Origin of the sequence: Pseudomonas sp. WSY_20, assembly GCF_043104335.1 — a bacterium.
Lineage (GTDB): Bacteria > Pseudomonadota > Gammaproteobacteria > Pseudomonadales > Pseudomonadaceae > Aquipseudomonas > Aquipseudomonas parafulva_B.
On record NZ_JBICKP010000089.1, the window covers coordinates 1 to 115,343 of the forward strand.

The following is a 115,343-nucleotide window of genomic DNA, read 5'->3' on the forward strand; positions in this document are numbered from 1 at the left end:
TGTTTCGTCTCAACCGAGGCGCGCATTCTACGCTTTCCTCATTGCCTGTCAAGCGTTTATTTTGAAGTTTATTTCGAGAAACTCGTTCAACTTCAAACACTTGACTCGCTTCGATCTCTCGTAGCGGGAGGCGAATTCTACAGCGTTTCAGCACGCTGTCAACCTTCTTCTCAACCGCTGCCGATCTGTTCGATCGCAGCCCTTACAGCACCACCCGAACTAGCTAACCCATTGAATCTCAAGGAGTTTCGCGTTCCGATGTCGCTGGAAGTGGGGCGCATTATAAGGGGATTCGAAACCGCGTCAACCTTTAATTTCCTGTATTTGAAATATTCTGGCCGTGGGGTGGGAAGGCGCCGCTGATGGATGAAGCACTACCTTATATAGAAGAAGGAGGCCCCATGGCCTCCTTGCTCCCCAACAGCACGCTTACAAACTAGGGAATGCGAACTGCGATGCTTCATGGCTGGCCCGCTGCGGCCAGCGTTGAGTAATGGCCTTGCGCCGCGTGTAGAACCTCACGCCGTCTGGCCCGTAGGCATGCAGATCACCAAACAGCGAACGCTTCCAACCGCCGAAGCTGTGATAGGCCACAGGGACCGGCAGCGGAACGTTAACCCCTACCATGCCTACCTCGATTTCATCGCAGAACAACCGCGCCGCTTCACCGTCACGGGTAAAGATGCAGGTACCGTTGCCGTACTCGTGATCATTGATCAGTTGCATGGCCTGCTCAAGGCTGTCGACCCGTACTACACACAACACCGGCCCGAAGATCTCTTCCTTGTAGATGCGCATTTGCGGGGTCACTTTATCGAACAAGGTGCCGCCGACGAAATAGCCCTCTTCATTACCCGACACGCTCAAGCCGCGCCCGTCCACCACGAGCCTGGCGCCCGCCGCTACGCCTTCATCGATGTAGCCAACCACCTTGTCGCGAGCCGCCGCCGTGACCAGCGGCCCCATGTCCAGGCCGCACGACGTGCCCGCACCGATCTTCAGTGCCTTGATTTGCGGCTCAAGCTTGGCAATGAGCGCATCGGCCACCTGGTCACCCACGCACACCGCGACCGAAATGGCCATGCAGCGCTCACCGCACGAACCATAGGCAGCCCCCATCAGCGCACTGACGGCATTGTCCAGGTCGGCATCGGGCATCAGCACTGCATGGTTCTTCGCGCCGCCCAGTGCCTGGACGCGCTTGCCACGCTTGGTACCCTCAGCGTAGATGTACTCGGCAATTGGCGTAGAACCCACGAAGCTCAACGCCTTGACCTCCGGCGCCTCGATCAGGGCATCCACCGCTTCCTTGTCACCGTGCACCACATTGAGGATGCCTTTGGGCAAGCCCGCTTCCAGCAACAGCTGGGCGATGAACAGCGTCGAGCTGGGGTCACGCTCCGACGGCTTGAGGATGAATGCGTTGCCGCACGCGATTGCCAGTGGATACATCCACAGTGGCACCATCGCCGGGAAGTTGAATGGCGTGATCCCCGCTACTACCCCCAGCGGTTGAAAGTCGGACCAGGCGTCGATGTTGGGGCCCACGTTTCGGCTGTACTCGCCCTTGAGCAATTCAGGTGCAGCGCAGGCGAACTCGACGTTCTCGATACCACGCTTCAACTCCCCGGCAGCGTCTTCCAGGGTCTTGCCATGCTCCTCGCTAATCATTTGTGCGATTCGCGCTTCGTTCTGCTCGAGCAGTTGCTTGAAACGGAACATGACTTGGGCGCGCTTGGCCGGCGGGGTATTGCGCCAGGCCGGGAACGCGACCTTGGCAGCATCGATGGCTTGCTGCACGGTCGCACGACTGGCCAGTTCGACCTTGCGAATGGCCTGGCCAGTGGAGGGGTTGAACACATCGGCGGTGCGCTCGCCCTTGGTAACCAAGTCACCGTTGATCAGGTGCTGAACAATGCTCATGTAACACTCCAGATAGAAAAAGGCGTGGCAGGCGTGTGTGCGACAGGCGCCTGCCTTGAACGCAGGAAATCAGTCGATCAGGTTCAGCGTCTCGCCCACGGCATCGAACAGACGGTCCAGCTCTTCAGGTTTGGTGTTGAAGGTTGGGCCGAACTGCAAGGTGTCGCCGCCGAATCGCACATAGAAGCCCGCTTTCCACAGTTTCATCGCCGCTTCATAAGGGCGCACGATGGCGTCTCCGTCCCGGGCGGCGATCTGGATGGCGCCTGCCAGGCCAAAGTTGCGGATATCGACGATGTTCTTGGTGCCTTTGACGCCGTGCAGCAGGTTCTCAAAATGCGGCGCCAGGTCTGCAGCGGACTGTACGAGGTTTTCCTTCTGCAGCAGATCCAGCGCAGCAAGCCCTGCCGCACAGGCGACCGGGTGTGCAGAGTAGGTATAGCCATGGGGGAATTCCACGGCATAGTCCGGCGTCGGCTGGTTCATGAACGTGTGGTAGATCTCGCTGCTGGCAACCACCGCCCCCATGGGGATCGCCCCGTTGGTCACCTGCTTGGCGATGCACATCAGGTCAGGCGTAACGCCAAAGGCCTCGGCGCCGGTCATCGCGCCCATGCGGCCGAAGCCGGTGATCACTTCGTCGAAGATCAGCAGGATATTGTGCTGGGTGCAGATTTCACGTAGACGCTTGAGGTAACCCTTGGGCGGCGGCAGCACGCCGGCCGAACCTGCCAGCGGCTCGACGATCACCGCTGCAATATTGGATGCATCGTGCAGCTCGATCAGCTTGAGCATCTCGTCAGCCAGCGCAATGCCGCCTTCCTCCGGCAGGCCCTTGGTGAACGCGTTGACCGGCAATACGGTGTGCGGCAGATGATCGACGTCCAGCAACTGCCCGAACATCTTGCGGTTGCCGTTGACGCCGCCCAGGCTGGTACCGGCGATGTTAACCCCGTGGTAGCCACGGGCGCGGCCAATGATCTTGGTCTTGGTGGCCTGGCCTTTCAGGCGCCAGTAGGCGCGCACCATCTTCAAGGCCGTATCGGCACATTCGGAGCCTGAGTTGGTGTAGAACACATGGTTCAGGTCACCCGGCGTCAGTTCGGCAATCTTTTCAGCCAGCTGGAAGGACAGCGGGTGCCCGAACTGAAACCCCGGCGAGTAGTCAAGGGTGCCGATCTGGCGCGACACCGCCTCGGTGATTTCCTTGCGGGTATGGCCCGCGCCACATGTCCACAACCCGGACAGGGCATCGAAGATCCTGCGCCCCTTGTCGTCCACCAGATGATTGCCATCGGCCGCCACGATCAGCCGAGGATCGCGCTGGAAATTGCGGTTGGCGGTATAGGGCATCCAGTGCGCATCCAGCTTGAGCTGGCTGGCGATACCGGCAGGCGCGGTTTGGAGCATGTTCATCGGCGGTTCCTCGGAAGACGATTAGGCAACGATGGATGTTGTTGCAGCTAACTTGGCACGGCGATAAAGTCTGAAAAAGCCTGCATTTCTAACCTTTACACAGGCCACGACTAAACTGATGAGCCGACGCCCCGATCCGCTTGCACAAGTCAGCGACTTCGATATTCGCCTGTTGAAAATCTACCGCAGCGTGGTGGAATGTGGCGGGTTTTCTGCCGCAGAAAACGTGCTGGGTATCGGGCGATCGGCTATCAGTCAGCAGATGAACGATCTTGAACAGCGTCTGGGCTTGCGCTTGTGCCAGCGCGGGCGTGCAGGGTTCTCGCTGACCGAGGAAGGCCGGGAGGTCTATCACTCGGCGCTGCAACTGCTCAGCGCGCTGGAAACCTTCCGCACCGAAGTCAACGGCCTGCACCAGCATTTGCGCGGCGAGTTGAACATAGGCCTGACCGACAACCTCGTCACCTTGCCTCATATGCGCATTACCCATGCGCTGGCTGAACTCAAGGACCGGGGTCCGGACGTGCGTATCCAGATCCGCATGATCGCACCCAGCCAGGTGGAGCACGGTGTTCTCGATGGCAGTCTGCATGTGGGCGTCGTCCCCCAGACCAGCCCGTTGTCGGGGCTGGAATATCAACCGCTGTATAGCGAACGCTCGCTGCTGTACTGCGCCGTCGGTCATCCGCTGTTCTACGCCGATGACGATCTGCTCGACGATGAACGCCTCAATCGCCAGGAGGCCATTGCCCCGACCTTCCGCTTGCCTGCCGAAATCCAGGCGCACTACCAGGTGCTCAACTGCACGGCCAGCGCGTCGGATCGCGAAGGCATGGCGTTCCTGATCCTGACAGGGCGCTACATGGGTTACCTGCCTGATCACTACGCTGCGCTCTGGGTCCAGCAAGGACGACTACGAGCGCTCAAGCCCCAGCAACGCTTCTATGACCTGAGCTTGAGCTGGGTGACGCGAAAAGGCAGACGGCCCAACCTGGTGCTTGAGAGTTTTCTGGAAAGTCTGGCTGCGACACGTTGATGCCACTCTCTGCCGCCAATGCTTGTTACTTTGCCGTGGGAAGGTAATCTTGTCCTACAGACGCAGCCATCCCCCTGCACGGAATCGTTCATGACATTAGAAGTCCCTGCGCACCGCCTATCCGCCTCCGGCAAACCCGCAGGCCGTATCCGACAGAAAAATGAACAGGCCATCATCAAGGCCGCCGAAGACGAGTTCGCCCGTCATGGCTTCAAGGGCACCAGCATGAACACCATCGCCCTCAAGGCAGGGCTGCCCAAAGCCAACCTGCATTATTACTTCACCAATAAGCTGGGCCTGTACATTGCCGTACTCAGCAACATCATCGAGCTATGGGACAGCACCTTCAACGCCTTGAGCGTCGAGGACGACCCGGGCGAGGCGCTTAGCCGGTACATTCGCACGAAGATGGAGTTCTCCAGGCGCAACCCGCAGGCGTCGCGAATCTTCGCCATGGAAGTGATCAGCGGCGGCTCCTGCCTGACCGAGTACTTCAGCGCTGACTACCGCGAGTGGTTCCGGGGCCGGGCGGCAGTGTTCCAAGCTTGGATGGATGCAGGCAAGATGGACCCTGTCGACCCGGTCCACCTGATCTTCCTGCTGTGGGGCAGCACCCAGCACTACGCCGATTTCGCCACCCAGATCTGCCAGGTGACCGGTCGCAGCCGGTTGACCAAGCAAGATATGGAAGATGCCAGCACCAACCTTATCCACATCATTCTCAAAGGATGCGGCATCGCGCCAGTTGCCTGACCGACATTTATGCCTTCTACCCTGCTCGACCTCTGCGAATTCCGCGAGGACATTCGCAAAAGCCGCTTCATTACCCTGGCCGGGCCCATCGCCAGTGCCAGCGATGCCATGAGCTTCATCGAGCATCACAGCGACCCCGACGCCACCCACAATTGCTGGGCATGGAAAATCGGGCCCCAATACCGCAGCAGCGACGACGGCGAACCTGGCGGCACGGCCGGCCGCCCGATTCTGTCAGCCATCGAGGCACAGGACTGCGATCAGGTGGTGGTGCTGGTCATCCGCTGGTACGGTGGCATTCAGCTTGGTACCGGCGGATTGGCCAGGGCATACGGCGGCGGCGCCAACAAATGCCTGCAACAGGCCCCCAAGCGCCTGCTGGTACAACGCAGCGAGTTCACTTGCAGTTGTGCATTCAGCGAATTGGCGCTGGTGAAACTGCGGGTCGCCGACGTCCAGGGTCTGGTGCTTGAAGAGCACTTCACCGCCAACGGTGTAGACCTGAAGATTGCCTTCGAAGATGTCCACAGGCTGCCTCTGCAACAACAATTGGCAGACCTGAGCCGCGGCCGAATCCTGCTGGCAAGTTGCTGAGTGTTGCCCACAGCAACTGTGGGCCTGGCTGTGGATAAGCTTGGGGCATACGCCTAGAGCCCAATGAGCATGCCCCCTCCATAGATTTGATCAAATTTTGACCAAGGTTACGAAATCGGCAGTTTCAGTTAAGCCAGCCTAAGTTATCCCCATGCGCAGGCGGTCATGCGACCAGATAACTGCGGTTTGCACACATTAATTGTGGAGCAGCCTGTGGATAACCCGTGAGTGAAACGACAGGGCACCTGTTGCACAAGGCCGCGCCGAGGGTTGCTCATTTTTCAAGCAGCAGGGCGACGCAGTGCAACGTCACAAATGGCCGGGCACACCCAGGCGTCCTATGAATTATGCTCACAGGCTCTAACAACCCTATGGAGCACGCTCATGGCCGATTCAAAAACCGCTCTGATCATCGGGGCCTCCCGCGGCCTGGGATTGGGCCTGGTCAACCGCCTGTACGAAGACGGGTGGAAGGTCACTGCCACAGTACGCAATCCGCAAAAACCAGGCGCTCTTGCTGATGTTCCGGGCGTGCGTATCGAACAGCTGGAAATGAATGACCCAGCCCAACTCGACACCCTGGCTGAGCGCCTGACCGGGCAGTTATTCGACCTGGTATTCATCAACGCAGGTGTCATGGGCCCTCTCCCACAGGATGTGGAAAACGTTACGCACCAAGAAATTGGTGATCTGTTCATGACCAATGTCGTTGCACCGATTCGTGTCGCACGCCGTCTGGTTGAACATGTACGCGAACAGACCGGTGTACTCGCCTTCATGAGTTCCATTCTGGGCAGTGTCGCAGTGCCTGATGGCGGGGAGATCTGCTTGTACAAGGCCAGCAAGGCTGCCCTGAACTCCATGATCAACAGTTTTGTGGTGGCCCAGCCGCGCCATGACCTGTGCGTATTGGCCATGCATCCAGGATGGGTAAAAACCGACATGGGCGGAGAAAACGCGGAGATCGACGTGCTGACCAGCACCCGTGGCATGCTTGAGCAGATCAAGGCCCAAAGTGGAACGGCGGGCCTTCGCTTCATCAACTACAAGGGCGAACCCTTGGTCTGGTGATTGGGCAGGTTGCCGCCATTGGGGCGCACGGCCAGGCCTGGCCCTGTAGAATGGCGGCAACCGTACCTGATTGAGATCACCTTATATGTATGACTGGTTGAACGCCCTGCCCAAGGCCGAACTGCACCTGCACCTTGAAGGCTCCCTGGAACCCGAGCTGCTGTTCGCCCTGGCCGAGCGCAACAAGATTGCTCTGCCCTGGGCTGATGTCGAGACGTTGCGCGGTGCGTACGCCTTCAACAACCTGCAGGAGTTTCTCGACCTGTACTACCAGGGCGCCGACGTTCTGCGCACCGAACAGGACTTCTACGACCTCACATGGGCTTACCTACAGCGTTGCAAAGCGCAGAATGTGATTCACACCGAGCCCTTCTTCGATCCACAGACACACACCGACCGCGGCATTCCTTTTGAAGTGGTGCTCAATGGCATCAACCAGGCACTCAAGGATGGCCGTGACCAGTTGGGCATCAGCAGCGGCCTGATCCTGAGCTTCCTTCGCCACCTGAGCGAAGACGAAGCCCAAAATACGTTGGACCAGGCCCTGCCGTTTCGCGATGCGTTCATTGCCGTTGGGCTGGACAGTTCCGAAATGGGCCACCCACCCAGCAAGTTCCAACGTGTGTTCGACAGGGCACGCAGCGAAGGCTTTGTGGCCGTTGCGCATGCCGGCGAGGAAGGCCCGCCTGAGTACATCTGGCAAGCGCTGGACCTGCTCCAGATCAAACGTATCGATCACGGCGTGCGCGCCATCGAAGACGAGCGCCTGATGCAGCGCATCATCGACGAGCAGATTCCCTTGACCGTGTGCCCATTGTCCAACACCAAGCTGTGCGTGTTCGACCACATGAGCCAACACAACATTCTCGACATGTTGGAAAAAGGCGTAAAAGTCACCGTCAACTCAGACGACCCAGCCTATTTCGGGGGCTACGTGACGGAAAACTTCCATGCCCTGCACACTCACCTGGGAATGACCCAAGACCAGGCTCGCCGGCTTGCCCAGAACAGCCTGGATGCGCGCCTGGTCTGACGCACTCAGCCCACCTGCAGCGTCTCGACCCGGGCGATGCGATTGATCTGCTGGATACCCAGCGGTGATATGTGCAGCGCCCGGGTATCCTCGGCCTCGCGTATCCATCCCGATTGCAGGAACAGGCGGAACAGCGCCTGGCCCAGAACGCCCCCCAGGTGCGGCTCCATGTCATGCCACTCGGTGCAGCGGCACATCGTGCATGCTCTGGGCTGATGCGGTGCCAACGCATCGATGTATACGCCAAGGCTAGCCAGTTGCGCCCGCCCCTCATCGCTGACCACCAACTGCCGCCCACAACCATCCAGCCATCCGGCCACTACCAGGCGGTGGTAGAGTTCGGCCGCAAGCTCACCGCCCAAGTGATCGCCGCACCGTCTGGCGCGTCGCACGGACATGGGCAATGTAGGGCGCGGCGTGTGGGCATGACGATTTCTTGCCTGTTCGAGCTGCACGCTGGCAAGGGCCTCCACAGCGGCGCCCACCTGAGGCGTTGCCAGGCGGAAATAACGTTTGCGCCCCCGGGCCTCATGCCGAAGCAGACCCGCTGAAGAAAGCAGCGAAAGGTGTGCACAAGCCGATGAGGCGCTTAGCCCGGTCATGATGGCCAACTCATTGGCCAGGCGGGGTGTGCCATCGATCAAGGCCCATAACATGGCACTGCGCTTGGGGTCGGCCATCAGGCTGGCGATCTGGCTGATGCTGCTGGCTGCGTTCATGTCCCTGTGACTCCCTGCAAATTCACTGTGTAGATGCGATGGCCGACCCTGGCCCACGAACGCCCTCGCTCGCGCTGGCCTGGCTCGTCAGTATAAGCCGCACCTGGAGCCACCCTGGCGCCACTGCCAGGCCTCGTTGTCGCAAAAATGCCACTGGGTAGGGCTACCCTTTGCAGGAGGCTTCTTCAGCGGCATGTTCGCAAAACAGCCTGTATCTCGGCGGTTTGACAGAAAAAATGGCTCAGCATGGGATGAGTCAAGGCATATCGCTTATTGCGAATTCGGAAGATGCCCACAGCCGTCTTCACCAAATAGCGCAGATATTATCGAAGGTTCTTCATGCCTCACACCGAGCGCCTCGATTGCAGGCGCCGCGTCAACAGCGCAACCGTTACCACCAGCGCCCCGCACAGGCTCATCACCAACGCCATGGGCACCGCGCTGCCATCGTGCAGTACACCCACCAACGCCGCCGCCCCTGCGGCAACACTGAACTGCACGCAGCCCATCAAGGCAGAAGCGCTGCCCGCCCGAGCGCCTTGCCCGCTCATGGCACAAGCAGAGGCATTGGGCAGAATGAACCCCAGGCTCGCGATGCACACGAACAGCGGTACCAATAGCGGCCAGAGCGCTGCGGGCTTGAACGCCGCCATGCTCAGCAATGTCAGGCCTGCTATCAGGTACACCCATACCGCACGGCTCAGCAGCCAAGCGGGCCCGCGTTTGGCCAGCAGGCGGGCGTTCACTTGAGCCGTCAGGATGAACCCCGCAGCATTGGCACCGAAGAACCAGCCGTAATGCTCGGCAGGTACCCCGTACAACTTGATGAACACGAACGGCGAGCCTGCGATGTAGGCGAACATGCCGGCAATGGCGATACCGCCCGTCAAGGCGTGCCCCAGGAACACGCGGTCGGCGAGCAGGCGCAGGTACTGACGCAAAGCGCCTGACAATGGCTGCCGGGGAATATGATCAGGCATGCTTTCAGGCAGCCCAAGGCTGACGGCGAGCAGGCAGCCGGCACTGAACAGGCTCAGGGACAGGAATATGAACTGCCACCCAACGTGGTTGACCAACACGCCGCCCAGCATGGGCGCAAGGATCGGCGCCAAACCCATGACCAGCACCAGTTGCGAGAACACTTTGGCCGAAGCCACCGGGTCGCACTTGTCGCTGACGATCGCCCGCGACAGCACCATACCCGCGCAGCCGCCCAGTGCCTGGACAAAGCGCGCCAGGATCAGGGTGTCTAGGTTGGGCGCATAAGCGCAGGCCAGCGATGCCAGGGTAAAAAGCGCCACGCCGAACAGCAATGGCTTGCGCCGACCGAAACGGTCAGCCACCGGGCCATAGAGCAACTGCCCGATGGACAGCCCGAGAAAGTAGGCGGCCAGGGTAGTCTGGACGTGTTTTTCATCAGTGGCGAACGCCTGGGCTATCGCCGGAAAGGCAGGCAGATAGAAGTCGATCGCCAAAGGCCCGAACGCACTGAGTGCGCCCAGGATAAGGACCATTCGCAGGTTCATCGGGAATCCATAGCAAGCTAACAAAGTTGCACATTCTACCTGCTGTGGACCCCGTCCTGCGCAAAACAATCCAACAATCGCGTTACCTGGCTCGAGCGCTTATGCAATCTCGGCCTGGTAACCCTCTTCCTGGATGGCCGCCCGTATCTGCGCCGGGTTAGCACTGCTGTCGACGCGGACCTGCTTCTTTGCCAAGTCGACATCGACCTTGGCAGCGCCATCTAGGGCTTGGACGGCTTGGGTAACCGCCTTCACGCAATGGCCACAGGTCATGCCTTCTACCGAGAATACGTGCATGGGAATACCTCCTCTGGGTTTTCAGCGAGTTTCAAGCTTGCCATGGGGGCAAGGTCAAGCGTGCGTGTCTGGAGGTGGCAATTCGCGTCCACCTCGGCCAAGCTGCGACTTTGAAACAGGCAAGCAGGAGAGTGTTCATGTTCAGGACAGCAATGGGCTTCATCGGGCTGCTGGGTGCGCTCGCGGCGGTGCCGCCGGCCATCGCCGAGGACAACTCGGCCTACAGCGTGCTGATCATTTCCCGCGAACGGCTTGAAGTGGCCACCAGTTGCGAGATCGGTGTCTACCTGAACGATCAACTGTCGGGGCGCCTGTTCCAGGAACAGTCCACGTCGTTCAACCTGCCTGCGGGCCCTGTCGATGTGCGCCTGCGCCTGCTGCCTGGGCAGACACCCGGTTGCGCCCCGGGCCTTGAAGATCAACGTAGCACCCGGTTGAACCTGCAAGCCGGGCAGATCAACAAGTACCGCATCGCGATGGGCCAGTATGGGATGGAGCTCAAGCGAACGCCGTTGGACTATTGACCTTCCCCGCATGGCAAGGTTGATGCTGGCAGCGTGCCCAAGGAGGAAATCATGTCCACGCCCGTCACTTATCACCTGCCCATCTCCGGCATGACCTGCGCCAGCTGCGCTGGCCGAGTGGAACGCGCCTTGCGCAAGGTCACCGGCGCAGAACACGTCACCGTCAACCTTGCCAACGAGCAGGCCCGTGTGCAGGCGCCGGCCGATAGCCTGGATGCACTGGTCAACGCTGTACACGCAGCCGGTTACGCGGTGCCCAGCCATACGGTGGAATTGCAGATCGCCGGCATGACCTGCGCCAGCTGCGTCGGCCGGGTCGAGCGTGCGCTGGCCAAGGTGCAGGGGGTTCTCAAGGTCAGCGTCAATCTGGCCAACGAACGTGCCCACCTGAATGTCCTCGATGGCGTTCAGGATGCGGCGCTGATCGATGCGATAGGGCAAGCCGGTTACCACGCCAGCCTGCCGCACGCATCCGAAAGTGAACAGGCGACGACCCAACGCCGCTTGCGCCGGGAACGCCTTGCAGTCGCCGCGGCGCTGCTGCTGGCTTTTCCCCTGGTGTTGCCCATGCTGGTACAACCGTTGGGCCTGCACTGGATGCTGTCGGCCTGGGCGCAGTTTCTGCTGGCAACGCCGGTGCAGTTCATCCTGGGCGCCCGCTTCTATGTGGCGGCCTGGAAAGCCGTGCGTGCGCGCAGCGGCAACATGGACCTGCTGGTTGCCCTCGGTACCAGTGCCGGTTACGGCTTGAGTCTTTATCAATGGGCCAACGCGCCATCGGGTAGCACACCCCACCTCTACTTCGAAGCCAGTGCAGTGGTCATCGCCCTGGTCATGCTGGGCAAGTACCTGGAGAGCCGTGCCAAGCGCCAGACCGCCAGCGCCATACGCGCACTGGAAGCGCTGCGTCCCGAGCGTGCGTTAAGGGTCATCGATGGCGTCGAGCAGGAGGTCGCCATCGCCCACCTGCGCGTGGGTGACCTGGTCATGGTCAAGCCAGGTGAGCGTTTTCCGGTCGACGGTATCGTCGAAGACGGCCACAGCCATGCCGATGAAGCCCTGATCAGCGGCGAAAGCCTACCAGTAGCCAAGCAACCCGGGGACAGCGTCACCGGGGGTGCGATCAACGGCGAGGGTCGGTTGCTGGTCCGCACGCAGGCGCTTGGCACAGAGACCGTCCTGGCTCGCATCATCCGCCTGGTCGAAGACGCCCAGGCTGCCAAGGCTCCCATTCAGAAACTGGTCGACCGAGTCAGCCAGGTCTTCGTGCCGGCGGTACTGATACTCGCCGCGATGACCTTGTTGGGATGGTGGCTGGCCGGCGCGCCGTTTGAAACCGCCGTGATCAATGCAGTGGCCGTTCTGGTCATCGCCTGCCCATGCGCGCTAGGGCTGGCAACGCCGGCCGCGATCATGGCGGGCACAGGTGTTGCCGCACGTCACGGCATCCTCATCAAAGATGCAGAAGCACTCGAACGCGCGCAGGCCGTCAACCGCGTCGTATTCGATAAAACAGGTACGCTCACCTCCGGCAGCCCGAAAGTGGTGCATAGCCAAGCGCTGGACGGCGATACGGACAACCTTTACCGATTGGCCGGCGCGCTTCAGCGCGGCAGTGAACACCCGCTGGCCAAAGCCGTGCTGGACGCCTGCGCCGACCGTGGCCTGCGTGTGCCCGAGGTGACCGAGAGCCAGTCCCTGACCGGCCGCGGCATTGCCGGACGTGTCGATGGGCGTGACTTGGCACTGGGCAATCGCCGCCTGCTGCAAGACCTTGGCCTGGCGCCCGGTGAACTGGCCGCATCGGCTGACGCCTGGGAAGCACAGGGGCGCACCTTGTCCTGGCTCGTCCAGAGCGGGGCCTCACCCAGCGTGCTTGGCCTGATCGCGTTCGGCGACAGCCTCAAGCCCGGGGCCGATCAGGCGGTCCAGACCCTGCGCAATCAGCACATCAGCAGCTACTTGCTCACTGGCGACAACCGGGGCAGCGCCATGGCCGTGGCGGCCGCCCTCGGCATTACCGATGCCTACGCCGAGGTGCTGCCAGCGGACAAAGCCGCCACCGTGGAAGCCCTCAAGCAGGGCGGTGCCGTTGCCATGGTCGGCGACGGCGTCAACGACGCACCGGCGTTGGCGGCTGCAGACATCGGCATCGCCATGGGCGGTGGCACGGATGTGGCCATGCAGGCCGCCGGCATCACCCTGATGCGCGGTGATCCGCGGCTGGTGCCAGCAGCCCTTGAAATCAGCCGTAGAACCTACGCAAAGATTCGCCAGAACCTATTCTGGGCGTTCATCTACAACCTCGTCGGCATCCCGCTGGCTGCCTTCGGTTACCTCAACCCGGTCATGGCAGGCGCGGCCATGGCGCTCTCCAGCGTCAGCGTGGTCAGTAATGCGCTGTTGCTCAAGGCCTGGAAGCCCGCCCTCGATCAGGAGGCACCATGAACATTGGCCAAGCGGCAGCCCGTACCGGGCTCAGCACCAAGATGATCCGCTATTACGAATCCATCGGCCTGCTCAAGCCTGCCTTGCGCAGCGACAGCGGTTATCGGATCTATCAGCCTGCGGACCTGCATGCTTTGGCCTTCATCAAACGCTCGCGCGACCTGGGGTTTTCCCTTGAGGAAGTCGGCAAGTTGCTCACCTTGTGGCAGGACCGGCAGCGAGCCAGCGCCGATGTCAAGGCACTGGCCAGCCAGCATATCGATGCGTTGAACAGGCGCATCGAGGAACTGGTTGGCCTGCGCGATACCCTGATCGAGCTGGTTTCCAGTTGCCACGGCGATGACCGCCCGGACTGTCCGATTCTCAAGGAACTGGCCAACGAAGCGCCGGGTCGCTGCTGCCGCTGAGCATTCCCGGCAGCCCCGCAACCAAGCTCATAGGGCATACCCGTCCAAACGCGACCGAATAGGCATCAATAGCGACTTCGCCCAATATTTACGGGCGTTTTCCTACATAAAATTCGGTTGCTGCCGATGCATTAGGTACCTGTCTCATGTGTCGACAACAATAATTCGGGAGCGCCGATGAGCATCAAACAGAAACTGACCTGGGCCTTTGCGATCATCGCCGCCCTGCCCATCGTGCTGGTGGCCACCTTGGTGGTACTGAACCTACGCGGCGAGGCCAGGGACGGCTTCCTCGACAGCAGCAGTCGAGAAATCCGTCAGGTCAGCAACGCGATGAACATCTTCTTCCAAGGCATCAGCCAGAACGTGGAGTACATGGCCTCGCAACCCTTGGTGGCGGCCACTGGCAACGAACTGACCAAGTACATGAGCGCCACGCCGTCCTACGAACTGGGCGAGCAATCGAGCAAGATTCTGGCGTTCATGACCAGCCTGGCCAATGCCCATCCTGCCTATGCCTACCTCTCCTACGGGGTCGCCGACGGGGGCTACGTCGGCTGGCCGGCAGGGCAGAAGTTCGTCAACTACGATCCGCGTACACGCCCTTGGTACCAGCTGGCCATGGCTAACCCTGGCAAGACCCTGCGCACCGGTGCCTACTACTGGGCCGCCGACGATGCCGTGCTGGTCAGCACCGTACGTGCCGTGGCCAACCAGCTGGGTAACCCTGGCGGCGTGGTCAACGTCGACGTTTCCATCAAAGGCCTCACCGAAATCGTCAAGCAGATCAAGCTGGGCGAGAGCGGGTACCTGCTGCTGGTCGAAAACAACGGCAATGTCCTGGTAGACCCGCGGGACACTGCGCACAACTTCAAACAACTGGCGAGCTTCGGCGACGGTTACGCCGAGCTTGCCAAGCACGGCAAGGGCCTGGCTGAGGTCGAGCTGGACGGTGTTCGCTACATGGCCAATATCTACCCGGACGAACAGCTGGGCTGGACGCTGATCGGGCTGATCGAGCAGCGCGAGGTGATGCAGACCACCACCCGCCTGACCTGGCTGATCGGGATCGTCGCGCTGGTACTGGCTGCCGTGTTCGCTGTCGTGGGTGCCACATTCGCCAAACTGATCGTGCGCCCGATCAACAGCGTCACCAATGGGCTTGAAGACATCGCCCAGGGCGAAGGGGACCTGACCCGCAACCTGGAAATTCGCGGCCGTGATGAAACTGCCCAGCTGGCGAGCTGGTTCAACCAGTTCCTGGGGGCCATTCGTAGCCTGATCCAGCACATCAGCGCCGCAGCCGGCAACATCCTCAACACCTCCACCAGCTCGACCCGCGTGTCCAGCGACATGGCCGAGGCCGCCGGGCGCCAGCGTGAGGCCGTTGACATGGTGTCCACCGCCTTCCATGAAATGGTCGCCACTGCCAACGAGGTCGCGCGCTCCTGCAGCCAGGCGGCGCAGTCGGCCGACAGCGGCCAGCAGCAGGCGCGCGAAGGCCAGCAGCAGATCGATGCCGCCGTCAGCAGCGTCGACCGCCTGAGCCACGAGATCGAGCAGTCGGCGCAGTCGATCCAGCAGCTTGAGCGCGACAGCAACGCCATCCAGTCGATCCTGGGCACCATTCGCTCCATTGCCGAGCAGACCAACCTGCTGGCGCTCAACGCCGCCATCGAAGCTGCCCGTGCCGGTGAGCAAGGGCGCGGGTTCGCGGTGGTGGCCGACGAAGTACGTGCCCTGGCCAAGCGAACCGCCGACTCCACGGCCGAAATCGACGGCCTGCTGGGCAACCTGGCCGGGCGCACGGCCGAGGTGGCGGCGCAAATGCACGCCAGCCTCGAAGTTTCGCAGCAATCGGTGAGCCGTATCGGCATGGCCCGCGACAGCTTTGGGCAAATACGCGAGTCGGTGGACGTGATCCGTGACATGAACACGCAGATCGCCACGGCAGCCGAAGAGCAGCACCAGGTAGCCGAGGACATCAACCGGCACATCAGCCAGATCCACGGCGATGCCCAGCTGGTGGCGGAACTGGCCCAGGCCGCCCGCCAGGACTCCGAAAGCCTCGCCGGCCTGTCCAACGAGCTGGACTCACTGGTGCGCAGGTTCCGTACCTGACGGCAAGAGCTTCGCGAGCATCGGGCCTGCACGTTCACGGGCTCGCGCAGCGCCGCACCCGGTAAGCCGCTACAGCTTCAACTCGCCCGGCGTGGCACCGAACAGCTGCTTGAAGGCGGCGATGTAGGCGGAGGTCGAGTCGTACCCGCAGCCCAGCGCCGCGTCAGTGACCGTGTGCCCCGCCTCGAGCGCGGTCAAGGACGACAGCAAGCGCATGCGCTGGCGCCAGTTGCGAAAACTCAACCCAGTCTCGCGCAGGAACAACCGCATCAGGGTCTTTTCCGAACACCCCAGTTCGCACGCCCATTGCTGCAAGGTCTGCGGCTGATCCGGTGTAGCAATCAGGCCATTGCACAGGGCAAGCAAGCCTGGGTGTTGTGGCAGCGGCAACGAAAACGCCACTTCCGGCAACGCCTGCAATTGGTCAAGCAGCACGGCGACCAGGCGCGCCTGCGCGCTATCGCCTTCGGGGTAATGTGCAGGGTACAGGCAGAACTGCTTGATCAGCTCACGGGCCAAGGGGGTCACTTCCAGTACACGACAACGCTCCGCGGCCCACGAGCAGGCATCGCGCCGTATATAGAGGCTGCGCATTTCGGCCTGCATCGAACTGGACACCGCATGCTCGGCCTGCGCCGGTATCCACACGCCCCATTGCGGCGGGGCGAAGTAGCTGCCTTCCTGGGTATACACCCCCAGTACGCCACTGATGGCATAGGAAAACTGCACCCAGTCATGTTGATGCGACGTCGTCCACGAGCCGGCCACCAGTCGCTCGGCGCGTGCATAGAGCGGTCGAGGCAGGCAATCGAGCGTTGGAATGGGACGAGGATGTCCGATGGCAGGCATGGCGATTTCTTATCATGATGATCGGCCAAGCCTACCAGCCTAAATGCCCTCGGCGTTATCCGGCTCCATGTGCACCTTCGGTCACCCAGCCGGATGAACACCGACGCTCACCGCTCGACGATGACCGTAACGCCCTGCCCACCTGCGGCGCAGATGGAGATCAGGCCGCGTCCTTGGGGCGCCGTGGACAGCAGCTTGGCCAAGTTGGCCAGGATGCGCCCACCGGTGGCGGCAAATGGATGCCCTGCCCAAGTGAGCTGCCCTTCACGTTCAGCCGGGAACGGTCGATCGCCCCCAGCGGCGCATCCAGCCCGAGGTGCTCCCGGCAGTACTGGGCATCCTCCCAGGCCTTGAGGGTGCACAGCACCTGGGCTGCGAATGCCTCATGGATCTCGTAGTAATCGAAATCCTGCAGCGTCAGGTTGTTGCGGGCCAGCAAGCGCGGCACCGCATAAACGGGCGCCATCAGCAGGCCCTCGCGGCCATCGACGAAATCCACCGCGGCTGTTTCGCCATCGACCAGATAGGCGAGCACCGGCAGGCCATGTTGGTCTGCCCACTCCTGGGTCCCCAGCAACACCAGCGAGGCCCCATCGGTCAGCGGCGTGGAATTGCCTGCCGTCAAGGTGCCCTCATCGCTGCGGTCGAAGGCCGGTTTGAGCTTGGCCAATTGCTCCAGCGTCAAGTCGGGACGCAGGTTGTTGTCCCGGGTCAGCGACCGAAAAGGGGTCATCAAATCGTCTTGCCAACCTTCTTGGTAGGCACGTGCCAGGCATTGATGGCTACGCAGCGCCAATTCGTCCTGCTCGGCCCGGCCAATGCGCCAGGTTTTGGCCATGCGTTCGCAGTGCTCGCCCATCGACAACCCGGTGCGTGGCTCGCCGTTGCGCGGCAGCGAAGGCTTGAGGTGGTGAGGCCGCAAGCCCAGGAAAGGCTTGAGGCGGTCACCCAGCGCCTTGCCCCGGTTGGCTTGCAACATCATCCGGCGCAGGCCTTCGCTCACGGCGATGGGTGCGTCGGACGTAGTGTCGACGCCGCCCGCAATGCCGCAGTCGATCTGCCCGAGGGCAATCTTGTTGGCCACCAGCAATGCCGCTTCCAACCCGGTGCCACAGGCCTGCTGAATGTCATAGGCGGGGGTCGAGGCCGACAGGCGCGAACCCAGCACGCACTCGCGCGTCAGGTTCATGTCCCGGGCATGCTTGAGTACCGCGCCTGCCACCACCTCGCCAAGGCGCAGGCCGTGCAGACGGTAACGTTCGATGAGCCCCTCGAGTGCGGCAGTCAGCATGTCCTGGTTGCTGGCTGTGGCGTACGCACCATTGGAACGGGCGAATGGAATTCGGTTGCCGCCCAGAATAGCGACCCGGCGAAGTGAGCGCATGCGCATGTTCCTCCTGAAACAATTTGATCCGTAGAGCCTAGGTGTTTTTGCCGCATTCGAACGACCTGGCCACAATCCTGGTCCACACTGTCAGACTTGCTTTCGGAGGACCCACCATGAGCGATCGCTACCTTGGTTTTGCCAACTCCAGCCTCGGCCGCAAACTTGTCGACAGCCTTGGCCTGCCTCGTCCAGCCACGCTGGAGCGCTGGGAAGCGGGCCGCATGCGGCCAGTGGACGGGCCGTTGGTCCTTGGCGGCGGCCCCTTGGCACGCCAGGTCGAAACACTCGCAGCGCGGTTGACCGACGCGGTTTACGGCTTCAACGGCCAAGGCCTCCAGTGCGAACCCTGGGTCGCTGGGTTGGGCCCCAAGATCAAGGCGTTGGTGTTCGATGCCAGTCACTTGTCCGACAGCGATGCGCTCACGCAGTTGCGCGAATTCTTCCAGCCGCTACTGCGCAACCTGGCGCCTTGCGCCCATATCGTGGTCTTGGGTCGCCCGCCTGAGGCCGTCGCCGACCCGATGGCCAGTGTCGCCCAACGTGCCCTCGAAGGGTTTAGCCGTTCGCTGGCCAAGGAACTGCGCAACGGCGCTACTGCCCAGTTGCTGTACGTGGGTGACGGCGCCGAATCTCAACTCGAAGGCGCGTTGCGCTTCTTCCTGTCGCCCAAGAGCGCCTTCGTGTCGGGCCAGGTGCTGCGCCTACAGCCCTGCCAGGTTCAGGTCGAGGACTGGACACGGCCGCTCAGCGGCAAGCGCGCGCTGATCACTGGGGCTGCCCGCGGCATCGGCGCCGCCATTGCAGAAACCCTGGCCCGCGACGGTGCCGATGTGCTGCTCGATGTGCCCCCGGCCAGCGAGCAATTGCAGACGCTCGCTGCGCGCCTGGGTGGCAAGGCGCTGGTCCTGGACATCTGCGCCGGTGACGCTGCCGAGCAGTTGCTGGCGGCATTGCCCGATGGCCTCGACATCCTGGTGCACAACGCAGGCATCACCCGTGACAAGACCCTGGCGAACATGACCCCCGAATATTGGGACGCCGTACTGGCGGTGAACCTCAAGGCTCCTCAGCTGCTGACCCAGGCCCTGCTCGATAACGGCGCGTTGCACAAGGACGCCCGCATCACCCTGTTGGCTTCGGTCAGCGGTATCGCCGGCAACCGGGGGCAATCCAACTACGCTGCCAGCAAGGCTGGGCTGATTGGCTTGGCCCAGGCCTGGGCACCGACGCTTGCCGAACAAGGCATCAGCATCAACGCAGTGGCGCCTGGCTTCATTGAAACCCATATGACGGGCGCCATGCCCATGGGCTTGCGCGAAGCGGGGCGACGCCTGAGTTCGCTCGGCCAGGGCGGTAAGCCCCAGGACGTGGCCGAAGCCATCGCCTGGCTTAGCCAACCTGGCTCTGGCGCCGTTAACGGCCAGGTGCTGCGGGTGTGCGGCCAGGCACTGATGGGGGCTTGAGCATGCAACGACAATGGCACGACCTGCATCAACCGGCCAGCCGCGCCAGCCTGTACCTGCGCGCAGCGGGCAAACGCCGCATTAGCGGTGATCAACTGCCCACGCACGGGCTGCGCTGCACCCTGGCGGTTCAGCCTGAGCAACTGCATGCCTACCGGCAATTGTGCCGTTTCGTCGACGATGGCCGGCTGCCTGCTACGTACCCGCACATCATGGCGTTCAACCTGCAGCTGCAGTTGATGACCGCCGAGCAGTTCCCCTTTCCGTTGCTGGGCCTGGTCCACCTGCACAACCGCATCGATGTCATCCGCCCGCTTGGGGGCATCGAGTCGCTGCGCATGGCGGTTCATGCCGACAACCTGCAGCCCCACCCCAAAGGCGGAACGTTCGACCTGATCACCCAGGCGGCGGACGGTATTGGCGTGCTCTGGCGGGAAACCAGCCGCATGCTCGTGCGCGGGTTGAAACTCGACGGCAACCTGGCAGAGGCGGCCGAGGGTCAGGCCAGCGACTTGCCTGAAGTCACGCGCTGGTATGCCGACAGTGATATCGGCCGCCGTTATGCCAGGGTCTGCGGCGACTACAACCCCATTCACCTCAGCGCACCCAGCGCCCAGCTGTTCGGTTTCCCCACTGCCATCGCCCACGGCATGTGGAGCAAGGCCATGGCCATGGCCGCGCTGCACGGGCACTTGCCTCACAGTGGCTATCGGTTCGAGGTGGATTTTAAAAAACCCGTGCGTTTGCCCTCGGAGGTGGTGCTCAGCGCCAGCCAGGTCGGCCCTGTGGGTGAGCTGCGCCTGGACGGCCAGACGGACGTGGTACACATGCTCGGCCGCTGGGCCCGCTTGCAGGGCTGACTGGCGCATGCTGCGCCCCGTGCAGGGAAGCTTGCTTTGCAATGGCCCTGCGCGGAAGCTATGCGCCATGAGGAGAACCCGATGAACCTGCAAGAACTGACTCAACGCCTGCATCAAATCCGCGATACCAATGACTGGCAACGTTTCCACAGCCCAAAGAACCTGGCCATGGCCGCCAGCGTCGAAATGGCCGAGCTGGTTGAAATCTTCCAGTGGCTCAGCGAGGACGAGTCACGTCGCCTGCCACCCGAACAGCTGGCCCACGCCGGGCAGGAAGTGGGCGACGTCGTGCTCTACCTGTTGCTGTTGTGCAGTGAACTGGGGCTGGACATGGACCAGGTGGTCCGCGCCAAGCTGGCTGACAGCGAAAGGCGCTTCGCACGATGAACGACCGTCATTTCGATGAACTGGCCACCCGATTTGCAGAGAAAATCTACGGTGGCGCAAAGGGGGCGATCCGGCTGGCAGTCTTGCAGGCCGACCTGGCCGAAGCCCTGCCGGATCGCCCATTGCGCATCCTCGATATCGGTGCCGGCCTGGGTCACATGGCGCTATGGTTGGCCCAACGCGGCCACCAGCTTACGCTGGCCGAACCCGCCGAGCCCATGCTCGAAGGGGCACGGGCCCGCTTTGCCGAGGCCGGCCAGGCGGCAACGTTCATCCAGGCGCCCTGGCAAGCGCTGCTGGGTGAGCTGACCGAGCCCTACGACGTGGTCGTGTGCCACGCGGTACTCGAATGGCTGGCTGAGCCGGAAAGTATCCTGCCCGTTCTGCATCAACTCACAGCCCCCGGGGGTTGGCTGTCGCTGGCGTTCTATAACCGCGATGCCTTGGTCTACCGCAACCTGCTCAAGGGGCATTTCCGCAAGCTTCGCAGTAATCGCCTTAAAGGTGAAAAGCAGAGCCTTACCCCGCAGAAACCACTTGATCCGCGGGCGCTCAGGGCGCAACTTGAACCTTTGTGGCAGGTCGAAAGTGAAAGCGGCATACGTGTTTTCCATGACTACATGCCCAAGGAATTCCAGGACCGCGCCGTGCTGCTGGACGTGCTGGAAATGGAGCTCGCTCACCGCCGCCATCCGAGTTTCGCCGGCCTGGGCCGTTACCTGCATTGGGTCTGTCGCCCACGTTGACCTGCCGTGAGGAGCAAGCATGCCGTACCGTCTGTTGCCACTGGCCCTGCTGGCTTTGGTTCTGACCGGGTGCCAAGGGACCAATCCCTACGTCGCCACCAGCCGCCCACTGCCACCGGCCCCGCCTCAGGCAGCGACCACCTTCGACGCAAGCGCTTATCCCGCACCTGCAAGGGACTACGGCCGCTACCGCAGCTGGAGCTGGCGTGACGGGCGTCTGCCCAGCGGTTCGGCCAATGCCGACCCTGCACAGCTGGCCGATGCCGTGGCCGCAGCGCTCGATCAGCAGGGCTTGCGCCCCGCCCGCAGCGGTGTAGGTGACCTGCTCGTCGGCGCCGATATCCGCCTGGAAAAACGCCTGCGCCAAGTGCGCGACTACGACAGCTACGACCCTTACTATGGGCCCTACGGCAACGTGGGCTATGGCGGTTACCGCAACGGTTATGGGGGTTACGCCAGTGTTCCGGTCGTACGCACCTATCAGGTTGAGGTCATGGTAGTGCGCATCGACCTGTACGACAGCCGCAGCGGCCAGGCCGTCTGGAGCGCAAGTGCCGAAAGCGGCAACGACCAGGCTTCACCGCGGGACCGTGAAAATGCCGTGCGCGACGCCGTGCGCAAGGCTCTCAGCGGCTATCCTCCCAGTTAACGCCTAACGGAGATTCATCATGTTGCGCCGCCTGTTACTCGTGTCGTTTGCGGCCTTGTTGGCTGCCTGCTCAAGCCATAACGTGCAGCAGGACTACGACGCGAGTCGTGATTTTGCCGCCTACCGCAATTGGGCCTGGCAGGAGCCCGGCCTGCAATATCGTCCTGACGATCCACGCATCAAGAGCGACCTGACCGAGCAGCGCATCCGCCAGGCGGTCAGCGACCAGCTCGATCAGCGGGGCCTACGCCCAGCGCCCCCTGGCGCGCGTGCTGATCTCAACGTGCGCACCTACCTGATCGTGGAACAGCGCCAGCAACAGGTCACCACCAACTACGGCGGCGGTTGGGGTGGCTATTGGGGAGGGTACTGGGGCGGGCCGATGTACAACGAAACCCGCAGCGTCGATTACAAGGTCGCGACTATCCAGGTCGACTTGCTTGATGGGCGCGATGGCAAGCTGGTCTGGCGCGGCAGTGCCGAGCAGATCATGAACAACTACCCGCCAAGCCCGCAGGAACGCAACGAGGCTATTCAGAAGACGGTGGCTCAGGTACTGGGCAGCTATCCACCTGGCAGCAAACGCTAGCGGGGGCACGCTCTGCCTGCATCCCGCCTCGTAGCGGGGTGCAGGCACAGGCCCCGTGACAGGCGACGACTGCGACAAAACCCATTCTCCCAACGCCTTTTCCTTGCGGCACACGGCCGTCACGCAGGTTCCGGTCTATCTTGACTAAGGAAACCTGACTGCACGGGTAAGTGTTCATCTACTAGGAAAGGCGACCTGTCGATGCAAAGCATTGTTCTTCTTCTGTGGCTTGCCTTGTGTACCGAACAGGATGTGCGCCAGCGTCAGCTCCCGGACCTGTTGACGCTGGGCGCGGCCGTAGGGGCCCTGCTGTGGCTGTTCGCAACCGGCCACACCTGGCTTGGCGCCGATCCCAGTTCGGCAGGCTGGGGCCTGGCCATCGTCATGCTGCTCACCTTGCCCGGCTACATGCTCGGCCACTTCGGCGCCGATGACGTCAAACTGATGGGCGCGCTGGCATTGGCTACCGGCACCGATCATGTGCTCGGGACCTTCATCGGGGCCGGGGTCGCGCTGTTGATCTGGCTGACCACCCGAAGGCGCTTGTGGACGCTGCTCAACCCCAAGGTGAAAAAACGCCTCCAGGCCTTGACCGAAGCCATGGGCGACAAGCAGGCATTCGTCCCCTATGTGCTGGCTGGCTACCTTCTGACAGCTGTATGGATCCAATGAAGAATCCAGCGGTCCCTAATCTTGTACACACCTTGTACAACTACGAGAGGTACGGCTACTTTTAATCTGCCAGAGCGTCTAGCCCGGGAGCAGGGCCGTATATTCACAGGGAGTTGATCGTGTCCAAACCTGTAAGTGAAATGAAAGTGCTGGTAGTCGATGATCAGCCAGTCATCGTCGAACAGCTGTGCGAGTTCTTGCAAGCCAAGGGATACAGTTGCGTATCGGCACTCTCTACAGATGAGGCAGTAAAACGCTATGAGGCCGACCCAAACATCGGTCTGATCATCTGCGACCTTCACATGCCCGGACGCGATGGCATCGAGCTGATGCGCGCCCTGAAGCAGATCGACGGTAGCCACCGCATGTTCGAAGCCATCATGCTGACCGGCCGTGCCGAAAAGCAGGACGTCATTCGGGCGCTGCGCGAAGGCTTTGCCGACTACTACCAGAAACCGATGGATCTCGACGAGCTGCTCGAAGGGGTACGCCGCCAGGAGCAGGTGCTGCAGGAACGTCAGCGCGACTTCCACGACCTCAGCGGGCTCAATCAGCGCCTGCAGGATCTGGCAGAGTCCGTCGACGAGTTGTATCAGGACCTGGAAAAAGCCCGCGGACAAGGGCCTCACCGGCGCGCCGGCGACATGGAGGAAGCCGAGGCCGAGCTGCCCTCGGTATTCGAAAAGCTGTCGCCACGTCAATTGGAAGTGGCGCGGCTGGTGGGCAAGGGCAAGACCAATTACCAGATCGCCTGTGAACTGGGTATCACCGAAAACACGGTGAAGCTGTACGTGTCCCAGGTGTTGCGCCTGACCCATATGCACAACCGCACGCAACTGGCCTTGGCACTGACACCAGGCTCATCCCCGGTGAATCAACGGTTCACGGCGCACTGACAGGTGCCGGTGCCACGGCACCGGCACCGGCACCGGCACCGGCACCGGCACACCGCCATACTACTCATTGACCTGAAACGCCACCCGCGCCGTTTCACCACTTTCGTCCAACGCACTCAACTCGGCCTGCCCTGCCTGCGGCAGGCGCACCATCAGGCTGTCCTGCCCTTGGGTTTCGCCCAGCGGTTGTCCATTGAGGAACCACCAACGCCGCCCACTACCGCCCAGCGCCGACACCGCCACTTGCAGCGGTTCCCCACTGGTGGCGGGGCGACGCAGATGGTCGCCAGAACGAATACCGACGATGGCCAGCGGCGGGGCACTGACCGGGCCTTGCGGTGGGCATGTGGGGTCCATGGCCGGTAGACGGGCAGCCCGCCGTTCAGCCCGAGGCAACCAGGGTTCCAGGGGGGCGGGCCACAGGGCCACCTCGCGCGCCTGAGCGCCTGGGCAATTGCTGTCCACGCGCAAGCCGCGGTCGTTGACCCAGATGTGTTCGCGCAAACCCAGGCCCAGCGGCTGATCGGCCGCCTGCAACGTGGGAGGAACAGTGCCGTCCAGGGTCCAGGCAAAACGCTGGCGCCTGCAATTGCCGTCCTGGCGGCTCATCGCCTGCCCCAGAGGCCAGCAGATCGCCGCCACCCCGACATTGGCAGGCGTTCGCTGCACCGGGGCCTCTAACCCGCGCTGGCTGTCCCGGTTGCTGAGCAGGTCGTGCACTTGCAGCATCAACGGGGCGGCCGAGGCCAGGCCGAACTGCCCGGCCACAGGGGTGCCGTCGGGCCGACCAATCCATACCCCGATCAGGTAGCGAGGGCCGACGCCAATCGACCAGGCGTCTCGAAAGCCGTAGCTGGTGCCGGTTTTCCAGGCCAGCTGGGGACGGCGTACCAGTTCGGCATGCGGGTCGCGGTCGGGCCGAGCCTGGCCGCTGAGAATACGCCGGATGATCCACGCTGCGCCCGGAGACATGAGCCGGTGCTCCACCAGGGGAGCCTGGGGCTGCAACCGCACCTGGGCGCTTCTACCCTCCCGGGCCAAGGCCGCGTAGCCACCTACCAGGTCTTCCAGACGGCTACCGGCACCGCCCAGGATCAGCGAAAGATTGGGCTCGGCCAACGGAGGTAGCGTGAGCGGCAAGCCGCCCATGCGCAGTTGTGCGGCGAAGCGCTTCGGGCCGTACGCTTCGAGCAGTTGCACGGCGGGCAAGTTGAGCGACAGGGCCAGTGCCGAACTCGCTGACACCGGCCCACTGAAGCCGCTGGAAAAATTGCCCGGACGGTAGTCACCGTAACGCCGTGGTACGTCCTGCAACAGCGACTCGGAATGAATGAGCCCATCGTCCATCGCCAGGCCGTACAGAAACGGCTTGAGCGTGGAGCCAGGCGAGCGCAACGCCCGCACCATGTCCACGTGCCCGAAACGCCGGGCGTCCGTGAGGTCGACCGAGCCCAGATAAGCGCGTACAGCCATGGTTTGCGCATCGACCACCAGGATGGCGGCAGACGTACGCTCCGGCAGACGCGCGCGCCATCCCAGCAGCAAGTCTTCCAGCCGGCGCTGCAACCCTGCATCCACGGTGGTACGGATCAACGGCGGGCTACCCGGGGTGTTCAGACGGCGGGCCAGCAAAGGCGCCAGTGCCGGCTCCTGACGCGGCGCCAGCACCAGCGGCTCTTCGGCCGCTTCACGCAGGCGCTGCTCGGGCCACACCTGATACTGCGCCAACCGTTGCAGCACCTTGTTGCGTGCGCGTTCGGCGCGCTCGGGGTGGCGGTCAGGGCGTAGCCGGCTGGGGGCTTGCGGCAGTACCGCCAGCAGGGCTGCCTCCGACGGCGTCAGATGCAAGGGCGACTTGCCCAGATAAGCCCAGCTGGCAGCGGCAACACCTTGCAAGGTGCCGCCGAACGGCGCGCGGTCCAGGTAAATTTGCAGAATCTCCCGCTTGGACAGGTGCCACTCCAGCTGCAGTGTGCGCCACAGCTGCCGCAGCTTGCCCGCCACGGTGCGATCATGGGGATCGAGCAGGCGTGCCACCTGCATCGACAACGTGCTGCCGCCTGACACCACGCGCCCTCCCCGCGCGTTCAACCACGCCGCCCTGACCAGGGCCATCGGGTTCACGCCCAGGTGCCGGTAGAACCAGCGGTCCTCGTACGTCAGCAACGCTTGCAGGTACAACGGCGAGACCTGCTCGGGACTCACCGGATAGCGCCACACCCCGTCGGCATCGGCGAATCGCCACAACGGTGTGCCATCTTCTGCCAGCACGACCCGGGCCAGGTCGTCGGACGGCATGGGCAAAGGCCAGATGCGGTCGGCCAGCCACAGCAGGCCCATCAAGGCCACCACGCCAATCACCAGGGCACGCACTGCTTTGCATGGTCGCGATCGCCACCAGCGGGCTAAGCTTGGCATCGGGAACCGACCTGCCCTGAAAAGGGCCAAAGCACTGGAAACGGCAAGAACGCCGCCATGTTGATCAGGAAGCAACTATGCATGTAGAAGGTTTTTTCGAATGGCTGGGGCAAGCACTGGGATCGCTGATCCGCATCGTCGTCGACGCGCTGAGCGGGTTGTTCAACCTGTTGGCCAATGCCGGCGGCAATTTCGTCGATGGCCTGTCGCGCACCTTGGGCATGGACACCTCGCTGGTCAGCATCCTGGCCCTGATCGTTGGCCTGATGCTGCTGTTCTCGGCGATCCGCGCTTTCATGCGTGCCTCGATCATCCTAGGCATCATCTGGCTGGTATTGGGCCTGTGGGTAATGAGTTGGGTGATCCATTGAGTGGCCGTGCGACGAACAGGTGAAAGCCTCTGCTCGTCGCACAAGGCCTGCCCCTAGCGAGGCTTGACCGTCATCTCACCCTGCCCTTCCCCCACGGCCTGCAGATTCGGGCGGTACATCGACTCGACCTGCGGCGGTGGTACCCGGTAGGTGCCAGGGGTCACCGCTCGCGCCAGGTACAGCAGATGCGTAGTTGCGTAGTTGTCCAGCTTGAGCGCTGCGACGTACCGGTCGTCGCGATACTCCTGGTGAACCACGTTGGCATTTTGCATCGATTCGCGCCATTGCTTCACGGCGCCGCTGGCGTTATCCAGGCTGGCTGCACTTTGCGCAAGGTTCTGGTTTTCGAGCTCCAGGCCCGCTGGCAATAGATCGACCACCAGGGCATCGGGAACGCGCTCATCGGCCTTGAGCGCAAGGTGCACGAGCACCAGATCGCCGCTGCGCAGGTTCGCCAGGTCCAGCGGCTGGCCCTTCATGCCCAGGTACTCGCGACGGATCTGCATACCATTGCTACTGGCAGGCGGCGCCTGACGGGGGTAACCCGACAGCGTCAGCTGCTGGTAGACGGTCTGGCTGCCCTGGTTCTGCACTGTCAGCGGCGATGCCAACAGTGGCCCTTCCAACTTCATGCCGGCTTCGGCGTTATTGAAGTCACGCAGCTCACCGGCGCTGTCCAGGCGGGCCTGCCACTTGACTTCCGGCGTGCCCAGCAGGCCACGCCCGGCCAAGAACAAGGCGTTGCGCTCCTGGGTGGACAGCCAGCGATTGGCAGCCACTTCATCGGACAGGGCGAAGAGCCGCTGGTCCACCTGGCCACTGGCAAGCTTGTTCTCCTGCAGCAGTGCCAGGATCAACGCCTGGTCACGCAGGGGGCTGCCGTAATCTGCCATCCAGTTCTTGCCGCGGCTGACGGCAAGCCCTGCCTGCAGGGCCTGGTCGGCACGAGGCTTGTCACCCATCTTGTCCAGGGCCACGGCCAGTTGCACCAACGGCAAACCGGAACGCGCATCGGCGCGGCGCTCGAACAACCCGCGTAGGGCGCCCAAGGGCGCCTGCTGACTGCGCGACAGCACCAGCGCGGCGTAAGCCTGCACGGCGAAACGGGTGTGATCGGCGTCGTCGCTGTAGTCCACATCGATCAGGTTGCGCTCTTGTAGATAGCGCAACAACCGCTCGCTGGCTTTTTTTAGCGCCTCGGCGGGTACGCCATAGCCTTGGTCGCGCGCGCGCAGGAGGAAGTCGGTGACATAGGCCGTCAGCCAGTATTCCTCTTCGCTGTCGGCACTCCACAAGCCAAAGCTGCCGTTGTAGCGCTGCATGCCCAACAGGTGCTCGATGCCCATTTCGATCTTGCGCTTGCGCACCTCGGCCGGTTCACCCTCGATGCCAAGCCGCTTGAGGGTATCGGCGTCCGCATACAGCGACGGGTACAGCCCGCTGGTGGTCTGCTCAAGGCACCCATAGGGGTAAGCCTTCAGCGCCCGGATCTGTTCGGCGAGGTTGAGCGGGGGTCGGCTCGACAGGGCCAGCGTGCCCTCGAGGCCGGCAGGCTCGAAGGCCGCGAGGTCCGCCTCGGGCAGCGTCCAGGGCTGATCCTTCAAGGCCACGCGGAAGTGCTTGAGCATGGCGGGATAGGCCGGACGCACGCCCAGCGTCCATTCGCGCTCGAACGTGGTCGGCGCCTCGCCGGCCAACTGCAGGCCGGTCACCTGCACATGCACCTTGCCCTGCCCCAGGCCACCTTGGGCTTGCACCGGAATCATCAGGGTCGTCCGCTGGCCTTCGGCCAGCGCCACAGACTGCGTGGCATTGCCGGTCAGGCTCACTTGTCCTTCGGTGGTCACCTGCACGGTCAGCTGCTGGGCAGCTCCCGACAAGTTGGCCAGGTCCAGCGCCAGGCGCGTCTGATCGCCGCCTGCCAGGAACCGTGGGGCCGAGAGTTCGGCAATCAGCGGTGCGGCCACCACGGTCTTGCCCTCTGCCATGCCGAAGTGATCCTCGGTCCAGGCCTGAGCCATGAGCCGCAGCTCGCCGTTGAAATCAGGGATATCGACCGTGGCCTGCCCTTCTCCCTTGTCGTTCAGGGTCACCGGCAGGCTCTGCTGGGCCACGATGGTGACGGTGGTATTGGGGCGTTTGCCACCCTTGGCCATGGCCGCATCACCACCGAATGCCAGGCTGGCCAGACGCCCTTGCCCGGCTTCGATCAGTTGCCCGTAAATGTCGAGCTGGTCGGCACCGTAGGCCTTGCGGCCAAACAGGCTTGCGAATGGATCCGGGGTCTTGAAGTCGGTGATATTGAGAATGCCGACGTCCACCGCCGACACCAGCACCCGTACCTGCGCAGGCACGCTGCCGTCGGCGTTTGCCGCCTTGATCTTGACCGTCAGCGGCTGCTTGGGACGCATTTTTTCCGGTGCCTGCAAACTGACTGCCAGCTTGCGATCGGCACGGTCGAGCGGCAGGTGCAACACGCCTACCGCACGCTTGGGCGTGGCATTGGCCTTGCGTTCACCTGGGCGCACCACCAAGGTGCTGAGGTAAAGGTCGTGGCGTGCCCAGGCTTTGTCCAGCGGGATATCGAAGGTCTTGCCTTCTGCAGGTACCTGGATTTCCTGCCACCACAACGGGCCGTCGCTGGACTCGATCATCAAGTAACCACTGCCTGCGGCCGGCGGCGTAACCGTGACCTTGGCCGTTGCACCGTCGGCGTAGGAGGGTTTGTCCAAGGCCAGCTTGACCTGGTCGGGGCGTACAGCTCCGCCTTCGGCATTGTCCTGGGCGCGGTAGCCTGCCCAGAAGCGCTGACTGGACACCAGGCCGGTCTGCGGGTCTTCGACTTCCACGCGATAGGGGCCCCACTCGACCGGGAAGCTCAGCTTGGCCGTGGCGTCGGCCTTGACGCTTACCGTCTCTTCCACTTGGGTCAGGAATTTTTCGTTGTAGGCGTAGCTCCAGCCGTCATCTTGCGAGTAGTTCCAGTAGTAATCGCGTCGCTCGCGGATCAGCCTGACCTTGAGGTCGTCGGCGGCCAGTTTCTTGCCCTCGCGGTTAGCGACCAGAAACTCGAATTCCACCGGGCCTTCACTGTCAGCTTCATCGCCGTCGAACAGGCCACGCAGGCCTGGCAGGCGTTCGGCCGGCCAAACAGGTTGCTCGAGGCGGCGCGTAATGGGCCTGCCGCCGGACTCCTGCAAACTTGCCTGCACGGTCAGTTGCAACGGCGAACGCGCCTCTGCCCAGCGGCTGGAAATATCCAAGACCGCCTTGCCCGCCTGGTCGAGGGTGACTTCATCGAGCTCCAGGTCCTGCTCCAGTTCGTCTTCGGTAACCGACCCGAACTGGTAGCCCGGCAGTGCAGGTACCGCTTCACGCAGCGGGCGCACATAGGCCTGGCCACTCAGGCGATTGCCAGCGGCCGGCGCACCGTACAGGTAGCGGCCAGTCACCTCGATGCGCGCGTCCTGCTCAGGGGCCAGGGGCTTGCTGCTACCCTTGAGGTCGAGGGCCAGCCGCTCAGGCAGAAAGTCCTCGACCAGGAACTCGTAGACCTGCTTGCGTCCACCGCCCAGGTCGAGCAGCAGTTGCCAGCGGCCGGTCGGCGCCTCGGTGGCCAGTTGCAGCTGGTACTGGAACAGACCCTTATCGTCTGCTTCCCAGACGAACTTGCGGCTGACTTGTTCATCCGGCCTGCGTACTTCAACGTTCACCGGCTGAGCCTTGACGGGCTTGCCGTCCTGGTCGCGCAGCAGGCCGTTCAGCAGCACCGTTTCGCCTGGGCGATACAGGTCGCGCGGGCCGAAGATAAAGAGTTGCAGCGGATTGGCCTGGGGGCCGGTGATGTCGAACTCTGCCAAGTCCAGGGCCGCAGTATTGAGCTGCAGCAAGGTCGTGTGCACGCCTTGGGTGGCGATGAGGGTATCGGCCTTGGGCGTGATCGGCAGTTCAGCATGACCTTTTCCATCAGTGCTGGCCTGGGCCAGCAGCTTGCCTTTCTTGTCGTGGAGCTCGATGCTCACGCCATCCATCGCCTTGCCCCCTTCCAGGGCCTGGGCGAATACATCGATGCGATCACGGTAGCGATGGGCCGATACGCCAATGTCGCTCAAGGTGAACAGCGTGGCTGGCTGGGAGTAATCGTAGGTTCCCGAGGCGCGCATTACGGCCAGGTACACACCGGGCTCCTGCAGCGGCTTGATGCCGGCAATGGGCAACAGCACGGTTTCGCGTGTGTTGCGTGCAGGGTTGAGGTCGAAGCGGCCACTGTAGACCAGTTCGGCCATGCTCAGCGTGTCTTTGGACTGGTAGTACTCCAGGCTGCTGCTGCGCCCCCAGTTGGCCATGAACGAGGAAATCATGTCGGGTTTGACGCGGAAGAACTCCACATCCACCTTGTTCACATTCAATGCGATGACCGGCAGGCCCTCTGCCAGCCGCGTCGGCAGTAGCGAGCCCCGGCTGGCGAAGCCAACGGTGGGTTGCATGTCGCGGGTTTCAAGGCGAGTGATCGACTCTTCCTGCAACGCCTTGCCGTTGACGGCCAGCAGCCCCTTGTCCACGGTCAGCACCAGCTTGCGCTGCGGTTCCAGGTGACGCAGGCGCAGCTCCATCTGGCTGTCGGACAGTTCCCAGGCGCCGTCCAGCTTGCCCTTGACCGTGTCCACCAGGTGGACCTTGTTGGTGAAGTCCTGGTCGGCATCCAGCGGGGCCGAGAAGCTGACCGACAGTGTGGCCGCGCCATCGAGCTGTACTTCCGATACATCCAGTACCGTCAGCTCACGGCCCTCGTAGCGCTTGGCAAGCACGGCAGGATCTTCGCGCTGTGGCGTCTTGGCGGCGGCGCTGGCGGTTGGCTTCTGGGCAGGCGCTGGGGCGTCAGGCGTTGAGGAGTCACAGCCGCTGAGCAAGGCCAGCGCGCAGGCCAGCAACAATCCTTTGTTGAACATGGAGTAGACACTCGAAGGCAGGGTGTAGATGAAGGCAGCAACTATAGCGCAAGGCCAGGTGCTGCACCCAGCGTTGTGCGCCAGATGAGACCTTGGTCGCACGCAATGGTTGCCTGGCCGTTACACTGTCGCCCTTGGCTTGCATTGCCGTCCGGCGGGCGCCCCGATCAAGCGCTCGCAGTCCTCGTTTTCGCTGGAATGAACATGCCCCGATTCTTCGCCGACTGGCGCCACCGCCCCACCCACCTCAAGGTGTGGGGGCTGGCCGCGCCCATGATCCTGTCCAATGTCTCGGTGCCACTGGTGGCGCTGGTCGACAGCACCGTCATTGGCCACCTGCCCCATGCCCATCAGCTGGGCGCAGTGGCCGTGGGCGCTACGCTGTTTACCTTCATGGTCGGCTTGATGGGCTTCTTGCGCATGGGCTCGACAGGCTTCGCCGCCCAGGCCGCGGGCCGAGGCGATGGCGCCGCCCTGCGCCAGGTGTTGGTTCAGGGCCTGTTGCTGGCAGTGGGCTTCGCATTGCTCATCGGCCTGCTGGCCCTGCCCTTCAGCCAGTTGGCCCTGCATGCCATGCAGCCCAGCGCGGCCCTGGGGCAGGCCACACAAACCTTCTTCCACACCCGGTTGCTGGGCCTGCCGGCGGCACTGGCCAGTTACGCTTTGGTCGGGTGGTTTCTGGGGACCCAGAATGCCCGGGCGCCCTTGGCGATCCTGCTGACCACCAACCTGCTCAACATCGTGCTGAACCTGTGGTTCGTGCTCGGCCTGGACTGGGGCGTCCTGGGCTCGGCACGCGCGTCGGTGATTGCCGAATGGTGCGCGGCCCTGCTGGGCCTGGCGCTTACCCGCCCGGCCCTGCGCGCCTATCCGGGGCACATCGCCTGGGCAGCACTCAGACGCTGGCAGGCCTGGCGCCCGCTGTTGGCAGTGAACCGCGACATCTTTTTGCGCAGCCTTGCCTTGCAGCTGGTTTTCCTGCTGATCGCCGTACAGGGCGCACGCCTGGGCGAGGCGACGGTAGCGGCCAATGCACTGCTGCTCAACGGCCTGCTGCTGACGGCCTATGCCCTCGATGGCCTGGCCCACGCGGTCGAGGCGCTGTGCGGTCACGCCATTGGTGCTCGGGACCGCGGCACCCTGCGCCGTGCGCTGGTGGTAGCCGGTGGATGGTCGCTGATTGCAAGTTCGGTCTTTGCCGTTCTGTTCTGGGTGGGGGGACACCTGTTCATCGATCTGCAAACCGATATCGACAGCGTCAGGGCGGCGGCTTATCCGTACTTGCCCTATCTGGCGTGCCTGCCGTTGATCGCCGTGTGGAGCTATTTGCTCGATGGGCTGTTCATCGGGGCCACACGCGCCCGGGAAATGCGCAATGCCATGCTGACATCGCTCGCCATTGCATTGCCGTTGGCCTTTGCCCTGAGCGGGCTAGGCAACCATGGCCTGTGGTTGGCGTTTCTCGGCTTCATGGGCGTGCGCGCCATGACCTTGGCCTGGGTGGGGTGGCGCCTGCAAGGCAAGGACGCCTGGGTGGCGTGAGATGACTGGCATGGGCCAGCGAGCAACCCAAGGCGGTGCTCACCGCCGCCACGCTGCGAAGGCGTGACGGCGATGAGCCCCCTCAGGGGCTGAGGCTTCTCAGGACGAGAGGTAGGACGAACGGGTCAAGCCCAGGCGCAGCGCATCAAGGTACTGGGTACGCTCGCGCGCGGTGATCTTGGCGCTGGCCACCTTGTCGCGGTAGTGAGTCATCAGTTCCTCGGGAGACAGGTGCACGTAGCGCAGCATGTCCTCGATGGTGTCGTGGGTCTCGATACCGGCGTGGTACACGCTGCCATCGGCATTCTGGTAGATGTTCACCGAGTCGGTGTCACCGAACAGGTTGTGCATGTCGCCCAGGATCTCCTGGTAGGCCCCGACCAGGAACACGCCCAGCAGGTAGTCCTCGCCCTCGTTCAGGGCATGCACCGGCATGCTGGTCTCGATGCTCTGCTCATCGACATACTGGTTGATCTTGCCGTCGGAGTCGCAGGTCAGGTCTTGCAACACGGCGCGCCGCAGGGGCTCTTCGTCCAGGCGGTGCAGCGGGATGATCGGCAGCACCTGGCCGATGGCCCAGGTATCGGGCAGGCTCTGGAACACCGAGAAGTTGCAGATGTACTTGTCCGCCAGCTTGTCGTTCAGCTCATCGAGTACCTGGCGGTGCGAGCGCTGGCGAGCCTTGAGCGAGTTGTACAGGCGACGGCACACCGCGTAGTAGCACTGCTCGGCCAGGGCTTTCTCGGCCAGGCTGATCTTGCCGTCAGCGTACTGGGCGGCCACATCGCCCATGTAGTGGGTGGCGCGCCAGTAGGTTTCGGTCACCATCTCGATGTCGGTGGGCCCCAGCAGATCGGCCAGCCACTGCACGGTTTCCGGCAGCGCGTCCTTGTTCTCGATGGTCGGCACCTGATCGTTGTGGCGCTCTACATCAGTGACCTGGATGACCAGCATGGCATGGTGAGCCGTCAGCGAACGGCCGCTCTCCGAGAAGATGTGCGGGTGCGGCAGGCCCTGCGCGTCGCAGAACTCCTTGAGCATGCCCACCACCACGCCGGCATAGTCATCCATGTCGTAGTTGATCGAGCTGGCGTTGCGCGAATGGGTGCCGTCGTAGTCCACACCGAGACCGCCGCCCACATCGATGTGGTCCACCGGCAGGCCCAGGGCGCGCAATTCGCCGTAATAGCGGATGGCTTCCTTGAAACCGTGCTGGTAGTCCGCCAGGTTGGCGATCTGCGAGCCCATGTGGAAGTGCAGCAGGCGGATACCTTGGTCGAGGCCGGCATCGCGGAAACGCTGCACCACGGAAATCAGCTGCGCGGCAGAAAGCCCGAACTTGGACTTCTCGCCCCCGGTGTCAGCCCATTTGCTCGATGCCAGCGACGACAGGCGCACGCGCAGGCCCACTTGCGGCTTGACCTTCAGGTCGGCCGCTTCCTCGATCACCAGGGCCACTTCGGACTCTTTCTCGATGACGATGAAGACGTTGTGACCCAGCTTCTGCCCCATCAGCGCCAGGCGGATGAACTCACGGTCCTTGTACCCGTTGCAGACGATGGTGCCGCCCTTGGGCGCCAAGGCCAGCACTGCCAGCAATTCAGGTTTGGAGCCGGCTTCCAGCCCAATGGACACGTTCTGAGTGGCGATGATGTTTTCGACCACCGCCTCCTGCTGGTTGACCTTGATCGGGTAGAGCGCGGTGTACTGGTTCTGGTATTCCAGGCGCGCAATGTTGGCGTCGAAGGCGCCGGTCAACTGGCGCACGCGGTCCTGCAGAATGTCGGGAAAGCGTACCAGCAAAGGCAGCGACAGGCCGCTCTGGCGCAGCTGATCAACCTGCTCGTACAGGTCGATCGGCGAGCTGTCAGGGCCGTTGGGGCGTACTTCGACGCGCCCGGCTTCATTGATGGCGAAATACCCTGCGCCCCAATGGCGGATGCCATAAACACTGCGGCTGTCGGCCACGGTCCATTGGCTACCATCGTCTTTGCGTGTGCGTCGTACGGACATTCAAGTCCCCTATAAATTGAGTCAAGACACTGCTGGGCAAACCGGGAAGGCAGTGTAGAAGCCAAAAATGACGGTTCGTCCGTGCTCTGGGGTAGACCCTGGTCACTGCGACGAGTTTAGAAAGCGCAGGACGAAAACCTGCCGAGCGACTCAGCCGCCCGACTTTTTCGCCTTGAAGCCCTGCTTGATAAGCTCGTCGATCAGCAATTGCACATGATCGCCCTGGATCTCGATGACGCCGTCCTTGAGCGCGCCACCGGTACCACAGCGGCGCTTGAGGGTGGCAGCCAGCTCCTTGAGCTGATCGGGCGGCAACGGCACACCCGTGACGGTGGTCACGGTCTTGCCGCCACGGCCTTTGCTCTCGCGGCGCACGCGGGCGATGCCATCACTCTCGGGGATGACCTGCTGCTTGCAGGTACAGGCATCCACAGGCTGGCCACAGTCAGGGCAATGACGACCGGCATCGGTCGAATAAACAAGACCGCCGAGGGCGGAGAGGGAAGAAGCTTTCTTGGCCACTTTTGTGCCTCGGTGCTGAGGACAAAAACTGGTCGTACCTGCACATGAGGCCGACCGCGAAGCCCCACTCTGGCAGGGGCGGCGCTACTGCCGCAACACGTGCGGCAGCCCGAAAAGGCCGCGCAGTGTAACGATAAACGGTGCAGTTGCTAAGTACCGGATTGCGCCATTTTGCGAATGTTTTGCGACCCTACGTGAATGGGTTAGACAAGGCGGTTCCTGTAGCGCATCAACGCGGCCATCGAGTCGGGGCAATAAGGCCTGAGCCGACTGTCCTCTAGCGCTTGGTCCACATCGATGAACCGTGCCTCGATCACTTCCTCAGGCTGCAGCCGCAGCGGCGCATCGGAGACTGCCGAGTACAAGGCGCACCACAGGCGATTGTCAGGCTGATCGAAGAAGAATCGCTCGTGAAAACGCAAGTTTACGTCAGCTATGCCCAGTTCCTCGGCCAGCTCGCGCGCGGCCGATTCGGCGTAGGTTTCACCGGCGGCCACCATGCCGCCGGCGGCAACGTCCCAATAGCCGGGATATAGCGCCTTGCTCAGGGTACGCCGGTGCACGCACAGTTCACCGGCACCATTGAACAGCAGAATGAACGTGCAGCGCCCGATCAGCCCGCGCTCGCGCAACTGTGCCCTGGGCAATGCGCCGAGCACTTGGTCGTGCTCGTCTACCCAGGTGACCCGTTCCCGGTCCGAAGCCGCCCGGTGGGCGGCTTCATCAGGGCTGAAGGTCATCTCAGCCCTGCGACAGCAGCTGGCGCAGGTCGATGACCGCCGCGTTGGCGCGGGAGATGTAGTTGGCCATGACCAGCGAATGGTTGGCCCACATGCCGAAACCACTGCCGTTGAGCACCATCGGGCTCCACAGGGGCTCTTGCGAGGCCTCCAGTTCCCGGATGATCTGACGCACACTCACGGTCGCGTTCTTCTTGGCCAGCACGTCGGCGAAATCGACTTCGATCGCACGCAGCAGGTGCGACAGTGCCCAGGCCTGGCCACGGGCTTCGTAGAACACGTCGTCGATCTTCAGCCATGGGGTTTCCACGACTTCCTCGTCCACCTGCGGCGCCTGACCAGCCACCACGGACTCGGTCTTGAGCGTGGTGTTGAGCTTCACGCGGCCTACGCTGGCCGAGAGGCGTTGCGACAGCGAGCCCAGGCGGGTAGCGACGTCGCCCAGCCAGTTGTTCAGGTTGTCTGCGCGGGTATAGAAGATCGCGCCCTTGTCACCCGAAGCCAGGCGAGCCTGGTAGCGCGTCAGCGACTTGATGCCTTCTTCGAATTCCGATTCGCTGGACGGCAGGATCCAGCTCTTGTAATCGAAGTTGAAGCGCGGCTCGGCCTTGGCCAGGTCGGCATCTTCGGTCGATTGCGACTGGGAGCGGGCGAAGTCCTTGCGCAGCGCGCGGGAAAGGTCACGCACCTGGACCAGTACGCCGTACTCCCAGTTGGGCATGTTGTCCATCCACAAGCCAGGCGGGAGACGGTCGTTGGCAATGTAGCCACCTGGCTTGTTCAGCAAGGTGCTCGCCACAGTCTTGAGCGTTTCGACAGTGGTGTAGCCCACTACCATCTGCTGGCCATTACGCTCGGCTGCGCTCTGCGCGTTCTGCTGAACCGGGAACAATTCGGGCTCTTGGCTCCAGTACCAGGAAAGGCCGATACACACCAGCAGGTAAAGCCCAACCAGGGCTAACAGTGAGCGGCCCAACAGGCCACCAAAATAGCTACGGGCGGCAGCGCCGCGGCCGTCGACACGCTCGCGGGGCTCGGCTTTGGCCTCGCGGTTTTTCCAGTCCAGCATGGCTATATCCTTGATCAGTCACGACGGTTCAGGGGCTTTGACCACAGGCCTACGCCAGGGTGCCACGGCAAGCCCGCCTGACAGCACTATAAAGCAGACACCGCCTTACGCATAAGCGACCCCTTGGTCGGTAACTGAATAGTCATTCAGCCCACTTTGTTGAAAGGGGGCACGCCTACGCAGCTCAAGAACTGCTAGCATAGAGCCATCACTGCCCCTGCATACCCCTAACGACAAGTAGCCAGGACATGAGCCAAGCAGTTGAGCCGAGCCCGCAGTGCCCCCCTGAGCATCTTGTGCGTAGCGGCCTGCGCAAGGACGACCCACGTGACCAGTTGCTGCTGGCGCCCCAGCGCAGGCCGGTCTATATCCTCTTGCAGGACCACGACCGCGCCGAACGCCTGGCCCAGCAACTGGAGTTCTTCGGCCTGGGCGTACAGGCCTTGCCCACTGCCGATGCCTTTCGCGCATCGGTGGGCGAATGCCCGCCTTCAGCGGTCATCATGGACGTCGACTTCAATGGGGTCGGCCAGGGCCTGGCGCTAGCGGCCGAAGTCCAGGCGCGACAGGCCAAACCCCTGCCGCTGCTGTTCTTCAGCCTCCATGAAACCGATACCCCCACGCGCTTGGCCGCCGTGCGGGCCGGCGGGCGCGATTTCCTCACCGGCACACTGGAGGCTTCCAGCCTGCTGGAGAAGGTCGAGCGCCTGACCGATGCCGCGCCGTACGATCCCCTGCGCGTACTGATCATCGATGACTCACGCACCCAGGCCCTGTTCACGGAACGGGTGTTGGCAGGCGCCGGGATGATCACTCGCAGCCTGACCGACCCGATCGCCACCATGGCCGAGCTGGCTGATTTCCAGCCTGACCTGATCATCCTCGACCTGTACATGCCGGCGTGCACCGGCCCTGAACTGGCCAAGGTGATTCGCCACAACGACCGCTACGTCAGCGTGCCGATCATCTACCTGTCGGCCGAGGATGACCTGGACAAGCAGCTCGAGGCCATGAGCGAAGGCGGCGATGATTTTCTGACCAAGCCGTTTCGCTCGCGCCACCTGATCACCACCGTGCGCAACCGCGCTGCCCGCGCTCGGCATCTGAAGGCGCGCATGGTCCGCGACAGCCTGACCGGGTTGTACAACCATACGCATATTCTGCAGTTGCTCGAGGATTGCAGCTTCCGTGCCCGCCGCGAACAGCAGCCGCTGAGTTTTGCCATGCTCGACATCGACCGGTTCAAGAAAATCAACGACCGCCACGGCCACCCCATGGGCGACCGGGTGATCAAGAGCCTGGCGCTGTTTCTCAAGCAACGCCTGCGCAAGACCGACTTCATTGGCCGCTACGGCGGCGAAGAGTTCGCCATCGTCATGCCCAATACCGCCCTGGAGGCGGCGTACAAGGTGCTCGATGACATCCGCGGGCGTTTTGCCGAAATCCTCTACCCGGCCCAACCCCATGACCTGCGCTGTACGTTCAGTGCAGGCGTCGTGCAACTCGATGACGGGCTCGATGCCCTGACCATGGCCAGCGCGGCCGACGAGGCGCTATACCGGGCCAAGCATGCAGGACGTAATTGCGTGGTGCGTGTGGAGCCGTGAAGGGGCGGGCAAAGAATAAAGGCACTTTGCCATTCAATTGCGTGCCGCCGTCATCATCGCGTCACACGAACGCAATAACTTCAGGCCCCTGACTCTTCCCTCCCCCGCAGGAAGCACGCGGCTATGCGCCTGAAATGGCTAACCAATTTGAATACATTGTTGCTGGTGACGGTGTGCATTGCTCTGGGCGTCACGCTGTGGTGGTCGCAGCGGGCGCTGGAGCGTCCCTACCAGATGATGGAGCGCTACCTGACCCTGTCGCGCCATTTTCAGACTGAGGCTGCCCAGAACATTCAAGCTTATCTTGGTAGCGGCGATGCCGTGCGCCATGCGGCGGCACTGCAGGCCACGGAGCAACTGCAAGCTTCGCTGGCCGACTGGCCCGAGGCGCTGGCCAGCCAACTGCGCCCCAGCCTGGACCACCTCCAGGCCTTCAGCGCGGGCGAGTTGCTGGCAGCCGGAAAGCTGGCCGGTGACCCCCAGGCGCTGTTGCTGCAAGCCGAACGCGAGCTGGGGGCCAACCTGGAGCAACTGACCACCTATGCGCGCGACAGCACCAACCCCGACGCTGGGCGCTATCTGCTGCCGCTTGTTGAGGCAACCCTGCACCTGAGCAGGCTGGGCCTGGCGCGGGAGAAGCTGGTGGGCAGCGGCCGGCCCGAACTGGCGACTGAGCTGGAGCGCGAGCTGCAATCGATCCAGGCCCAGGCGCAGGTCATCGAAGGCTTGCCGCTGCTGGGCGTGACCCGTATTGCCGAATCGGACGCGGATGACTTTGCCGCGCTGATGGGTTTGCAGAACGATACCCGCGCCCAGCAAGAAGACGTCGCCGTGGGCCTCAAGCGCGAGCTGCAAAGCCTGGTTGGGCGCTACCCGGCCGAGCTGCAACGTACCCGTGCCCAGATCGCCCAGCGCGCCGCCCTGGCGACCCGCGCCACGCAACAGCTGGAGGCAGTGCGCCAGGCCATCGCGGCCCTGGAGCCACAAGTGCGCAGCCTGCATGGCACCATCGCGGGGGAAGTGCGCATCCTGCAAGGGGCGATGATCGTGATGATCCTGCTGATCGCCCTGCTCATCGACACCCTGCAACGTCGCCTTGCACGCACCCTCACCGGCTTGGTGCCTGCGCTGTCGCGCTGGGCCGAAGGCGATTTTACCCAGCCTGTCGAAATGGGCAGGACCAACCGCGAGTTGCATGACATCCAGGCTTCGCTCAATCGCCTGCGCCAGTACCTGGTCGAACTGGTAGGCGCCTTGCGGCACAATGCCGCGCAAGTGGCCGGCAGCAGTCATGCGCTCGCCGACATGAGTGCTGCCTTGCACGATGGCGCACAACGACAGGCCGGGGATACCGGACAGATTCGCGACGCGCTTGGGGAACTGGAAGCGACCATCCAGCAGGTGGCTGGCGACGCCAGCGCTGCGGCCCTGGCCAGTCGTGACGCAGGCCGGGCAGTGGAACAGGGCCAGGCTGTGATCGGGCAAAGTCTGTCGGGTCTACGCACGCTGGTCGACGAGGTGCAAGGCAACGCCCGCATGATCGAGCAACTGGCAGAGGAATCGGCCACGATCGGTGGCGTGCTGACGGTGATCCGGTCCATTGCGGAACAGACTAACCTGCTGGCACTCAATGCCGCCATCGAAGCCGCCCGCGCTGGCGACATGGGTCGCGGGTTCGCCGTGGTGGCCGACGAAGTCCGCACCCTGGCCCAGCGCACCACCAGTGCCACTGGGGAAATCCAGACCCTGATCGACAGGTTGCAGCAGGCAGCCAAGGGCGCCGTGGACGGTACGCGGGTACAAATGGCGCATGCCGAGGCCACTGCCAACCAGGCCCAGACCGCCGATGGCGCGTTGGACGAAATCGTGTGTGCGATCCGTACTATCGCCGACACTGCCCTGCGCATTGCCGAAGTGACGGCGCAACAAAGTGATGCGGTCAGCGAGATCCGTGACCACAGCGAGCGGATTCATCAACTGGGCGGGGATAACCTGCAACGTATCGGCGAAGGGCGTGAGCAAGGCGATCATCTGCTCAGCCTGGGCAGCGCCTTGAACCAGGCGGTGGGTGCCTTCAGGGTCTGAACCGACCGCCCTGGCTCCACGAAATAGCCTTAGACCCTCACCGGCAAGGCGGGCGGGCCCACACATGGTTCCCTGAGCGCCAACTCCGTTATGATGCGCGGCACGTTCGATCTTGCGAGTTCACCATGCGCCGCCTGTTTTTCCTGTTGTGCCTACTGCTGGCCAGCCCGGTGTTCGCCACGGGGCTGCTGGACAATCGCCCCAGCGCTACCCTCGGGGCTTCCTCACTGGCCGGCAACGCCGATTTCCTCCCGGTGCACGAAGCCTTCAAGCTGAGCCTGATCCAGGCCGACGCCCATGCCATCAAGCTGCGCCTGGTGGCCACCGACGGCTACTACCTGTACCGCCACCGCTTCGTGTTTCGCACCGAGCCGGCCGACATCGCACTGGGCACGCCGGTCATCCCGAAGGGCGAGGCCAAACATGACGAGTTCTTCGGCGATGTGGAGGTGTATCACGGCATCGTCGACATTGAATTGCCACGCAATGACCCCAGGGCCTTCACCTTGCAGGTGGGTTACCAGGGCTGCGCTGACAAAGGCTTGTGCTATCCACCTGAAACCGAACGCCTGAGCATTGAAGGTGAAGGTGCGCCGAGCAGCCAGGCCGCACACGCTTGGGAGTGGAAAGCGCTCTTGCTGTTCTTCATCGCCGGCGTGGGCCTGACGTTCACGCCGTGCGTGCTGCCCATGCTGCCCATTCTCTCGGGGGTGGTTTTGCGCGGTCAGGCAGGTGGGCTGCGTGGGCTGTCGTTGTCACTGGCCTATGTGCTGTCCATGGCCGCCAGCTTTGCCGCCCTTGGGGCCTTGATGGGCCTGTTCGGCGCAGGCCTCAACCTGCAGGCGCGGCTGCAGTCGGCCTGGGTGCTGGTGCCTTTCGCGCTGTTCTTCGTGGCTTTCGCCCTGGCCATGTTCGGCTTGTTCGAACTCAAGCTGCCCCAGGCCCTGAGCAATCGCCTGGACGGCGTCGCCAATCGCACCCAAGGCGGCTCGCTGCTGGGCGCAGCGGCCCTGGGCGTGTTGTCCAGCCTGTTGGTTTCACCCTGCGTTTCGGCGCCGCTGGCGGGTGCGTTGCTGTATATCAGCGCCAGTGGAGACGCCTTGGGCGGTGCGCTCAAACTGTTCGCGCTGGGCCTGGGCATGGGTGCCCCGCTGCTGCTGGTCGCCACCGGTGGCGCCGCCTGGTTGCCGAAAAGCGGCCCATGGCTCAACAGCGTGAAGAACGCCATCGGCGTCCTGTTGCTGGGGCTGGCCATCGGTTTGCTCAGCAGGGTCTTGCCAGGGGCTGTCACCCTGGGGCTGATCGGTTTGCTCGCTGCCGGGGTGGCCGTGTTCCTGGGGACCCTGGAGTTCGTCGTGAAGACGCCTCGCCAACGCCTGGCCCAACTGCTTGGCCTGACACTGCTGGTCTACGCCCTGGCCTGCTGGTATGGCGCCCTCAGCGGCCAGGGTGATCCGCTGCGACCGTTGCCCCCTACAGGAATGAGCACGGCTGGCCAGACTGCGTCCCCTGCCCAGGCGTGGCGAACACTGACCACCGCCCAGGCGCTCGATGCTGCACTGGCCGATGCCAAGGCCGCAGGCCAGCCAGTGCTGCTGGACTGGTACGCAGACTGGTGCATCAGTTGCAAAGTCATCGAGCACGAGGTGTTGAATGCACCTCAGGTGCTGCCGCAGATGGCGGGTTTCAAACTGCTGCGCGTGGATGTGACGCGCAGCGATGCGGCCCAGCGTGCCCTGCTGGACCGCTATCGATTGTTCGGCCCGCCGGCATTGATGTTCTTTGCCGCCAACGGCAGCGAACTGACCGCTGATCGGGTGATTGGCGAGATAAATGCCGAGAACTTTGCGTCCATTTTGTCCCGCGTTCGCGGCCAGGCAGGCCTGTAACGGCCCGCTGGCATGGGAACATGTCGGCGATCAGTGACCGGATCCTGCTATCTGGTCACATACTTCGCGCGAATCTCGCTCATCGTGCTGGCTATTGCCGGGAACTGGACACTTGCCGTCGCTTTAGGCACACTCGCCGCGCTGTGTCGAATTGCCCTACAAATCCAAGGAACTCGCAGATGGCAACGCTACTGGTGCTTCACGGCCCCAATCTGAACCTGCTCGGTACGCGCGAGCCCGGCCATTACGGCGCCGTGACCCTGGCCCAGATCAACCAGGACCTGGAGCAACGTGCTCGCGCCGCGGGCCACCATTTGCAGTATTTGCAGAGCAACGCCGAATACGAGTTGATCGATCGTATTCATGCGGCACGCAACGAGGGTGTGGATTTCATCCTGATCAATCCGGCTGCATTCACCCACACAAGCGTTGCATTACGTGACGCATTGCTTGCGGTGAGCATCCCATTCATCGAAGTGCACCTGTCCAACGTGCACAAACGCGAACCGTTCCGTCATCACTCCTACTTTTCCGATGTAGCCGTAGGGGTGATCTGCGGTCTGGGCGCCAGCGGTTATCGCCTGGCCCTGGAGTCCGCGCTGGAACAGCTGGCTGCCAACGCACAGCCCAAATGATGAAAGCCCTGGCCTCGGTGGCCAGGGTCAAGAGAAGCGTGTCGACACGCTTTAACAATTTCGCCCCCTGACCGAACCTTTGGGAGTTGATGATTAATGGATATCCGTAAAGTCAAAAAACTGATCGAGCTGCTGGAAGAGTCTGGCATCGACGAGCTGGAGATCAAGGAAGGCGAAGAGTCGGTTCGCATCAGCCGTCACAGCAAGACCCCAGCTGCCCAGCAGTTCTACGCACCTGCCCCGATGGCTGCGCCTGCCGCTGCCCCGGTCGCCGCTGCCGCACCTGCTGTCGAAGCTGCCGCCGCGGCACCGGCCCTCAAGGGCACCGTCATCCGCTCGCCAATGGTAGGCACCTTCTACCGCAAGCCTTCGCCGACCTCGCCGAACTTCGCTGAAGTGGGCCAGAGCGTGAAGAAAGGCGACACCCTGTGCATCGTCGAAGCCATGAAGATGATGAACCACATCGAAGCCGATGTCGGCGGTGTCATCGACGCCATCCTGGTAGAAGACGGCCAGCCGGTTGAGTTCGACCAGCCGCTGTTCACCATCGTTTGAATCGCGGAGAGCCAACGATGTCTGGGAAGCTCGAAAAAGTCCTGATCGCCAACCGCGGGGAAATTGCCCTGCGGATCCTGCGTGCCTGCAAAGAGCTGGGTATCAAGACCGTCGCCGTGCACTCCACCGCCGACCGTGAACTGATGCACCTGGGCCTGGCAGACGAGTCGGTCTGCATCGGTCCTGCATCGTCCAAGGATTCGTACCTGCACATCCCGGCGATCATCGCCGCTGCCGAAGTCACCGGCGCGACCGCGATTCATCCCGGTTACGGCTTCCTGGCGGAAAACGCCGATTTTGCCGAGCAGGTCGAGAAGTCCGGCTTTGCCTTCATCGGCCCCAAGGCCGACACCATTCGCCTGATGGGCGACAAGGTCTCGGCCAAGGACGCGATGATCAAGTCGGGCGTACCGACCGTGCCGGGCTCCGACGGCCCGCTGCCGGAAGACGAAGAAGTCGCGCTGGCCATCGCCCGCGACGTCGGCTACCCGGTGATCATCAAGGCCGCCGGTGGCGGTGGTGGTCGCGGCATGCGTGTGGTGCACAAGGAAGAGGATTTGATCGCCTCGGCCAAGCTCACCCGTACCGAAGCCGGTGCAGCCTTCGGCAACCCGATGGTGTACCTGGAGAAGTTCCTGACCAACCCACGTCACGTGGAAGTACAGGTCTTGTCCGACGGCCAGGGCAATGCAATCCACCTCGGTGACCGCGATTGCTCCCTGCAACGCCGCCACCAGAAGGTGCTGGAAGAGGCCCCGGCCCCAGGCATCGACGAGAAAGCACGCCAGGAAGTATTCAAGCGCTGCGTAGACGCGTGCATCGAGATCGGCTACCGCGGTGCGGGGACGTTCGAGTTCCTGTACGAAGATGGCCGTTTCTACTTCATCGAGATGAACACCCGTGTGCAGGTTGAGCACCCGGTGTCGGAGATGGTCACAGGCATCGACATCGTCAAGGAGATGCTGAGCATCGCCGCTGGCAACAAGCTGTCGTTCCGTCAGGAGGACGTGGTGGTCCACGGCCATTCGCTGGAATGCCGTATCAACGCCGAAGACCCGAAGAAGTTCATCCCGAGCCCTGGCAAGGTGAAGCACTTCCACGCACCGGGCGGCAACGGCGTGCGTGTCGATTCGCACCTGTACAGCGGTTATTCGGTTCCGCCGAACTATGACTCGCTGATCGGCAAGCTGATCACCTGGGGCAAGGACCGTGACGAAGCCATGGCCCGCATGCGCAATGCCCTGGACGAGATCGTCGTCGATGGCATCAAGACCAACATCCCGCTGCACCGTGATCTGGTGCGTGATGAAGGCTTCTGCAAAGGCGGCATCAACATTCACTACCTCGAGCACAAACTGGCCAACCAGGACTGATCGCGTAGTGTGAAGTACAAGAACCCCGGACTGGCTCCGGGGTTTTTTATTGCCTGTTTGGGCTCGATCAATGGCTGATGCGGCCCTCAGGGTGCTTGTGGCCAAGTCCGACCTAGCAGAGCAATCTGCGCATCCTCGTGACCCTCTCTGACTGGCGTGAATCAATGATCTGGCTTGTATGTTCGATCTGAAGACCGCAGGAGTCCGAACGCAGGTTCTGTGTAGAAAGGCCCCCCTGAAGTCGCGAGCAGCGGTGCCTGAACTGTCGCGCGGGCAGAAGCCACAACAAGCGCAGCTGCGACTCTACCCCTTCATACGAGGCATCTCGATGCGGTGCTCGTGCACCCGGCGATACAGCGTCGCACGCGAAATACCCAACGCCTGGGCAGCCTCGGCGGGTTTCCAGCGATGGCGAATCAACGCATCCAGCAACCGTTGCCGCGCCGGGCAGGACGCCTCGCTCGTTACCCGGCCAACCTCCTGCCCACGAACCTCCTCCGGCAGGTCAAGCAGGCGCAACTGCCCTCCCTCGTTCACGGCGCAGGCATAACGCAACACCTGCCGCAACTGGCGCAGGTTCCCCGGCCAGCGATACTCCAGCAATGCCTGCAAGGCATCGTCGGCCAGCGCCACGCTCACCCCACACGCATCGGCCTCTTCGGCCAGCAACTGGTGAATGAGCCCCAGCCGGTCTTCGCGCTCGCGCAGCGCCGGCAACGCGAAGCGGGCGTTGGCCAGGCGAAAATACAAGTCCTCACGAAACTGCCCCTGCTCCACCCTCGCCGCCAGGTCGCGGTGCGTGGCGCAGATCACCTGAATGTCCACGCGCTGGCGCCGCGCAGCCCCCAAAGGTGCTACCTCACCCTCAGCCAGCACCCGCAACAGGCGGGTCTGCAGGCTCAGTGGCATGTCGCCAATCTCGTCCAGAAACAGAGTGCCGCCATCGGCCTGGTGTACAAGCCCTTGCATACCCTTGTTCGACGCCCCGGTGAAGGCTCCCGCGACATAACCAAACAGCTCGCTCTCGATCAGGTTCTCGGGGATGGCGGCGCAGTTGAGCGTGACGAACGGGCCGTTGCCGCGCTTGCTTTGCTGGTGCAGCTGGCGAGCGAAGACTTCCTTGCCTGTACCCGTCTCGCCCTGCACCAGCACGGCAAGGTTACAATCCTTGACCCGCGTGGCCAGGCGCAAATGTTGTTCAATGCGTCGGTCCAGGCCTTGCAGCAAAGGCTCGACCGGCGGCTTGCGCTGTGGGGCGCTGACCCGGCCATACAGCTCGCCCAACCCTGGCAGACGTTGCGCCGACGCGTTGCTGACACGTCGCAATTGCGCCTGGTCGAACAGCTCACCAATGTGCGCAGGCAAGCGCCCCAGGCGCTGCATCAGGCGTTGCCGTGTCAGGCTGTTCATCGCCTGCAGGCGGCCGTCGGCGTCCCAGGCCAGCAGGTAGTCAGGCTGGCTTTCCACGTAGCCTGGTGTGCCGTGGGCACGCATCACCCAATGGCCTTGGGCGCTGTGCATGAAAAAGGCGTTTTCGATTTCGCGTGCGGTCTGCTCGACCAGTTGCCGGATCAGGTGCTGGCTGCGGCGGTCGTCGGGCGAGCGCAGGGCAGAGACGTCCAGCACCCCCAGCAACTCGCCAAAGGGGTCGAAAACAGGCGCCGCGCTACAGGTCAGGCCGATGAAGGCAGCGCGAAAGTGATCGCGCTTGTGCACGGTGACCGGTGCCTTGGTGGTCAGTACTGCCGCTACCCCGCAGGTACCCTCCTCCCCCTCCGACCAGCAGGTGCCCAGGTACAGACCGGCCTTGCGGCAGTCAGTGCGAATGGTCGATTCGACCCGGTAATCGATGGTGCGGCCCTGTGCATCGGTCAGTAGCACGCAGTAGTCGGCCTCACGCACCTGTTCGTGCAGGCGCGCCACGGCGTCCCCGGCAATGCGCAGGAACAGCTCCGAGCGCTCTCGGCATTCATTGAGCAGCGCCTGGGAAAGAATACGCGGCCCTTGCTCGGAGGCGGGATCGAGACGGTACAGCTCCATGGAGCGACGCCAGGAATCGAGGATCAACGGCGGTACTGGCGCCTGGGGCAGACGGTCGGCGTTCTTCAGTACCCTGCTGACGCAGTCGACGTGAGCGCGGGAGTTCGCGGCAAGCATTCAGGCCCTCCGGTTCTCGTTGCTGTTCTTGTGGTTGTGCAGCCATTAAGCGCCTGCGCGCAGGCCTGGACAAGCACGGTGTGATCAAAGGTGTGGTTGAGACGCAGCGTCTCAACGTCTCGCCGCACAACGCCCAGGCCGGCACCTGGCGTCTCAGCACGGTAGCCCGCCTGGCAGCGTTAAAGACCATGCAAGGCCTCTGCGACGGGCCTTTGCGAGGTTTTGTGCAAAGCTGGCACCGCGCTTGCTCTGGTCCTTGCAAACAAGAACACGAGGTGCGCCATGCCGCTACCCGCCCCACTGGTGGGCATCATTGCCAACCCTGCTTCAGGCCGAGACCTGCGTCGCCTGACCGCCACTGCCGGGTTGTACTCCAGCACCGACAAGGCCGCCGCCATCGCGCGCCTGCTCGCCGCATTCGGCGCCACGGGTGTCGGCCACGTGCTGATGCCCAGCGACATGACCGGCATCGCCGCTGCCGTGGTCAAGGCCTGCGCCGGGCCGATGGCGCGCGATCAGCACTGGCCTGCCCTCGAGATACTCGACCTGCCCCTGACCCAGACCGTCAGCGACACCCGGCTTGCCACGCGCAACATGGTCGCGCGGGGGGTGTCGCTGATCGCTGTGCTGGGGGGCGACGGTACCCACAAGGCCGTGGCGGCAGAAGCTGGCGACGTACCCCTGCTGACCTTGTCCACCGGCACCAACAACGCCTTCCCGGAGCTGCGCGAAGCGACCAGCGCGGGGCTTGCAGGCGGCCTGATCGTCGGCGGCAAGGTGCCAACCTCCATCGGCCTGCGCCGCAACAAACGCTTGCTGGTCAGGGTGCCCCAGCAGCAACTGAGCGAATGGGCGCTGGTGGAGGTAGCGGTGTCGCCCCAGCGTTTCATCGGCGCGCGGGCGCTGAGCCGCAGCGAAGACCTGAGCGAAATCTTCGCCTGCTTCGCCGAGCCCCACGCCATCGGCTTGTCGGCACTGTGCGGCCTGTGGAATCCGGTCTCGCGGCAAGCGCCCCACGGCGCCTGGGTGCGCTTGGACGAGAACGCCGGGCAGGCGCTGCTGGCCCCTGTGGCCCCTGGCGTGCTGCAAGGCTGCGGCATCACCGCCTCCGGCCACATGGCGCCCGACGAACCGTACCGCCCGGCCCTCGTCCAGGGCACCTTGGCCCTGGACGGCGAGCGGGAAATCGAATTCTGCGCCCATGACACCCCCACCATCACCCTCGATCACCTGGGCCCGTTGAGTGTGGACGTGCAGGCAGTGCTCACGCATGCCGCCCAGCATCGTCTGCTGGCTGTACCCCTGGGCCACCCGCTGCACCCCGCGACCCGTTGAGACAACCCCGGAGAACAACAAGATGTCCAATCAACCGAGTTCCGCACAACTGCTGCATGCCTATGAAGTGATGCGCACCATTCGTGCCTTCGAAGAACGCCTGCACGTCGAGTTCGCCACAGGCGAAATACCCGGCTTCGTTCACCTTTACGCCGGTGAAGAGGCCAGCGCGGCGGGGGTGATGGCCCACCTGCGCGACAGCGATTGCATTGCCTCCAACCATCGCGGCCATGGCCACTGCATCGCCAAGGGCGTGGATGTGTACGGCATGATGGCCGAGATCTACGGCAAGAAGACCGGGGTCTGCGGTGGCAAGGGCGGCTCGATGCACATTGCCGACCTGGGCAAGGGCATGCTCGGCGCCAACGGTATCGTCGGCGCTGGCGCACCTTTGGTGGCAGGCGCTGCGCTGGCAGCCAAGCTCAAGGGTCGCGACGATGTGTCCGTGGTCTTCTTCGGCGATGGCGCCTCCAATGAAGGCGCAGTGTTCGAAGCCATGAACATGGCTGCGATCATGAACCTGCCGTGCATCTTCGTCGCCGAGAACAACGGTTATGCCGAAGCCACCGCGTCCAACTGGTCAGTGGCCTGCGATCACATAGCCGACCGCGCCGCCGGCTTCGGCATGCCAGGGGTCACCATCGACGGCTTCGATTTCTTCGCGGTTCACGAGGCCGCCGGTGCCGCCATCGAGCGCGCACGTGCCGGCCAGGGGCCGTCGCTGATCGAGGTCAAGCTCAGCCGCTACTACGGCCACTTCGAGGGCGATGCGCAAACCTACCGCGCCCCCGATGAAGTGAAGAACTTGCGCGAAACCCGCGACTGCCTGCTGCAGTTCCGCGACAAGACCGTGCGCGCGGGTCTGCTCGAAGCAGGCCAACTGGACAGCATCGATGCCCGCGTCGAGGACCTGATCGAGGATGCCGTGCAACGCGCCAAGTCCGACCCCAAGCCGCAACCTGCCGACCTGCTCACCGACGTCTACGTCGCCTATCCCTGAGCCGCTCAAAACAAGAACAACAGGAGAACCACCATGGCAAGAAAGATCAGTTACCAGCAGGCCATCAACGAAGCCCTGGCCCAGGAAATGCGCCGTGACGATACCGTGTTCATCATTGGTGAGGATGTGGCCGGCGGTGCAGGCGCGCCTGGCGAAGACGATGCCTGGGGTGGCGTGCTGGGCGTGACCAAGGGCCTGTATCACCAGTTTCCAGGCCGCGTACTGGATGCGCCGCTCTCGGAGATCGGCTACGTAGGCGCCGCCGTCGGCGCGGCCACCCAGGGCCTGCGCCCAGTCTGCGAACTGATGTTCGTCGACTTCGCCGGCTGCTGCCTGGACCAGATCCTCAATCAGGCGGCCAAGTTTCGCTACATGTTCGGCGGCAAGGCCGTGACCCCGCTGGTCATGCGCACCATGTACGGCGCCGGGCTGCGTGCCGCGGCCCAGCATTCGCAGATGCTCACCTCGCTGTGGACGCACATCCCGGGCCTGAAGGTGGTGTGCCCGTCCTCGCCTTACGACGCCAAGGGCCTGCTGATCCAGGCCATCCGCGACAACGACCCGGTGATCTTCTGCGAACACAAGCTGCTGTACGGCATGCAGGGCGAAGTACCGGAGGAGGTGTACACGGTGCCGTTCGGCGAAGCCAATTACCTGCGCGATGGCAGCGATGTCACCCTGGTGACGTATGGCCGCATGGTGCATGTGGCCATGGAAGCCGCCAACAACCTGGCCCGCCAGGGCATCGACTGCGAAGTCCTGGACCTGCGCACCACCAGCCCGCTGGACGAAGACAGCATCCTTGAAAGTGTCGAAAAGACCGGGCGCCTGGTGGTGATCGACGAAGCCAACCCACGGTGCTCGATGGCCACGGACATCAGCGCCCTGGTTGCGCAGAAGGCATTCGGTGCGCTGAAAGGGCCCATCGAAATGGTGACGGCGCCGCATACGCCCGTTCCGTTTTCCGACGCTCTGGAAGACCTGTATATCCCCGACGCTGCCAAAATCGAAACAGCCGTGCGCACCGTTATCGATGCTGCAAGGAGCGCCGCATGAGCCAGATCCATACCCTGACCATGCCCAAATGGGGCTTGTCGATGACCGAAGGCCGGGTGGACACCTGGCTCAAGCAGGAAGGCGACGTCATCACCAAGGGCGACGAAGTGCTGGACGTGGAGACGGACAAGATCAGCAGCAGCGTCGAGGCGCCGTTCAGTGGCGTGCTGCGCCGCCTGGTGGCCAGGCCGGACGAGACCCTGCCGGTGGGCGCGCTGTTGGCCGTGGTGGTAGAAGGCGAAGCCGACGACGCCGACATCGACGCTGTGGTACAGCGCTTCCAGGCCGAGTTCGTGGCCGACGGTAGCACCGACCAGGCCCAAGGCCCGGCGCCGCAGAAAGCCGAGGTGAAGGGGCGCTTGTTGCGCTGGTTCGAACTGGGCGAAGGCGGGACGCCCTTGGTGCTGGTACATGGCTTTGGCGGCGACCTCAACAACTGGCTGTTCAACCACCCTGCCCTGGCCGCCGAGCGACGGGTAATCGCCCTCGACCTGCCGGGCCATGGCGAGTCGGCCAAAGCCTTGCAGCGCGGTGACCTGGAGGAACTGAGCGAAACGGTGCTGGCCCTGCTCGATCACCTGGACATTCCACGTGCTCACCTGGTCGGTCACTCCATGGGCGGCGCGGTTTGCCTGGGCCTTGCGCGCCTGGCACCGCACCGGGTGGCCAGCCTTGGCCTGATCGCCAGCGCGGGTCTGGGCGAGGCCATCAATGGGCAGTACCTGCAAGGGTTCGTCGCGGCCAGTAGCCGCAACGCCCTCAAGCCGCAGATGGTGCAACTGTTCGCCGATCCGGCCTTGGTCACGCGGCAACTGCTCGAAGACATGCTCAAGTTCAAGCGCCTGGAGGGCGTAGACCAGGCGCTGCAGGTGCTGGCCTCGGCCCTGGCCGACGGCGACCGGCAACGCCACGACCTGCGCAGCGTCCTGGGCCAGCACCCGGCCCTGGTGATCTGGGGCGAGAAGGACGCGATCATTCCGGCCAGTCATGCCCAGGGTCTGGAGGCCCAGGTGGTCGTCGTGCCGGAAGCTGGCCACATGGTGCAGATGGAGGCCGCCGACACGGTCAACCAGCACCTGCTCGCTTTCCTGCGCAGCCATTGACCCTTCCTGGCTTCTGGAGATTCCTATGAACGACTTGAGCAATCCACACATGCGCGCGGCGGTCTGGCACGGGCGCAACGACATCCGGGTCGAGCAGGTGCCCCTGCCGGTCGACCCTGCACCTGGGTGGGTACAGATCCAGGTGGACTGGTGCGGCATCTGCGGCTCGGACCTGCACGAATACGTGGCCGGGCCGGTCTTCATACCGGTCGACGCTCCACACCCGCTGACCGGTATTCAAGGCCAATGCATCCTCGGCCATGAGTTCTGCGGCCGGATCGCCAAGCTCGGCGCAGGCGTCGAGGGCTATGCCGTGGGCGATCCGGTGGCGGCAGACGCCTGCCAGCACTGTGGCACCTGTTATTACTGTACCCACGGGATGTACAACATCTGTGAGCGCCTGGCGTTCACAGGCTTGATGAACAATGGCGCCTTCGCCGAGCGGGTCAACGTGCCGGCCAATCTGCTCTACCGGCTGCCGTCCGGTTTCCCGGCCGAGGCAGGGGCCCTGATCGAACCGCTGGCGGTCGGCATGCACGCGGTCAAAAAAGCAGGCAGCCTGCTGGGCCAGACCGTGGTGGTGGTGGGCGCCGGTACCATCGGGCTGTGCACCATCATGTGCGCCAAGGCGGCAGGCGCGGCGCGGGTGATCGCCCTGGAGATGTCTTCGGCGCGCAAGGCCAAGGCATTGGAAGTGGGCGCCAGCGTGGTCCTGGACCCCAACCAGTGCGATGCGTTGGCCGAGATTCGTGCGCTCACCGCCGGGCTGGGGGCTGACGTGAGCTTCGAGTGCATCGGCAACAAGCACACGGCCAAGCTGGCCATCGATACCCTTCGCAAGGCCGGCAAGTGCGTGATGGTGGGAATTTTCGAGGAGCCGAGCGAATTCAACTTCTTCGAACTGGTGTCCACCGAGAAGCAGGTGATCGGTGCGCTGGCCTATAACGGCGAGTTCGCCGACGTGATCGCCTTCATCGCCGACGGTCGGTTGGATATACGCCCGCTGGTGACCGGCCGCATCGGGCTGGAGCAGATCGTCGAACTGGGGTTCGAGGAACTGGTGAACAACAAGGAGGAAAACGTGAAGATCATCGTGTCGCCGGGATTGGGTCGCTAGGCGCACGGTATCGAAGTTCCCCTGGGGCGGCCTGATCAGGCCGCCCCTACCCGAGGCCCCATCGCTTGCAAACGTGGCGCAAAGCCCCCTCGCCCCACCCGCCACTCGCTGTTTCAGGCGCTCGATCTGAGTCATAATCGGCACACTCACTGCCCGGTCCTCGCCATGCGTCCACTGCTTCCCCTGACCCTGCTCCTGTTGCTCGCTGCCTGTGGTGATGGCGAATCCCTGAGCCCACCCGATGCCCGTCTGCCAGACGGCGGTCGCTACCGAGGCCAGGTCGTCGACGGCTTGCTGCAGGGCCAGGGCCGTATCGACTACCCCAATGGCAGCTGGTATGCCGGCGGTTTCAAGGATGGCCAATGGCACGGCCAGGGGGAATGGCACGGGCAGAACGGCGAAGTCTACCGCGGCCAGTTCGTTGCCGGCCTGTTCGAAGGGCTTGGCGACCTGACCACACCAGGTAGCCACTATGCGGGCACCTTCCGCCATGGACGGCGCGATGGCGAAGGCACCCTCAAGCAGACTGGGCAAACCTACCGCGGGCAGTTCAAGGACGACCTCTACGAAGGGGCAGGCGAACTGGAGCTGGCCGACGGCAGTCGCTACCGGGGCCTGTTCGCCAAGGGCAAGCCCAACGGCGCCGGCGTGCGCAGCGATGCTAGCGGTAATCAGTTCAGCGGCAGGTTCGTGGACGGCCAACTGCAAGGCACTGGCACTTACGACAGTGTCGAAGGCGAGCAGTACATCGGCGAGTTCAAGGACAACCGCCTCGAAGGCCGCGGGCGCTACGAAAACGCCGAAGGCGATGTGTGGATCGGCCAGTTCAAGGACGGTTCGCTCAACGGCGAAGGCGAAATGCTGGGCAGTGACGGCAGCCACTACAAAGGCACGTTCCTCGACTGGCGCATGTCGGGCCAGGGCAGCCTGCAACTGGCTGATGGCAGTCAGTACGTGGGCCATATGCTCGATGATGCCTACCACGGGCAAGGGCGCCTGACACTGGCCGACGGCAAGGTACAAAGCGGTACCTGGGCCAATGGCGTTCGGGTTCGCGATGAGCGTGGCACCTTGCTGCCGGACCCGCTCGATATGGCACTGCTCAATCAAGGGCGCTTGCTCAAGGAAGCCTTGGCCACCGTGCCCCGGTCCCAGCCGGCAATCGAGCTGTACAGCCTGGTGGTGGGGGGCGACGGGCAGCAGAGCGTTTTTCTGCGCGAAGCCGATTACGTGAGCAACCTGCTGAAGGTACGCTTCGGTGCCAAAGGCCAGGTCACGCTGGTCAACCATCGTGACTTCATGGCGACGCGCCCCATGGCCACGCGGCAGAGCATCACCCGAGCCGCCAGCACCCTGGCCGAGCGCAGCGGCCCGGAAGACCTGCTGTTCATCTACCTCACCAGCCACGGTAGCCAGGACCACCAACTGGTCCTCGATCAACCACGCCTGCAGTTGGCCGACATTTCCGCCGACGAGTTGGCCGATGCATTGGCCCCCTTGAAAAATCGAGACAAGGTCATCGTCATTTCCGCGTGTTATTCCGGTGGCTACATCGATGCCCTGAAAGATTCGCGCACGCTGCTCATGACAGCCGCCCGAGCCGACCGGGTGTCCTTCGGTTGCTCGGAAGAAGCCGACTTCACCTACTTTGGCGACGCCCTTTTCGCCCAGGCCCTGAATCAGACGGACGACCTGAAACAGGCGTTTGAACTGGCGCGTACCCATGTTGCCGAACGTGAACGAAACGAAGGCTTCGAAGCGTCCGAGCCGCAGCTGTGGGCACCGCCAAACGTGCTGGAGCACTGGCAGCGCCTACGCCGGAACCAGGCCGAAGAAGCCTTGCGCAATACGACACAGGCAGCGGTGGGGGCACAGGCAAAAACGCCGCGCAGCCACTAAGCTTGTGTGTAACAAGGGAGAGACATCATGTACTTGACGCCTCAGCATGTCCTGCTTGCCGGAGCGACCGGCCTGACTGGCGAGCACCTGCTCGACCGCCTGCTCAATGAGCCCACCATCACCCGCGTGCTGGCGCCTACACGCCGCCCTTTGGCAGAACATCCACACCTGGACAACCCTGTGGGCGATCCGGCTGTCTTTCTGCCCCAGCTGGAGGGCCGCGTGGACATTGCCTATTGCTGCCTGGGCACGACATTGAAGCAGGCAGGCTCGGAGTCCGCATTCAAAGCCGTGGACCTGGACATGGTAGTGGCCTTCAGCAAGCGAGCCCGTGAGATGGGGGCCAGGCACTTGCTGGTGATCAGTGCCGTGGGCGCCGACCCGACATCCTCGATCTTCTACAACCGCGTCAAAGGCGAGATGGAAGAAGCGCTCAAAGCCCAGGACTGGCCTCAACTGACCATCGTCCGCCCGTCGCTGTTGCTGGGAGAACGCACCGAGCCAAGGCTCACCGAAACCCTGGCCGCTCCCTTTTCCAAGCTGATGCCTGGCAAGTACCGGGGTATTGAGGCCTGCACATTGGCCCGAGCGCTGTGGCGCCTGGCGCTGGAGGAAGAGGACGGCATCCGGATCGTGGAGTCGGACGAGTTGCGCAAGCTGGGGAAAAACTGAGCCGCTGCCGGGTTGCTAGCGGCTGCATGCAGCACTCAAAAGCCGCCGCTGCCGTGATAGTAAATGCCGGCGGCAGCTGGCAGGGTCAACGGCAGTAACAAGGTATCGAGAAGAAAACTGACCGGCAGATCGAGGGACGCGAACCGGGGCGCGTCGACACCGAAGCGCGCCTGGGGGCAACAGCCACCGCTGATCGCATACCAATCCAGCCGGGTGCCTGCATACACCACCGGCGCCTCTGGCTTGGTGCCATCCAGGGTGCGTACCGTGGCGCAGCCACCGAGCATCAACACAGCCAACGTACCGGCCAGCCCTCTTTTCAATCATCCACCCCATAATGATGCTCACCCCAACGCGGCAGCATGTCCTGTGGGATGTTCAGCAGGTTGAGGATGCGCGCCACCACGAAGTCGACCAGATCGTCGATGGTCTGTGGCTGATGATAAAAACCAGGCGAGGCCGGTAGCATCACCGCACCCATCTGCGACAGCTTGAGCATGTTTTCAAGGTGAATGGTGGAAAACGGCGCCTCACGAGGCACCAGGATCAACTGCCGACGCTCCTTGAGGGTGACATCGGCAGCCCGTTCGATCAGGTTGTTGCACGCACCCGTGGCAATCGCCGACAGCGTGCCGGTAGAACACGGCACCACCACCATGGCCGCTGGTGCGCCGGAACCCGACGCCACGGGCGACATCCAGTCTTCCTTGCCATACACCCGAATCTGCCCATCGGCAGCGCCAGTGTATTCGGTCAGGAACGCCTGCATCGCCTGTGGTTTGGCAGGCAGGAGTACGTCGGTTTCGGTCGCCATGACCAGCTGTGCGGCCTTGGAAATCAGAAAGTGCACCTCCCGATCTTCGCGCACCAGGCAATCGAGCAAGCGCAGGCCATACTGCGCACCCGATGCCCCGGTCATCGCCAGAGTAATGCGTTCCGGCCCGCTCACTTGAGCGCCTCGGCCAGCTTGCCGTGCAGGCCGCCAAAACCACCGTTGCTCATGATCACCACCTGGGTACCTGGCCGCGCCTGGCGCTTGACCTGCTCGATGATCGCCTCGAGGCTGTCGGCCACTACGCTGGGCACCTTGCATTGCGCGGCCGTGGCTGCTAGGTCCCAACCCAGGTTGGCCGGGGCGTACCAGATCACCTGGTCAGCATCGTTGACGCTCTCAGGCAGGCCATCGCGATGTGCGCCCAGTTTCATCGAATTGGAGCGCGGCTCGATGACGGCAATCACCGGTGCATCACCCACGCGCTTGCGCAGGCCGTCCAAGGTGGTGGCAATGGCCGTGGGGTGATGGGCAAAATCATCGAAGATGGTCACGCCTTGCACTTCGGCGACCTTTTCCATGCGCCGCTTGACGCTTTTGAACGCACTGAGGCCTTCGATACCCATCGCCGGTGCCACGCCAACGTGACGGGCGGCCGCCAGGGTCGCCAAGGCATTGGCCACGTTGTGCTGACCGGTCAGGGCCCAATCCACCACACCCTGCACGTGCCCGTCGAACAGCACCTCGAAGCGCGACCCATCCGGGCTGAGCAGGCGTGCCTGCCACTGCCCGCCGTCGCCTGTTGTCTGCACGGGCGTCCAGCAGCCCATGTCGATGACCCGCGCCAGCGCGTGTTCGGACGTGGGATGGATCACCAGGCCTTCGCTGGGGATGGTGCGTACCAGGTGATGAAATTGTCGCTCGATGGCAGCAAGGTCAGGGAAAATGTCCGCGTGGTCGAATTCCAGGTTGTTCAGGATCGCCGTGCGCGGGTGGTAATGCACGAACTTCGAGCGCTTGTCGAAGAAGGCACTGTCGTACTCATCCGCTTCGACCACGAAGAACGGCGTATCACCCAACCGCGCCGATACGGAGAAATTTTGCGGCACCCCACCGATCAGGAAGCCAGGGCTCATGCCGGCATGCTCAAGCACCCAGGCCAGCATGCTGCTGGTGGTGGTCTTGCCATGGGTGCCGGCGACTGCCAACACCCAGCGGCCCTGCAGCACATGGTCGGCCAGCCATTGCGGGCCCGACACATAGGGCAGGCCCTTGTTGAGCACATGCTCCACCGCCGGGTTGCCACGGGACATGGCGTTGCCAATGACCACCAGATCGGGAGCCGGCTCCAGCTGGGCAGGGTCATACCCCTGGGTCAGCTCGATGCCCTGGGCCTGGAGTTGGGTGCTCATCGGCGGATAGACGTTGGCGTCCGATCCGGTGACGCGGTGGCCAAGTTCCTTGGCCAGCACCGCCAGCGAACCCATGAAAGTGCCGCAAATACCGAGAATGTGAATATGCATGGTCGACCTCGCAAAACATCGAGGCAGGGTAGCCCAGGGCGCGACAAATCGCACCCGCTGTTTCGTCAGTCGGGCCGGGTGATGCCATGCTTGCGCAGTTTGCGATACAGCGTGTTACGGCTGATGCCCAGGTGCTCGGCGACCCGGGTGAGCTGCCAATGCCGGGCCTCGAGAACGGCCAGCAGTGCCTGGCGTTCGGCCGTCTCCAATGCGGTCTTGCTCTCGGGTACCGGTGAACCCTCACCCGGCAAGACCGCCGTGACCACTGGCGCTGCGCCTTGGCGACGCGCCGTGCGCACCACGGCAGGCAGGTCTGCCAGTGTGACGCGGCCCTCGTCGCACAGGGCTGCCAGGGTGCGCAGCACGTTGCGCATCTGCCGCACGTTACCAGGCCAGGGGTAGTCCAGCAGTACCTCACGCGCCTGGGGCTCGAGCTCAATCAACTGGCCTTGGGTTTCCTGGCGCAGCAGCAAGTCCAGCAACTGCGCTTTGTCGCTGCGCTCGCGCACGGCAGGCAAAGCCACTTCAAGCCCGTTGAGGCGGTAATAAAGATCTTCACGGAACGTACCCTGGGCAACCCGTTGCAGCAGGTCCCGGTGGGTGGCACTGATGATGCGAACATCCACGGCCTGCGGCTCGCCGCCGATTGGCACCACCTGCCGCTCTTCGAGCACGCGCAGCAGCCGTGTTTGCAGATCCAGCGGCATGTCGCCGATCTCGTCCAGCAACAAGGTGCCGCCGTCGGCCTGCAGCAACTTGCCGCGCATGCCTTCCTTGCGTGCCCCGGTAAAGCTGCCGGCCCGATAGCCGAACAACTCGCTTTCGATCAGGCTCTCGGGGATGGACGCGCAGTTGATGGCCACGAATGGCTTGTCTCGACGCTCGCTGGCCTGATGCACGGCCTGGGCGAAGGCTTCCTTGCCGCAACCCGTCTCACCGCTGAGCAACAGCGGCACATTGCGCTCGAATACCCGCACACTGCGGCGAAAATCTTGTTGCAGTGCAGGGTCCAGCAGGCAGACCTGCGGTGGCTGCCGGACGACGCGGCGCGAATGCCCGGCGGGCACGGTCCAGACCGGCGTACGTGCCTGGCCACGCAGGCTGGCGAACACCTGCCGCCCGTCCAGGGTCAGCAGCGGCCAGGCTGCGCTGCCATCGGGCATGGCACGGCTGAACAGCTCGTCGTGGGTGCAGGCGAAAAACTGCTCCAGGGTCTGCCCTTGCACATCGGCGCGCACGCGGCCCAGCAGGTTCAGCGCACTCTGGTTGGCCGCGCAGATACGGCCATCGCCGTCGACCGCCAGCAGCCCCTCGCTGAACAGCCCGACCGATTCGGCCTGCAGGTGAAAACGCAGCAGCCAGTGATGCTCGAACTGGCGCATGAAATAACAGCTTTCGATCATCTTGGCCGACAAGGTCACCATGGCCATGGTGTGGAATTCGCTTTGGCGCGAAACGTCGGGCCGCGCTGAAGAGACGTCCAGCACGGCCAGCAAATGCCCCTGAGGGTCGAACACCGGGCTGGCCGAGCAGGTCAGCCCCGTATGCCGCCCACGAAAGTGTTCGTGCTGGTGGATGGTCAGCGCCTGACGTTCGACCAGGCACGTGCCGATGCCGTTGGTGCCCTCTCGCGCCTCGCTCCAGTCAGCGCCCAGCCACAGCCCGGCCTGTTCGAAGCTGCGCCGTTCGGTGGGGGCGGTGACGCAGTTGAGGATCACCCCGCGGGCATCGGTGAGCAACACCGCATGGCCAGCACCGGAAAGCTGCTGGTGCAGGCTGTTCATTTCCTGATCGGCGATTTGCAGCACCTGGCGCATGCGTTCGCGGCTTTCCAGCAGGCGGCCATGCTCCAGGACCACCGGTGCTTCGGCCAGCGCCGGATCCAGGTGGTAGTCCTCCAGGCAGCGCAGCCAGGAGCGGGCAATGGACGGGTCGCTGCCGCCTTCGACACGCCCGCCATGGGCGACCGTGTGCACTTGCCGGGCATGCTGGGTGAATGGGTTGCTCTGCATTATTGTGATTCTCCGCAGATAGAGGCTAAAGCCAGCATCCTCTACAGCAGGCCGGTTTGCAATGCACCCGCCACGAGGCGTGCCACCGGCGGTACACACTGTCACCCAAGCCTGTATCGAGCACGGTACATCGCGGGTCGCCAGAGAGCGTCAGTACCCGTCAACTGCTTGATTTCATTGAAGTGCAAAACGATGGCCCAACCTTTGCTCTACGCTTTGCACTCCACACAAACACAATAGCCAGGAGACACACCATGCGTTATGCACATCCCGGTACCGAAGGCGCTAAGGTTTCCTTCAAGAGCCGCTACGGCAACTACATCGGTGGTGAGTTCGTTCCTCCGGTAAAGGGTGAGTACTTCACCAACACATCGCCCGTGGACGGGCAACCGATTGCCGAATTCCCCCGTTCCACCGCCGAAGACATCGACAAAGCCCTGGACGCTGCCCATGCCGCTGCCGATGCCTGGGGCCGCACGTCCGTCCAGGACCGCTCCAACGTGTTGCTGCGCATTGCCGACCGTATCGAGCAGAACCTCGAGGTCCTGGCCATCACCGAAACCTGGGACAACGGCAAGCCCGTGCGAGAAACCCTCAATGCCGACATCCCGCTGGCGGTCGATCACTTCCGCTACTTCGCCGGATGCATCCGCGCCCAGGAAGGCGGCGCTGCGGAAATCAACGAAAACACCGTTGCCTACCATATCCATGAGCCGCTAGGCGTGGTGGGCCAGATCATCCCGTGGAACTTCCCGATCCTGATGGCCGCCTGGAAGCTCGCGCCAGCGCTGGCAGCAGGCAACTGCGTGGTGCTCAAGCCCGCCGAACAGACGCCCCTTGGCATTACCGTGCTGGTGGAGCTGATCGGCGACCTGCTGCCCAAGGGCGTGCTGAACGTGGTGCAGGGCTACGGCCGTGAAGCGGGCGAGGCGCTGGCCACCAGCAAGCGCATCGCCAAAATTGCCTTCACAGGTTCCACGCCCGTGGGTTCGCACATCATGAAGTGCGCGGCCGAGAACATCATCCCGTCGACGGTGGAACTGGGCGGCAAATCGCCGAACGTGTACTTCGAAGACATCATGCAGGCCGAACCGAGCTTCATCGACAAGGCTGCCGAAGGCATGGTCCTGGCCTTCTTCAACCAGGGCGAAGTGTGCACCTGCCCATCCCGTGCGCTGGTACAGGAGTCGATCTATCCGCAGTTCATGGAAGTGGTGATGAAGAAGGTGCTGCAGATCAAGCGCGGCGACCCGCTGGACACCGACACCATGGTCGGTGCGCAGGCCTCGCAACAGCAATTCGAAAAGATCCTGTCCTACCTCGAGATCGCCCAGCAGGAAGGCGCCGAGCTGCTGACCGGGGGCAAGGTCGAGAAACTCGAAGGCGCGCTGGCCACCGGTTACTACATCCAGCCGACCCTGCTCAAGGGCAACAACAAGATGCGGGTGTTCCAGGAGGAAATCTTCGGGCCTGTGGTGAGCGTCACCACCTTCAAGGACGAGGCCGAAGCCCTGGCCATTGCCAACGATACCGAGTTCGGCCTGGGCGCCGGGGTCTGGACCCGCGACATCAACCGTGCCTACCGCATGGGCCGCGGCATCAAGGCCGGGCGTGTCTGGACCAACTGCTATCACCTTTACCCGGCGCACGCGGCCTTCGGTGGTTACAAAAAGTCCGGTGTAGGCCGTGAAACCCACAAGATGATGCTCGATCACTACCAGCAGACCAAGAACCTGCTGGTGAGCTACGACATCAACCCGCTGGGCTTCTTCTAAGCCCTGCGCCGGTCTTTTCGCCGGTCACGATGCAAAGGCCGGCGTTGACTGGCCCTTTGTCCAGGGCGGTTGTCATGCACCAACCGCTCTGGCTCGCTTCCTGCAGTACAGATCACCAGCGGCCCGAACTCCTTGCGGCCATCAAGAAAAAGAACAGGTGAAACCATGCCAAGCGAACACCCAGCCGGTAGCCCGGCAGGCTCTTCCGTAGATTTCGAGAAAGTCGGTTCAGACTATTTCCAACAACGTGAACTCAAGAAAGGCGCCGCCGGCTGGGTGCTTCTGGTCGGCCTGGGCGTTGCCTACGTCATCTCCGGCGACTACGCCGGCTGGAACTTCGGCCTGGCCCAAGGCGGTTGGGGCGGCATGTTCCTCGCCACCCTGCTGATGGCCACCATGTACCTGTGCATGTGCTTCTCCCTGGCCGAACTGTCGTCGATGATCCCTACTGCCGGCGGTGGCTACGGGTTCGCCCGCAGCGCCTTCGGGCCCTGGGGCGGGTTCCTGACCGGCACCGCCATCCTGATCGAGTACGCCATCGCGCCGGCGGCCATCGCCACCTTCATTGGCGCCTATTGCCAATCGTTGTTCGGCATCGGCGGTTGGATGATCTACCTGGCGTTCTACGTGGTGTTCATCGGCATCCACATCTTTGGCGTGGGCGAGGCGCTCAAGCTGATGTTCATCATCACCGCCATCGCCGCCGTTGCACTGGCCGTGTTCCTGGTGGCCATGGTGCCCCATTTTGATGCAGCCAACCTGTTCGACATCGCCGTCACCGATGCCGCAGGGGCCAGCAGCTTCCTGCCGTTCGGCTATGTAGGCGTGTGGGCAGCCATCCCCTATGCGATCTGGTTCTTCCTGGCGGTTGAGGGCGTGCCATTGGCCGCCGAAGAAACCAAGAACCCCAAGCGCGACCTGCCACGCGGCCTGATTGGCGCGATGCTGGTGCTGGTGGCGTTCGCCCTGCTGATCCTGATCGTCGGCCCCGGCGGTGCAGGCTCCGAAGCACTCAAGGCCTCCGGTAACCCCCTGGTCGAGGCGCTGGCCAAGGCTTACGGCGGTTCCACCTGGATGGGCAGCTTCGTCAACCTGGTGGGCCTGGCAGGCCTGATCGCCAGCTTCTTCTCGATCATCTATGCCTACTCGCGCCAGATCTTCGCGCTGTCGCGGGCCGGCTACCTGCCGCGCAAGCTGTCCGAGACCAACAAGAGCAAGGCGCCGGTCATGGCGTTGGTGATTCCGGGCATCATCGGTTTTGCCCTGTCGCTGACAGGTCAAGGCGACTTGCTCATCCTGGTTGCCGTGTTCGGGGCTACCTTGTCTTATGTACTGATGATGGCGGCGCATATCACCCTGCGCATCCGTCGCCCGAAAATGGAGCGCCCTTACCGTACCCCAGGCGGCATCTTCACCTCGGGCCTGGCCCTGGTGCTGGCCTGTATCGCTGTGGTCGCCGGCTTCCTGGTCGACCCACGCGTGGTGATCGGTGCTGCCGTGATCTATGCGGTGCTGATTGCGTACTTTGCTTTCTACAGCCGTCACCACCTGGTAGCGGGCACGCCAGAAGAGGAATTCGCCGCGATCCAGAAGGCCGAAGAGGCCTTGCACTGATCGACGACACTCGCCGCGGGCCACCCCGCGGCCTTGGAGAATCTGCATGGCAAATTTCGTACACACCGTGGGCAACCTGGTCTATCGCTTCGACAGCCTCAGGGAGGTGATGGCCAAGGCCAGCCCCGCACGCTCCGGCGACTACCTCGCCGAGGTCGCGGCTTCAAGCGATGGCGAGCGCGTGGCTGCGCAAATGGCATTGGCCAATATTCCGCTGTCGCATTTTCTGGGCGAAGCACTGATCCCCTACGAAAGCGACGAAGTCACCCGCTTGATCATCGATACCCACGATGCACAGGCGTTCGCACCGGTCAGTCACCTGACCGTGGGTGGCTTGCGTGACTGGCTGTTGAGCGAGCAGGCCGATGAAGACAGCCTGCGCGCATTGGCGCCGGGGCTGACGCCGGAAATGGCCGCCGCCGTGTCGAAGATCATGCGCATCCAGGACCTGGTGCTGGTGGCCCAGAAGATCCGCGTCGTTACCCAGTTTCGCGGCACCATGGGCCTGCGCGGGCGCCTGTCGACCCGACTGCAGCCCAACCACCCCACCGACGAACCGGCCGGTATCGCGGCGAGCATTCTCGACGGCCTGCTGTATGGCAACGGCGATGCCATGATCGGCATCAACCCAGCCACGGACAGCACCGCTTCCATCTGTGCGCTGCTGGAAATGCTCGATGCCATCATCCAGCGCTACGACATTCCGACCCAGTCCTGCGTGCTCACCCATGTCACCACCTCGATCGAGGCGATCAACCGGGGCGTACCCCTGGACCTGGTCTTCCAGTCCATCGCCGGCACCGAGGCGGCCAATGCGGGGTTCGGCATCAACCTGAACGTGTTGCAGGAGGGGTACGAAGCAGGGCTATCGCTCAAGCGCGGCACCTTGGGGCAGAACCTGATGTATTTCGAAACCGGCCAAGGCAGTGCGCTGTCGGCCAACGCTCATCATGGTGTCGACCAACAGACGTGCGAGACCCGCGCCTATGCCGTCGCACGCCACTTCAAGCCGTTCCTGGTCAATACCGTGGTCGGTTTCATTGGTCCGGAGTACCTGTACAACGGCAAGCAGATCATCCGTGCGGGCCTTGAAGACCACTTCTGCGGCAAGCTGCTGGGCGTGCCAATGGGCTGCGATATCTGCTACACCAACCATGCCGAAGCCGACCAGGACGACATGGACACGCTGCTGACGCTGCTGGGGGTCGCCGGGATCAACTTCATCATGGGTATCCCCGGCTCGGACGACATCATGCTCAACTACCAGACCACCTCGTTCCATGACGCCCTGTATGCCCGCCAAACCCTGGGCCTCAAGCCTGGGCCTGAGTTCGAAGCATGGCTGGCGCGCACCGGCATCTTCACCCAGGCCGACGGCCGGATACGCTTTGGTGACAACCTGCCGCCAGCCTTCCGGCAGGCCCTGGCACAGCTTGCATAGGAATCGCCGATCATGGACAACCGTACCCCCACCCCCGAAAACCCCTGGCTGGCCCTGCGCAACCTGACCCCCGCCCGTATCGCCCTGGGGCGCGTGGGCACCAGCCTTCCGACCAGTGCGCAACTGGACTTCCAGTTCGCCCATGCCCAGGCTCGGGACGCCGTGCACCTGCCCTTCGACGTGACTGAACTGACGGCACAGCTCGATCAACGGGGGCGCGATAGCCTGGTGTTACACAGCGCCGCAAGCGACCGTCATCAATACCTGCAGCGGCCCGATCTGGGCCGGCGTCTGAACGAGGATTCGGTCGCCACCTTGCGCCAGCATGCCCAGGCCAACCCAGGCGGGGTCGACCTGGCAATCGTGGTGGCCGACGGACTCTCCGCCTTGGCGGTACACCGTCATACGCTCCCGTTTCTGACCCGCCTTGAGGAGCAGGTCAACGCCGAAGGCTGGACTTGCGCGCCCATAACGTTGGTCCAGCAAGGACGCGTGGCGGTGGCAGATGAGGTGGGCGAGCTGCTCGGCGCTCGCATGACCGTGATGCTGATCGGTGAGCGGCCAGGGCTCAGTTCGCCGGACAGCCTGGGGCTTTATTTCACCTACGCCCCGAGGGTCGGGCTGACCGACGCCTACCGCAACTGCATTTCCAATGTGCGCCTGGAGGGGTTGAGCTATGGCATGGCCGCGCATCGGCTGCTGTACCTGATGCGGGAAGCCTGTCTGCGCCAGCTGTCAGGCGTGAACCTTAAGGATGAGGCTGAAGTTCACAGCCTGGAAAGTGACGAACTGGCCAGCCAGAAAGATAACTTTCTTCTGGGCAAGGGCTGAGCACCTGCGTAGGAGGGTGGTGCTGCACCGGCTGCCCTGCTGCGCGCTACAGGCGGGCCACTGAACACGCTCGCCGTATCCTCCGTGCGGCGAGCATGGACGATGAACGATGTCCACGACCTCAGTGTCTGTCGGCCGTACTACAACGCAGCTCACGCCTTCCTACTGCCGTAACCCCCCGCTACAAAGTCTGCGGGCGTGATCCTGACTTCGCCGTATAATGGCCCACTTGTCATGTGTGAAATTTCACTCCTCCAGGTCACCGAGCCTTCGACCCAGACCACAGGTGCTGTACATGGATTTCAACCCGCTGGACCTCATCCTCCATCTCGATGCATACCTTGATCTGTTGGTCACCAATTACGGGCCCTGGATCTATGCCATTTTGTTTGCTGTGATTTTTTGTGAAACCGGGCTGGTGGTGATGCCTTTCCTGCCAGGTGATTCCCTGCTGTTCATCGCCGGTGCAGTCGCTGCGGGCGGCGGCATGGACCCTGTCCTGCTGGCCGGGTTGCTGATGATTGCCGCCATCCTGGGCGACAGCACCAACTACGTGATCGGGCGAACGGCCGGCGAGCGCCTGTTCAATAACCCGAACTCCAAGATTTTCCGCCGCGACTACCTGCAGCGCACCCACGACTTCTATGAGCGTCACGGCGGCAAGACGGTCACCATGGCGCGTTTTCTGCCCATCCTGCGCACGTTCGCGCCGTTTGTGGCTGGTATTGCCCGCATGCACTACCCGCGCTTTCTCGGTTTCAGTATTGCCGGCACGTTGCTCTGGGTAGGCGGCCTGGTCACGCTGGGGTACTTCTTCGGCAATGTGCCGTTCATCAAGCAGCACCTGTCGCTGATGGTGGTGGGTATCATCCTGCTGTCGCTGGTCCCGATGATTCTCGGCCTGCTGCGCACCCGCCTGGGTCGCACGGCCAAGGCGCACTGAGGCGCCTGATCGGGCATGTGGTCGTTCAGCGCCTGGCGGCGTAAGCGCACGTTGGCGCGCTTCCCGATCAGCGTCCAGCAATGGCAAGCCGTACGCGAGCGCTTGCCCATACTGGACGGTATCGACGACGCCGAGGACCAATGGTTGCGCGAGGCCAGCATCCTGTTCCTGAACGAAAAGCACCTGACGTGCCTGCCAGGCGTCGAGCTCGACGATGAGCAACGCCTGGTGCTGGCGGCACAAGCTCAGCTGCCGTTACTGCACCTGGGTGACCTGAACTGGTATCAGGGCTTTCACGAAATCATCCTCTACCCCGACGATTTCAAAAGCCCGCAGCGCCACCGGGACGCCAGCGGCGTGGAGCACGCCTGGGACGGCGAACACAGTGGCGAGGCCTGGCAGCAGGGCCCGATCATCCTGGCCTGCAATGGCGTGTTCGGCAGTGGCGGCTGGGAAGCCTACAACCTGGTCATCCATGAGCTGGCGCACAAGCTGGACATGCTCAACGGCGATGCCAATGGCCTGCCTCCCCTGCACAGCGACATGGCTGTGCAACGCTGGGCGAACGCCATGCAACAGGCCTTCGACGACCTCAACCGACAACTCGACCTGGATCCGGAAGCCGAAACGCCGATTGACCCCTATGCCGCCGAAAACCCCGCCGAGTTCTTCGCCGTGACCAGCGAGTACTTCTTCAGCGCCCCCGACTTGCTGCATCAGGCCTACCCCGAGGTCTACCAGCAACTGTCGCTGTTCTACCGGCAGAACCCGCTTGCACGCCTGGCCCGGTTGCAACGCGAGCATCCCGACTATCGCCATCCCCCCGTGTAGCGCCCGGTCCATTGGGCCAGACGTGGCATGCCCCGCCGGAATATGCCTATAATCGCCGCCACTTTTTTGGTCAAACACGGGGGCACTGCCCAATGAGCTATAGCAAGATTCCGGCGGGCAAAGACCTGCCGAACGACATCTACGTCGCCATCGAGATCCCGGCCAACCACGCGCCGATCAAATACGAGATCGACAAGGACAGCGACACGCTGTTCGTCGACCGTTTCATGGCCACCCCTATGTTCTACCCGGCCAACTACGGCTTTATCCCCAACACCCTGGCTGACGACGGTGATCCGCTGGACGTGCTGGTGGTTACCCCTTACCCAGTGGCCCCAGGTTCGGTCATCCGCGCCCGTCCGGTAGGTGTCTTGAACATGACCGACGATGGCGGCGGCGACGCCAAGGTCATCGCAGTGCCCCACGACAAGCTGTCGCAGCTGTACGTGGACGTGAAGGAATACACCGACCTGCCTGCCCTGCTGATCCAGCAGATCGAGCATTTCTTTGCCAACTACAAAGATCTCGAAAAGGGCAAGTGGGTCAAGATCGAAGGCTGGGACGGCGCCGACGCCGCCCGCGCTGCGATCACTAAATCGGTCGAAGCCTACAAAGGCTGATCCTGATTGCATGAAAAACCCGCTTCGGCGGGTTTTTTTTGGCGCGCGATAGGCTTCACAGCCAATCTCGGCTTAAGCGTTCTACAACGTCCTACACCCGCGTCTGACTGCTCCTACATCTCCCCTTCCGCGCATCAACATCCTGTTCATACCTTTGGTGGCACCGTGCCGCTACACTTTCTCCATGAACACATCTGGTGAACGTTTAAGAGCCCTTCTTCAAGAATGCGGCCTGACCCCTGCAAACTTCGCAGCCCAGCGCGGCGTGACGCCTCAGCACGTCAACAACTGGTTCAATCGCGGGGTCCCGCTGGCTCGCCTGGACGAGCTCGCCGACCTGTTCTGCGTGCACCGTCGCTGGCTGCGCACCGGCGAAGGCGCCAAACATCCCAATGCCATCCTGCGCACCTGTCCGCCACGCCCGGTGCCGATAGACGCCCCCATTCCGCGTGCCGTTCATCGCGGGCGCGTGGTACACGTGCCGTTCCACGAGGTGCGCAATGGCCTGCTGTGCAAGGTGTCAGGGCGTGCCCTGCGCCTGCCTGCCAACGCCCTGCGAATGCTGGGCGTCAAACACGACACGTCCATCTGCATGGCCATGCCAGGCGGCAACATGGCACCTTTGATCCCCGTCGAAGCGACCCTGGCCATCGACATGAGCATGACCCAGATCGTCGAGGGCGAAACCTATGCCCTGCTGATCAATGGCGCGTTGCGCGTGCATAACCTGACCATGGGCGAGCACGGCACGCTTTACCTGCATAGTCATGACCGGCACAACTACGCCGTCGAGCGCTTGACCCCCAGCCAGCGCCAGGCGCAAGGGCTGGAGATCTTGGGGTGGGTCTATCACTGGTCGCATTTTCGCCGGCAACGACCCGGTTGAAACACCCTGTGCCATTTTTTGCTGGGCATCAGGTGCGTGCCCTTGTATGCTACGCGCACATCAGCCCCGACCGGCGCAAGCCGCAGTCCAGAGGGCTCGGCGATACCCCATACGGGCATCAGCCATCTCTTTCCAGGCCTCTTTTGGCCACACCGTTAAGGCGATTGCGGCTTACCATAAATTAGTCGGAAGCGTCCCCGAGAAGCCGGCCACAAGCCGGCTTTTTAATGCCTGTCTTTCAGCCAGAACAAAGCGGCGAGACCCTATAGGCGCCGCCGAATTGTCCTTTAGCACACGCCTTTAGAAATCGTAACGCGCACCCACCAGCACGCTGCGCGACGGGCCGTAGAAGTTGAACGTGGATGTCGAACCCACCCGCGACAGGTAATCGCGATCGAACAGGTTGTTGACGTTGACGGTGGCAGTCAGTTTGGAGGTCACCGGGTAGGAAAGCATGGCATCCACGGTGGCATAACCTGGCGCATCAATGCGTACCCCGCCGTTTTCCGAGTGGAAATTGCTCATCGCCGAGACGCCGCCACCGATGGCCAGCCCGGTGAGCGCGCCTTGGCTGATGGTGTATTTGCTCCACAGCGACGCCTGGTGGCGCGGCATGATGAAGAACGTGGTTTCGGCATCGCCCTTCACGGTTTCGGTATCCATCCAGGTGTAACCGCCCAGCAGCTCCCAGTTATCGGTCAGCTTGCCGCTGACTTCCACTTCTGCCCCCTTGACCCGTGTCTTGCCGGCAGCTACCGAGTCCTTGGTCGCGACGCCTTCGCTGTCGTAACGGGTGGTGGCGCGGTTTTCGTCGGTCAGGCGAAATGCCGACAGGCGCGTATTGAGTGCGCCGCCAAAATAGCTGCTCTTGATACCCACTTCGTACTGCTCGCCTTCACGTGGCTTGAGTACTCGGCCGTCGCCATCGGTCGCCGACTGCGGCTTGAACACCTGCGAATAGCTGGCATACAGCGCATGGTTTTCGGACAGGTCGTAGACCGCACCGGTATAGGGTGTGAAATGACCATCGACCTGCTTGCTATCGTCCGCAGTGACACCGGTCTTGAGGGTCGTGGTGTAGAAATCACCACGGTACCAACTGAACCGCCCGCCGGCGATCAACGCCAGGCGCTCGACCGGGCGGAAGGTGACCTTGGAATACAAGCCGTATTCCTCTTCCTGCATGCCCGTCTCGGTCGTGTAGTTCGCAGCGGGTTTGGTGAACTGCTTGGGTGAGTAAGTGTTGACGTTGATGTTGCCCAGCGTCGTGGCCCCGTTCAGGTACTCGGTGTCGTAGTTCTTGTAATCGCTGCCGACGACGAACTCACTGACCTGGCCAAAGGTCTCGAAGGGCTGGCTGTAGCTGGCATCGACCGCGTAGGTGTCCTGGGTGAAATCGCGCGCACTGGCGCGTTCGGAGTTTTTGCCCGTCATGGGGTTTGTGGCCGTGAACGCGTAGAGATAGTTGGTATCGCGGTGCGATCCGCGTGCAGCGATGCGGCCATAGCCACCGTTGTCGAAACGATGGGTCAGCTCAGCGACCAGGTCGGTGGTCTTGCCGTCGAACGCGTTCCAGTCTGCGCCCAGAAAACGGGAATGGCTGAAGTCAGGCACCTTGCCGTCCAACGTTGCCGGGTAACCATTGTGCGGCGTAATGTTCTTGACCTCGTGGATCAGGCCGAACGACAGGGTAGTGGCCTCGTCCAGGTCGACATCCAGCGCGCCGTAGTAGCTGTTGCTGGTGTTGGCGTTGTAATCGACTTCGCCATTGGTGTCGTCGCGCGAGGCGATGAAGCGCCCACGCACCCGCCCGTTTTCGTCCAGCGGCCCGCTCAGGTCCAGTTCCTGGTGATTGGTATCCCAGGTACCGTAGTAGCCCTCGACATGCCCCTGAAAGTCGGCCGTGGGCCGCTTGCGCACCATGTTGACGATACCGCCCAGTTCGCTGGTGCTGCTGAACAGCCCGGCCGGGCCACGCATGATCTCGACACGGTCGAATGCCACAAGCGATGGCACGGTCCCGAAGATGCTCGCCATCGGTGCTGGCAGGCCGTCAATGTTGAATTCGCTGTACTCATAGCCACGGGCGTAGATCGATGACCGACCACTGTCGTTGGTCAGGGTACGCAGGCCGGCCGTGTATTTGGCCAGGTCATCGAGGTGGACGAACTGCCGATCCTTGACGTAATCCTGGGTATAGACGGTGATCGACTGTGGGATGTCCTTCAAGGCCGCTGGCGTCTTGGTGCCCACGGTGGCGGCGTCCACGCTGTATCCGCCAGTGGCCTCGGAGGGCAGCATGTCGTACAGCCGATTGCCCTCGATGGTCAATGCCGGCAGGTCGAGGGGATCGTCAGCGTTCACCACCATGGCTACGTCTTGCGCCAATGCCGTAAGTGAAAACGGCGCTACCAGCCCCGCCACCAGCCATCCCCGCACGCGTCGCGCGCGCCCTGCCCCACTGAAAACGTTCATGCCGCACCCTTTGCCCATATGATAGTAATTCGCAAACGAAACATATTGCTTTTTGCGAACGATACCGGAGCAGGTACAGGGCATGCAGCAGCATTAACCTTCTTAACACATTGGGCCATTGCCTAGGGTCGAGTCCGGTGGGATGATTTGCAACTGATATAAATTCTCATTCAAGGCTCGCCGTGCCCACCTCCCTGCTGCTGGTCGAAGACGACCCACGCTTACGCCACGACCTTTACCGCCATTTCATCGACCGTGGCTTCGAGGTACAAGCATGCGCGACGGGCGACGCGGCGCTGGCCGATGCCCACCGATGCGTATTCGACCTGGCGCTGCTGGATATCATGCTGCCAGGTCTCGACGGGCTGAGCCTGCTCGATGCCCTGCGGCGCAAGCAGGCAGTACCGGTGATTCTCATGTCGGCATTGGGTGCCGAGCAGGACCGCATCACCGGATTTACCCGGGGTGCCGACGATTACCTGCCCAAGCCCTTCAGTCTGGCGGAACTGGATGCACGGGTCGATGCACTGTTGCGTCGGGTCGCCTTCCACAGCACGCCGCCCGTGGCGACGCGTACTGATGAGCCCGTATTTGATCACACTGCACAGGACGTCATGCATAACGGCCTGCCGGCTGGGTTGACTGGCTCGGAGTTCCGCTTGTTGATCACCCTGCACGCCCATGCCGGGGAGCCGCTGAGCAAGCCTTTCCTGTACCAGACCGTCCTGCACCGTGGCTACACGCGCCTGGATCGAGGCCTGGATGTGCATGTGTGCAACGTGCGCCGCAAGCTGGCGGACATCGGCATACAGCATCTGCTCATCCAGGCTGTGCGTGGCCAGGGCTATGTCCTGGTCGTGCAGAGCCCGGCCTGATGCGGCGACATCCGCTGCTGTGGAAGCTGGCCCTGCTGCAGGTCAGCTTCTGCCTGCTGCTCACCTGGTTGATCTGGACCTGGGGCCTGACGGTGGAGCGCAGCACCTATTTCCTGGCCCAGGCCGACCAGGACTACCTGGCGCGCTATGCCCGGCAGGCCGAGCTCGCCTGGGAGCAAGGGGGAGCCATGGGCGTCGAGACCTGGCGCAAGCAGGTGCAAATGACCGAGGACACCTGGGCAGCGGTCGTCGGCCCTTACCTGCAAAGCCTGGGCACCACACCGCTCACAGCCGAGGAGGCAGGTCACCTGACCTTCATGCGCAAGCTGAACTGGCCCATGAGCCGCCGCCTGCAAGGCGAACTGCCTTACGTCAGCATTGCCTTCCCGCGCCACCCCGAACACGGGCGCCTGGTCATGCAACTGCCCGAGCGGCTACTGCCCACCGGGCTGACACCCTGGACTCACCTGGTCACCCACGGCGTGGCGCCGGCGTTGCTGGCCCTGCTGATGGGGCTGGCACTGTACCGTCACCTTGTCGCCCCGTTGAACCGCCTGCGTGACCGCGCCGACGCGCTGCGGGCCAATGACCTGGACAGCCCAGGCCTGCCCCTGCAAGACCGGCGCGATGAGCTGGGCGAGCTGGCGCAGGCCTTCGATCACATGGCCAATCGCTTGCGCCAGAGCCTGGAACAGCAGCGGCTGCTATTGCGCACACTGTCCCACGAATTGCGCACGCCGCTGGCACGCCTGCGTATTGCCCATGACAGCAACTTGCCTGCCGCCCAGCTACGCGCGCGCATGGATTATGAAACCAGCCATATGCAGAAACTGCTGGAAGACACCCTCGACCTGGCCTGGATGGACACCGAACAGCCCGTCCTGGCCACCGAGCCGGTCCTGATGACATCGCTGTGGGAGGCGCTGTGCCAGGACATCTGCTTCGAAAGTGGCTGGAGCCTCGCGCGCCTGCCATGCACGCTCGGGCAGGACTGCGTGGTCCAGGTGCACCTGGACAGTGTGGCCCAGGCGCTGGAGAACCTGCTGCGAAACGCCATCCGACACTCTCCGCCCGATGGAACCGTCTGCCTGGAGGGCTGGCGCGAAGGCGCGCATTGGCACTTGTGCGTGCGCGATCAAGGCCCCGGCGTGCCCGAGGCAGCGCTTGAGCGTATCTTTCAACCCTACCAGCGGCTGAGCGCCAGCGGCGCAGGCTTTGGACTGGGCCTGGCCATCGCCCGGCGCGCCGTGCAATTGCAGGGTGGCCGACTCTGGGCCTGCAATGCTCACCCAGGCTTGCACCTGCACCTGACCCTGCCGGCCAGCGCCAACGGTTTAGAAAGTTAAGGCACTTTACGCGTGTTGGAGGCTGACTATCATCTGGCTGCTTGAGTTGCAGTGCCTGCAATGCCGTGAAGAGATGCCTGATGAACAGAATGATCCGGGGCCTGGCGTTTGCGCTGGCCCTTGTGACCGGTGCCGCCACGGCCCAGCCTGAGCATGACCAGCCGATGAATACGACGCTGCTGGCACGCAAGGACCTGGCCTACCGATTCACCCAACTGGACCTTGACTCGGCAGACGGCGCGCGTCACTACCGACTATGGGTAGGGCTGCCCAAGCGCGCCGCCCCCGCAACCGGCTACCCGGTGTTATGGATGCTGGACGGCAACGCAGCCCTGGGCGCCCTGGACCGGCAACGCCTCGACGCCTTGGCCGCCGGCCAGGCCCCCGTACTGGTCGCCGTGGGTTACCAGACCCACCAGCGCATCGACAGAGCCAGCCGAACCTACGACTACACGCCGGCGCTTGCCGGGAAGACCGAGCAGCGCGACCCTCTCACCGGGCAGCCCAGCGGCGGGGTGGATGCGTTTCTCGACCTGCTGGAGACGCGCATGCGCCCGAGGCTGGCAGCGCTGGTGAGCATCGATCTCCGGCAGCAGACCCTGTGGGGACACTCCTATGGCGGCCTGGCCGTGCTTCATGCCCTCTTCACCCGGCCCAAGTCATTCGCCGTCTATGCGGCGGCCAGCCCCTCGTTGTGGTGGCACGACGGCGCGATCCTGCACGAAGCGGCAGGCCTGCCGTCGCAGTTGGGGGATGCCCAGCCACGCGTGCTGTTGATGCGCGGCGTACTGGAGCCGGCCAGCCCCCGCGAACCGGCCCAGCCCCACGCCGATCAGACGGCACGGAGCCTCGCCGCCAGCCTGGCCCAGGTCAACGGCGTGCAGGTGTCCTTCAAGCAGTTCGACGGCCTCGGGCATGGGCCGATGCTTCCGGCATCGCTGCACTGGCTGATCGATAGCCTGAGCAAAGCAGCACCGCAGGGCACCTCGTCCAGCCGCTGACAGCGGCCCCGATCATGACGGCGGGTTGCCAACCCAGGCACCGGGTGCGGTATGCTTGCCCGGTCTTCAGGGCGGGGTGAAAGTCCCCACCGGCGGTAAATCGAAAGATGAGCCCGCGAGCGCTCCGGCTGTGCCGGAGGTCAGCAGACCTGGTGAGATTCCAGGGCCGACGGTCATAGTCCGGATGAAAGAAGGCGTCAGGCAGGGGCCCCATGGGCACCCCTGCGCACGCATTTTGCTCGCCCCGAGACGTTCATCGATCACTTACGAGGAGCGTTTCATGTCTACTTTGCACCCTGTGCACTTTCCCAATGTCACTGCCGCCATCGCCGCGTTCAAGGCCGGCCGCCCCGTGCTGCTGCTTGACGATGACGACCGTGAAGATGAAGCGGACATCATCGCCGCTGCCGAGAACATTTCGTTGCAGACCATGGCCATGATGATCCGCGATTGCAGCGGCATCGTCTGCCTGTGCCTGGACGAGGCAACGGTCGATGAGCTGCAACTGGCACCCATGGTCCAGAACAACCAGGCCCGCCACGGCACCGGGTTCACGGTCACCATCGAAGCTGCCGAGGGCATCACCACTGGCGTAAGCGCCCAGGACCGGGTCACCACGATCGCCGCTGCACTGCGCTCTTCGGCCGAGCAACGGCATATTGTCAGCCCTGGGCATGTTTTTCCGCTGCGCGCGCGCAATGGCGGTGTGCTCACGCGTCGCGGCCACACCGAAGGGTCGGTTGACCTGGCGCGCCTGGCCGGGCTGCGGCCGGCAGCGGTCTTGTGCGAATTGATGAACCCTGATGGCACGATGGCTCGCGGCGAGGAAGTGGCCGTCTATGCGCGCCAGTACAACCTGCCCACGCTGACCATCGATGAGTTGGCGCAGTATCGTCTGGCGCTGCAGGCGCAAACGGCTCCGGCGATCTGATCGACCTGGCCATCCAAGGCCTGGACGGCGGCGCCAACCCGGCGCTGCCGTGCTAATGGCGGTTTGCTCACCCCGCCCTGCTCTGCTAGTGTCGCGGCGTTCAGACTACCGCCGAGACTGCCGCCATGGCCCGCAAAAAAGCTTCCCTTGATTTCGAGCAATCCCTTGCCGAGTTGCAGGCACTGGTCGAGCGCCTGGAGAACGGCGAGTTGTCCCTGGAGGACTCGCTTGCCGCTTTCGAACAAGGCATTGCCCTGACGCGTGATTGCCAAGGTGCCTTGGCTCAGGCCGAACAGAAGGTGCAGGTGCTGCTGGAGCGCGATGGCGAACTGACCGCCCAACCCTTCGACGTGGAGCCCGAGGCATGATCGGTGCCTATCAGTCCGCCTGCCAGGCCCGTGTCGATGGCGCACTCGAGCCGTTGTTCATCGCCCCCACTCCCGAACTCGAGCGCCTGTATGCCGCCATGCGCTACAGCGTGATGAACGGCGGCAAGCGCGTACGCCCGCTGCTGGTCTACGCGGCCTGCGAGGCCTTGGGCGCTCCGGCGGAGCACGCCAACGGCGCCGCTTGCGCAGTTGAGCTCATCCACGCTTACTCGCTGGTCCATGACGACTTGCCGGCCATGGACGACGACGACCTGCGTCGCGGCCAGCCGACCACACACAAGGCGTTCGACGAGGCCTGCGCCATTCTGGCCGGTGACGGCCTGCAAAGCCTGGCCTTCAACGCATTGCTCGCCCCCCACCTGAGCCCTCAGACCGACGCACTTCGCCTGGCCATGGTACAGGCCCTGGCCACGGCCGCCGGTCCCGCTGGCATGGTGGGCGGGCAAGCCATCGACCTGGGTTCGGTGGGCATGAAGCTGGACCAGCAGGCCTTGGCGTTCATGCACCGGCACAAGACCGGTGCCCTGATCGAAGCCAGCGTCCGCCTGGGTGGGCTGGCCAGTGCCCGTGCCGACCAGACGCAGCTCGATGCCTTGCAGGTGTATGCGCAGGCCATTGGCCTGGCCTTCCAGGTTCAGGACGACATCCTGGATGTGGAAAGCGATACGGCTACACTGGGTAAACGCCAGGGCGCCGACATCGCCCGCGACAAGCCGACTTACCCTGCCCTGCTGGGCATGGAGGCGGCCAAGGCCTACGCGATCGAACTGCGCGACCAGGCACTGGTCGCATTGGAAAGGTTCGACGAAAAGGCCGAACCACTGCGAGCCCTGGCGCGCTATATCGTCGAACGCCGCAACTGACCTGGTGAGTACCGCGCGATGGCTGCGAAGCCGCCCGCGCGTCACCCGTCTGAATGGGCAGCTTTTCCTACAATGGGGTAAACTGCCGCGTCTTAATACACCTATAACGACTCGCCTGATGCCCACGACGTTTCAAGAGATCCCCCGCGAACGCCCGGTCACGCCGCTGCTCGACCGCGCTGACACGCCAGATGGCTTGCGCCGCCTGGCCGAAGCCGACCTGGAGACCCTGGCCGACGAGTTGCGCCAGGAGCTTCTGTATACCGTGGGCCAGACCGGTGGGCACTTCGGTGCCGGCCTGGGCGTCATCGAGCTGACCATCGCCCTGCACTACGTCTTCGATACCCCCGATGACCGGCTGGTATGGGACGTGGGTCACCAGGCCTACCCGCACAAGATTCTGACCGGGCGCCGCAACCGCATGCTCAGCCTGCGCCAGAAAGACGGCGTAGCCGCCTTCCCGCGCCGCAGCGAAAGCGTGTACGACACCTTCGGCGTCGGTCACTCCAGCACATCGATCAGCGCGGCACTGGGCATGGCCATTGCGGCGCGCCTGCAAAACAGCGCTCGCAAGTCCATTGCGGTCATCGGCGACGGCGCACTCACGGCGGGCATGGCCTTCGAGGCGTTGAACCACGCCCAGGAAGTCAACGCCGATATGCTGGTGATCCTCAACGACAACGACATGTCGATTTCGCGCAATGTAGGGGGCTTGTCCAACTACCTGGCCAAGATCCTCTCCAGCCGCACCTACACCAGCATGCGCGAAGGCAGCAAGAAAGTGCTGTCGCGCCTGCCAGGTGCGTGGGAAATAGCGCGGCGTACCGAAGAGTATGCCAAGGGCATGCTGGTCCCCGGCACGCTGTTCGAAGAGCTGGGCTGGAACTACATCGGCCCCATCGATGGTCACGACCTGCCCACGATGATCGCCACCCTGCGCAACATGCGCGACCTCAAGGGTCCGCAGTTCCTGCACGTGGTGACCAAAAAGGGCAAGGGGTTCGCCCCGGCCGAGATCGACCCGATCGGCTACCACGCCATCACCAAGCTCGAGCCCGTGGACAAGCCGGTTGCGCCGAAACAGACCAGCGGACCGAAGTATTCCGCCGTGTTCGGCCAGTGGCTCTGCGACATGGCCGCTGCCGACGATCGCCTTGTCGGCATCACGCCGGCCATGAAGGAAGGCTCCGACCTGGTGGCGTTCAGCGAGCGCTACCCTGAACGCTACTTCGACGTGGCGATTGCCGAACAGCATGCCGTCACCCTCGCGGCGGGCATGGCTTGCGAAGGTAGCAAGCCGGTGGTGGCCATCTACTCGACCTTCCTGCAGAGGGCCTACGACCAGTTGATTCATGACGTGGCCGTGCAGAACCTGGACGTGCTGTTCGCCATCGACCGCGCCGGTCTGGTGGGTGAAGACGGCCCGACCCATGCCGGCAGCTATGACCTGTCCTACCTGCGCTGCATCCCTGGCATGCTGGTGATGACGCCCAGCGACGAAAGCGAGCTGCGCAGAATGCTCAGCACCGGCCACCTGTACAATGGCCCGGCTGCCGTGCGCTATCCGCGCGGTACAGGCCCTGGCGCGGCTGTCGACGAGGGGTTGGAACCGCTGGAGATTGGCAAGGGCGTGGTGCGTCGCCGGGGTGAAAAGGTCGCGCTGTTGGTCTTTGGCGTACAGTTGCCCGAAGCCCTGCAGGTGGCCGAACAGATCAATGCCACGGTCGTCGACATGCGCTTCGTCAAGCCTCTGGATGAATCCCTGGTGCTGGAAATGGCAGGTAGCCACGAACTGCTGGTGACCATCGAGGAGAACGCCATCATGGGCGGTGCCGGTGCTGCCGTAGGCGAGTGCCTGGCCAGGGAGGCGGTGGTCAAGCCGTTGCTGCACCTGGGCTTGCCGGACCTCTATGTCGAACACGCCAAGCCTGCGCAGATGCTGGCAGAGTGCGGGCTGGATGCAGCGGGCATCGAAGCGAGCGTCAAAGCCCGCATGGTCAAGCTGAGGCTTTGATGTGCAGGGCTGCGCTGCAGCCCTGTTGCTCAGCCAAACGAGCCGGCATTCATTTACCCAACGAGGTCGGTGATTGCCGGCTTTTTCTTCGTTCATGGCGACTCTGAGGGCAAGGGCCTTTCTCCGCTGGGCCCCGTCGTGTTGGAGTGCGCAGACTTCGCAGACGTGTACCGCCCGTGAAAAACCCGACCCTCGCCACCCTGCTTTGCCTTCCTCTGCCCCTGCTGGCGTCCGAACGCGACGAAGCCCTTAAACTGCCTGATGTGCTCATCAGCGCCAGCCGCCAGGTAGAGTCGCGCACCGCCACCAGTGCTGCGAACACCGTGTTCACCCGGACCGATATCGACCGCCTGCAGCCGAGCAGCGTCATGGACCTGCTCAGCCGCGTGCCGGGCGTGCAGGTGGCACCGACCGGCGGACGCGGCAGCTTGCCAGGCCTTTTCATTCGCGGCACGAAGACTGCGCAAACGCTGGTGTTGGTCGATGGTGTACGCATCGCCAACGCGACCTCAGGCGACAGCGGCCTGCAGTTTCTCAACGTCGACCAGATCGAGCGTGTCGAAGTGCTTCGCGGCTCCCGGTCGGCGGTGTATGGCAGCGATGCCATTGGCGGGGTCATCCAGGTGTTCACCCGGCGCAGCGTCGGAGATGGCCTGCACCCGCGTGTGCGTCTGGCCGCCGGTAGCCGAAAAACCTTCCAGCGCAGCCTGGGTGTGTCGGGCGCCGACGGCTCAACGCGCTTCAACCTGGGCGCAAGCCTGGACGAAACGGCAGGCATCGATTCAACAGGACCGTCGTTCGGCAGCGACGCCGACCATGACGCTTACCGTAACAAATCGCTCAACTTCAGCCTGAGCCAGACGCTCGGCGAGCGCGTGGAAGTCGGCATGAACCTGCTGCACAATCAGGGCCGCAGTCAATACGACAACCCATTCGGCGGCTTCGACCCTGTCACCTACGAAAGCGTCGGCCAGCAGCCTTACACCGACTTCAGTATCGCCAGCCTGGGCAGTTACCTCGACGCCCAGCCCAACGACAACTGGCACACGCGGCTGGAGGTAGCGCACAGCGAAAACCGTGACGACAAGCGCGACATGTTGAGCAGTGAACGCTTTGTGTTCAACACCTACCGCGACCAGATGACGTGGCAGAACGACTTGGCGCTGGACGACCGGCACAGCCTGCTCGCCGGTGCCGACTGGTATCAGGACCGGGTGCACGCCAGTACCGACTTCGAAAAGGACTGCCGTTGGAACCGGGCGGTGTTTCTTCAGCACCGCTACCAAGGCACGCTGTTTTCCACTGAAGTGGGCGTACGCCAGGACCGCAACGAGCAATTCGGCACCCATACCACCTGGAGTGGCAGCGTGACCGTTGCGCTGGATGATCGCAATGATGTAGTGCTGTCCTATAGCGAAGGTTTCCGGGCACCTACGTTCAACGACCTGTACTACCCGCAGTTCAGCAACCCTGACCTGGACCCCGAGCATTCTAGAACCCATGAAGTGCAGTGGCGCAGCCAGCTGTCTTCCGACACCCGCCTGGAGGCTTCCTTGTACCGCACCGACCTGCGCGATGCGATCGTGTTCGGCCAGGATGCTATTCCCCGCAACGTGGCCTCGGCGCGCGTCGACGGTGTAGAGCTGGCCCTGGCCCAGCAGTGGGGCGACTGGAGCAGCCAGCTGGGCCTGGCGATGATCGACCCCCGAGACCGCGACAGTGGCCATACATTGGCCCGACGGGCACGCCGCACCCTGAGCCTGGACCTGGACCGCCGTGTGGGTCCCTTCGGCGTCGGTGCCAGTGTGCAAGCCGTCAGCAGCAGCTACGACGATGAAGGCAACCGCAGCCGTTTGGGTGGGTACGGGCTGCTGGGGCTGCGCGGCAGTTGGGCAGCCACCGAGGCGCTGACGGTGGAGGCGAAGCTGGACAACCTGTTCGACCGTGGCTACAGCCGCGCCCTGTACAGCTACGAGGGCAACCCCCACGCCTATCGGGAAGAAGGGCGCACGTTGTTGTTCAGCGTGACCTGGACACCGGCGCTCTAGCAGCTAGCAGTTCGCACAGGCGAGCCGTCGCTTCGATCATCTGCCCACTGGGGCGCTCGATGCCGTTGTCCGGTACCACCAGCAACCCGTCCTGCGCCACCGCGCGCAGCATCGGCCAGGCCTTCCAGCTGGCCAACTGTTGCACATCGGCAGCCAGGATGATGTCGGGGTCGCGGGCGATGACCGACTCCACGCTCACCTGTGGCGCTGCCGGGTTCAAATCCGCAAAGACATTCCGCGCACCACAGACGGCGAGTGCATCGCTGATCACTTGTTGCCCACCCAGGGTGTACAAAGGGCGATCCCAGACTTGGTAGAAGACCTGCAGAGGTCTGTCACGGCGGTATTGCTGGCGCAGTGCGTTCAATCGTGCTCGCAAGGCGTGAGCGTAGCGGCGCCCTTGATCAGCGCGGCCCACGTGCTCGGCAATTTCTTCGATCTGGCCAATCAACTGTTCGATGCCGCGGGGCTCTGCGCTGAAAGTAGGGATGCTTAGACGCTTGAGCTGGTCGCGCTGCGCAGGGGGTACGCTGCCCGGCCACAGCAAGAGCAAATCAGGGCGCAGACTGAGCAAGCGCTCCATATCCAGCTGGCCGTAGCGCCCCACCGAGGGTAGCGCTCGCAGCGCAGGGGGCCGTTCCCCCCCATCGAGCACCCCCACCAGCAGATCGCCTGCCTGAAGTTCGAGCATGATGTCCGTCATCGACGGCGCCAGGCTGACGACGCGCACTGGCCCAGCGCTCGCCAGGCTACAGGCCAGAAGCGCCAGCCCCGCAATGAGCCGGCGCATCAGCCGAGCTGAGGCGGCAGGCGGTACAGGTACAGCAACACCACGGTGGACAAGGCCAGCAGCACCTGCGGGACGGTCTCCAGCCCTACCAGCACCGACACCGCGGCTACCCAGGCGGGGAAGCAGGCATAGGTCATGGCCAGGCGCCGCACGCGAGCCAGTTCGATCCACGCAGCAGGCTCGGCTTCGGTACCGAGGGCCTTGGAGGTGGCAATCAGCGCGCGCTTGTAGGCCCCGAAGCGCGGCAAGGTGAGAAACAATGTGGCTGCGCCAGCGATGAACAGCGGCATGGCCAACATGGGAATCATCGCCTCGCCACCGCCAAAGGCCCAGGCCATGACCGGCAGCGGCACGAGGCCCACCGCCAGGTATTGCCACCAGGCCAGGGCAAGACGCCGCTTGACCTCGGCACGGGTCACGCCTGGGGCACCTCGCCCTGGTGTTCGTTGCCCAGCATATGGCCCAGCTTGCCGGCCTTGGTCGCCAGGTAATGGCTGTTGTGCGGGTTGTGCCCGGTATGCAGCGGCACACGCTCGGCCACCACGATATCCATGTCGGTCAGGGCCTTGACCTTGCGCGGGTTGTTGGTCATCAAGCGCAACGCCTTGACTCCCAGGTGCTCGAGCATTGGCAGGCAGATGGCGTAGTCGCGTTGGTCGGCGGCAAACCCGAGGCGCTCATTGGCTTCGACCGTGTCCGCCCCGCCGTCCTGCAGTTCATAGGCGCGGATCTTGTTCAGCAGGCCAATGCCACGGCCTTCCTGGCGCAGGTAAAGCAGCACGCCACGGCCTTCTCGGGCGATCGCCTGGAGGGCAGCTTCGAGTTGCGACCCGCAATCACAGCGTTGACTGAACAAGGCGTCGCCGGTCAGGCACTCGGAATGCAGGCGCCCCAATACCGGCTGCCCATCGGCGATATCACCCAGGCTGAGCACCACGTGCTCGCGGCCGGTGGCTTCATCCAGAAAGCCGTGCATGGTGAAAGTCGCGAAAGGCGTCGGGAGTTTAGAGGCTGCAACAAAGACGACGGGCACGTTGTGCTCCTGGGATAAGTGGGAATTTCAATGGACCGATTGTATCAGCAGCTTACGAGCAGTGCTCCGGCAGTATACCGCCGGTTATTATCGAAAACCTCGATGCGTGGCAGGTGCGGCTATGCGCAACGCGCTACGGCTTGGCGCTGGTATCGAAAGGATAAGGCTGTTTCCAACGCTCGAATATCGGCCTGAGTTCGCCGCTGCGCACCAGTTCGGCCATGCGTTTGTCGAACACATCACGCAATGCCTCACCCCGCTCACTGCGGGCGAACGCCAGGTACATGGGCAGCTCGACCACGTGGGTACGCCGGAATCGACCAGGTTGCGAGCTTTGCCCAATGACGTAGTCCACTTCGGTCATGGCGTCGACATAGAAGTCCACCCGGTCATGCTCAAGCATGGGCAGAATGCCTTCGCGTCGCTGGATTTCACGGTACTCCCGCACGCGGGGCAGGTATTTGCCATAGGCATAGCCACGCACCCAGGCCAGGCGATAGTCGCCTATGGTTGCCAGTGTGGGGGCCGGCTTGCTGGCAAGCCCGAGGGCGTAGACATGGTCGACGTCGAAATGCCAGCGAGGGTAGAGGTTGTCTTCACTTTCGTTCTTGTAGGAGCCGACCCAGGCATCAGCCTCGCCACGTTTGACCAGGCCAATGGCACGGCTGTAGGGCGCACTCTGCGGCACGACCTCGATCCCTGCGGGCTGGAACACCTTACGCATCACGTCCCAGGCCACACCGGTGCCATCTGCGTTGGTGTAGTCGGCCCACTCCTCGCTGACCAGGTGAACCTGGTCAGGTTGGCTATCGCCGGCAGTCGCCCACGGGGCCGCGACCATCAGTAATGCCAGCAGCATACCCTTCAGCACCATGGCAGCCCCCGTTCTATGCGACAGCCCATACCAGAACCTGCATGCCCAACCAGGCGAAGACGCCGGCCAGCACGTCATCGAGCATGATGCCGACGCCGCCATGGACGTGACGATCAATCCAACGGATGGGCCAAGGCTTGAGGATGTCGAAGAAGCGGAACATCAGAAAGCCCGCCAACAGCCACTGCCAGCCATCGGGCACCAGCCACAGCGTAATCCACATGCCGACCATTTCGTCCCAGACGATGCCTTCATGATCATGCACGCGCAAGTCATTGGCCACCTTGCCGCACAGCCAGAAGCCGAACAGCATGGTGATACCCAGTACCAGCCAGTAGCCCCAATCGGGCAGCATCTGCCAGAGCGGAATGAAGGGTATCGCCACCAGCGAGCCCCAGGTGCCAGGCGCCTTGGGCAAGGTGCCGGAGCCGAACCCGAACGCGATGAAGTGCCAAGGGTTGCGCCAGACCGATGGCGGAACGAACTCCGCAGGCACCTGATTGGGGTGGTCGGTCACGGTATCTCCCTAAAGTGTTGGTAGCCCCGCTGCCGAGGCGTGATGTCCTGACCGTGCGCGTCGCGCAGGGACACGCCCTGCCCTTGCAGTACGCGGCCAATGGGGTAGACCTGGATGAAGCCAAAGTGCGCAAGGTGCGTCAAGGCGTCCGGGGGTGCCGTGAACGCTAGGATGTAGTCGTCACCACCGGCGAGCGCTGCCTGCACGGCCGCCTCGCGCCCCAGGAACGCCTCCACTTCGGGGGACACCGGCACTTGTGCCACGTTCACCTCGAGCGCCACGCCAGAGGCCTTGGCGATATGACCGCAATCGGCTAGCAAGCCATCGGAAATGTCGAGTGCCGCCGTAGCGTGCCCTCTGAGCAAGGCACCGAGGGTGAGCTGCGGCATGGGCGCCCAATAGTGGGCCAGCAGCGGCGCTGCCACGGCCGGCGGTGCCTGGCGCTGCCCGAGCACCAGGGGCAAGGCGCCAGCGGCCTTGCCCAGCGAGCCACCGACATACAGCAGGTCGCCTGGCTGGGCGCCAGTGCGTCGTAATGCCTGCCCGGTGGGCACACGGCCGAACACCGTCACGGTGATGCTCAACGGACCTCGGGTCGTGTCACCGCCAATCAGGCTCATGCGGCAACGGTGTGCCATGCGGCTGAGCCCTGCCGAAAACTCCTCCAACCACTCGTGGCTGACGTCAGGCAGGGTAAGGGCCAGCGTGAAGCCGATCGCAGTAGCGCCCATGGCGGCCAGGTCACTGACAGCGACGGCCAGGCAGCGCTGCCCCAGCAGCTTCGGGTCGCAGACGGCAGGGAAATGCACGCCGGCTACCAGGGTGTCGGTCGAGACGGCCAACTGCTCACCGGGAGGGAGATCCAACAGGGCACAGTCGTCACCGATGCCCAGCGCCACCCCTTCGCCCTCGCCGTGCACTGCACAGTGCGCGGAGGCGAAGTAACGGTTGATCAGCTCGAACTCACCCATGGCCAGGCTGCGCCGCAATTAGCGCTTGTTCGCCTTGACTTCGACTTCGCGCAGCGTCGGTGCCAGTTTGTCGAGCACGCCGTTGACGAACTTGTGACCGTCGGTGGCGCCGAAGACCTTGGCCAGCTCGACGCCTTCGTTGATCACAACGCGATAAGGCACGTCGATGCGCTTGATGAATTCCCAAGTGGACAGACGCAACACGGCCAGTTCGACCGGGTCGAGCTCGTCGAGGCTCAGGTCCAGGCAGGGCTTGAGCGCACTGTCGATTTCGTCCTTGATGGCCGGAACGCCATGCAGGATTTCACGGAAGTAGGCGCCGTCGACATCCGCAAAATCGTTATCGACCCGAAACTGCGCTTCGATCTCGTTCAACGAATGCTGCGCCATGTGCCATTGATACAGCGCTTGGGTCGCGAGCTTGCGGGCTTCACGGCGCTTGGCGCTCTTCGATGGCTTGCCGGCATCCGCAGGTTTGGGATCGCGCGGGTTGAAACGATCGCTTTCGTCGCTAATCACTTGGCCTCCAACTGCGCCAGCAGGCTTACCATTTCCAGGGCAGACAGGGCGGCTTCTGCACCTTTGTTGCCGGCTTTGGTGCCGGAACGCTCGATGGCCTGCTCGATGGAGTCGACGGTCAGTACGCCGAACGCCACAGGGACACCGAACTCCATGGACACCTGGGCCAGGCCCTTGGTGCACTCGCCCGCCACGTATTCAAAGTGCGGGGTGCCGCCACGGATCACAGCGCCCAGTGCGATGATCGCGTCGTAAGCACCCTGCTGGGCGACCTTCTGGGCAACCAGCGGAATCTCGAACGCGCCAGGCGCACGGATGATGGTGATGTCGTTTTCGCTGACGCCATGGCGTACCAGGGCATCAACGGCACCACTTACCAGGCTTTCGACAACGAAGCTGTTGAAGCGGCCAACCACCAAAGCATAGCGACCTTTGGGGGCAATGAAGGTACCTTCGATGGTCTTCAGGGTCATTGCGATATTCTCATCTTCAAACGCAAGGCCGCTTGCTGGCGGCCTCGACAGGGGTATGGACTCGAGCTGCAGGGCGTCATTGCCGCCTCAAGTCACTCGGAGGGCACGTATTCTACAACTTCCAGGTCGAATCCGGATATCGCATTGAACTTCATCGGCGAACTCATCAGGCGCATCTTGCGCACACCCAGGTCACGCAGGATCTGCGAACCGGCACCCACGGTGCTGTAGGTGGTCGGGGTCTTGGCCGGTGCATCGCCTGCGCTTTCGCGGATATGCGCGAGCAGCACGTCGCCATCAAGCGGGTGCCCCAGCAGCAGCACCACACCGCTTCCGGCTTCGGCCACGGCGGCCATGGCGGCGCGCAGGCTCCAGCGGCCCGGCTGCTTGACCAGCAGCAGGTCACGCAGCGGGTCCATGTTGTGCACCCGCACCAGGGTGGGCTCTTCGGCGCAGATGGTGCCCAGGGTCAAGGCCATGTGCACGTCACCTTCCACCGCATCGCGGTAGGTGACCAGGTTGAACTCGCCCAGCTCGCTTTCCACCGACTGCTCGGAGACCCGCTGCACGGTGCGCTCGTGGATCATGCGGTAGTGAATGAGATCGGCGATGGTGCCGATCTTCAGGCCGTGCTCGGCCGCGAACACTTCCAGTTCGGCGCGGCGCGACATGGTGCCGTCGTCGTTCATCACCTCGCAGATCACGCCGCTGGGTTCGAACCCGGCCATGCGTGCCAAGTCGCAGGCTGCCTCGGTGTGCCCGGCGCGTGCCAGCGTACCGCCTGGCTGAGCCATGAGCGGGAAGATATGCCCGGGGCTGACGATGTCTTCAGCCTTGGCGTCCCGGGCGGCAGCCGCTTGCACGGTGCGGGCACGGTCGGCGGCGGAGATGCCGGTGGTGACCCCTTCGGCCGCCTCGATCGAAACGGTGAACTTGGTGCCGAAACCCGAACCATTGCGCGGCGCCATCAGCGGCAGCTTGAGGGTTTCGCAACGTTCGCGGGTCATTGGCATGCAGATCAGGCCACGGGCGTGCTTGGCCATGAAGTTGATGTGCTCGGGCTGGCAGCATTCGGCTGCCATGATGATATCGCCTTCGTTCTCGCGGTCTTCGTCATCCATCAGGATGACCATTTTGCCCTGGCGGATGTCTTCGACCAGTTCTTCGATGCTGTTGAGCGCCACGCGGCACCCCCTTCTCAATCAGGATTTCAAGAAGCCGTTGGCGGCCAGGAAACTTTCGGTGATGCCACTGCCCTTGCTCGGCTCGGCCGCCTTGTCGCCCAGCAGCAAGCGCTCCAGGTAACGGGCCAGCAGGTCGACCTCAAGGTTAACCCGACGCCCTGCGCGGTAGTCGGCCATGATGGTTTCGGACAGGGTGTGCGGGACGATGGTCAGCTCGAATTCGGCGCCATTGACCTCATTGACCGTCAGGCTGGTGCCATCGACGGTGATCGAACCCTTGTGGGCGATGTACTTGGCCAGTTCTCGCGGCGCACGCACGCGAAACTGGATGGCGCGGGCGTTATCGCTGCGCGAGATGATTTCGCCCACGCCGTCGACATGGCCGCTGACCAGGTGCCCTCCCAGGCGGGTGGTGGGCGTCAGCGCTTTTTCAAGGTTGACCTTGCTGCCACTTTTCAGGTCGACGAAGGCCGTGCGCTTGAGGGTTTCCACGCTGACATCGGCCCAGAAGCCGTTGCCCGGCAACTCCACCGCCGTCAGGCACACGCCATTGACGGCGATGCTGTCGCCAAGCTTGACGTCACCCAGGTCGAGCTTGCCGGTGTCGACGTGCACGCGCACGTCGCCGCCTTTGGGCGTCAGGCTGCGGATGGTGCCGATGGATTCGATGATGCCGGTGAACATGGGTCTTCCTCAAAACGGTGTGCGCGGGGCAAGCCGCGCATTATACGCCGGGAGCAGGCAGCGGTACGGCTGTGACCCGCCAGTCATCGCCTACTGCGCGCATGTCGGTGATCTGCAGCCGCGGTGCCTCGCTCATGCGGTTCAGTGGCCAGTCCAGCAGGGGACGTGCGCTTGAGCCCAGGAAGGTGCCGGCCATGAACAGCTGGTACTCGTCGACAAGGCCTTGCTGGGCGAAGGCACCCACCAGACCTGCGCCGGCTTCCAGCAGGATTTCGTTGACGCCACGGGCGGCCAGGGCTTGAAGCAGGGCACGCAGGTCGACATGGCCATTGTCACCGGGCAGGCTAAGCAGTTCATGGCCGGCAGCGGCATAACGTGGGTCATCTGCGACGGCGGTCACCACCAGCGCCGGGCCGGCCTGGAAGAATGGTGCCTGCAAGGGCAAGCGCAAACGGCCATCGACCAGCACCCGCAGCGGTGCCCGGCTCAGGGCAAGCGCGGTGGTTTCGGCGTCCAGGCCCAACTCGGCGCCACGCACCGTCATGCGTGCACCGTCAGCCAGCACGCTGCTTGCACTGGTCAGCACCACGCTTGAGCGCGCCCGCAGGCGCTGCACGGCAGAACGCGCCGCAGGGCCGGTGATCCACTGGCTTTCGCCGCTGGCCATGGCGGTACGACCATCCAGGCTCATGGCCAGCTTGGCGCGCACGAACGGCAACCCCTGCTCCATGCGCTTGAGAAACCCAGGGTTGAGTGCCCGTGCCTGCGCTTCGAGCACCCCGCTGGCCACGTCGATACCGGCCTGGGCAAGCCGCTGCAGGCCTTGCCCGGCCACCTGGGGATTCGGGTCCTGCATGGCGGCCACCACCCGCGCCACACCGGCCTTGACCAAGGCTTCGGCACACGGCGGCGTACGGCCATGGTGGCTGCAGGGTTCGAGGGTGACATAGGCACAGCCGCCCCGCGCACGCTCGCCTGCCTGGGCAAGCGCATGCACCTCGGCGTGTGGCTCCCCGGCGCGTACATGCCAGCCCTCGCCCACCACCTCGCCATCGCGGACGATGACGCAGCCCACACGCGGGTTGGGGTGGGTGGTGTAGAGCCCCTTGCGCGCCAACTCAAGCGCGCGGGCCATGTAATGGGCGTCAAGCACAGCTGCGGGGGTTTGCATGCTCACTCTTTGGCTGGCTCACGGGCCAGGCGGTCGATTTCTTCGCGGAATTCGTCAAGGTCCTGGAAGCGCCGATAAACCGAGGCGAAGCGGATGTAGGCCACTTCATCGAGCTTGCGCAACTCGCCCATCACCAGCTCGCCCACCACCAGCGACTTGACCTCGCGCTCACCGGTGGCCCGCAGCCGACTCTTGATGTGGGCCAGGGCGGCTTCGAGGCGCTCGACACTGACAGGGCGTTTTTCCAGCGCACGCTGCATGCCGGCCCGCAACTTGTCTTCGTCGAAGGGCTGGCGAGTACCGTCCTGCTTGATCAGCCGGGGTAGTACCAGCTCGGCGGTTTCGAAGGTGGTGAAGCGCTCGCCGCAGGCGACGCATTCGCGACGGCGCCGCACTTGCTCGCCCTCGGCGACCAGGCGCGAGTCGATGACCTTGGTGTCGTTGGCACCGCAAAACGGACAGTGCATGGTGGCAGGCAACAAAAAAAGGGAGGGCCATGGTAGCGCATCCCACTGGCAAGACAAGCCAAAGGGGTTAACATCCATGCAATTCTGCCCCTGAAGGACTACCCCATGCCTCTTCGCGCGCTTGCCGTGCTGTGCTGCGCCGCCCTGCTCACCGCCTGCGGCAGTGACCGGCCCAAGACCGAACAACCGCCTGCCCCGGCGCCCGCCAAGGTGGCCAAAAAGGCCCAGCCGCTTGGCCCCTTGCCGGCTTATCAGCGCGAGCTGAGCGGCACGTTGCTGGGAATCCCCGCAGGCGCAGAGGTGGAACTTGCCCTGCTGGTGATCGATGAGCGCGATCGGCCGCAACAGCTGCTGGCCAGTAGCACCCTGCCGGGTACCGGACAGGCCTTGCCCTACCAGCTGCGCTTCAATCCCGAGGCATTTCCGGCCGGCGCCAGGGTGGAGCTGCGCGGACGAGCCAGCCGCTCTGGCCAGTTGATCATGCACTTGCCGCCGCTGCGCATCACCCAGGCACAGACCCAGGCCACCGGCCCGCTGCAGTTCGAAAAGGCACCGTAAGTGGCGCCAGTGGCATTGCAACAGGCCCTGAGCGGCCTGATTGGCGAAGCACGGCTGGTGATCAGCGACCTGCCCGGCTGCGCGTTGAAACTATGGCTGATCGATGACCAGAACATGGACCGCGCCTTCAGCAGTGAAGAAACCCGGCGCATTCTCGAAGACCCGCCGTACTGGAGCTTCTGCTGGGCCAGCGGCCTGGCCATGGCGCGCTACCTGGCCGAGCACCGGGAGTGGGTAGCCGGCAAGCGGGTGCTCGATTTTGGCGCCGGTTCCGGCATCGCCGGTATTGCCGCTGCCCGTGCAGGTGCGCTGGAGGTCGTGGCCTGCGACCTTGATCCGCTGGCGTTGGACGCCTGCCGTGCCAACGCCGCCTTGAACGAGGTGGAACTGGGCTACAGCAGCGACTTTTTTGCCGAAGGTGACCGTTTTGACCTGATCCTGGTGGCCGATGTGCTCTACGACCGCGCCAACCTGCCGCTGCTCGATGCCTTCCTCGACCGGGGCCGACAGGCACTGGTGGCCGACTCGCGCGTGCGGGACTTCAGCCACCCTTTGTACCGATCGCTCGGGGTGCTCGACGCCTTGACCCTTCCGGACCTGGCCGAGCCGCACGAATTCCGCCGGGTCAGCCTGTACCACGCCAGCCGCGAGCCTTTATAGTGGTGCCATTCACGGATTTGCGAGAGTCGCGATGAGCCAGGACACCCCATACATCTTCGATGCCACCGATGCCACGTTCCAGCAATTGGTGATCGAGAACTCATTCCACAAGCCGGTGCTGGTCGATTTCTGGGCCGAATGGTGCGCGCCGTGCAAGGCTTTGATGCCCCTTCTGGCAAAAATTGCCGAGGAGTACCAGGGCGAACTGCTGCTGGCCAAGATCAACTGTGACGTCGAGCAGCAGGTAGTGGCGCAATTCGGCATCCGCAGCTTGCCGACCGTGGTGCTGTTCAAGGATGGCCAGCCGGTCGACGGCTTTGCCGGTGCCCAGCCGGAATCGGCGATCCGCGCCATGCTCGAGCCGCATGTGCAGCTGCCGGCGCCACCCACCGCTTCGCCGCTGGAACAGGCTCAGGCACTGTTTGCCGAAAGCCGCTTTGGCGAAGCCGAAGCCGTGCTGCAGCAATTGCTTGCAGAGGACAACAGCAACGCCGAAGGCCTGATTCTGTACGCCCGCTGCCTGGCCGAGCGCGGTGAACTGGGCGAGGCCCAGGTGGTGCTGGATGCGGTCAAGACAGAGGACCACAAGGCCGCTCTGGCCGGCGCCAAAGCGCAACTGACGTTCCTGCGCCAGGCCGCCAGCCTGCCGGAGGTTGCCGACCTGAAAAGTCGCCTGGCGCAGAATCCACAGGATGACGAAGCCACGTACCAATTGTGCATTCAGCAGCTGGCACGCCAGCAGTACGAGCCCGCGCTCGAAAGCCTGCTCAAGCTGTTCCAGCGCAATCGCGGTTACGAAAACGGGCTGCCACACAAGGCATTGCTACAGGTGTTCGAGTTGCTCGGCAGTGCCCATCCGCTGGTGGGTACGTATCGCCGTAAGCTGTTTGCTGCGATGTACTGACGCTTATCAGGCGTGGAGGCATGAGCAAGGTACGCCACCCTGCTCATGCCCTAGTGCTCAAACTCTGCTCTGGGATACGAGCGGCTCGGTACTGATCAGGCCCAGCACCTGTTGCCTGGGTTGCTCCGCCTTGCCCCGTGAGCCGGCCACTGACACGCTTGTCACGTCGTTCGAGGTCGTCTACGCCTTTTCGCCGGCCTGCCACACATACACTGGCGTTTCGCCCTCACTGAACACCCGCACTTGCCCATGGTGCCGCAACCGCACCAGCAACCGCTTGGCTGCGCCAAAGTCCCCCGTGAGGCCCTGCAAATGCTCAAGTAGCTCAGGCCCCTCCATCCGGCCAGCCGTGCGCAATAATTCGCAGGCTACCCGCCACGGCCCATCATCCTTTGCTGCTGCGGGAGGCACCGCGGCAGCTGGCTGGGGTGTCGAAGCAGGGAGCTGTTCGGCTGGCCGTGCCAACTGCGCCCATTCCTGGGGATCAAGCTCGATGGTCAAGTCCACCGGCCACTTACCGATCGTTCCACGAATTCTCACTGTAGGTCCTCGCTCAAGTCATTGTCGCCATGCTACCGCAACATGAAACCTGAGCCACGAGGCTGGCGGCCTGCCAAACAATCGTTATAACATAACCACTCCTACAATCCGCTCCTGGAGTCGCCCATGCGTCGTCTGCTGCTAGCCTTGCCCTTCGCCTGCTTGCCATTGGCCATGACGGCCCATGCCCACGAAGAACATGAGCATGATCACGGCCATGGCACGCTTGCCGCCCATGAGCATGGCGTGGCCAAGCTCAATGCCGTGCTTGACGGCAATACCCTGGAGCTTGAGCTGGACAGCCCGGCGATGAACCTGGTCGGCTTCGAGCACATGGCCAGCAGCGATGCCGACAAGGCCAAGGTGGCCGCGGTGCGTCAGCAGTTGGAACAGCCCCTGAAGTTGTTCGCATTGACGGCGGCCGCGGGTTGCACACCAGACCAGCAAGAACTGCAAAGCCCGCTGTTTGGGGATGCCGCCAAGGCGGACGATGATGCCGACGAGCACGAAAAAGGCCACGTTCACAGCGACATCAACGCCCATTACCAACTCACCTGCACAGCGCCCGAAAAACTCACTCAGATCGACCTGTCGCCGCTGTTCAAGGCCTTCCCCGCCACGCAGAAAATCAATGTGCAATTGATCGGCCCGAACGGCCAGAAGGGGGTGGGAACCTCGCCAACCAAGGCTGTGGTCACACTCTGAATGAACCAGCCGCTGATCCACCTGCAAGACCTGGCGTTCGCCTGGCCGGGACAACCGCCGTTGCTGGATATCCCGGCCTTTGAACTGCAAGCCGGTGAAGCCGTGTTTCTCAAGGGCCCAAGCGGCAGTGGCAAGACCACCCTGCTGGGCCTGCTCGGCGGGGTCAACCGGCCAGGCCGTGGGCGAATCCAACTGCTTGGGCAGGACTTGGCCCTACTCGGCCAAGGTGCCCGCGACCGTTTTCGTGTGGACCACACCGGCTACATCTTCCAGCAATTCAACCTGCTGCCGTTTCTCTCGGTGCGGGAAAATGTCGAGCTGCCCTGTCGTTTCTCGCGCAGCCGCGCCCAGCGTGCCGTCGAGCGCCACGGTAGCGTCGACCAGGCCGCCCGCGAATTGCTTGCCCACCTGGGCCTGGGCGATCCGCAGTTGCTCACGCGGCGAGCCGACAGCCTGTCGATCGGCCAGCAGCAACGCGTCGCCGCCGCCCGCGCCTTGATCGGCCAACCCGAGCTGGTGATCGCCGATGAACCCACATCAGCGCTGGATGCCGATACCCGCGAAGCGTTCATCGCGTTGCTGTTCGATGAATGCCGCGCGGCAGGCTCTAGCTTGCTGTTCGTCAGTCATGACCAGAGCCTGGCCCCGCTGTTCGACCGACACCTGTCCCTGGCCGAGCTCAATCGTGCCGCCAAGCCCCGGGAGGCATGATGTACCTGCTTCGCCTTGCCCTGGCCAGCCTGGCCAACCGCCGCTTCACCGCCTTTCTGACCGCGTTTGCCATCGCCTTGTCGGTTTGCCTGCTGCTGGCTGTCGAACGGGTGCGCACCGAAGCCCGCGCCAGCTTTGCCAGCACCATCAGTGGTACTGACCTGATTGTCGGTGCGCGTTCAGGTTCGGTGAACCTGCTGCTGTACTCGGTGTTTCGCATCGGCAATGCCACCAACAACATACGCTGGGACAGCTACCAGCACTACGCCCAGGACCCACGGGTGAAGTGGGCGATCCCCATCTCGCTGGGCGACTCGCACCGCGGCTACCGGGTGATGGGCACCACCGGCGCCTATTTCGACCACTATCAGTACGGGCGCAAGCAGCACCTGGCGTTGCGCGAGGGCCGGGAATTTGCCGACGATCCTTTCGAAGTGGTACTGGGCGCGGAGGTTGCCGACGCCTTGCACTACAAGCTGGGCGACAAACTGGTGCTGGCCCATGGCGTGGCGGCGATCAGCCTGGTCAAGCACGACGACAAACCATTTACCGTGGTCGGTGTACTCAAGCGCACCGGCACGCCGGTTGACCGCACCTTGTACATCAGCCTGGCCGGCATGGAGGCGATCCATATCGACTGGCACAACGGGGTGCCGGCCCGAGGTGCGGGACGCATCAGTGCAGAACAGGCGCGTGGCATGGACCTGCAACCCGCTGCGATCACGGCGTTCATGCTGGGCTTGAACAACAAGATCGCCACCTTCAGCCTGCAGCGCGAAATCAATGAATACCGCAGCGAGCCGCTGTTGGCGATTTTGCCGGGGGTGGCGTTGCAGGAGTTGTGGAGCCTGATGGGCACTGCCGAACAAGCCCTGTTCGTGGTCTCGCTGTTCGTTGTGCTGACCGGGCTGATCGGCATGCTCACGGCGATTCTTACCAGTCTGAACGAGCGCCGCCGGGAAATGGCGATCCTGCGCTCGGTAGGTGCACGACCATGGCACATCGCCGGGCTGCTGGTACTTGAGGCTCTGGCTCTGGCAACGGCCGGGATCGTTGCCGGGCTTGGCCTGCTGTACGCCGGCATCGCCCTGGCCCAGGGTTACGTGCAGGCCAACTATGGCTTGTACCTGCCATTGGCCTGGCCCAGCACGCATGAATGGTCGTTGCTGGCTATCATCCTTGGCGCAGCGCTGTTGATGGGCAGCGTTCCGGCATGGCGAGCCTATCGGCAGTCGTTGGCAGATGGTTTGTCGATCCACCTTTGAGAGCCTGTGATGATCCGATTTCTCACTGCCTGCCTCGGGGCTCTCCATGCGCTTGCAAGCGCATGGACATGCCGTATGGGGGCCCGCCTGCCAACCGGTAGCCCCGCCCGGCGCCTGCTTTTTTCGCTGCTCGTGATGCTTGCGGTACCTGCATGGGCATCGCAGCCCAGAGAGCTCGACTGGCCCGCCCTGATCCCCGAAGGCGCACCGGTCGTCGCGCCGCAACTGGCGCCCCTGCATGACATGTCGCAGCTCAGCGATGCACTGTCTGCCGAGTCCGCCCCGGCCGCGCGCCAGCAGGCGTCTGCTGCACCCGTGGTGAACAGCCTCGATGGCCAGCAGATCAAGCTGCCGGGCTACATCGTGCCGCTGGAGGTCAATGAGCAAGGCCGCACCACCGAATTTCTGCTGGTGCCGTACTACGGTGCGTGCATCCACGTGCCCCCGCCCCCGTCGAACCAGATTGTGCACATCGTCAGTGAAATGGGCGTAAGGGTCGAAGATCTGTATCAGCCCTACTGGATAGAGGGCACGATGCATGTCAAACCCTCGAGCAGCGAACTGGCTGAGGCGGGTTACCAGATGGAAGCCGAGAAGATCTACGCCTACGAACTCAGATGAGCCTTCCGAAGGCCGGTGCAGACGCTTCTTTGAGCTGGGTCAAACTTTCTGTTTAGTTGCATCCGTACCATTGGACTACACGATTATCAACGTCCTTTGGGAGCTTCCATGAACAAGTCCTTGCTCGGTGCCTCACTCGTGGCCCTGGCACTCACCGCCCCGGCTGCGCACGCTTATCAACCCGGTGATTTCATCGTACGTGCTGGCGCCATCACCACCGCGCCCAACGAGAGCAGCAGCGACCTGAAGTTCGACGGCAACAAGGTGGCAGGCACCAAGGCGACCCTGGACAGCGATACCCAGCTGGGTCTGGCATTCGCCTACATGCTCACCGACCACATTGGCCTGGAATTGCTGGCAGCCACGCCGTTCAAGCACACGGTAGGGGTGAAAGGGCTGGGCGGTGGGCTGGATGGCAAGCTGGCCGACATCAAGCAACTGCCGCCGACCCTTTCGTTGCAGTACTACCCGATGGAGGCGTCGTCGAAGTTCCAACCCTATGCGGGCGTGGGCATCAACTACACCTTGTTCTTCGATGAAGACCTGAGCAGCAACCGCAAGCAACAAGGGTTCAGCAACCTGAAACTGCAGGATTCGGTCGGGTTCGCCGGCCAGCTGGGCATGGACTACATGATCACCGACAACCTGCTGGTCAACGCCGCTGTCTGGTATGTGGACATCGACACCAAGGCCAGCGTGAACGGCCCGAGCGCCTTGGGCTATAGCAAGACCAAGGTCGACGTGGACGTGGACCCTTGGGTCTACATGGTCGGCCTGGGCTACAAGTTCTGATCGAGCGCTGCAAAACACACGGGGCGGCCAAGGCCGCCCCGTTTCGTTACTGTCGTACTGAGCGCCGGACTGGGCGCCCATCGGTTGCTAACGGAGCTTGCCCAACAACCGGGACAGGCCCTCCACCATCGAGGTGGCCCGCTTGAAGTCGAAGCGAGCCAGCAACCGCCTGTTGTCCGCACGCGAATGGCGGATGTCGCCCGAGCGCGGCGTGGTATAGCTGACTGCGGGCAAGCTGCCCACCACCTGCTGGAGCGCAGCGAGCATCTGGTTCAGTGACGTGGCCTGGTTGAGACCGATGTTCACGGCCCCCTCCTCGACCTGCGCTTGCTCGAGCGCTTGCACCATGACCTGTACCAGGTCACCCACATACAGGAAGTCCCGCGTCTGCTCGCCGTCACCGAACACGGTGATTGGCTGACCTTGCAGTGCACGCTCGCTGAAGATGCTGATGACGCCCGAATAAGGCGAGGAAGGGTCCTGCCGCGGCCCGAAGATGTTGAAGAACCGGAATATCACAGGCTCAAGCCCATGCTGGCGCCGGTAGAAGTCCAGGTACTGCTCGCTGGCCAGCTTGTCCACGGCATACGGTGTCAGCGGCGCCTTGGGCGTATCTTCGGCAATGGACTGGCCTTCACCGTTGTTGCCATAGACCGCTGCACTGGACGCGAACAACACGCGACGCACCCCGTGAACACGCATGGCTTCGCACACGTTGAGCGTGCCGATGAAATTGCTCTGGTGCGTGCGCACCGGATCGTCGACCGAAGCCTGCACCGAGGCCACCGCAGCCAAGTGCACCACGGCCTGGCAGCCTGCCGCTGCGCGTTGGACCAATTCGGCGTCGGCAACGTCCCCCTCGACAAGCTCAAGCAGGGGGTGGCCCAGTTGCAGGTTGTCGCGCTTGCCCGTGGAGAGGTCGTCGACAATGCGCACGGCGTAGCCACGCGCCAGCAAGGCGTCGCTCAGGTGAGAGCCGATGAAGCCGGCACCGCCGGTGATCAGGATGGGGGCATCAGCCATGGCGATAGAACCGGTCCAGAAGAGGCGGCAAGCCTGCACGCCAGGCACGGGGCTTGATACCGAAGGTGTGAAGGATTTTCTTGCACGCCAGCACTGCGTTCTGCGGCTCTTCGCTGGCATCCGGGCGCGCGGCATGGGCCTGCGGCGTTGGCGTCTGCACCGCGAGCTGTCGATGCTGGCCGGCCTCGGCGAGGATCGCCTGGCCTAGCGCCACAGGCGTGGTCGCTTCGTTCCCGGCGTAGTGGTAGGTACCCCACAACGGCGAATTGCAGTCCAGTTGCTTGAGCACCGAGAGAATGACCCTGGCCGCATCGTCGACGGGTGTCGGGTTGCCACGCCGATCATCGGCCAGCAGCAATTCCTGGGGTAGCTCGGCGCGCGTCAGGAAACGGCCAAGCAGGCCATCGATACTTTCGTCCAGCACCCAGCCGAACCGCAACAGCACATGTTGCGGGCAGGCCGCACGCACGCTTTGTTCGATACGCCAGAGCGCCTGCCCGCGCAGGCCAAGCGGCAAAGGCTCGTCCTTTTCGCTGTAGGCGGTGGCACGCGAGCCATCGAACACGCGGTAGCTCGAGGGCTGGACCAGCGTGATCTGGTGGTGCTGGCACAACTCTGCCAGCCGCTCCACGGCGCGTTCCTGAAGCGCCAGACGCTGCTCGCTGACCGACTCGGCCTGGAACCAGTCGAAGTAATACGCCAGGTTGACCACGGCGTCGGGACGATGATCGTCGAGCAACTGGGTAAGGCTGGCAGGCGCCCAGCCCTCCTCTGGAGGGCGCGGCGCCATGAAAGCGATGTCCTCCTCGGCCCCAAGACGAATCAGCGCTTGCCCGAGGGCATTGCCACCACCCAACAGCATTAGGCGCATACGCATAGAGTCAGCAGATCCGGAGGTTGTAAGGGAAAGCGGCCATTTTGCGGTTTCCGGGCGGGGAAGTCCAACGTGGGGCCGTATGGGCATTGCTGCGGGAGAAGGTTGCCCCGTGGCCAACTTTTTCCTCGAGCACACATGACGCGACCACCTACTCGACTTCAAACAACCCATTCCTGAGCGGGCCCACATCCAACCGCTCGCGGATGTCTTCATCTATGCGAGGGTCATCAGGCCGGTACAGTTTTACCTGGCGGTAGGCGTTGATGCGATTGATCTCCTGCCCCAGGTACTCCCACACCACTCGGGTACAGGCGGGATTGCGCCGGTCGCCGCTGGACACGCCTGCCTTGAGGCCGTTGAGGCGGGTGATACGGCTTTTGAAGCTGGGGATGAGAATGGTCTGGCTCATCTCGTTGTAGGTAAGCGATTCGTAGTCGATCAGGAACACCCGGTCCTGCAACTGAAAAGCAGCCCCCAGGTACCGACAACGCACTTCGGCATGCAGGTCCGTTGCGCTCGACCGCTCCTGCCGCTCCTGGCGCTCGAACAGAAAGCGCCCGCCCTCCTCCCACAGATGCACCAGTGATACCAGGACCGTACCCGGCACCGACATGCAATTGGAATACTCGAAGTAATACCCGCAGTAACGCGACAGGTTGCCCGCGTGATCATGCAGAGGCCGAAACAGCTCGCTGATCGGATCGCCGGTTTGCTCGACCGAGGACGGTACTCGCGCGCCGATCAAGCGTGAAAACTGATCGGCGGGCAGGTCAAGCTCGTATTCCTCCACCCCGAAGAAATCGCCAATGCGTTTGAGGTTGTAAGCCGTCGGACGGCTTTGCCCACTCAGGTATTTGTTGAACTGGGCGCGATTGATCGACAGTTGGCGGCAAACTTCGGAGATAGAGCGGTAGTGGCTGCAAGCCAGCTTGAGATTGGTAGCGAAATGCTCGCTCATGACAATGGCCTACGTGACGCGAATGGCGCCAGTTTAGCATCAAGTCGCATCAATTAAGACCAAGCCGCGAAATTGTAACGACTCTTGTCATGGCCAACCATGCGCCCCAACGAATAGCGGCACGCCTGCCGGCCGCTGGTCTTTCCACACGAAGAATAAGAATCGAGGTCATTTTCCAATGCTCGAAGTACTCAACGATTTCCTCTCGGGGAAACTGCTCATCGTGCTGATCGTGGGGCTGGGTAGCTACTTCACCCTCCGTTCCCGGTTCGTCCAGTTCCGCCACTTCGCACACATGTTCGGTGTGTTCAAGGAATCGCTGCGTGGCCAGGCAGGCCAACTGAGTTCATTCCAGGCCCTGATGCTGAGCCTGGCCGGCCGCGTGGGCGCCGGTAACATTGCCGGTGTCGGCATCGCCGTGACCCTGGGCGGCCCAGGTGCCGTGTTCTGGATGTGGGTCACCGCGCTGGTGGGCATGTCGAGCAGCTTCTTCGAATGTACCCTGGCCCAGGTGTACAAGCGCGCCGACGGCGATGGCCTGTACCGTGGCGGCCCGGCCTACTACATTCAGCATGGCCTGAAGTACAAGGGCATGGCGATCGTCTTCTCGATCCTGCTGCTGGTCACCTATGGCTTCGCCTTCATTGGCCTGCAGTCGTACACCGTGACCCATTCGCTGCAAAACGCCTTCCACTTCGATCCGCGCCACACCGGCATCGTGCTGGCAGTACTGCTGGCCATCACCTTCATTGGTGGCATCAAGCGCATCGCGGCGGTGTCCGACCTGCTCGTACCGATCAAGACCTTGGCCTACATCGGCGTGACCCTGTACGTGATCGGCACCCAGATCGAACACGTGCCGGCCATGCTCGAAACCATCTTCAAGAGCGCTTTCGGTCTTGACCCCGCGTTCGGCGGCCTGCTGGGCAGCGCCATCGTCATGGGCGTGAAGCGTGGCGTGTTCGCCAACGAAGCCGGCCTTGGCAGTGCACCGAACGTAGCCGCCGTCGCAGCCGTGAAGCACCCAGGTGCCCAGGGCGTGGTACAGGCGTTCAGCGTGTTCCTCGATACGTTCGTGATCTGCACCTGCACCGCGCTGCTGATCCTGCTGTCGGGCTTCTACACCCCTGGTTTCGAGGGTGACGGCATTGTCCTGACCCAGAACTCGCTGGCAGCCGTGGTAGGCGACTGGGGCCGTATCTTCGTGAGCGTGGCGCTGTCGCTGTTCGTGTTCACCTGCATCCTCTACAACTACTACCTGGGCGAGAACAGCCTGCAGTTCCTCAGCCGTAACCGGGCTGTATTGATGGGCTTCCGTGCCCTGGTACTGGCATTGGTCGTGTGGGGCTCGATGCAGGACCTGACCACCGTGTTCGCCTTCGCCGACATAACCATGACGTGCCTGGCCTTCGTCAACCTGATGGCCCTGGCCTTGCTGTTCAAGGTCGGCCTGCGTGTGATGCGCGACTACGATGACCAGCGCAAGGCTGGCATCAAGCAGCCCGTGTTCGATTCGGCCAAGTTCGCCGACCTGGACCTGGACCGTAATGCATGGCCTGCCAATCCGCAGGTGGAAACAGCCGCTGACAAAGCTGTAGGCCAGGCTCAGCCGCTGCGCTGATAGGCTGACATCGCCAGCCGCCCCAGCGAGGGTTGTGCCAGTTGTTTGAGTCACCAGGGGCCGCATTGCGGCCCCACTAGCCTTCCCTCCAAAGCGCGGCTCTTCTTTCCCGTTCATCGCTACGGACGCTTTCCATGCGCGCAGTAAAGAACCTCCTCGTGCTCTACACCGGTGGCACCATCGGCATGCTCGAAACCCCGGAAGGCCTCGCCCCATCGGGCGGCTTCGAGTCCCGCATGCGCGATCATTTCGCCGTGATGGCCGACGCCCCCGAAGTCACCTGGACGCTCCAGGAACTGGACCCACTGCTCGACAGTGCCAACATGCAGCAGCACAACTGGCTGGCGATGCGTGATGCGATCGTCGATGCCGTGCGGGTCCGTGACCATGATGCGGTACTGGTACTGCATGGCACCGACACCCTGGCCTACAGTGCAGCGGCACTGTCGTTCCTGTTGCTGGGGCTGCCGGTTCCCATCCTGCTGACCGGCTCGATGCTGCCGGCAGGCGCACCTGGCAGCGATGCCTGGGACAACCTGTGCGGTGCACTGCGCCAGTTCGATCATCCCCTTGAAGCGGGCGTGCAGCTGTACTTCGCGGGGAAGCTGCTGCACGGTTGCCGCGCCTCGAAGCTGCGCAGCGAAGCGTTCGATGCCTTTGCAGCCCTGCCGCGCCACCGCCAGAGCGAGCACGTAGCCCCCTTGCCGGCACACTTGGGTTACCAGCAGCCCCGTCAGCGCGTAAACCTTGCGGTGGTGCCGGTGTTCCCTGGTTTGCAGGCCGGTCATCTGGACGCTTTGCTCGGCAGCGGCGTGCAGGGCTTGTTGCTGGAATGCTATGGCAGCGGCACTGGGCCGTCCGATGATCAGGCGCTGCTCGACACTTTGCGTGCAGCACGCGAGCGTGGGGTCATGTTGGTGGCCATTTCCCAGTGCCCGGAAGGCGACGTGGTCTTTGATACCTATGCCGCCGGTAGCCGCCTGCGGGCAGCAGGCCTGGTCAGCGGGGGCGGCATGACGCGGGAGGCGGCCCTTGGCAAGATGTTCGCGCTGTTGGGTGCCGGGCTGGACGTGGATGAGGCCGAGCAGTGGTTTGCCCTGGACCTGTGCGGCGAACGCTAGAAGTGGCGGAAGGCAGCGGGAGTCGAACCTGCCCGGGAACGGATGCCGTCCCCAACCGGGTTTGAAGCCCGGCCGCGCCACCGGGCGCGATTGCCTTCCTTGAAGTGGGTGCCTGGCCTGCTAGCGGGCCAGGGCACTGTCACTGCGGATGTACCGCTGATCGCCGACCCTGCGGGTCAGGCCGATCCGGTCGAAATACTCCAGGATCTGTACACTGCGCTTGCGACCGATGCCCAACATATCGCGAAATGCAGCAACCTGCACTACCGGCGTGTCACCCATGTGACGCTGCAGCAGCTCTGCCATACGCTGTAGAGTCGGTTCTGGGTAGAACAGGTCCCGCACCACCTGGTGCAGCAGCCCCAGGCGTGCGAGCTTGCGCAGTAGCAGGCGTACATCGGCCTCAGCGCACTTTTCCTCGCTCGCCAACGTCCTGACCCAAGGCGGATCGTAGGCTGCGGCCAGCAGTCTGGGCTGCAGGCGGGCCCAGAGCGCCTCATCTGCGGCACTGAGCTGGACCTGATGATCAGGCAAGTGCAGCCAGGGGCCGCTGCTGGCCACTGCGCCCTCGGCCAGCAACTGCTCAAGTAAACTGACGAACCCCGGCCTGTCCAATGGCAACGCCGCGAAACGGCGCAGTCTGTCACGGTCCGGGCCCAATTGATCGGGCTCCTGCTCATGAAAGGCCGCCAATTGGGCCAGCACACGTTGCTTGAGCGCCTGCCATTGCCTTGCGGCGAACAGCAACTGGCCTTGGCGGGTGGCGATCACGAGTACGTCGTCGGGTAATTGCCAGCTGTCACGCAGGCGATTGAACTGTCGCTCCAAGCGCTGTGGGTCCAGCCCACCCGGTGCGCTGGCAAGCAAACCCGGCAAGGCCTGCTCAAGGCCCGCACAGTCGCGCAGCACCTGCAACTGTTGCAGCCTTTCGGCGCTGCGGCGTTGTCGACTGGGGGCGAACGGGTCCAGGACCGTGCCGCCGCCAAGCGTGTATTGAGCGCGCTGATCGCGCAGCACCAGGCGGTCGCCATGCACCGCTTGCAAGGGGGCGTTGAGCAGCAACTGTGCGAACATGCGCTGCCCCGCCGCCAAGCTCTGCCCTTCGAGTAAAGCCACCCTGGCAGTTACGTCCTGGGTACCCAGGTGCACGTGCACCGCACTGAAATGCTCGAAGGTACGGGCTTGGCCGGGCAGCAGGCTCAAGTCAATATCGATGCGGGTGCTGGGCGCGTGCAACCACTGCGGCACCAGCCAATCTCCTCGGCGTATCTGGTCCACCGCCAGGCGCTCGGCGGCTATGTTGAGCGCCACACGCTGCCCTGCCTCCGCCACCAGCGCGGGCTGATTCTGGGCATGCAAACCGCGCACCCTCACCGGCCTGCCGGCCTTGCCCAGCAGCAACGTGTCGCCAGCGGTGATCCGCCCTGCCAGCGCCGTGCCAGTCACCACTACCCCCGCGCCCGTGACGGCGAACGCCCGGTCCACGGCAAGGCGAAAGCCTCCGGCCACACTGCGACGGCGGGCATGGGGCGCTGCCGCCAGCAGGGCTTGGCGCAAGGCGTCGATACCGGTGCCCGCGGTACTGGATACGGGAAATTGCGGCGCGTCGGCATACGGGCCAGGCGCCAGCAGTTGGCTGACTTGCTGCTTCACCGCTTCCACGCGTGCGGGCTCGACCCGGTCGCACTTGCTGATGGCCACCAGCGCCTGGGGAATGCCCAACAGTTCGATGATCGCCAGGTGCTCGCGGGTCTGCGGCATGACCCCATCGTCTGCCGCCACCACCAGCAGCACCAGGTCTATACCGTGGGCACCGGCCAGCATGTTGTGGATAAATCGCTCATGGCCCGGCACGTCGATGAAGCCAGTCAGTGGCGCCTGCTCGGCCAGCGACGCGTAGCGATAACCCAGGTCGATGGTCATGCCACGGGCCTGTTCCTCCTGGCGGTGGTCCCCGGCCTGGCCCGTAAGCGCTTGCAGCAGCGCCGTCTTGCCGTGATCGATGTGCCCGGCGGTCCCGACAATCACTGCAAGGCCCCCAATTGCAGGCCTGGCAGCTGCGCCAGCCATTGGGGTTCATCGTCCAGCTGGCGCAGGTCCAGCCACAGTGCATCGTCGTCGATGCGCCCAAGCACCGGCACCGGCAACTCGCGCAGCGCGCGCTCCAAGGCATGCAGGCTGCGCCCGCGCAGACGCTTGGACACCTGCGCACGCACGCACAAGGCGGCGCTGGGCAAGCGTGCGACAGGCTGACTGCCGCTGCCGATCATGCCCAGCGTCGGCTGTACGCTGACGCACCACTGCTCGCCCAGGCAGGTTTGCAACGCTGGCGCCACGCGCAGGGCCTGGGTATGAATCTCTGCCTGGGCACGCGTGAGCAGGCGCAGGCTGGGCAAGCGCTCGGCCAGGCGATCAGGGTTGCGGTACAGCGCCAGTACGGCCTCCAGGGCGGCTAGGGTGATCTTATCCACGCGCAAGGCGCGCTTGAGCGGGTTCTTCTTGATCCTGGCGATCAAGTCCTTGCGCCCAACGATGATCCCCGCTTGCGGGCCGCCCAGCAGCTTGTCGCCACTGAAGGTGACAATGTCGGCGCCATCGCTCAATGCCTGGCGCACCGTCGGTTCGGCCGGTAGTCCCCAGCGCGTGAGGTCCAGCAGGCTGCCACTGCCCAGGTCCTCGAGTAGCGGCAGGCCGTGCTGGCGGGCAATACGGGCCAGCTCCGTGGTGGGTACCTGGGTGGTGAAGCCCTGGATGCTGTAGTTGCTGCAGTGCACGCGCATCAGCAACCCGGTGCGCGGGCTGATGGCGGCCTCGTAGTCGCGGGCGTGGGTGCGGTTGGTGGTGCCGATCTCATGCAACCTGACGCCAGCCCGGGCCATGATGTCGGGTATCCGGAAGGCGCCACCGATCTCGATCAGTTCGCCACGGGAGATGATGCCTTCCTTGCGGGCGCCCAGGCTGTTGAGCGCCAGCAACACAGCGGCTGCATTGTTGTTCACCACGGTGACGGCCTCGGCGCCGGTCAGTTCGCGGATCAACCCCTCGATCAGGTCATCGCGATCACCGCGCTTGCCCGTGCTCAAGTCAAACTCGAGGTTCAGCGGGTAGCGCGCTGCGCACTCCATGGCCTCGATGGCTTCCTCGGGCAGCAAGGCGCGGCCCAGGTTGGTGTGCAATACTGTACCGGTGAGGTTGAACACGCGGCGAACCTGGCTGCGCTGGTTGACATCGAGGCGTTCGCCGGCGCGGCCCAGCAGTACCTCGGGCGCCACCTCGGCAGCACCGAGCTGGCCATTGCGGACGAGGTCGCGCAAATCGTCCAGCAAGTGCCGCAAGGTCGACAGAACAGCTTCACGGCCGTAACGCTCGATCAGCGCTAGACAAGCTGGGTGGCGCAGGAGTGTATCGATGGAAGGCAGGCGAGGCGTGACGCTGGCTAAGCTGGAGGACATGCGGTACTACCTTGGACGGGTCCATTGTCTGCTGGCCTTGTGGAAGGCAAGCGACGGTAACGCAGACATCCGCAGGTTCGAGAACCTTCGAAGTCCGTGTCAAGGGCGCTTGCCTGCGCAAGGCAACTCGGTCTTACAGTGTAGACAATCAACCGCTAGCCGGGCGAGACCATCAGGTTGGGTGCCAGACGATGGTACCCCTCCTCGTCCAGGCGCATGTCCAGGGCCAGGCTGGCCAGGTCGTCGGCCAAGGCTTCGGCTGCTGCGTCATTTTCCAGGTAGTGTTGCTTGAGGTAGCTGTTGCACCCTGGGCAACACTCGGCACGCAGCGGCGCCTTGCCGGGCCCGTGACGGTCATCGTCGAGCGCGCTGTAGCGCAGGTCTTTGCTGGAGTCGCAATACACGCACTTGACCCGCACCACGTGCCACTCGCAGGCGCACAACGAACAGGCAAGGTAACGCAAGCCGTTGTGCTTGCCACGGTTGCGTACCACGCCCGCCATGGCCGGCGAACCGCATGCCGGGCATTGGGCAAGGCTGGCAGCGGGCTTGAGTTCGATGCTTGGCAGTGCCAGCAACCAGCTTGACCAGGCAGCCTGCAGGGCTGCGCCCACGAACGGCACCAGTGCAGGGGGCACGGCATCGTACTGGCCGCTGAGCAGGGCAATTGCCCAACCCTTGCGCTGGGTATCGTCACTGATGCGCAGCGTGTGCAGTGCTTCTTGCAGCGGGCCTTGGCCCGGCTCATCGAAATGATCGAGCAGCGCCTGCAACCAACCCAGCCATGCGCCTTCGCGCACAAGGCTGTCAGCCGCCAGGGGCGGTAGCCCGTGACTTATGCACAGGCGTTGGCGCTCCTGGGCAACAGGCAGCGCGCTAGGCGGGTTATCCACAAGCTGCTGCTGGATTCGGCATAGCCGCGCGATCAACAGCAAATAGTCGCCCATGGCATGGCCCTGGGCCAGGCGCTCCAGGCGAGCCGCCCGCACGTCGAAGAGGTTGCCTGGCGGCAGGTGCAGAAACGGCGGCATGACGGCCGATGCTTCGATCTGCCCAGGTTCAAGTACGGTACTCAAGCGTTCATCCTTCTTTTCGTCGGTGCTCGGTTGGCGTTTTGTCACCGGTCACGTCGCGATACCACAGTTCATGATGCTTGCGCGCCCAAGCCCGGCTGACCCAGCCATGCAGCATGGCGCCTACCGACCCCTTGATCCAGATACCGGCATAGATGTGCACGATGATGCTGAGCACCAGCACGAACGCTGCGAAGGCATGCAGCAAGGTGGCCAGGCGTATGGCGCCGATGTCGAAGAAGTGACTGAAGTAAGCGCGCCAGATCACCACCCCACTGACCATCAGGACCAGCATGCACACCAGCAGCGTCCAGAACAGCAGCTTCTGCCCGGCATTGTACTTGCCGATGGCAGGCACCCCTTCCTCCTGGTTGCGCATGACTCGATCGATTCTTCGCAACCACAGGCGGTCGTTGGCGGTAATGAAGTTGGCACGCCAGAAACGCACCACCAGGCCCAGGAAGAACACGAACATCGCCACACCCAGGAAAGGGTGCAGGATGCGCGTCCATGGCCCGCCGCCGAACAGATTGCTCAGCCAGAACAAGGCGGGGTGAAACAGCGCCAGCCCCGACAGGCCCGCCAGAAAGAACAGGATCGCCACTATCCAGTGGTTGCTGCGCTCGTTGGCGTTGTAACGCAGGATAGGCTTGTTGTCGTTCATGGCCGCTGCTCCCCTTGCCCATCGGACTTGTTCGGGTCGAACACATGCACTGCCGGGTCTACCTGGTGCACGCTGGTGTCGGACGCTGCAGGTTGCTCGTCCTCCTCGACACGCTGCGGCCCGACCCGTACGTAGTGGAAGAAGCCGGCCAGTACCGCAGCCCCCATGGCCAGCAAGGCTAGAGGTTTGGTGAAGCCCTTCCACAACCCCACCAGCGGGCTGATCACCGGCTGGTCCGGCAGCCCGGCATACAGCTTGGGTGTATCGGCATGGTGCAGTACGTACATCACATGGGTCCCCCCTACGCCATCAGGGTCGTACAGCCCAGCGTTCTCGTAGCCTCGGGACTTGAGGTCGACGATGCGTTCATCGGCATGCACCTTCATCTCGTCCTTGCTGCCGAAGACGATGGCGCCGGTCGGGCAGGTTTTCACGCAGGCTGGCTCCAGTCCTACGCTGACGCGGTCGGAACACAGGGTGCACTTGTAGGCCTTGTGGTCCTTTTGCGAAATGCGCGGGATATTGAACGGGCACCCGGTGATGCAGTAGCCGCAGCCTATGCAATGGTCCTGGTTGAAGTCGACGATGCCGTTGGCGTGCTTGATGATTGCACCGGGGCTTGGGCACGCCTTCAGGCAACCGGGGTCTGCGCAGTGCATGCAGCCATCCTTGCGGATGAGCCACTCCAGGTTGCCGTCGTCGCGCTCGTGCTCGGTAAAGCGCATCAATGTCCAGGTTTCGGCGCTCAGGTCCTGAGGGTTGTCGTAGGTCCCGTGGTTGTGGCCTACCTCGTCGCGCAACTCGTTCCATTCCGAACACGCCACCTGGCAGGCCTTGCAGCCGATGCACTTGGTGGTGTCGATCAGCTTGGCAACCTGCTCCTGCTCGCGTACCGAAGGCGGCACGGTGGTGGTGGCCGACCGGGCGATGATGTCTTGGCTGGCCATCAGAGTTTCTCCACTTTGACGAGGAACGACTTGGACTCCGGTGTCTGGGTATTGCCATCGCCCAGGAACGGTACCAGGGTGTTGGTCAGGTACCCGTGCCGCGTGGACCCGGTAAAGCCCCAGTGCAGCGGGATGCCGATCTGATGCACCGTCTGGTTGTTGACCTGCAGCGGACGTATCCGCTTGGTCACCACCGCAACGGCATCGATATGCCCGCGCTTGCTCGACACACGCACCCTGTCGCCCGCCTTGATGCCTTTTTCATTGGCCAGTACTTCACCAATCTCGACGAACTGCTCAGGCTGGGCAATGGCGTTGAGCCGGCAATGCTTGCTCCAGAAGTGGAAATGCTCGGTCAGGCGGTAGGTGGTGGCCGCGTATGGGAATTCATCATGTGTACCCAAGGTGTCCCACACTGAATCGAAGATGCGCCCTGCCGGGTTGCTGACCACCTTCTTGTTGTTCGGGTGCAGGGGGTTGATGCCAATCGGTGTTTCGAAAGGCTCATAGTGCTCGGGGAACGGCCCTTCGGCCATCTTGTCGATGGCGAAGAAACGCGCCACACCCTCGGGGTTCATGATGAACGGGTTCATGCCCGCTTCCGGCGGCGAATCGACCTTGAAATCAGGCACGTCGGTCCCGCCCCATGCCTTGCCGTTCCACCAGACCAGACGCTTCTTCTCCGGATCCCAGGGCTTGCCTTGCGGGTCGCTGGAAGCACGGTTATAGAGAATGCGTCGGTTGGCCGGCCACGCCCATGCCCAGTTCTGCACCTGATGCATGCCATAGGGGTCGCTGTTGTCGCGGCGCGCCATCTGGTTGCCCTGCTCGGTCCAGCAGCCGGCGAAGATCCAGCAACCAGAAGCCGTGCTGCCGTCGTCCTTGAGCTGGCCGAAGCCCGACAGTTGCTGACCGGACTTGACGGTCGCACCGGTCGGGTCGGTGAAGTCCGTCACGGCCCAGCCGTTCATCTCCTTCGCCAGTTCCTCAGGCGACGGCTCTTCGGCGATCTTGTACGGCCAGTGGATGTTCAGCAGTGGATCGGGGTAGGCCCCCCCTTCCTTCTGGTACCGCTGTCGCAAGCGCAGGAACAGCTCGCTCATGATCTGCACGTCAGTGCGGGTTTCACCCGGGCCGTCGGCGCCTTTCCAGTGCCATTGCAGCCAGCGGCTACTGTTGACCAGCGAGCCATCCTCTTCGGCGAAGCAGGTGGTGGGCAGGCGGATCACCTCGGTCTGGATACCGGCCGTGTCCACATCGTTGAACGGCCCCACGTTGCGCCAGAACTCGGATGTCTCGGTGGCCAACGGGTCCATGACCACCAGCCACTTGAGCTTGGCCAGTGCCGCGGTCACGCGGTTCTTGTCAGGGAGGGCGGCAATCGGGTTGAAACCCTGGCACATGTAGCCGTTGACCTTGCCCTGGCTCATCATCTCGAACATGCGCAGCACGTCGTAGGCAGGCACGTCGAGCTTGGGCAGCCAATCGTAGCCCCAGTTGTTCTCGGCGGTGGCGTTGGGGCCGTACCAGGCTTTCATGAGGCTGACGTGGAACTTGCCGTAGTTCTGCCAGTAGGACAGCTGCCCCGGGCGCAGCGGCTTGGATGCACGCTTGTCGATGAACGCGGCGTAGTCCTGCTCGGCGTCGCCGGCAAGCGTCAAGTAACCCGGCAGCGAGTTGGATAGCAACCCCAGGTCAGTCAAGCCCTGAATGTTGGAGTGACCACGCAAGGCATTCACGCCCCCGCCTGGCATGCCGACGTTGCCCAGCAACAGCTGCACCATCGCCGCGCTACGGATGATCTGCGCGCCGATCGAATGCTGCGTCCACCCCAGCGCATACAGGATCGTCATGGTCTTGCCCGGCGCCGAGCATGTCGCGATTTCTTCCCACACCTTCATCATGGCGTCCTGCGGCATGCCACAGGTCATGCTCGCCAATTCCGGGGTGTAGCGGCTGTAGTGCTGCTTCATCAGCTGGAATACACAGCGTGGGTGCTGCAGTGTCGGGTCTACCTTGGCAAAACCGTCCTCGCCCAGCTCGTAACCCCAGCCAGACTTGTCGGCATAGATGCGCTTGCTCTCGTCATAGCCGCTGAACAGGCCATCCTCGAAGCCATAGGTGTCCTTGACGATGAAGGATACGTCAGTGTAGTTGCGCACATACTCGTGCTGGATCTTGTCATTGCTCAGCAGGTAATTGATCAACCCACCCATGAACGCGATGTCGGTGCCGGTACGGATAGGCGCGTAGTAATCGGCCACCGAAGCGGTACGGGTAAACCTTGGGTCGACCACGATCAGCCGCGCCTTGTTGTGCGCTTTGGCCTCGGTCACCCATTTGAAGCCGCACGGGTGCGCTTCTGCTGCGTTGCCACCCATCACCAGGACCAGATTCGCATTAGCGATATCGGACCAGTGGTTGGTCATGGCGCCACGGCCGTACGTCGGGGCAAGACTTGCCACCGTCGGGCCATGTCAGACACGTGCTTGGTTATCGAACCCCAGCATGCCTGTTGCGCGAACGACCTTGTGAGTCAGGTAGCCGGCCTCGCTGGAGGCGGCGGAAGCGGCAAGAAAACCGGTGGTGAGCCAGCGGTTGACCGTCTGCCCCTGGGCGTTTTTCTCAATGAAGTTCGCGTCGCGGTCTTCCTTCATCAAGGTGGCCACGCGATCGAGCGCTTCGTCCCAGCTGACGCGTACCCACTCGTTGCTACCCGGCTTGCGTACTTCTGGGTACTTGAGGCGGCTGGGGCTATGGATGAAGTCGAGCAGACCCGCGCCTTTGGGGCAAAGGGTGCCGCGGTTCACCGGATGGTCGGCGTCACCTTCGATGTGGATGATGTTCTGCTTGACGTTCTTGCCCGCATCGCCCTGGCTGTACAGGATCAAGCCGCAGCCGACCGAGCAGTAGGGGCAGGTGTTACGGGTTTCCTTGGTATGCGCCAGCTTGAAGTGGCGCACTTGCTCGGCGAACGCAGGCGTAGGGGCCATGCCCAGCGCCGCAAGGCTCGAGCCTCCAAGGCCGACGGCGGCGACCTTGAAGAATTGCCGACGGTTGAGATCCATCGTGCACTCCTGATCAGATTTGGGCGCACGGAACATGGCCGGCGCCTCTTGGTAGTCACGGTGACGGCGGTTTGAGGACCGCCAACAGGTAAGACTAGCAAGGAATCGAAAAGGTGCGATGACGTGGATCAATCGGGTGTGATTGAAAATTTTGTAAGACGGGTCTGATGCACTTGTAGAATCAGTAAATGCAAGCCAAAAAAAACCCAGGGGTATGAACCCTGGGTTTCGGTGGGAAACGCTTAACGTTCGATCAGAACGGTTCTATTCACCTAAAAAACGTCAACAAAGCATATTTTCCGTTTAGATCAAGGCAATAGATATCAGGCACGTGCCAGCTTCTAAAAAACCGTAAACACAACCAGGATTTGAAGCACGTGTTGTTTACATTTTCCTGATTCATCACGTCACTCAGCTAGGCCGAAGCTGGGGCTGAAAGGGCTGGATCAATCGCCTCAGCCACTTTGATCCGAATCGTCTTGAAGCCCTCACCTTCATTGCCGCGAGCAGTGGCGTCCCCATCATCGTTCGGATATACGTACTGGCTATCAGGGCTATCACGGGGGTACAGGGGATATGTATTTTTATGTCGATGAAAGCGGTCAAACCGGACTCAACCTGTTCGATGAGACGCAACCGATTCTGTATTACGGCGTGCTTTCAGCACCTGCTGATCTCAACGTTACAGCACGGGCGGAGGTGGAGGCGCTTCGAGCGAAGCTCGGCGTGGACCGCTTGCATGCCAATCTCCTGGGTGTCGACAAACTAACCTCCATCTGCACAGAGCTGGATGCTATCCAGAGGTCTAAAAAAATCAGCTTCGATTTCCATCAAGTGCGTAAGGCTGACCATGCGGCCATCAGCTTTTTCGACCAGGTATTCGATCAGGGCTTGAACAAAGCTGTACCGTGGAGTAGTTACTGGACCCCTCTGCGCTACCCACTTCTACTTGAACTCGCGGCTCTGTTCGACAAGCCATTGCTGAAGCGCGCATGGGAAGCTCGGATTGAGCGGAAATCTCCGCGAGCTAACGAAATCCTAGTCGAGGTCATTCAGGAGTTGCTGGACCGGACACCTCAGCTCCGTGACCCTCGGATCAAAGAAATAATCTCTGATGGGCTGCGTTGGGCTGTGCGATATCCCGAAAAGCTAGATTACAACGCCCAAAATAAGCAGCACCTGTTGCAGATTTCCCCAAATCTGATCGGCTTCCAATCAGTACTCCATGGGATTGCTAGCAGGCTGAAGCATAAAGGCGGTAAGGCTATCAGCATCGTAGTAGATCAACAGTCCCAATTTAACCAGGCTCAAAGGCTGATCTCTGAGTATTACCAGCATGGCAAAGATTTGCCAGTGGAGGCTATGGAGGTCGGGCCGGGGTTACCGGTGATGGATCTCAAGCACATGCCCGAAGTCGCCATCTCATGCGTCGCAGGCACGACAAACGTCGGATTGGAGTTAGTGGATGTATACCTCTGGTTGTCCAAGCGACTTGTAGAAGGCAAGCCTCTCAGCGGCCCACTGAAGAAGCTCATTGAACGCCAGTTTAAATCCAGCTACACAGATCAGGTCTCCTTGGCTGCAATAAGGGAACGCTGGAGTACATATTTCTCACAGTTGCCTCCAATCAGTAAGGAGCAATTTGAAGCTGGGCAAACCGCAAAAAAAATTTGGGAGCAGCAGCGTAAAGCACATCTAGAAGGGTTATAGTCTCCGGATGTTTCTCAGATGCCACGCACCGAGTCAGATTCCTGTTTCAGCTGAAATCAAGGAAACCGGCCAATTAAAGCCAATGACAGATATGGCTTCCGCACCACTACTATCAACCAAACTACGGAGAGGCCAAAAATGGAATGGGTTAAGCGCACAGTATTAAAGATGGCAGCAGACATAATGGCACATGATGACAACCTAGAGGACATAATCAAAAACCTAGACAATGAAACCAATGAAATAAACATCAACATACGCGCACCCGAGAACAGGTACGTGATCCACTGCATCTCTGTCCTGATGTTAAATTTAGCGGAACAGAAGTATGGGGAAACCAGCGTAGGCCCGGACGATATCTACATGTCCCCAGAATTTCTGGACATTCCAAGATCTTATGTAGGAAGAACACAGAAGACTAAAACAATACCCCAAGAGAAGCATATAATTTGCTTTGGAACACAAGTTATAACTTGGGAGCAATTATTCTATGAGCTTGCCCATGAAACGCTACACCTGCTAGGCCCAACAGACACCAATAAAAATACGGTAGCCCGGATTGAGGAAGGGGTTGCAGTAAAATTTGCAGAAGAGTTTTATAAAGATTACGTATACCCCTCAATCAAACGCTACACCTACATCTCACCGCTCAGCGCGCCTCTAAGCGCCTACTACAAAGCTTATGAAGCGACAAGCAAGATACCCGACGACGTACTAAAAAGCATCCGAAGTAACTTCATAAATTTCAAAGACACAAAAAAAGAGGGACTCTATGAACTTGCCAAATCTTTTATTTCGGAAAAGGAAGCCGAGTATCTAAGCTTACCCTTCGACTACAAAGCCCCATAAAATAAACTTGCTCAAATGGCATGCAGTTATATTCCCAGCATTGCAGAGCCAAATGAACCGAAAAAACAGCAACGCTATGCTGATCTCGCCAAGCGTTGACATCCAATCGAAATCATTAGGGCGCGACTCCGCGAGTAGCCTGGCGCCCTCCTTGACGTCTAACAAATGTAGTCCTTACGCCACAAACTCCGTAAACAACAGACCCATAATAAGCAATCTTGGCGTATACCAAATAGATAGCGCACCTAAAAAGTGCGCTATCTCAAGGTTTGATCAACAACCAGGCACACCGGCAGACTCTTCCCCCAGAACACAACTTGCCGGTTCTAACCATGTGAAGTCCAAGTCAAATGCCTCTCGACTCATGACTGTCATGTAGTCTTTCAGTAGAGATGCAGCATAGGGCATGCGGATTCGCCCACAACGCCTCAATCCCCAAGTAATCCTATCAGGCAAATCATGCTCTATGCCATCTAAGCAGACGACAGACGATTTTTTGTACTTTCCAGAATGAATCTTTTTTATAGGTCCGTTGTAGAGCATTGTCAATTGCATCGAAGGATGAACAAACTCATCACTACCACCTGCAACCTTCAACTTTCCACTTGAATACTGTTCCAGCAACTTAGCGATAGGCCTGCGACCTTTTTCTAACGCGATTTGCAGGCCCGGAAGAAGATTTATTGCTTCCTCCTGAAGCTTATCGATACGTACACGCCCATCAGACCTGGAGGAAGAAAGATCCAAAATTGACAGACGAGCGGAAACCGCCGATCGCAAATCACAAACATATTGAACCCCATCAATCCTAAACTGCAGCGGCGTCTCCTTCAGCTTCTCTTTCTCTCTTATCGCAGTATCTTTCTCCTTAAGCGGCA

The 115,343-nt window shown here is 62.8% G+C and carries 101 protein-coding genes, 1 tRNA gene, 3 pseudogenes and 1 riboswitch (1 of these 106 running past the window's edge); of the genes and pseudogenes, 62 read left to right on the top strand and 43 right to left on the bottom strand.

Translation table 11 applies throughout. From position 1 onward, the window contains the following. Positions 1–363 (top strand): annotated as a pseudogene (locus ACF8E5_RS21195) (hypothetical protein); the annotation flags it as partial. Between the two features lie 66 nt (positions 364–429). On the opposite strand, the gene ACF8E5_RS21200 reads toward ACF8E5_RS21195, so the two are convergent. Beyond that, a complete protein-coding gene (locus tag ACF8E5_RS21200; RefSeq protein ID WP_145256338.1) occupies positions 430–1,923 on the bottom strand; it encodes a CoA-acylating methylmalonate-semialdehyde dehydrogenase in 1,494 nt (497 codons plus the stop codon). 69 nt (positions 1,924–1,992) lie between these two features. Continuing rightward, positions 1,993–3,339 carry an aspartate aminotransferase family protein gene (locus tag ACF8E5_RS21205; protein ID WP_058638387.1) on the bottom strand — a complete coding sequence of 449 codons (1,347 nt, stop codon included), beginning with the start codon at positions 3,337–3,339 and terminating at the stop codon, positions 1,993–1,995. Positions 3,340–3,454: 115 nt separating this feature from the next. On the opposite strand from ACF8E5_RS21205, the gene ACF8E5_RS21210 reads away from it, so the two are divergent. The 5 genes from ACF8E5_RS21210 to ACF8E5_RS21230 all read left to right on the top strand — a co-directional run bounded on the left by ACF8E5_RS21210 (position 3,455) and on the right by ACF8E5_RS21230 (position 7,826). After that, the gene (locus ACF8E5_RS21210) at positions 3,455–4,375 is read left to right on the top strand and encodes a LysR family transcriptional regulator (RefSeq protein WP_178091277.1); all 921 of its coding nucleotides are present in this window, start codon (positions 3,455–3,457) and stop codon (positions 4,373–4,375) included. Positions 4,376–4,465: 90 nt separating this feature from the next. Beyond that, positions 4,466–5,128, top strand: coding sequence for a TetR/AcrR family transcriptional regulator (locus tag ACF8E5_RS21215; RefSeq protein WP_023535181.1), 663 nt, complete (start codon positions 4,466–4,468; stop codon positions 5,126–5,128). Between the two features lie 9 nt (positions 5,129–5,137). Further along, the gene (locus ACF8E5_RS21220) at positions 5,138–5,722 is read left to right on the top strand and encodes an IMPACT family protein (protein ID WP_392475757.1); all 585 of its coding nucleotides are present in this window, start codon (positions 5,138–5,140) and stop codon (positions 5,720–5,722) included. 384 nt (positions 5,723–6,106) lie between these two features. Continuing rightward, on the top strand, positions 6,107–6,793 hold the full coding sequence (locus ACF8E5_RS21225; protein ID WP_392475758.1) for an SDR family oxidoreductase: 687 nt from the start codon (positions 6,107–6,109) through the stop codon (positions 6,791–6,793). An 85-nt stretch (positions 6,794–6,878) separates the two neighbouring features. Further along, positions 6,879–7,826, top strand: a complete 948-nt coding sequence (locus ACF8E5_RS21230; protein ID WP_058638390.1) for an adenosine deaminase — start codon at positions 6,879–6,881, stop codon at positions 7,824–7,826. 5 nt (positions 7,827–7,831) lie between these two features. Here the strand turns inward: ACF8E5_RS21230 and ACF8E5_RS21235 are convergent, their stop codons facing one another. The 3 genes from ACF8E5_RS21235 to ACF8E5_RS21245 all read right to left on the bottom strand — a co-directional run bounded on the left by ACF8E5_RS21235 (position 7,832) and on the right by ACF8E5_RS21245 (position 10,368). Beyond that, a complete protein-coding gene (locus tag ACF8E5_RS21235) occupies positions 7,832–8,545 on the bottom strand; it encodes a helix-turn-helix transcriptional regulator (protein ID WP_058605269.1) in 714 nt (237 codons plus the stop codon). A 344-nt stretch (positions 8,546–8,889) separates the two neighbouring features. Then, positions 8,890–10,071, bottom strand: coding sequence for a multidrug effflux MFS transporter (locus tag ACF8E5_RS21240; protein ID WP_392475759.1), 1,182 nt, complete (start codon positions 10,069–10,071; stop codon positions 8,890–8,892). Positions 10,072–10,170: 99 nt separating this feature from the next. Further along, the gene (locus ACF8E5_RS21245; RefSeq protein ID WP_058638393.1) at positions 10,171–10,368 is read right to left on the bottom strand and encodes a heavy-metal-associated domain-containing protein; all 198 of its coding nucleotides are present in this window, start codon (positions 10,366–10,368) and stop codon (positions 10,171–10,173) included. Positions 10,369–10,505: 137 nt separating this feature from the next. Between ACF8E5_RS21245 and ACF8E5_RS21250 the strand changes: the two genes are divergently transcribed. From ACF8E5_RS21250 to ACF8E5_RS21270, 5 genes and pseudogenes are all read left to right on the top strand, one after another. Then, positions 10,506–10,892: a hypothetical protein gene (locus ACF8E5_RS21250; protein ID WP_058638394.1), complete on the top strand. Its 387-nt coding sequence runs from the start codon at positions 10,506–10,508 to the stop codon at positions 10,890–10,892. A gap of 51 nt (positions 10,893–10,943) precedes the next feature. Next, positions 10,944–13,340: a heavy metal translocating P-type ATPase gene (locus ACF8E5_RS21255; protein WP_392475760.1), complete on the top strand. Its 2,397-nt coding sequence runs from the start codon at positions 10,944–10,946 to the stop codon at positions 13,338–13,340. Beyond that, entirely contained in the window at positions 13,337–13,747 is a 411-nt protein-coding gene (cueR, locus tag ACF8E5_RS21260; protein ID WP_196121721.1) for a Cu(I)-responsive transcriptional regulator, read from the top strand. The genes ACF8E5_RS21255 and cueR overlap by 4 nt, the downstream gene beginning before the upstream one ends. A gap of 375 nt (positions 13,748–14,122) precedes the next feature. Continuing rightward, positions 14,123–15,010 (top strand): annotated as a pseudogene (locus tag ACF8E5_RS21265) (sensor histidine kinase); the annotation flags it as partial. 129 nt (positions 15,011–15,139) lie between these two features. Beyond that, a complete protein-coding gene (locus tag ACF8E5_RS21270) occupies positions 15,140–15,868 on the top strand; it encodes a methyl-accepting chemotaxis protein (protein ID WP_392475787.1) in 729 nt (242 codons plus the stop codon). Between the two features lie 69 nt (positions 15,869–15,937). On the opposite strand, the gene ACF8E5_RS21275 is transcribed toward ACF8E5_RS21270, so the two are convergent. Both ACF8E5_RS21275 and ACF8E5_RS21280 read right to left on the bottom strand, forming a co-directional pair. After that, positions 15,938–16,717 carry a helix-turn-helix transcriptional regulator gene (locus ACF8E5_RS21275; protein WP_196125839.1) on the bottom strand — a complete coding sequence of 260 codons (780 nt, stop codon included), beginning with the start codon at positions 16,715–16,717 and terminating at the stop codon, positions 15,938–15,940. Between the two features lie 107 nt (positions 16,718–16,824). Further along, positions 16,825–18,101 (bottom strand): annotated as a pseudogene (locus tag ACF8E5_RS21280) (acetyl-CoA C-acetyltransferase). 116 nt (positions 18,102–18,217) lie between these two features. Between ACF8E5_RS21280 and ACF8E5_RS21285 the strand changes: the two are divergent. From ACF8E5_RS21285 to ACF8E5_RS21320, 8 genes are all read left to right on the top strand, one after another. Continuing rightward, positions 18,218–19,567: a 3-oxoacyl-ACP reductase gene (locus ACF8E5_RS21285; RefSeq protein WP_392475761.1), complete on the top strand. Its 1,350-nt coding sequence runs from the start codon at positions 18,218–18,220 to the stop codon at positions 19,565–19,567. Positions 19,568–19,569: 2 nt separating this feature from the next. Next, entirely contained in the window at positions 19,570–20,427 is an 858-nt protein-coding gene (locus ACF8E5_RS21290) for a MaoC family dehydratase (RefSeq protein ID WP_326383791.1), read from the top strand. Between the two features lie 81 nt (positions 20,428–20,508). Further along, on the top strand, positions 20,509–20,814 hold the full coding sequence (locus tag ACF8E5_RS21295) for a MazG-like family protein (protein ID WP_023535180.1): 306 nt from the start codon (positions 20,509–20,511) through the stop codon (positions 20,812–20,814). Then, on the top strand, positions 20,811–21,560 hold the full coding sequence (locus ACF8E5_RS21300; protein ID WP_392475762.1) for a methyltransferase domain-containing protein: 750 nt from the start codon (positions 20,811–20,813) through the stop codon (positions 21,558–21,560). The genes ACF8E5_RS21295 and ACF8E5_RS21300 overlap by 4 nt, the downstream gene beginning before the upstream one ends. Positions 21,561–21,579: 19 nt before the next feature. Further along, positions 21,580–22,209, top strand: a complete 630-nt coding sequence (locus ACF8E5_RS21305) for a DUF4136 domain-containing protein (RefSeq protein ID WP_392475763.1) — start codon at positions 21,580–21,582, stop codon at positions 22,207–22,209. Between the two features lie 19 nt (positions 22,210–22,228). Next, a complete protein-coding gene (locus tag ACF8E5_RS21310) occupies positions 22,229–22,798 on the top strand; it encodes a DUF4136 domain-containing protein (RefSeq protein WP_196185667.1) in 570 nt (189 codons plus the stop codon). A 201-nt stretch (positions 22,799–22,999) separates the two neighbouring features. Then, entirely contained in the window at positions 23,000–23,470 is a 471-nt protein-coding gene (locus tag ACF8E5_RS21315; RefSeq protein ID WP_100852303.1) for an A24 family peptidase, read from the top strand. Between the two features lie 140 nt (positions 23,471–23,610). After that, a complete protein-coding gene (locus ACF8E5_RS21320; RefSeq protein WP_392475788.1) occupies positions 23,611–24,366 on the top strand; it encodes a response regulator in 756 nt (251 codons plus the stop codon). Between the two features lie 60 nt (positions 24,367–24,426). Here ACF8E5_RS21320 and pbpC read toward each other — a convergent pair whose 3' ends face one another. Continuing rightward, complete coding sequence (pbpC, locus tag ACF8E5_RS21325) at positions 24,427–26,784, bottom strand: peptidoglycan glycosyltransferase PbpC (protein WP_196125841.1); 2,358 nt, start codon at positions 26,782–26,784, stop codon at positions 24,427–24,429. 77 nt (positions 26,785–26,861) lie between these two features. Between pbpC and ACF8E5_RS21330 the strand changes: the two genes are divergently transcribed. After that, positions 26,862–27,155: a hypothetical protein gene (locus tag ACF8E5_RS21330; RefSeq protein ID WP_023535173.1), complete on the top strand. Its 294-nt coding sequence runs from the start codon at positions 26,862–26,864 to the stop codon at positions 27,153–27,155. A gap of 53 nt (positions 27,156–27,208) precedes the next feature. Here ACF8E5_RS21330 and ACF8E5_RS21335 read toward each other — a convergent pair whose 3' ends face one another. Beyond that, entirely contained in the window at positions 27,209–32,104 is a 4,896-nt protein-coding gene (locus tag ACF8E5_RS21335; RefSeq protein WP_392475764.1) for an alpha-2-macroglobulin, read from the bottom strand. A gap of 204 nt (positions 32,105–32,308) precedes the next feature. Here ACF8E5_RS21335 and ACF8E5_RS21340 point away from each other — a divergent pair, with 204 nt between their 5' ends. Next, a complete protein-coding gene (locus ACF8E5_RS21340) occupies positions 32,309–33,646 on the top strand; it encodes an MATE family efflux transporter (RefSeq protein WP_392475765.1) in 1,338 nt (445 codons plus the stop codon). A 99-nt stretch (positions 33,647–33,745) separates the two neighbouring features. Here the strand turns inward: ACF8E5_RS21340 and speA are convergent, their stop codons facing one another. The 4 genes from speA to ACF8E5_RS21360 all read right to left on the bottom strand — a co-directional run bounded on the left by speA (position 33,746) and on the right by ACF8E5_RS21360 (position 37,990). Continuing rightward, positions 33,746–35,659 carry an arginine decarboxylase gene (gene speA, locus ACF8E5_RS21345; RefSeq protein ID WP_058605287.1) on the bottom strand — a complete coding sequence of 638 codons (1,914 nt, stop codon included), beginning with the start codon at positions 35,657–35,659 and terminating at the stop codon, positions 33,746–33,748. 150 nt (positions 35,660–35,809) lie between these two features. Continuing rightward, positions 35,810–36,181, bottom strand: a complete 372-nt coding sequence (locus tag ACF8E5_RS21350; RefSeq protein WP_392475766.1) for a translation initiation factor Sui1 — start codon at positions 36,179–36,181, stop codon at positions 35,810–35,812. A 203-nt stretch (positions 36,182–36,384) separates the two neighbouring features. Beyond that, on the bottom strand, positions 36,385–36,921 hold the full coding sequence (locus ACF8E5_RS21355) for an NUDIX hydrolase (RefSeq protein ID WP_182140554.1): 537 nt from the start codon (positions 36,919–36,921) through the stop codon (positions 36,385–36,387). A gap of 1 nt (position 36,922) precedes the next feature. Continuing rightward, positions 36,923–37,990: a DUF2333 family protein gene (locus ACF8E5_RS21360; protein WP_058639416.1), complete on the bottom strand. Its 1,068-nt coding sequence runs from the start codon at positions 37,988–37,990 to the stop codon at positions 36,923–36,925. 248 nt (positions 37,991–38,238) lie between these two features. Between ACF8E5_RS21360 and ACF8E5_RS21365 the strand changes: the two genes are divergently transcribed. From ACF8E5_RS21365 to accC, 6 genes are all read left to right on the top strand, one after another. Further along, positions 38,239–39,597 (top strand): diguanylate cyclase, encoded by a 1,359-nt coding sequence (locus ACF8E5_RS21365; RefSeq protein WP_058639417.1) that lies wholly within the window; start codon positions 38,239–38,241, stop codon positions 39,595–39,597. Positions 39,598–40,902: 1,305 nt separating this feature from the next. Then, positions 40,903–41,682, top strand: coding sequence for a methyl-accepting chemotaxis protein (locus tag ACF8E5_RS21370; RefSeq protein WP_392475789.1), 780 nt, complete (start codon positions 40,903–40,905; stop codon positions 41,680–41,682). A 125-nt stretch (positions 41,683–41,807) separates the two neighbouring features. Further along, positions 41,808–43,571 carry a protein-disulfide reductase DsbD gene (locus ACF8E5_RS21375; protein ID WP_392475767.1) on the top strand — a complete coding sequence of 588 codons (1,764 nt, stop codon included), beginning with the start codon at positions 41,808–41,810 and terminating at the stop codon, positions 43,569–43,571. A gap of 179 nt (positions 43,572–43,750) precedes the next feature. Beyond that, entirely contained in the window at positions 43,751–44,206 is a 456-nt protein-coding gene (aroQ, locus tag ACF8E5_RS21380; protein ID WP_003255330.1) for a type II 3-dehydroquinate dehydratase, read from the top strand. Positions 44,207–44,302: 96 nt separating this feature from the next. Beyond that, a complete protein-coding gene (gene accB / locus ACF8E5_RS21385; RefSeq protein WP_023535179.1) occupies positions 44,303–44,761 on the top strand; it encodes an acetyl-CoA carboxylase biotin carboxyl carrier protein in 459 nt (152 codons plus the stop codon). A 17-nt stretch (positions 44,762–44,778) separates the two neighbouring features. Then, positions 44,779–46,134 (top strand): acetyl-CoA carboxylase biotin carboxylase subunit, encoded by a 1,356-nt coding sequence (gene accC, locus ACF8E5_RS21390; protein ID WP_058639420.1) that lies wholly within the window; start codon positions 44,779–44,781, stop codon positions 46,132–46,134. A 303-nt stretch (positions 46,135–46,437) separates the two neighbouring features. Here accC and ACF8E5_RS21395 read toward each other — a convergent pair whose 3' ends face one another. After that, on the bottom strand, positions 46,438–48,291 hold the full coding sequence (locus ACF8E5_RS21395) for a sigma-54-dependent Fis family transcriptional regulator (RefSeq protein WP_392475768.1): 1,854 nt from the start codon (positions 48,289–48,291) through the stop codon (positions 46,438–46,440). 282 nt (positions 48,292–48,573) lie between these two features. Between ACF8E5_RS21395 and ACF8E5_RS21400 the strand changes: the two genes are divergently transcribed. The 7 genes from ACF8E5_RS21400 to ACF8E5_RS21430 all read left to right on the top strand — a co-directional run bounded on the left by ACF8E5_RS21400 (position 48,574) and on the right by ACF8E5_RS21430 (position 56,473). Continuing rightward, entirely contained in the window at positions 48,574–49,626 is a 1,053-nt protein-coding gene (locus ACF8E5_RS21400) for an NAD(+)/NADH kinase (RefSeq protein ID WP_058639422.1), read from the top strand. A 22-nt stretch (positions 49,627–49,648) separates the two neighbouring features. Then, entirely contained in the window at positions 49,649–50,626 is a 978-nt protein-coding gene (locus ACF8E5_RS21405) for a thiamine pyrophosphate-dependent dehydrogenase E1 component subunit alpha (RefSeq protein ID WP_145256290.1), read from the top strand. Positions 50,627–50,659: 33 nt separating this feature from the next. After that, on the top strand, positions 50,660–51,682 hold the full coding sequence (locus ACF8E5_RS21410; RefSeq protein WP_058639423.1) for an alpha-ketoacid dehydrogenase subunit beta: 1,023 nt from the start codon (positions 50,660–50,662) through the stop codon (positions 51,680–51,682). After that, positions 51,679–52,785 (top strand): acetoin dehydrogenase dihydrolipoyllysine-residue acetyltransferase subunit, encoded by a 1,107-nt coding sequence (locus ACF8E5_RS21415; RefSeq protein ID WP_078479175.1) that lies wholly within the window; start codon positions 51,679–51,681, stop codon positions 52,783–52,785. Before ACF8E5_RS21410 ends, ACF8E5_RS21415 begins: the two co-directional genes overlap by 4 nt. Positions 52,786–52,834: 49 nt before the next feature. Beyond that, positions 52,835–53,902 carry a 2,3-butanediol dehydrogenase gene (locus tag ACF8E5_RS21420; protein WP_241493174.1) on the top strand — a complete coding sequence of 356 codons (1,068 nt, stop codon included), beginning with the start codon at positions 52,835–52,837 and terminating at the stop codon, positions 53,900–53,902. Positions 53,903–54,067: 165 nt separating this feature from the next. Next, positions 54,068–55,801 (top strand): C13 family peptidase, encoded by a 1,734-nt coding sequence (locus ACF8E5_RS21425; RefSeq protein WP_078479177.1) that lies wholly within the window; start codon positions 54,068–54,070, stop codon positions 55,799–55,801. Positions 55,802–55,828: 27 nt separating this feature from the next. Further along, positions 55,829–56,473 carry an oxidoreductase gene (locus tag ACF8E5_RS21430; protein ID WP_058605301.1) on the top strand — a complete coding sequence of 215 codons (645 nt, stop codon included), beginning with the start codon at positions 55,829–55,831 and terminating at the stop codon, positions 56,471–56,473. 35 nt (positions 56,474–56,508) lie between these two features. On the opposite strand, the gene ACF8E5_RS21435 is transcribed toward ACF8E5_RS21430, so the two are convergent. The 4 genes from ACF8E5_RS21435 to ACF8E5_RS21450 form a co-directional block, all read right to left on the bottom strand. Beyond that, positions 56,509–56,796, bottom strand: coding sequence for a YceK/YidQ family lipoprotein (locus ACF8E5_RS21435; RefSeq protein ID WP_196185659.1), 288 nt, complete (start codon positions 56,794–56,796; stop codon positions 56,509–56,511). Further along, positions 56,793–57,422: a flavin prenyltransferase UbiX gene (gene ubiX / locus ACF8E5_RS21440; protein WP_058605303.1), complete on the bottom strand. Its 630-nt coding sequence runs from the start codon at positions 57,420–57,422 to the stop codon at positions 56,793–56,795. The genes ACF8E5_RS21435 and ubiX overlap by 4 nt, the downstream gene beginning before the upstream one ends. Beyond that, positions 57,419–58,768: a UDP-N-acetylmuramate:L-alanyl-gamma-D-glutamyl-meso-diaminopimelate ligase gene (mpl, locus tag ACF8E5_RS21445; RefSeq protein WP_058639681.1), complete on the bottom strand. Its 1,350-nt coding sequence runs from the start codon at positions 58,766–58,768 to the stop codon at positions 57,419–57,421. The genes ubiX and mpl overlap by 4 nt, the downstream gene beginning before the upstream one ends. A gap of 65 nt (positions 58,769–58,833) precedes the next feature. Further along, on the bottom strand, positions 58,834–60,780 hold the full coding sequence (locus tag ACF8E5_RS21450) for a sigma-54-dependent Fis family transcriptional regulator (protein ID WP_197844167.1): 1,947 nt from the start codon (positions 60,778–60,780) through the stop codon (positions 58,834–58,836). A gap of 254 nt (positions 60,781–61,034) precedes the next feature. On the opposite strand from ACF8E5_RS21450, the gene ACF8E5_RS21455 reads away from it, so the two are divergent. The 8 genes from ACF8E5_RS21455 (at position 61,035) to ACF8E5_RS21490 (ending at position 69,721) form a co-directional block, all read left to right on the top strand. Next, positions 61,035–62,555 carry an aldehyde dehydrogenase family protein gene (locus ACF8E5_RS21455; RefSeq protein WP_028687655.1) on the top strand — a complete coding sequence of 507 codons (1,521 nt, stop codon included), beginning with the start codon at positions 61,035–61,037 and terminating at the stop codon, positions 62,553–62,555. 165 nt (positions 62,556–62,720) lie between these two features. Then, a complete protein-coding gene (gene eat / locus ACF8E5_RS21460) occupies positions 62,721–64,169 on the top strand; it encodes an ethanolamine permease (RefSeq protein WP_058605306.1) in 1,449 nt (482 codons plus the stop codon). A gap of 46 nt (positions 64,170–64,215) precedes the next feature. Then, the gene (locus ACF8E5_RS21465; protein WP_392475769.1) at positions 64,216–65,610 is read left to right on the top strand and encodes an ethanolamine ammonia-lyase subunit EutB; all 1,395 of its coding nucleotides are present in this window, start codon (positions 64,216–64,218) and stop codon (positions 65,608–65,610) included. A 12-nt stretch (positions 65,611–65,622) separates the two neighbouring features. Continuing rightward, entirely contained in the window at positions 65,623–66,441 is an 819-nt protein-coding gene (gene eutC / locus ACF8E5_RS21470; protein ID WP_197844166.1) for an ethanolamine ammonia-lyase subunit EutC, read from the top strand. A 295-nt stretch (positions 66,442–66,736) separates the two neighbouring features. After that, positions 66,737–67,384, top strand: a complete 648-nt coding sequence (locus tag ACF8E5_RS21475) for a DedA family protein (RefSeq protein WP_058638659.1) — start codon at positions 66,737–66,739, stop codon at positions 67,382–67,384. A 15-nt stretch (positions 67,385–67,399) separates the two neighbouring features. Further along, entirely contained in the window at positions 67,400–68,215 is an 816-nt protein-coding gene (locus ACF8E5_RS21480; protein ID WP_058603986.1) for a zinc-dependent peptidase, read from the top strand. A 92-nt stretch (positions 68,216–68,307) separates the two neighbouring features. Continuing rightward, on the top strand, positions 68,308–68,835 hold the full coding sequence (gene ppa / locus ACF8E5_RS21485; RefSeq protein ID WP_023534987.1) for an inorganic diphosphatase: 528 nt from the start codon (positions 68,308–68,310) through the stop codon (positions 68,833–68,835). Positions 68,836–69,019: 184 nt separating this feature from the next. After that, positions 69,020–69,721, top strand: a complete 702-nt coding sequence (locus ACF8E5_RS21490) for a helix-turn-helix transcriptional regulator (RefSeq protein ID WP_078479185.1) — start codon at positions 69,020–69,022, stop codon at positions 69,719–69,721. Between the two features lie 300 nt (positions 69,722–70,021). Here ACF8E5_RS21490 and ACF8E5_RS21495 read toward each other — a convergent pair whose 3' ends face one another. Continuing rightward, the gene (locus ACF8E5_RS21495; protein ID WP_392475770.1) at positions 70,022–72,196 is read right to left on the bottom strand and encodes a TonB-dependent siderophore receptor; all 2,175 of its coding nucleotides are present in this window, start codon (positions 72,194–72,196) and stop codon (positions 70,022–70,024) included. Between the two features lie 182 nt (positions 72,197–72,378). Between ACF8E5_RS21495 and ACF8E5_RS21500 the strand changes: the two genes are divergently transcribed. The 8 genes from ACF8E5_RS21500 to ACF8E5_RS21535 all read left to right on the top strand — a co-directional run bounded on the left by ACF8E5_RS21500 (position 72,379) and on the right by ACF8E5_RS21535 (position 81,663). Continuing rightward, positions 72,379–73,071, top strand: coding sequence for a response regulator transcription factor (locus tag ACF8E5_RS21500; protein ID WP_196121736.1), 693 nt, complete (start codon positions 72,379–72,381; stop codon positions 73,069–73,071). Next, positions 73,071–74,417 (top strand): sensor histidine kinase, encoded by a 1,347-nt coding sequence (locus ACF8E5_RS21505; RefSeq protein WP_058638662.1) that lies wholly within the window; start codon positions 73,071–73,073, stop codon positions 74,415–74,417. The genes ACF8E5_RS21500 and ACF8E5_RS21505 overlap by 1 nt, the downstream gene beginning before the upstream one ends. Positions 74,418–74,497: 80 nt before the next feature. Beyond that, on the top strand, positions 74,498–75,418 hold the full coding sequence (locus ACF8E5_RS21510) for an alpha/beta hydrolase (protein WP_078479186.1): 921 nt from the start codon (positions 74,498–74,500) through the stop codon (positions 75,416–75,418). A 58-nt stretch (positions 75,419–75,476) separates the two neighbouring features. After that, positions 75,477–75,618: riboswitch (FMN riboswitch) on the top strand. Positions 75,619–75,698: 80 nt separating this feature from the next. Next, positions 75,699–76,349: a 3,4-dihydroxy-2-butanone-4-phosphate synthase gene (ribB, locus tag ACF8E5_RS21515; protein WP_058638664.1), complete on the top strand. Its 651-nt coding sequence runs from the start codon at positions 75,699–75,701 to the stop codon at positions 76,347–76,349. Between the two features lie 125 nt (positions 76,350–76,474). Continuing rightward, a complete protein-coding gene (locus ACF8E5_RS21520) occupies positions 76,475–76,717 on the top strand; it encodes an exodeoxyribonuclease VII small subunit (RefSeq protein ID WP_023534977.1) in 243 nt (80 codons plus the stop codon). Further along, the gene (gene ispA / locus ACF8E5_RS21525) at positions 76,714–77,601 is read left to right on the top strand and encodes a (2E,6E)-farnesyl diphosphate synthase (protein ID WP_326383779.1); all 888 of its coding nucleotides are present in this window, start codon (positions 76,714–76,716) and stop codon (positions 77,599–77,601) included. Before ACF8E5_RS21520 ends, ispA begins: the two co-directional genes overlap by 4 nt. A 118-nt stretch (positions 77,602–77,719) precedes the next feature. Further along, the gene (dxs, locus tag ACF8E5_RS21530; protein ID WP_392475771.1) at positions 77,720–79,615 is read left to right on the top strand and encodes a 1-deoxy-D-xylulose-5-phosphate synthase; all 1,896 of its coding nucleotides are present in this window, start codon (positions 77,720–77,722) and stop codon (positions 79,613–79,615) included. Between the two features lie 176 nt (positions 79,616–79,791). Further along, positions 79,792–81,663, top strand: a complete 1,872-nt coding sequence (locus ACF8E5_RS21535) for a TonB-dependent receptor domain-containing protein (protein WP_392475772.1) — start codon at positions 79,792–79,794, stop codon at positions 81,661–81,663. Here ACF8E5_RS21535 and ACF8E5_RS21540 read toward each other — a convergent pair. The 12 genes from ACF8E5_RS21540 to nrdR all read right to left on the bottom strand — a co-directional run bounded on the left by ACF8E5_RS21540 (position 81,635) and on the right by nrdR (position 90,346). Next, the gene (locus ACF8E5_RS21540) at positions 81,635–82,453 is read right to left on the bottom strand and encodes a cobalamin-binding protein (RefSeq protein ID WP_392475773.1); all 819 of its coding nucleotides are present in this window, start codon (positions 82,451–82,453) and stop codon (positions 81,635–81,637) included. The genes ACF8E5_RS21535 and ACF8E5_RS21540 overlap by 29 nt on opposite strands. After that, a complete protein-coding gene (locus tag ACF8E5_RS21545; protein WP_058603975.1) occupies positions 82,453–82,872 on the bottom strand; it encodes a hypothetical protein in 420 nt (139 codons plus the stop codon). Before ACF8E5_RS21545 ends, ACF8E5_RS21540 begins: the two co-directional genes overlap by 1 nt. Beyond that, complete coding sequence (gene ribA, locus ACF8E5_RS21550) at positions 82,869–83,486, bottom strand: GTP cyclohydrolase II (protein WP_023534989.1); 618 nt, start codon at positions 83,484–83,486, stop codon at positions 82,869–82,871. Before ribA ends, ACF8E5_RS21545 begins: the two co-directional genes overlap by 4 nt. Positions 83,487–83,619: 133 nt before the next feature. Beyond that, positions 83,620–84,360, bottom strand: coding sequence for an ABC transporter substrate-binding protein (locus ACF8E5_RS21555; protein WP_197844161.1), 741 nt, complete (start codon positions 84,358–84,360; stop codon positions 83,620–83,622). Positions 84,361–84,373: 13 nt separating this feature from the next. Further along, a complete protein-coding gene (locus tag ACF8E5_RS21560) occupies positions 84,374–84,877 on the bottom strand; it encodes a phosphatidylglycerophosphatase A (protein ID WP_023535011.1) in 504 nt (167 codons plus the stop codon). Continuing rightward, positions 84,874–85,848, bottom strand: a complete 975-nt coding sequence (thiL, locus tag ACF8E5_RS21565) for a thiamine-phosphate kinase (protein WP_392475790.1) — start codon at positions 85,846–85,848, stop codon at positions 84,874–84,876. Before thiL ends, ACF8E5_RS21560 begins: the two co-directional genes overlap by 4 nt. Before the next feature lie 18 nt (positions 85,849–85,866). Continuing rightward, positions 85,867–86,367 carry a transcription antitermination factor NusB gene (gene nusB / locus ACF8E5_RS21570; RefSeq protein ID WP_058603973.1) on the bottom strand — a complete coding sequence of 167 codons (501 nt, stop codon included), beginning with the start codon at positions 86,365–86,367 and terminating at the stop codon, positions 85,867–85,869. Continuing rightward, entirely contained in the window at positions 86,364–86,840 is a 477-nt protein-coding gene (gene ribE, locus ACF8E5_RS21575; RefSeq protein ID WP_023534949.1) for a 6,7-dimethyl-8-ribityllumazine synthase, read from the bottom strand. The genes nusB and ribE overlap by 4 nt, the downstream gene beginning before the upstream one ends. A gap of 92 nt (positions 86,841–86,932) precedes the next feature. Continuing rightward, positions 86,933–88,024: a bifunctional 3,4-dihydroxy-2-butanone-4-phosphate synthase/GTP cyclohydrolase II gene (ribBA, locus tag ACF8E5_RS21580; RefSeq protein ID WP_023535004.1), complete on the bottom strand. Its 1,092-nt coding sequence runs from the start codon at positions 88,022–88,024 to the stop codon at positions 86,933–86,935. 18 nt (positions 88,025–88,042) lie between these two features. Continuing rightward, positions 88,043–88,708 (bottom strand): riboflavin synthase, encoded by a 666-nt coding sequence (locus ACF8E5_RS21585; protein ID WP_023534964.1) that lies wholly within the window; start codon positions 88,706–88,708, stop codon positions 88,043–88,045. A gap of 40 nt (positions 88,709–88,748) precedes the next feature. Continuing rightward, entirely contained in the window at positions 88,749–89,879 is a 1,131-nt protein-coding gene (ribD, locus tag ACF8E5_RS21590; RefSeq protein WP_326383776.1) for a bifunctional diaminohydroxyphosphoribosylaminopyrimidine deaminase/5-amino-6-(5-phosphoribosylamino)uracil reductase RibD, read from the bottom strand. A 2-nt stretch (positions 89,880–89,881) separates the two neighbouring features. Beyond that, entirely contained in the window at positions 89,882–90,346 is a 465-nt protein-coding gene (nrdR, locus tag ACF8E5_RS21595) for a transcriptional regulator NrdR (protein ID WP_027915127.1), read from the bottom strand. Positions 90,347–90,451: 105 nt separating this feature from the next. On the opposite strand from nrdR, the gene ACF8E5_RS21600 reads away from it, so the two are divergent. The 3 genes from ACF8E5_RS21600 to trxA are packed head-to-tail and all read left to right on the top strand — an operon-like array spanning position 90,452 to position 92,468. Next, a complete protein-coding gene (locus ACF8E5_RS21600; protein WP_058638671.1) occupies positions 90,452–90,904 on the top strand; it encodes a YbaY family lipoprotein in 453 nt (150 codons plus the stop codon). Further along, positions 90,905–91,564 (top strand): methyltransferase, encoded by a 660-nt coding sequence (locus ACF8E5_RS21605; RefSeq protein WP_058603970.1) that lies wholly within the window; start codon positions 90,905–90,907, stop codon positions 91,562–91,564. 31 nt (positions 91,565–91,595) lie between these two features. After that, positions 91,596–92,468 carry a thioredoxin gene (trxA, locus tag ACF8E5_RS21610; RefSeq protein WP_058603969.1) on the top strand — a complete coding sequence of 291 codons (873 nt, stop codon included), beginning with the start codon at positions 91,596–91,598 and terminating at the stop codon, positions 92,466–92,468. 180 nt (positions 92,469–92,648) lie between these two features. Here the strand turns inward: trxA and ACF8E5_RS21615 are convergent, their stop codons facing one another. Further along, on the bottom strand, positions 92,649–93,008 hold the full coding sequence (locus tag ACF8E5_RS21615) for a hypothetical protein (RefSeq protein WP_058638672.1): 360 nt from the start codon (positions 93,006–93,008) through the stop codon (positions 92,649–92,651). A gap of 126 nt (positions 93,009–93,134) precedes the next feature. Here ACF8E5_RS21615 and ACF8E5_RS21620 point away from each other — a divergent pair, with 126 nt between their 5' ends. From ACF8E5_RS21620 to ACF8E5_RS21640, 5 genes are all read left to right on the top strand, one after another. Further along, positions 93,135–93,713: a DUF2796 domain-containing protein gene (locus ACF8E5_RS21620; RefSeq protein ID WP_392475774.1), complete on the top strand. Its 579-nt coding sequence runs from the start codon at positions 93,135–93,137 to the stop codon at positions 93,711–93,713. Beyond that, complete coding sequence (locus ACF8E5_RS21625; protein WP_058638674.1) at positions 93,714–94,424, top strand: ABC transporter ATP-binding protein; 711 nt, start codon at positions 93,714–93,716, stop codon at positions 94,422–94,424. Further along, positions 94,424–95,689, top strand: coding sequence for an ABC transporter permease (locus ACF8E5_RS21630; RefSeq protein ID WP_392475775.1), 1,266 nt, complete (start codon positions 94,424–94,426; stop codon positions 95,687–95,689). Before ACF8E5_RS21625 ends, ACF8E5_RS21630 begins: the two co-directional genes overlap by 1 nt. A 135-nt stretch (positions 95,690–95,824) precedes the next feature. Further along, positions 95,825–96,310: a DUF3299 domain-containing protein gene (locus ACF8E5_RS21635; protein WP_392475791.1), complete on the top strand. Its 486-nt coding sequence runs from the start codon at positions 95,825–95,827 to the stop codon at positions 96,308–96,310. A 108-nt stretch (positions 96,311–96,418) separates the two neighbouring features. Continuing rightward, positions 96,419–97,102 (top strand): OmpW family protein, encoded by a 684-nt coding sequence (locus ACF8E5_RS21640; RefSeq protein ID WP_100852333.1) that lies wholly within the window; start codon positions 96,419–96,421, stop codon positions 97,100–97,102. An 87-nt stretch (positions 97,103–97,189) separates the two neighbouring features. Here the strand turns inward: ACF8E5_RS21640 and ACF8E5_RS21645 are convergent, their stop codons facing one another. From ACF8E5_RS21645 to ACF8E5_RS21655, 3 genes are all read right to left on the bottom strand, one after another. Next, positions 97,190–98,125, bottom strand: coding sequence for an NAD-dependent epimerase/dehydratase family protein (locus ACF8E5_RS21645; protein WP_058603962.1), 936 nt, complete (start codon positions 98,123–98,125; stop codon positions 97,190–97,192). Continuing rightward, on the bottom strand, positions 98,118–99,002 hold the full coding sequence (locus tag ACF8E5_RS21650) for a sugar nucleotide-binding protein (protein ID WP_033695074.1): 885 nt from the start codon (positions 99,000–99,002) through the stop codon (positions 98,118–98,120). Before ACF8E5_RS21650 ends, ACF8E5_RS21645 begins: the two co-directional genes overlap by 8 nt. Positions 99,003–99,150: 148 nt before the next feature. Further along, complete coding sequence (locus tag ACF8E5_RS21655; RefSeq protein ID WP_145256259.1) at positions 99,151–99,960, bottom strand: helix-turn-helix transcriptional regulator; 810 nt, start codon at positions 99,958–99,960, stop codon at positions 99,151–99,153. A gap of 178 nt (positions 99,961–100,138) precedes the next feature. Between ACF8E5_RS21655 and ACF8E5_RS21660 the strand changes: the two genes are divergently transcribed. Both ACF8E5_RS21660 and ACF8E5_RS21665 read left to right on the top strand, forming a co-directional pair. Continuing rightward, a complete protein-coding gene (locus ACF8E5_RS21660; protein WP_058638680.1) occupies positions 100,139–101,581 on the top strand; it encodes a sodium:alanine symporter family protein in 1,443 nt (480 codons plus the stop codon). A gap of 134 nt (positions 101,582–101,715) precedes the next feature. Continuing rightward, complete coding sequence (locus ACF8E5_RS21665) at positions 101,716–102,702, top strand: asparaginase (protein WP_058638681.1); 987 nt, start codon at positions 101,716–101,718, stop codon at positions 102,700–102,702. Between the two features lie 3 nt (positions 102,703–102,705). Here the strand turns inward: ACF8E5_RS21665 and ACF8E5_RS21670 are convergent. From ACF8E5_RS21670 to fdnG, 7 genes are all read right to left on the bottom strand, one after another. Continuing rightward, positions 102,706–102,801, bottom strand: a tRNA-Sec gene (locus ACF8E5_RS21670). Positions 102,802–102,822: 21 nt separating this feature from the next. After that, the gene (gene selB, locus ACF8E5_RS21675; RefSeq protein ID WP_392475776.1) at positions 102,823–104,730 is read right to left on the bottom strand and encodes a selenocysteine-specific translation elongation factor; all 1,908 of its coding nucleotides are present in this window, start codon (positions 104,728–104,730) and stop codon (positions 102,823–102,825) included. After that, entirely contained in the window at positions 104,727–106,154 is a 1,428-nt protein-coding gene (gene selA / locus ACF8E5_RS21680; RefSeq protein ID WP_058638682.1) for an L-seryl-tRNA(Sec) selenium transferase, read from the bottom strand. Before selA ends, selB begins: the two co-directional genes overlap by 4 nt. Before the next feature lie 155 nt (positions 106,155–106,309). Beyond that, positions 106,310–107,230 carry a formate dehydrogenase accessory protein FdhE gene (fdhE, locus tag ACF8E5_RS21685; RefSeq protein WP_326383772.1) on the bottom strand — a complete coding sequence of 307 codons (921 nt, stop codon included), beginning with the start codon at positions 107,228–107,230 and terminating at the stop codon, positions 106,310–106,312. Positions 107,231–107,234: 4 nt separating this feature from the next. Next, positions 107,235–107,891: a formate dehydrogenase subunit gamma gene (locus ACF8E5_RS21690; protein ID WP_058638684.1), complete on the bottom strand. Its 657-nt coding sequence runs from the start codon at positions 107,889–107,891 to the stop codon at positions 107,235–107,237. Beyond that, positions 107,888–108,838, bottom strand: a complete 951-nt coding sequence (fdxH, locus tag ACF8E5_RS21695; protein ID WP_326383770.1) for a formate dehydrogenase subunit beta — start codon at positions 108,836–108,838, stop codon at positions 107,888–107,890. Before fdxH ends, ACF8E5_RS21690 begins: the two co-directional genes overlap by 4 nt. Then, positions 108,838–111,906, bottom strand: coding sequence for a formate dehydrogenase-N subunit alpha (gene fdnG / locus ACF8E5_RS21700; protein ID WP_144965381.1), 3,069 nt, complete (start codon positions 111,904–111,906; stop codon positions 108,838–108,840). Before fdnG ends, fdxH begins: the two co-directional genes overlap by 1 nt. A gap of 576 nt (positions 111,907–112,482) precedes the next feature. On the opposite strand from fdnG, the gene ACF8E5_RS21705 reads away from it, so the two are divergent. Together ACF8E5_RS21705 and ACF8E5_RS21710 are read left to right on the top strand one after the other, a co-directional pair. Continuing rightward, the gene (locus tag ACF8E5_RS21705) at positions 112,483–113,616 is read left to right on the top strand and encodes a DUF3800 domain-containing protein (protein WP_392475777.1); all 1,134 of its coding nucleotides are present in this window, start codon (positions 112,483–112,485) and stop codon (positions 113,614–113,616) included. A 138-nt stretch (positions 113,617–113,754) separates the two neighbouring features. After that, positions 113,755–114,465 (top strand): hypothetical protein, encoded by a 711-nt coding sequence (locus ACF8E5_RS21710; protein WP_392475779.1) that lies wholly within the window; start codon positions 113,755–113,757, stop codon positions 114,463–114,465. A 273-nt stretch (positions 114,466–114,738) separates the two neighbouring features. Here ACF8E5_RS21710 and ACF8E5_RS21715 read toward each other — a convergent pair whose 3' ends face one another. Then, positions 114,739–115,343, bottom strand: partial view of a hypothetical protein gene (locus ACF8E5_RS21715; protein ID WP_182275428.1) — the 3' portion only. 1,216 nt of this gene lie beyond the right edge of the window; the window shows 605 of its 1,821 coding nt (coding positions 1,217–1,821); the start codon falls outside the window, past its right edge — the gene reads right to left on this strand; its stop codon occupies positions 114,739–114,741.

Coding starts and splice junctions, on each gene's coding strand:
- ACF8E5_RS21200 (WP_145256338.1), bottom strand. CDS start 1,923: ATGAGCATTGTTCAGCACCTGATCAACGGTGACTTGGTTACCAAGGGC.
- ACF8E5_RS21205 (WP_058638387.1), bottom strand. CDS start 3,339: ATGAACATGCTCCAAACCGCGCCTGCCGGTATCGCCAGCCAGCTCAAG.
- ACF8E5_RS21215 (WP_023535181.1), top strand. CDS start 4,466: ATGACATTAGAAGTCCCTGCGCACCGCCTATCCGCCTCCGGCAAACCC.
- ACF8E5_RS21220 (WP_392475757.1), top strand. CDS start 5,138: ATGCCTTCTACCCTGCTCGACCTCTGCGAATTCCGCGAGGACATTCGC.
- ACF8E5_RS21225 (WP_392475758.1), top strand. CDS start 6,107: ATGGCCGATTCAAAAACCGCTCTGATCATCGGGGCCTCCCGCGGCCTG.
- ACF8E5_RS21230 (WP_058638390.1), top strand. CDS start 6,879: ATGTATGACTGGTTGAACGCCCTGCCCAAGGCCGAACTGCACCTGCAC.
- ACF8E5_RS21235 (WP_058605269.1), bottom strand. CDS start 8,545: ATGAACGCAGCCAGCAGCATCAGCCAGATCGCCAGCCTGATGGCCGAC.
- ACF8E5_RS21240 (WP_392475759.1), bottom strand. CDS start 10,071: ATGAACCTGCGAATGGTCCTTATCCTGGGCGCACTCAGTGCGTTCGGG.
- ACF8E5_RS21245 (WP_058638393.1), bottom strand. CDS start 10,368: ATGCACGTATTCTCGGTAGAAGGCATGACCTGTGGCCATTGCGTGAAG.
- ACF8E5_RS21250 (WP_058638394.1), top strand. CDS start 10,506: ATGTTCAGGACAGCAATGGGCTTCATCGGGCTGCTGGGTGCGCTCGCG.
- ACF8E5_RS21255 (WP_392475760.1), top strand. CDS start 10,944: ATGTCCACGCCCGTCACTTATCACCTGCCCATCTCCGGCATGACCTGC.
- cueR (WP_196121721.1), top strand. CDS start 13,337: ATGAACATTGGCCAAGCGGCAGCCCGTACCGGGCTCAGCACCAAGATG.
- ACF8E5_RS21270 (WP_392475787.1), top strand. CDS start 15,140: ATGGTGTCCACCGCCTTCCATGAAATGGTCGCCACTGCCAACGAGGTC.
- ACF8E5_RS21275 (WP_196125839.1), bottom strand. CDS start 16,717: ATGCCTGCCATCGGACATCCTCGTCCCATTCCAACGCTCGATTGCCTG.
- ACF8E5_RS21285 (WP_392475761.1), top strand. CDS start 18,218: ATGAGCGATCGCTACCTTGGTTTTGCCAACTCCAGCCTCGGCCGCAAA.
- ACF8E5_RS21290 (WP_326383791.1), top strand. CDS start 19,570: ATGCAACGACAATGGCACGACCTGCATCAACCGGCCAGCCGCGCCAGC.
- ACF8E5_RS21295 (WP_023535180.1), top strand. CDS start 20,509: ATGAACCTGCAAGAACTGACTCAACGCCTGCATCAAATCCGCGATACC.
- ACF8E5_RS21300 (WP_392475762.1), top strand. CDS start 20,811: ATGAACGACCGTCATTTCGATGAACTGGCCACCCGATTTGCAGAGAAA.
- ACF8E5_RS21305 (WP_392475763.1), top strand. CDS start 21,580: ATGCCGTACCGTCTGTTGCCACTGGCCCTGCTGGCTTTGGTTCTGACC.
- ACF8E5_RS21310 (WP_196185667.1), top strand. CDS start 22,229: ATGTTGCGCCGCCTGTTACTCGTGTCGTTTGCGGCCTTGTTGGCTGCC.
- ACF8E5_RS21315 (WP_100852303.1), top strand. CDS start 23,000: ATGCAAAGCATTGTTCTTCTTCTGTGGCTTGCCTTGTGTACCGAACAG.
- ACF8E5_RS21320 (WP_392475788.1), top strand. CDS start 23,611: ATGAAAGTGCTGGTAGTCGATGATCAGCCAGTCATCGTCGAACAGCTG.
- pbpC (WP_196125841.1), bottom strand. CDS start 26,784: ATGCCAAGCTTAGCCCGCTGGTGGCGATCGCGACCATGCAAAGCAGTG.
- ACF8E5_RS21330 (WP_023535173.1), top strand. CDS start 26,862: ATGCATGTAGAAGGTTTTTTCGAATGGCTGGGGCAAGCACTGGGATCG.
- ACF8E5_RS21335 (WP_392475764.1), bottom strand. CDS start 32,104: ATGTTCAACAAAGGATTGTTGCTGGCCTGCGCGCTGGCCTTGCTCAGC.
- ACF8E5_RS21340 (WP_392475765.1), top strand. CDS start 32,309: ATGCCCCGATTCTTCGCCGACTGGCGCCACCGCCCCACCCACCTCAAG.
- speA (WP_058605287.1), bottom strand. CDS start 35,659: ATGTCCGTACGACGCACACGCAAAGACGATGGTAGCCAATGGACCGTG.
- ACF8E5_RS21355 (WP_182140554.1), bottom strand. CDS start 36,921: ATGACCTTCAGCCCTGATGAAGCCGCCCACCGGGCGGCTTCGGACCGG.
- ACF8E5_RS21360 (WP_058639416.1), bottom strand. CDS start 37,990: ATGCTGGACTGGAAAAACCGCGAGGCCAAAGCCGAGCCCCGCGAGCGT.
- ACF8E5_RS21365 (WP_058639417.1), top strand. CDS start 38,239: ATGAGCCAAGCAGTTGAGCCGAGCCCGCAGTGCCCCCCTGAGCATCTT.
- ACF8E5_RS21370 (WP_392475789.1), top strand. CDS start 40,903: ATGAGTGCTGCCTTGCACGATGGCGCACAACGACAGGCCGGGGATACC.
- ACF8E5_RS21375 (WP_392475767.1), top strand. CDS start 41,808: ATGCGCCGCCTGTTTTTCCTGTTGTGCCTACTGCTGGCCAGCCCGGTG.
- aroQ (WP_003255330.1), top strand. CDS start 43,751: ATGGCAACGCTACTGGTGCTTCACGGCCCCAATCTGAACCTGCTCGGT.
- accB (WP_023535179.1), top strand. CDS start 44,303: ATGGATATCCGTAAAGTCAAAAAACTGATCGAGCTGCTGGAAGAGTCT.
- accC (WP_058639420.1), top strand. CDS start 44,779: ATGTCTGGGAAGCTCGAAAAAGTCCTGATCGCCAACCGCGGGGAAATT.
- ACF8E5_RS21395 (WP_392475768.1), bottom strand. CDS start 48,291: ATGCTTGCCGCGAACTCCCGCGCTCACGTCGACTGCGTCAGCAGGGTA.
- ACF8E5_RS21400 (WP_058639422.1), top strand. CDS start 48,574: ATGCCGCTACCCGCCCCACTGGTGGGCATCATTGCCAACCCTGCTTCA.
- ACF8E5_RS21405 (WP_145256290.1), top strand. CDS start 49,649: ATGTCCAATCAACCGAGTTCCGCACAACTGCTGCATGCCTATGAAGTG.
- ACF8E5_RS21410 (WP_058639423.1), top strand. CDS start 50,660: ATGGCAAGAAAGATCAGTTACCAGCAGGCCATCAACGAAGCCCTGGCC.
- ACF8E5_RS21415 (WP_078479175.1), top strand. CDS start 51,679: ATGAGCCAGATCCATACCCTGACCATGCCCAAATGGGGCTTGTCGATG.
- ACF8E5_RS21420 (WP_241493174.1), top strand. CDS start 52,835: ATGCGCGCGGCGGTCTGGCACGGGCGCAACGACATCCGGGTCGAGCAG.
- ACF8E5_RS21425 (WP_078479177.1), top strand. CDS start 54,068: ATGCGTCCACTGCTTCCCCTGACCCTGCTCCTGTTGCTCGCTGCCTGT.
- ACF8E5_RS21430 (WP_058605301.1), top strand. CDS start 55,829: ATGTACTTGACGCCTCAGCATGTCCTGCTTGCCGGAGCGACCGGCCTG.
- mpl (WP_058639681.1), bottom strand. CDS start 58,768: ATGCATATTCACATTCTCGGTATTTGCGGCACTTTCATGGGTTCGCTG.
- ACF8E5_RS21450 (WP_197844167.1), bottom strand. CDS start 60,780: ATGCAGAGCAACCCATTCACCCAGCATGCCCGGCAAGTGCACACGGTC.
- ACF8E5_RS21455 (WP_028687655.1), top strand. CDS start 61,035: ATGCGTTATGCACATCCCGGTACCGAAGGCGCTAAGGTTTCCTTCAAG.
- eat (WP_058605306.1), top strand. CDS start 62,721: ATGCCAAGCGAACACCCAGCCGGTAGCCCGGCAGGCTCTTCCGTAGAT.
- ACF8E5_RS21465 (WP_392475769.1), top strand. CDS start 64,216: ATGGCAAATTTCGTACACACCGTGGGCAACCTGGTCTATCGCTTCGAC.
- eutC (WP_197844166.1), top strand. CDS start 65,623: ATGGACAACCGTACCCCCACCCCCGAAAACCCCTGGCTGGCCCTGCGC.
- ACF8E5_RS21475 (WP_058638659.1), top strand. CDS start 66,737: ATGGATTTCAACCCGCTGGACCTCATCCTCCATCTCGATGCATACCTT.
- ACF8E5_RS21480 (WP_058603986.1), top strand. CDS start 67,400: ATGTGGTCGTTCAGCGCCTGGCGGCGTAAGCGCACGTTGGCGCGCTTC.
- ppa (WP_023534987.1), top strand. CDS start 68,308: ATGAGCTATAGCAAGATTCCGGCGGGCAAAGACCTGCCGAACGACATC.
- ACF8E5_RS21490 (WP_078479185.1), top strand. CDS start 69,020: ATGAACACATCTGGTGAACGTTTAAGAGCCCTTCTTCAAGAATGCGGC.
- ACF8E5_RS21495 (WP_392475770.1), bottom strand. CDS start 72,196: ATGAACGTTTTCAGTGGGGCAGGGCGCGCGCGACGCGTGCGGGGATGG.
- ACF8E5_RS21505 (WP_058638662.1), top strand. CDS start 73,071: ATGCGGCGACATCCGCTGCTGTGGAAGCTGGCCCTGCTGCAGGTCAGC.
- ACF8E5_RS21510 (WP_078479186.1), top strand. CDS start 74,498: ATGAACAGAATGATCCGGGGCCTGGCGTTTGCGCTGGCCCTTGTGACC.
- ribB (WP_058638664.1), top strand. CDS start 75,699: ATGTCTACTTTGCACCCTGTGCACTTTCCCAATGTCACTGCCGCCATC.
- ACF8E5_RS21520 (WP_023534977.1), top strand. CDS start 76,475: ATGGCCCGCAAAAAAGCTTCCCTTGATTTCGAGCAATCCCTTGCCGAG.
- ispA (WP_326383779.1), top strand. CDS start 76,714: ATGATCGGTGCCTATCAGTCCGCCTGCCAGGCCCGTGTCGATGGCGCA.
- dxs (WP_392475771.1), top strand. CDS start 77,720: ATGCCCACGACGTTTCAAGAGATCCCCCGCGAACGCCCGGTCACGCCG.
- ACF8E5_RS21540 (WP_392475773.1), bottom strand. CDS start 82,453: ATGCGCCGGCTCATTGCGGGGCTGGCGCTTCTGGCCTGTAGCCTGGCG.
- ACF8E5_RS21555 (WP_197844161.1), bottom strand. CDS start 84,360: ATGGTGCTGAAGGGTATGCTGCTGGCATTACTGATGGTCGCGGCCCCG.
- thiL (WP_392475790.1), bottom strand. CDS start 85,848: ATGGGTGAGTTCGAGCTGATCAACCGTTACTTCGCCTCCGCGCACTGT.
- ribE (WP_023534949.1), bottom strand. CDS start 86,840: ATGACCCTGAAGACCATCGAAGGTACCTTCATTGCCCCCAAAGGTCGC.
- ACF8E5_RS21585 (WP_023534964.1), bottom strand. CDS start 88,708: ATGTTCACCGGCATCATCGAATCCATCGGCACCATCCGCAGCCTGACG.
- ribD (WP_326383776.1), bottom strand. CDS start 89,879: ATGCAAACCCCCGCAGCTGTGCTTGACGCCCATTACATGGCCCGCGCG.
- nrdR (WP_027915127.1), bottom strand. CDS start 90,346: ATGCACTGTCCGTTTTGCGGTGCCAACGACACCAAGGTCATCGACTCG.
- ACF8E5_RS21600 (WP_058638671.1), top strand. CDS start 90,452: ATGCCTCTTCGCGCGCTTGCCGTGCTGTGCTGCGCCGCCCTGCTCACC.
- trxA (WP_058603969.1), top strand. CDS start 91,596: ATGAGCCAGGACACCCCATACATCTTCGATGCCACCGATGCCACGTTC.
- ACF8E5_RS21620 (WP_392475774.1), top strand. CDS start 93,135: ATGCGTCGTCTGCTGCTAGCCTTGCCCTTCGCCTGCTTGCCATTGGCC.
- ACF8E5_RS21625 (WP_058638674.1), top strand. CDS start 93,714: ATGAACCAGCCGCTGATCCACCTGCAAGACCTGGCGTTCGCCTGGCCG.
- ACF8E5_RS21630 (WP_392475775.1), top strand. CDS start 94,424: ATGTACCTGCTTCGCCTTGCCCTGGCCAGCCTGGCCAACCGCCGCTTC.
- ACF8E5_RS21635 (WP_392475791.1), top strand. CDS start 95,825: ATGCTTGCGGTACCTGCATGGGCATCGCAGCCCAGAGAGCTCGACTGG.
- ACF8E5_RS21640 (WP_100852333.1), top strand. CDS start 96,419: ATGAACAAGTCCTTGCTCGGTGCCTCACTCGTGGCCCTGGCACTCACC.
- ACF8E5_RS21645 (WP_058603962.1), bottom strand. CDS start 98,125: ATGGCTGATGCCCCCATCCTGATCACCGGCGGTGCCGGCTTCATCGGC.
- ACF8E5_RS21650 (WP_033695074.1), bottom strand. CDS start 99,002: ATGCGTATGCGCCTAATGCTGTTGGGTGGTGGCAATGCCCTCGGGCAA.
- ACF8E5_RS21655 (WP_145256259.1), bottom strand. CDS start 99,960: ATGAGCGAGCATTTCGCTACCAATCTCAAGCTGGCTTGCAGCCACTAC.
- ACF8E5_RS21660 (WP_058638680.1), top strand. CDS start 100,139: ATGCTCGAAGTACTCAACGATTTCCTCTCGGGGAAACTGCTCATCGTG.
- ACF8E5_RS21665 (WP_058638681.1), top strand. CDS start 101,716: ATGCGCGCAGTAAAGAACCTCCTCGTGCTCTACACCGGTGGCACCATC.
- selA (WP_058638682.1), bottom strand. CDS start 106,154: ATGTCCTCCAGCTTAGCCAGCGTCACGCCTCGCCTGCCTTCCATCGAT.
- ACF8E5_RS21690 (WP_058638684.1), bottom strand. CDS start 107,891: ATGAACGACAACAAGCCTATCCTGCGTTACAACGCCAACGAGCGCAGC.
- fdxH (WP_326383770.1), bottom strand. CDS start 108,838: ATGGCCAGCCAAGACATCATCGCCCGGTCGGCCACCACCACCGTGCCG.
- ACF8E5_RS21705 (WP_392475777.1), top strand. CDS start 112,483: ATGTATTTTTATGTCGATGAAAGCGGTCAAACCGGACTCAACCTGTTC.
- ACF8E5_RS21710 (WP_392475779.1), top strand. CDS start 113,755: ATGGAATGGGTTAAGCGCACAGTATTAAAGATGGCAGCAGACATAATG.